The organism is Pseudomonas sp. 7SR1 (genome assembly GCF_900156465.1).
Lineage (GTDB): Bacteria > Pseudomonadota > Gammaproteobacteria > Pseudomonadales > Pseudomonadaceae > Aquipseudomonas.
Map to the genome: position 1 here is coordinate 339,300 of NZ_LT707064.1, position 112,733 is coordinate 452,032.

Genomic DNA, 112,733 nt, shown 5'->3' on the forward strand with positions numbered 1-112,733 from the left:
GACGTGCCCACCGCTTGTCGGCACGCCTGCAATATGGCTGCACCTGGGTGAATACCCACTTCATGCTCGTCAGCGAAATGCCCCACGGCGGTCAGAAACGCTCCGGCTATGGCAAGGACATGTCCATGTATGGGCTGGAGGATTACACCGTAGTGCGGCATGTCATGTTCAAGCATTGAATGCCAGGCAATGTCGGCAACCCATCCGCGGTTGCCGCGCCTTGTTCCTGCCAAGGGTTTCGTCGATCGGTGCAGGCTGGCCGGTTGACGCCAACCCAGGCAGCGGTGGCCGGTACGGATATACGCAATGATTGGCCACGCCCACCGCCCGGCCGCTCTTAGAATCTCGACACGCTCCTCATCGCGTCCACCAGATAACGCATGGCGATCCGGTCGTTTTCCGACAGCTCCCGGTAGCGTTCCACCAATCTCAATTCTTCCAGGCTGAGTCGGCGTGTCCTGCGCCCATGGGTCAAGTTTGGAAAGAGCCCCAGCATTTCGGTAATGCCCTGAATTTTTGTCATGAACTTGTCCTTCATACGTCGAATTGGATTACCTGAATCCTGATAGCCCTTTGAATTGACGGCCCGAGCCGTTCTTTCAGCCTAAGAATAGGGATGATTCATAGGGTGAGAAGAGATTTTTAGAGTAATTAGTCAAAAATTGCAGGCACTTCCAATAAAAAAGAAATATCTGTAAGAAAATTTAACCAGGTCATGGTTTCCCCTCTCACTCCTGCCTGTGTATCCCCTATGATTTCGCGCCGCGGTGAACCGATCCGGCTCTCAGGCATCTGTTCTTACGTTTGTCGCGTTTGGCCAAAGGCATTGTCCGAACTCCCTAATCACTCTCCGTTGCCAGGAACGGCTCGGGATTGCTTCGAATAAGGTTGTATTTATGCATCGTAGGAACCTGCTCAAAGCCTCCATGGCGTTCGCCGCCTACACCGGTCTATCCGCTTCCGGGCTCATGGCCGCGCGCGCCTGGGCCGCCGACCAGGCCGCCGACGGCGAAGCCCGGCCCTTTGACTTCAAAGGGTTGAAGGAACAGGCCCGGCGCCTGGCCGAACGTAGCTATGTCGATACCAAGCAAGTCTTGCCCGAAACCCTGGCGATGATGTCGCCGCTGCAGTTCAACGCCATCCGGTATGACGCCAACCATTCGCTATGGAATGAGCTGGACGGTCAGCTGGACGTGCAGTTCTTCCACGTCGGCATGGGCTTCAAGCAGCCGGTGCGCATGCACAGCGTCGATCCCAAGACCCGCATGGCCCGCGAGGTGCACTTCCGCCCCGAGTTGTTCAACTATGAGAAAACCACGGTCAACACCACCCAACTGAAGGGTGACCTGGGGTTCGCCGGATTCCGTGCGTTCAAGGCTCCGGAACTGGACCGGCACGACATCGTTTCATTCCTGGGCGCCAGTTACTTCCGCGCGGTGGACGCCACCGGCCAGTACGGGCTTTCGGCCCGTGGATTGGCCATCGATACCTACGCCAAACGGCGTGAGGAATTCCCGGACTTCACCCAGTTCTGGTTCGAGACCCCGGAGAAGAACAGCACCCGCTTCGTGGTCTACGCCCTGCTCGATTCCCCCAGCGCTACCGGTGCCTATCGATTCGACATCGATTGCCAGCCGACCCGGGTGGTGATGGAAATCGATGCCCACGTCAATGCCCGTACCGCCATCGAGCAACTGGGTATTGCCCCGATGACCAGCATGTTCAGCTGCGGCACCGTGGAGCGGCGCATGTGCGACACCATTCACCCGCAGATCCACGACTCCGACCGGCTGGCCATGTGGCGCGGCAACGGCGAATGGGTCTGCCGTCCACTGAACAACCCTGCCACCTTGCAGTTCAACGCCTTCGCCGACAAGAACCCGAAGGGCTTCGGCCTGGTGCAGAGCGACCATGATTTCGAGAGCTACCAGGACACCGTGGACTGGTACAGCAAGCGTCCAAGCCTGTGGGTCGAGCCTACGACCGCATGGGGAGAGGGCTCGGTGGACCTGCTGGAGATTCCTACGACCGGCGAAACCCTGGATAACATCGTCGCGTTCTGGTCGCCGAAGAAACCGGTCGCGGCCGGCGATTCGCTGAACTATGGCTACAAACTCTACTGGAGCGCACTGCCGCCAGTGAGCACGGACCTGGCGCAGGTCCATGCGACTCGTTCGGGCATGGGCGGTTTCATCGAGGGCTGGGCGCCGGGCGAACATTACCCGACCGTCTGGGCGCGTCGCTTCGCCGTGGATTTCAATGGCGGCGGTCTCGACCAACTGCCACCGGGCACCGGCATCGAACCGGTGGTGACCTGCTCCCATGGCGAGGTGAAGGATTTCAACGTGCTGGTGCTGGATGCGATCAAGGGTTATCGCATCACCTTCGACTGGTACCCCACGGATGACCGTGTGGACCCGGTGGAAATGCGCCTGTTCATTCGCACCAAGGACCGGACCCTGAGCGAGACCTGGCTGTACCAGTACTTCCCGCCAGCGCCGGATAAGCGCAAGTATCCCTGACACAATCCGGGTGTCCGGGCTGGCCCATCGCGAGCCTGCTCGCGATGGGGTCGACCCAGAAACCGACTCTCCCGACCCGATCAAACAACAAGCCCCGGCCAGAACGACCGGGGCTTGTTGTTTGATCGGCATTCAGTCCCGAAGATCCGACTCGTGGATCGGCTGGTCCCGATGCGTCGCCCGCTGGTACTGCGCCGGCCAGGTGGCCTTGCGTCCGCCCAGGTCATCATCGGCATGCAGGGCCCAGTACGGATCGCGCAACAACTCGCGGGCCAGGAAAATGATGTCTGCCTGGCAGGTGCGCAGGATGTGCTCGGCCTGGGCCGGCTCGGTGATCATGCCGACAGTGCCGGTGGCGATTTCCGACTCCTTGCGCACCCGCTCGGCGAAACGGGTCTGGTAGCCCGGACCGGTGGGGATCTCCGCATTCGCCGCGGTGCCGCCCGAGGATACGTCGATCAAGTCCACCCCCACCGCCCTGAGTCGCCGTGCCAGCTCGACGGTTTCATCGGGGTTCCAGCCATCCTCGACCCAGTCGGTGGCCGATACCCGCACGAACACCGGTAACTCCTCGGGCCATACGGCCCGCACCGCCTCGGTGACCTGAAGCACCAGGCGGATGCGATTCTCGAACGAACCGCCGTACAGGTCACGGCGCTGATTGCTCAACGGCGACAGGAACTGATGCAGCAGGTAGCCATGGGCCGCATGGACCTCGACCACTTTGAAACCGGCCGTCAGGGCGCGCCGGGCGGCCTCCACGAACGCCTGGATGACCGCATGGATCTGGCCTTCGTCCAGTTGGACCGGCTGGGTGTGCTGCGGATCGAAGGCAATCGGCGACGGACCGACCGGGATCCAGCCGCCGTCCTCCGGCTTCACGCTGCCATGCTTGCCAAGCCAGGGGCGCCAGGTGCTGGCCTTGCGCCCGGCATGGGCCAGTTGAATGCCCGGCACGGCGCCCTGGGCAGTGATGAAGCGGGTGATCCGCTGCAGCGGTTCGATCTGTTCGTCGTTCCACAACCCGAGGTCCTGGGCGGTGATACGACCTTCGGCGGTGACGGCGGTGGCTTCGGTGAACACCAGGCCGGCGCCGCCCACGGCACGGCTGCCCAGGTGCACCAGGTGCCAGTCATTGGCCAGGCCATCGGCGCTCGAATACTGGCACATCGGCGACACCGCGATGCGATTGGGCAGGGTCAGTTGGCGTAGGGTATAGGGTTCCAGCAGCAGACTCATGGGGCACCTCTCGAATCAGTGGGCAGGCTCCAGGGTTCTGTTTGAAAAGTCGACGAGTGACAGAAGGTGCAACACCCGCCCCCGCGGGCAAAATAGAAATGGACAAGACGTCACAAGGGCTATCAACCAGTGCTTAGAGCCTAGTCGACAACCCGCAAGGATGGAGGGTTCAGAACTTAAAAACCGACGGTGTGACGCAATGGCGTCCCCCTGTGGCGAGGAGCTTGCTCCGGCAGGGCTGCGAAGCGGCCCCCGTCCAGCCATCACATCGCAAGAGGACGCAGGCGCGCCCAGCGCGAGCAAGCTCCCTCGCCACAAAGGCCCATCGGCTAGCGCGGTTCGATATGGGCAATCATCAACTGCACCGTTTCCTGACCACGGAACTCGTTGAGGTCGAGTTTGTAGGCCAGTTCGACCCAGCGCACAGTGGGGTTCGGCCACACCTCGCGGTCGATGCCGAAGGCGATGCCATCGAGCTTCACCGACCCGCACTCGCTCTTGAGGACGACCTTAAGGTGCCGTTCGCCCACCACGCGTTGTTCGACCAACTGGAACACGCCATGGAACATCGGCTCCGGGAAATGCTGGCCCCAGGGACCGGCATGGCGCAGCGCCCGGGCCAGTTCGAGGTGAAATTCCTCCACCGCCAGGGTGCCGTCCGACAACAGCCGGCCGGTCAGGTCTTCTTCGCGCAGCTGCCGGCGCACTTCCGCATCGAACGCCTCGGCGAACAGCGGGAAGTTCGCCTCGGGCAAGGTCAGCCCGGCCGCCATGGCGTGACCGCCGTACTTGCTGATCAGGGTGGGATGCTGCGCCGCCACCACGCTCAGCGCATCACGAATGTGAAAGCCCGGCACCGAGCGCCCCGAACCCTTGAGCAAGCCGTCCCCGGCATCGGCGAAGGCAATGGTCGGACGGAAATAGCGCTCCTTCATCCGCGAGGCGAGAATGCCGATGACCCCTTGGTGCCACTGGGGATCGAACAGGCACAAGCCGAACGGCATCGAGTCCACCGGCAGCTCCTTGAGCTGGGCCAGCGCCTCGCGCTGCATCCCCTGCTCGATGGATTTACGGTCCTGGTTCATGCCATCCAGTTGCGCGGCCATGTCCCAGGCCAGGTTCGGGTCGTCGGTGAGCAGGCATTCGATACCCAGGCTCATGTCATCCAGGCGCCCGGCCGCATTCAGTCGTGGTCCGAGGATGAACCCCAGGTCAGTCGAGGTGATGCGCGAGTGATCGCGCCGGGCGACTTCCAGGATGGCCTTGATGCCGGGACGGGCGCGCCCGGCGCGGATGCGTTCCAGGCCCTGGTGCACCAGGATCCGGTTATTGGCGTCCAGGGGCACCACGTCGGCGACGCTGCCCAGGGCCACCAGGTCCAGCAGCTCGCCGATGTTCGGCTGCGGTGTGTCGGCGTATCGGCCGAGGCTGCGCAGGCGCGCTCGCAGGGCCATCAGCACATAGAAAATGACGCCCACGCCAGCCAGCGCCTTGCTCGGGAATTGGCAGCCCGGCTGGTTCGGGTTGACGATGGCGTCGGCCGCCGGCAGTTCGGGCCCGGGCAAGTGGTGATCGGTGACCAGCACCTTGAGCCCCGCCGCTTTCGCCGCCGCCACGCCTTCCACGCTGGAAATGCCGTTATCCACGGTGATCAGCAATTGCGGCTCGCGGGCCAGGGCGACCTGGACGATTTCCGGGGTCAGCCCGTAGCCGTATTCGAAGCGGTTGGGAACCAGGTAATCGACATGAGCCGCCCCCAGCAGGCGCAGCCCCAGCATGCCCACCGTGCTGGCCGTCGCGCCGTCGGCATCGAAGTCGCCGACGATCAGGATCCGTTGGCGCTGCTCCAGGGCCGCCACCAGCAGGTCCACCGCGGCATCGATGCCCTTGAGCTGCTGGAAAGGGATCAGGCGCGCCAGGCTCTTGTCCAGTTCAGCCTCGGACTGTACGCCACGCGCCGCGTACAGGCGGGTCAGCAAGGGTGGCAGGTCACCAAGGAACGGCAGGGTGTCGGGCAGCGGGCGGGGTTCTATGCGCATGGGGTAGCAGACATTCTTCTGTAGATCATGGGGTCAATTGTGTCGCAGAGGGAGCGGTGCGGGAGCAAGCGCGCCCCCTACACGGTGTCATTCGCTCAACCGCGCTCGCCCAGCAACCATTGCAACTGCACTTCATGCTGCCCACGGTCGTCGGTGACGAAAATCGTCCCTTCGCTGATCATCACATCCCACTTGATCACGCGGGGCATGTCCTGGGCCAGGGTTTCCAGTACCTCTTGCGGAACGGCGGCGATATTGACGTTCTTCAGGCCCTTGACGGCCGGCACAACCTTGCCTTCCCACACCCGCAGGCTGCCATACGCCAGCAGGCTGGTGCGTTCGGTACGACGCGAGCACCAGGTCAGGCGCTCGGCATCGGGCTGGCCGACTTCGATCCAGTGCAGCACCCGATCATCCAGGCTTTTTTCCCACAGTGCGGGTTCGTCGACATCTGACAGACCCCGGCCAAATGACAGCTGCTCGTTGTACCAGAAGGCGTAGGCCAACAGGCGCACGGTCATGCGCTCTTCGGTTTCCGAAGGATGGCGGGCGATGGTCTGCTTCACGTTCTCGTAGATACCGCGATCGAGGTCGGTGAGGTTCAGTTCAAACTTGTAGGTCGTGGACGGCTGGGCCATGAACGGGCTTCTTGAGACGGGGAAAGTCGGCAAGTCTAACCGATGACGCGGGCATTCCGAGAATTGCCGACCATCGACTTGCGCCAGCGAGTGGCCTGCTTGACCCGGTGCGCGCGAAAGGCCCAGGGCGAGTAACCGCCATGGATTGGACGCGAGACATGCCAATGAGCCTGACAGAACATGCCATATAGGCGGCTGGCCTATGATAAAACCTCTATCCGTTCTGCCTTTGTCCTACAGGATCGCTCATGTCGCTCACTGCCAAACCCCTCGCCGGCGTCAAAGTCATCGAACTCGGCACCCTGATCGCCGGCCCTTTCGCTTCGCGGATCTGCGCCGAATTCGGCGCAGAGGTGATCAAGATCGAATCGCCGGACGGCGGCGATCCGCTGCGCAAGTGGCGCAAATTGTATGAAGGCACGTCCCTGTGGTGGTTCGTCCAGGCCCGCAACAAGAAGTCCCTCACCCTGAACCTCAAGCACCCCGAAGGCCTGGACATCCTCAAGAAGCTGATCGGCGACGCCGACATCCTGATCGAGAATTTTCGCCCCGGCGTGCTGGAAAAACTTGGCCTGGGCTGGGACGTGTTGCACGCGCTGAACCCGAAACTGGTCATGGTGCGCCTGTCAGGCTTCGGCCAGACCGGCCCGATGAAGGATCAACCGGGGTTTGGCGCGGTGGGAGAATCCATGGGCGGCCTGCGCTACATCACCGGGTTCGAGGATCGCCCGCCGGTGCGCACCGGGATCTCCATCGGCGACTCCATCGCGGCCCTCTGGGGCGTGATCGGTGCGCTGATGGCCCTGCGTCACCGCGAAGTCAACGGTGGCACCGGGCAAGTGGTGGACGTGGCTTTGTACGAAGCGATCTTCGCCATGATGGAGAGCATGGTCCCGGAATTCGACGTGTTCGGTTTCATTCGCGAACGCACCGGCAACATCATGCCGGGTATCACCCCGTCATCCATCCACACCAGCGCCGACGGCAAGCATGTGCAGATCGGCGCCAACGGCGATGCGATCTTCAGGCGCTTCATGCAGGTCATCGGGCGTGACGACCTGGCCAACGACCCGCAACTGGCCAGCAATGACGGCCGGGACAGCCGCCGCGACGAGTTGTATGGGGTCATCGACCGCTGGGTCAATTCCCTGCCCCTGGACGTCGTCATGGAGCGACTGAACAACGCCGACGTGCCGGCCAGTCGGATCTTCAGCGCCGAAGACATGTTCAGCGACCCACAATTCCTGGCCCGGGAGATGTTCCTGCAGGCCCGGCTGCCGGATGGCAAGCCGTTCAAGATGCCGGGTATCGTACCGAAACTCTCCGACACACCGGGCAGCAGCGAGTGGGTCGGCCCGGCCCTCGGCGAACACAATGCCCAGGTCCTCGGCGAACTGGGCTTCGATGCGCAGCAGATCGCTCGCCTGCGGTCGGAGGGGGCCATCTGAAGGCACTCGGCACCCGAAACGGGTGCCCCCCTTTTCAGCAGGCAAAAAGAAACCCCGAGAAGTGGGGAGACAACTCGAGGTTAAACGTGACCATTCAAGGTCCGTACAACAAGCGACAAGCACCGGAGCACAATGCTCGCTCTTGTTGGTAAAGGGTCTGACTCGTAAGGACGTAGGAAGGTTCCCACGACCTATCATTCAATTCGTTACGGGGATCACCTTGTCACGCGCCAGATTACGCAGTGCCGCAATCACACAGGGCTCCAGGCGCCCCTCGGCAATCATCACATCGCGATGCAGGCCATCGACCACGTCGGTCAGTTGACGTTTGTCGGTCAATTGCGCCTGGTTGAACATCCGCTCAACCATGATGGCCCCGGAGGCATTCCTGAGCGTCACCAGGCATTCACCCTTGGCGCCGGAAGGCGTCAGTGTGACCTGATAGGGGCTCAAGGCCTCACCCAGCAATAGGCTGATACTTTCCATTCGATCACCCTTCAATAGTCCGAAAACAACTGCATGTGCACAGTAAGTGACCGTGAGCCGCAGCAGAAAGTTCTTCAGCGCACCGAAACGGCTTGCTTCCAACCTGTTCGACCGAGCATGCGCGCCCAATATGACAGGCAAACAACAGTCCTGCCGGGACACGACCGCTTCGTGTCGCGACGCCTTCACTCAGCACGACGCCAGCGCCGCCCCGCATCGCTCCAGCCACCCAGGAGGCCGCGCAACTGCCCATCGGCGCCGTAGAACGGCACCGACCAATGGTAGATATCCCTCAGGCCGCCGTTGAACATCAGTTGGCGATCGATGAACCGAGACTGCCCCGTTCGCAGCTGCTGCATCATTTCCCCATGCAGCAGCTCGGCAGTGGCCGGGGGAAACGCCGTGGAGTCGGTCAGGCGCGTCCCACGCAGCTTTTCGAAGCGGATCGCGAAGTGCTCCTCATAGCTCCTGTTGCACATGAGCAGGCGCCCTTCCAGGTCACGGATGAAGATCGGATCGGGGATGGCATCCATCAACGCCCGCTGGAGCAGCAACTGGTCGTTGAGAATGGCCTCTGCCTTCAGCCGCTGGTCGATCTGCGCCTGCAGGCGACGGTTCCACAGCAGCGACAGCAGGCCGAACACGCCAATCGCCACCACGCACCAATAGCCCCATCGGGACACACGCAGCCAGAGCGATGGCGCCTGGCTGGGCACCACACCCGCCATCCATTTGCTGCGCAGGGCACGCATCTCTTCGGCCGGAAACGCTTCCAGAGCCTTGTTCAGAATACTCAACAGTGGCAGCAGGTCCTGGCGGACAGCCAGATAATCCGGTTCCCACTTGCCCTCAAGGCTGTTTCCTACCTTCAACTGCCCGGCCGGATACAGGTGGACCCCGGTTTCATTCTCAATGGTGGCGTGAGCCTCACGGCTCTCCACCAGCGCCCTCGCCTCGCCGTAGGTCTTGACCGTGCGCAGTTCGATACTGGGGTAGTCGCGCCTGATCTCCGCCTCCAGGGCGTGCCGGGCCGGCAGCGCCAGGATCTTGCCCTTGAGCTGCTCCAGCGAATGGAGCGCCGAGTCCCCGTCACGCCCGACGAAGACCCAGCCCGAACCGCCGAATGCATGGCTGAAGGCAAGGAAGTCCCGGCGCTCGTCATTCATCGCCAGGGTGGTGGTCATGTCGGCTTGGCGGCCCTCCAGCATCGCCAGCAACTGGTCCGGAGAGAATGACTCCCGGTACACGAATTCCAGACCGGTCATTTGTGCGATGCGCTGGAGAATATCGTGGTTCAACCCATTCCACTGCCCCAGCTCATTCTTGAACAGGTACAGGGGAAACTGCATCGACGCCACGACGACCCTGGGGTGCTCCTCGATCCACTTGAGTTCCTGCGTGTCCAGCGCCAGCCCTTGGCCCGCCTTGAACGGTCGTGATTCCAGGGCCGCCAGTTGCGCCGTGCTCGCCCACTGCATCCAGCACATCAGGGCCAGACCTGTCGCCCAGCTCAGCGCTGGTTTGCATTTGATAAAAAACAACATCTGCATTTCCTTCGAGATGGCTCGCCCCGTCCCTCCAAGGGGCGAAAACCCGACCAGTTTGGCATGCAGAAACAAGAAAGCCCGTCAGGAGACGGGCTTCAAAATGTGACAGGTTTCAGCGGTCAGAGCGGCTTGCCGCGGTTGCCATGCTGGCTGACAAAGGCCTGTACGGCTTTCAAGTCATTAGGCAGCACGGTGCAGCGCTCTTCTCGCTCAAACAAATCAGAAAGGTGTGCAGGTAGTTCAAGCGCTTTTCCTACGCCTGCTTTCTCCACCGCGTCCGGGAACTTGACCGGGTGAGCGGTGCCCAGCACCACCATCGGAATGTCCAGGCTGCGACGGCACTCGCGGGCAGCCTTCACGCCGATGGCCGTGTGCGGATCGAGCAGTTCGCCGGATTGCTCGAATACCTCGGCGATGGTTTCGCAGGTCTGCGCATCATCCACGGCCAGGGAGTCGAACAGCTTGCGGGCCTCGGTCCAGCGCTCGGGCTCGACGCTGAAGCCGCCGCCCTGCCTGAAGCTGTCCATGAGGCCGGCAATCGCCGCACCGTTGCGCCCATGCAGGTCGAACAGCAGGCGTTCGAAGTTCGACGACACCATGATGTCCATGGATGGCGACAGCGTGGCGTGCAGGGTTTCCTTGACGTACTGGTTGCCGCTCATGAAGCGGTGCAGGATGTCGTTGCGGTTGGTGGCGACGATCAGCTGATTGATCGGCAGGCCCATGTTGCGCGCCAGGTAGCCAGCGAAGATATCACCGAAGTTGCCAGTGGGCACCGAGAACGCTACCGAGCGGGCCGGGCCGCCCAACTGCAGGGCCGCGTGGAAGTAATAGACGATCTGGGCCATGATCCGCGCCCAGTTGATCGAGTTCACCGCCACCAGGCGTGTGCCCTTGAGGAAGCCCTGGTCGGCGAAGCTGGCCTTGACCATTTCCTGGCAATCGTCGAAGTTGCCTTCGATGGCGATGTTGTGGATGTTTTCGCCGAAAATCGTCGTCATCTGCCGGCGCTGCACTTCCGAAACACGGTTGTGCGGGTGCAGGATGAAGATATCGACGTTCTCGCAGTGCTTGCAGCCTTCGATGGCGGCCGAACCGGTATCGCCGGAGGTCGCGCCGATGATCACCACACGCTCGCCACGCTTTTGCAGCACGTAGTCCAGCAGGCGACCCAGCAGCTGCAGGGCGAAATCCTTGAACGCCAGGGTCGGGCCGTGGAACAGCTCCATCACCCACTCGTTACCGTTGAGCTGACGCAGCGGTGCGATGGCATTGTGGGAAAAGACGCCGTAGGTTTCTTCCAGGATCTTCTTGAAATCGGCATCCGGGATGCTGCCGGTGACGAACGGGCGCATGACCCGGAACGCCAGCTCGTGATACGGCAGGCCGGCCCAGGAAGCGATTTGCTCCTGGGTGAAACGCGGCAGGTTTTCCGGCACGTAGAGGCCGCCGTCCGTGGCCAGGCCGGCCAGCAGGACATCTTCGAAATTCAGGGCCGGTGCCTGGCCGCGGGTGCTGATATAGCGCATAGGGGCAAACCTTTGGTTTGAGCCTCAAGCTTCAAGCGGCAAGCCTCAAGTGAGAGCAGATCTGCTTTTACCTGGAGCTTGCAGCGTGCTGCTTGCAGCCTTGATTAATTCAAATGCTCGACGCGGATACGGACCACGGGGCCCACCACGCCCTGGAGCGCTTCCAGCGCGGTGATCGCGTCGTTGATGCGCTGCTCGACCACACGGTGGGTCAGCAGGATCATCGGCACCAGGCCATCGTGCTCTTCGACTTCCTTCTGCATGATCGACTCGATGTTGATGCCACGCTCCGAAAGGATACTCGCCACTTGGGCCAACACGCCCGGGTGATCCTTGGCCTGGATACGCAAGTAGTAGGAGCTTTCGCACGCTTCGATCGGAAGAATCGGGTGAGCCGACAACGAGTCTGGCTGGAAGGCCAGGTGAGGCACACGGTTTTCCGGGTCTGAAGTCATGGCGCGAACCACGTCCACCAGGTCGGCCACCACCGAAGAGGCCGTCGGCTCCATGCCAGCGCCAGCGCCGTAGAACAGCGTAGAACCGGAGGCATCGCCGTTGACCATCACCGCGTTCATCACCCCGTTGACGTTGGCGATCAGGCGGTCGGCCGGAATCAGCGTCGGGTGCACGCGCAGTTCGATGCCACTGACGGTGCTGCGTGCCACGCCCAGGTGCTTGATGCGATAGCCCAGGGCTTCGGCATAGTTCACATCGGCGGTGGTCAGTTGGGTGATGCCCTCGGTGTAGGCCTTGTCGAACTGCAACGGAATGCCGAACGCGATGGAAGCCAGGATCGTCAGCTTGTGGGCCGCGTCGATGCCTTCCACATCGAATGTCGGGTCGGCCTCTGCGTAGCCCAGGGCCTGGGCTTCGGCGAGTACGTCCTCGAAGGTACGACCCTTCTCGCGCATTTCGGTGAGGATGAAGTTACCGGTACCGTTGATGATGCCGGCGACCCAGTTGATACGGTTGGCCGAGAGGCCTTCGCGAATCGCCTTGATCACCGGGATGCCACCGGCCACGGCGGCTTCGAAAGCCACGATCACGCCCTTCTCCCGGGCCTTGGCGAAAATTTCATTACCGTGAACAGCGATGAGCGCCTTGTTCGCGGTGACCACATGCTTGCCATTGTCGATGGCCTTGAGTACCAGCTCGCGGGCAACGGTATAGCCGCCCACCAGCTCTATGACGATATCGATCTCAGGGTTCGTGGCCACTTCGAAGACATCGTTGGTAATCGCAATACCGGTCGTCTGGAACTGAGGCTTTGGCGTGCGCGTGGCAATCTGTGCCACCTGGATCCCACGCCCGGCACGACGAGCAATTTCCTCGGCGTTGCGCTGAAGTACGTTGAAGGTGCCGCCACCGACGGTACCTAACCCACAGATGCCTACTTTGACCGGATTCACTCTTGACTCCCCATGAAACGGCCGACACAAGGTCGGCCGTGAAATACAGCCGCGCAGCTACGCGACTTTGTGTTTAACGGCCCGACGAAGGTTTTCGCCGAGCCGTGATCTTCAACAGCGGATCATTCATGCTCATTTCGCGCCAAGGGCCAGTTTGGCGACTTTTGGCGCCGGCTGGTAGCCCGGAATTACCTGACCATCGGCCAAAACAATTGCCGGTGTACCGTTCACACCTATTGACTGACCGAGGGCAAACTGCTTGGAGACCGGGTTCTCGCATTTGGCGGACTTGATTTCCTTGCCATCGACCATCTTGTCCATGGCCGCTTTCTTGTCCTTGGAACACCATACCGCCTGCAACTGCTCATCGCCCGGCGATCCCAGGCCCTGGCGCGGGAACGCCACATAGCGCACTTCGATGCCGCGCTTGTTCAGCTCCGGCACTTCGGCGTGCAGCTTGTGGCAATACGGGCAGGTGGTGTCGGTGAACACGGTGATGTGGGACTTGGTCTCGCCCACCGCCGGATACACCACGGTTTCGGCCACCGGGATACCGTTGATCAGCTTGGAAATGCCCTGGCGCTCGGTGAGCTCGGTCAGGTTGACCGGCTTGCCGTCCTTGAGCTCGAACAGGTTGCCCTGGACGATGTACTGGCCATCGGCGCTGGCGTAGAGCACACGACTGCCCTTGAGCTTGACTTCATACAGGCCGGACATGGGGCTGGCGGAGATGGCTTCGATCGGCACTTCGATCTGGAGGTTTTCCAGGCTCTTGCGAATAGCCTTGTCGGCCGCGTCGTCGGCGATGGCAAAGGTGCTGGCCAGCGCAAGGGCGGCGGCGGTGAACAACTGGGTCAAGCGCATGGGGACTCCTGAGGCGAACAAATGGGACGGGAAACGCCGACACGAATTCGGGTTCCAACCGCCCACTGTGCAAACCGCCCAAGCCTACCACATAAGGCTGGCGTGACCGAATGCCGCTGACGCACGACAACACGCAATGCATGAGGACAAGACTTGTGGCGAGGGGCGCTTATCCGCGTGGATGATGCTTCGCATGCAGGTCCTGCAGCCGTGCCCGGGCCACATGGGTATAGATCTGGGTGGTGGACAGGTCGCTATGACCCAACAGCATCTGCACCACCCGCAGGTCGGCACCGTGGTTGAGCAGATGCGTGGCGAAAGCATGGCGCAGGGTGTGGGGCGAAAGGGACTTGCCGATCCCGGCCACCTTGGCCTGATGCTTGATACGGTGCCAGAAGGTCTGGCGGGTCATCTGCTCGCCGTTGCGGCTGGGGAACAGGACATCGCTGGGGCGCCCGGCCAGCAGCTCGTTGCGGCCATCGCGCAGGTAACGCTCCACCCATACAATCGCCTCTTCACCCATCGGCACCAGGCGCTCCTTGCTGCCCTTGCCCATTACCCGCAGTACCCCCTGGCGCAGGTTGACCTGTTCCAGGGTGAGGCTGACCAGCTCGGTGACCCGCAGGCCGCAGGCATACAACACCTCCAGCATGGCACGGTCGCGCTGGCCGATGGCTTCACTGAGGTCCGGCGCTGCCAGCAGGGCCTCCACGTCGGCTTCGGACAAGGATTTAGGCAACGGACGGCCCAGTTGCGGCATTTCCACCCGCAGGGTCGGGTCCACCGCGATGAGCTTTTCCCGCAGCAGGTAGCGATAGAACCCACGCAGCCCGGAGAGAAACCGTGCGGTCGAGCGGGGTTTGTAGTTTTGCTCCAGGCGCCACGACAAATGATCGAGGATCAGCTCCCGCCCGGCATGGGCCAGCTCCAGGTTTCTTTCCTGCAACCAGCCATTGAACAGCGCCAGGTCGCTGCGATAGGCGTCTCGAGTGTTATCCGAGAGGCCCTTCTCCAGCCACAGGGCATCGAGAAACTGGTCTATCAGGGGATGATCGATGGCAGGCATAAAGACTCATCAAGGGTGCCGGGGGCACGACATCGAAATGGGAAACGAAAGTAGGCAGGGTGCGCAAAGACCAAATTCCAGGCAACAAAAAAGCAGCCCGCAGGCTGCTTTTTTTGCATCGGAAGCTGGACTTAAGCCAGTTTTTCCTTGATGCGTGCTGCTTTACCAGACAGGTCGCGCAGGTAGTACAGCTTGGCTTTACGCACGTCACCGCGACGCTTGACAGCCATGCTGTCGATTTGCGGGCTGTAGGTCTGGAAAGTACGCTCTACGCCAACACCGTTGGAGATTTTACGAACGGTGAAAGCACTGTTCACGCCACGGTTGCGCTTGGCGATAACGACGCCTTCGAATGCCTGCAGACGGGAACGGTCACCTTCCTTCACTTTCACCTGGACGACGATGGTGTCGCCTGGGGCAAAGGTAGGGATTTCTTTGGTCATCTGCTCTGCTTCGAGTGCAAGAATGATTTTGTTGGTCATGCTGTGCTCCTAAGGCAAGTCTTTGGACTTACCATCGATACGTTGTGAACTATCGTCCCGCTCGTGGATATATTCCTCGAGCAGCTTCTTCTCTTCTCCAGAAAGCGAGCGGCTTTCCAGAAGATCGGCGCGTCGTTCCCAGGTCCGACCAAGGGACTGCTGTAAACGCCAACGCCGGATGTGCGCGTGGTTGCCACTCAGCAACACGTCGGGAACACGCTGATCCGCATACACCTCCGGTCGGGTGTAGTGCGGGCAATCCAGCAGACCATCCGTAAAGGAATCTTCCTCAGCGGAATCTGCATGCCCTAAAGCTCCAGGCAGCAGTCGTGTAACCGCATCGATCAGGACCATCGCCGGCAGCTCGCCGCCAGACAGTACATAGTCGCCAATCGACCACTCTTCATCGACATGAGCTTCAATGAAACGCTCGTCAATGCCTTCATAACGGCCGGCAATCAGGATCAATGCATCCGAATTCGCCAGCTCGCGTACCGCCGACTGAGTCAGCTGACGGCCTTGGGGCGACAGGTAGATCACCTTCGCACCCTCCCCGGCTGCCGCCCTGGCCTGAACCAGTGCATCTTCCAGGGGCTTGATCTTCATCACCATGCCCGGACCACCGCCAAACGGGCGATCGTCCACAGTGTGATGCCGATCCGTGGTGTAGTCCCGCGGATTCCAACAGGTCAGCTGCAAGAGCTCCTGTTTCACCGCGCGGCTGGTTATGCCGTACTCGCTGATGGCGGAAAACATCTCGGGAAACAGCGTGATGACTTCAACGCGCAAATTGGCCACGTTCAGAAATCCGCATCCCATTCCACCTTCATCTCGCCTGCCTCCAGGTCGACGGCCAACACGCACTGCCCGGTATAGGGCAACAGGCGCTCGCGATCATCCAGGCTGCCGACGCAAGGCTTTACCACCATGACATCGTTCGAACCGGTCTCGAGCAGGTGATCGATTTTCCCGAGCAGTTGCCCGAGTTGGTCGATGACCTTCAGACCAACCAGCTGGTACCAGTAGTACTCGCCGTCGGTCAGTTCAGGGAACAGGTTGCGCGGCACGCAGATCTCATAACCGGCCAGAAGACGTGCTTCTTCACGATCGTCGAGACCCTTGAGCTTCGCGACCAGGAACTTGTCGTTCCCGCGTCCGCTGACCAGCTCAACCTGCTTCACGCTGCCTTCGCGCTTTAGCGTCCAGGCCTTGTAGTTCAACAGGTTCTTGATCGGATCAGTAAAGGAATAAACCTTCACTTCGCCGCGAACGCCATGTACAGAATAGATTTTGCCGACAACGATCAGATCATCAGCATCTTTTGGCGTCGCGTTCATATTGCTCAGGCCGCAGCCTTAGCCGATTCCTTCAACAACTGAGCAACACGCTCAGAAGGTTGTGCACCAACGCTCAGCCAGTAGGCAACGCGCTCTTGGTTCACGGACAGACGAACTTCCTGACCACGGGCGATAGGGTTGAAGAAACCAACCTGCTCTTTGTGGGAACCGTCACGCGGGTTGCGGCTGTCGGTTACGGTCAGGTGGTAAAACGGGCGCTTTTTGGAGCCGCCAAGGGCAAGACGGATTGTTAGCATGTGAACATCGTTCCTGTAGTCGGTGCTGCAAATCTAAATGCACAGCGGGCATGGGTGCCCGAAAGGCCGCATATTCTAAGGAATATCCAGACTTTTGCAAATGACTTTTTCCGGCGAGTGCCGGCCTGCCATTCAGATCTGCGACGTTCAGCGCCCGCCGGAGACGGGTTGGCTGGAGATCCCGCGTCCCCGCGGGTAACGCCGGCATGAAGCCGGCGGCTGGATTCTTTACAGCTTGGGCATGCCGCCGCCGGGCAACATACCGCCCATGCCGCGCATCATCTTGGCCATCCCGCCCTTGGCGGAGAATTTCTTCATCATCTTCTGCATCTGCTTGTGCTGCTTGATCAAGCGCCCGATGTCCTGCACCTGGGTGCCGGAACCCATGGCGATCCGACGCTTGCGCGAACCGCTGATCAGGTCAGGGTCGCGGCGCTCGGCCGGGGTCATGGAGTTGATGATGGCTTCCATCTGCTTGAACTGTTTTTCAGCCGCGCTCTGGGCATTGCCCATCTGCGCCAGGTTCACGCCACCGATGCTCGGCAGCTTGTCCATGAGGCCGCCGAGGCCGCCCATGTTCTTCATCTGTTGCAGCTGGTCGCGGAAATCCTCCAGGTCGAAGCCCTTGCCCTTCTTCAGCTTCTTGGCCAGTTTGTCGGCCTTTTCCTTGTCGAGGTTCTGTTCGGCCTGCTCGATCAGGCTGAGCACGTCGCCCATGCCCAGGATGCGCGACGCGATACGCTCGGGGTGGAACGGTTCGAGCGCTTCGCTCTTCTCGCCCATACCAATGAACTTGATCGGTTTGCCGGTGATGGCGCGCACCGACAGCGCGGCACCGCCACGGGCGTCACCGTCGACCTTGGTCAGGATCACACCGGTGAGCGGCAGCGCGTCACCGAACGCCTTGGCGGTGTTGGCCGCATCCTGGCCGGTCATGGCGTCGACCACGAAGAGGGTTTCCACCGGGTTGACCGCGGCGTGCAACGCCTTGATCTCGCCCATCATCTCTTCGTCGATGTGCAGGCGACCGGCGGTGTCGACAATGACCACGTCGATGAACTTGAGCTTCGCTTCCCGGATGGCCGCCTGGGCGATATCCACCGGCTTCTGGCTCAGGTCGGAGGGGAAGAACGTCACGCCGATGTCGTTGGCCAGGGTTTCCAGCTGCTTGATCGCTGCAGGGCGGTAGACGTCCGCGGACACCACCATCACCGACTTCTTCTTGCGCTCCTTGAGCAGGCGCGCCAGCTTGCCGGCAGTGGTGGTCTTGCCCGCGCCCTGCAGGCCGGCCATCAACACCACCGCTGGCGGCACGGCGCTCAGGTTCAGGTCCTCGTTGGCAGCGCCCATCAGGCTTTCGAGTTCGGCCTGGACGATCTTCACGAACGCCTGGCCCGGCGTCAGGCTGCGCGACACCTCGGTGCCGACGGCGCGTTCCTTGACCGAATTGACGAAGTCCTTGACCACTGGCAGGGCAACGTCGGCCTCAAGCAACGCCATGCGCACTTCGCGCAGGGTGTCTTTGATGTTGTCCTCGGTCAGTTTCGCCTTGCCGGTGACATGGCGCAGCGTCTGCGAGAGACGGTCGGTTAGGTTTTCAAACATGCGCGATCCTTTCGGGCCCGGATGGGGCCGGGATAATGGCGGCCCAGACCGTGAAGAAATGTGCTCGGCGAGCCTGCGGCGTGGGCAGGTCGCGGATTATAGCGAAGAAGCGTGCGGCGTACACCTGGTGACTCCGGTGGTCTTTCGTACGGTATGGGTTCTATGCCAAACTCAGCGCCTTTCGGGCCTGCCTAACAGGATTTATGCTCCCCTTGTCACCCAGTTTGCTTGCCTCCCTCGCCGCCGCCTGCCTTTATGCCGCTGCGACCCTCTATCAAGGCACCCGCCTGGCCTCCGGTGCCAGGGCGAACAAGCGCCTGCTGGTCACGCTCGGCGTGCTGGCGGTGCTCGGCCACGCGGCCAGCCTTTATACCCACCTGATGACGCCGATCGGCCTGGGCCTGGACTTCTTCAATGCCGCCAGCCTGATCGCCGTGGCCGTGATCGGCCTGACGCTGCTGGCCTGCTCGCGCATCCCGGTGGAAAACCTCCTCGTGCTGCTGTTCCCACTGGGATTGGCCACGGTGCTGCTGGCGCAGTTCGCACCATCGGGTACGGTCCAGATCATCGATGAGGAACCGGGGATCCTGGCCCACATCCTGCTATCGATCCTGGCCTACGGGCTATTCACCATCGCCGTGTTCCAGGCCCTGCTGCTGCTGGTGCAGGACCACCAGCTCAAGCACAAGCACCCTTCCGGGCTGATCCGCAACTTCCCGCCGCTGCAGACCATGGAGAGCCTGCTGTTCGGTTTCCTCTGGGCCGGCTGGACCCTGCTGTCGCTGTCGCTGATCTCCGGCTGGCTGTTCGTCGAGAACCTGTTCGCCCAGCACCTGGTGCACAAGACTCTGCTGGCCTGCCTGGCATGGGTGGTGTTCAGCGTGCTGCTCTGGGGCCGCAACCGTCTCGGCTGGCGCGGCCATAAAGCCATTCGCTGGACCCTGGCCGGCTTCTGCCTGCTGATGCTGGCTTATTTCGGCAGCAAACTGGTCCGCGAATACATCCTGCATATCTGACGGACGGCACTGATGGATAGGTTGCCCGCGGGGCCGCTGCTCGCTGTACTGGTGGTGCTGATCCTCTGGGCGGGGCTGTTCACAGCCATAGAAGCCGCTCGCTCGCACCTGTTGACGCTGCGCCAGGCCTCCCGGAGCGGCGACAAACCCCTGGCGAAGCTGCATTTTCCCCTGACCAGCCTGATCCTGGGCAACACCCTGTGCCGCACCCTGGCGGTGGTGATCGCCACGCTGCTGAGCCTCTTCACCTGGCTGGACAACGGCCCGTGGATCGCCTGGCTCGCCACTGGCGCGGCGTTGCTGGTCCTGGCCGATTACCTGCCTCGCACCCTGGCCCAGCGCTATCCCGATGCGGTGCTGGCGCTGGGCAACGCCCTGCTTGCCGTCCCCTTGAAGCTGGTTTATCCACTGGCCTGGCTGCTGAACGGGCTCAGCGAGCTATTGCTGCGCCCCTTCGCCCGCAAGGCCAGCGCCGTGCAGCAGAGCGATGACGACATGCTCCTGCCCCGCGCCGAACATGACCCTGAACACAGCACCGGGCGTCCCCATCCGGTTTCCGGCATCCACGCCCTGGACAACATCACCGTCAACGACATCCTGGTCCCCCGCAGCGAAGTCGATGGAATCAATCTCGACGACCCCATCGGCGACATCATCGAGCAGTTGCGCCTGAACCGTCGTACCCGGTTGCCGGTTTTCCACAGCGATATCAACCAGGTCGAGGCGGTGCTCAACACCCGCCAGGTCCGCCACCTGCTGGCGGACGCCAGCCTGACCAAGGAAGCACTACTGGCCGCCTGCCACGACCCTTACTTCGTTCCCGAAAGCACACCGCTGCAACTGCAATTGCTGAATTTCCACAAGCAACAGCGCCGCCTGGGCATGGTGGTGGACGAATACGGCGAAGTACTGGGCATCGTCACCCTGGAAGACATCCTCGAGGAGATCGTCGGCGAGTTCGAAAGCGAGCACAGCCTCGACAACCCGCACGTTCATCCCCAGCCCGACGGACGCCTGATGATCGATGGTGCGGCGTCGATCCGCGAATTGAACAGGACCCTGGGCTGGCACTTGCCCTGCGACGGTCCCAAGACCCTCAACGGGCTGGTCACCGAAGCGCTGGAGACCATTCCCGAAAGCCCGGTGTGCCTGAAGATCGGCCGCTACCGGCTGGAGATCATCGAAACCGTGGACAACCGCGTCAGCCAGGTACTGGCCTGGCTGTAGAAACAAACGCTCACCGGTGTTCGACCCATAATAATAAATCGCTCCAACGGAGCACATGACTGTCAGGGATAACCGCATGACGACGACCACCACCTGCAACGACGCTGTGCCCGCCCAACCGACAAACTCCACTACCCGCGTGGCGACCGCGAGCTTCATCGGCACCGCCATCGAATTCTACGACTTCTACGTCTATGCCACGGCCGCCGCCCTGGTGATCGGACCGGTATTCTTCCCGCAGACATCCGGCACGGCACAGATGCTGTCGTCCTTCCTGACATTCGGTATCGCCTTCCTCGCCCGCCCGTTGGGTTCGGCGCTGTTCGGTCACTTCGGCGACCGGATCGGGCGCAAGTCCACCCTGGTGGCCTCCCTGCTGCTCATGGGCATCTGCACCACGCTTATCGGCGTGCTGCCCGGCTACGCCAGCATTGGCGCCTGGGCACCGTTGCTGCTCTGCCTGCTGCGCTTCGGCCAAGGCCTGGGGCTGGGAGGCGAATGGGGCGGGGCCGCACTGCTGGCCACGGAGAATGCGCCCAAAGGCAAGCGCGCCTGGTTCGGCATGTTCCCCCAACTGGGCCCCTCCATCGGTTTCCTGGCGGCCAACGGGCTGTTCCTGAGCCTGGCCATGGGCCTGGACGACGAGCAGTTTCGCTCCTGGGGCTGGCGGATCCCGTTCCTGCTCAGCGCCGTGCTGGTGATCGTCGGCCTCTATGTGCGCCTCAAGCTCCATGAAACGCCGGTCTTCGCCAATGCCGTGGCCCGTCAGGAGCGGGTGAAGGTGCCGCTGGTGGAGCTGTTCAGCCAGTATTGGGCACCGACGTTGCTGGGCGCGGCGGCGATGGTGGTGTGCTACGCGCTGTTCTACATTTCCACGGTGTTTTCCCTGAGCTACGGGGTCGCCACCCTCGGCTACAGCCGAGAGACATTCCTGGCCCTGCTGTGCTTCGCCGTCCTGTTCATGGCCGCCGCCACGCCCTTGTCGGCCTGGGCCAGCGATCGCTTCGGCCGCAAACCGGTGCTGATCGTCGGTGGCGTGCTGGCGATTGCCTCGGGCTTTCTCATGGAACCCCTGCTGACCCACGGCTCGACCTGGGCCGTGGCCCTGTTCCTGTGCGTCGAGCTGTTCCTGATGGGCGTGACCTTCGCGCCGATGGGCGCCTTGCTGCCGGAACTGTTCCCCACGCATGTGCGTTATACCGGCGCTTCGGCGGCTTATAACCTGGGAGGCATCGTCGGCGCCTCGGCTGCCCCGTTCTTCGCCCAGAAGCTGGTGGCAATGGGCGGCCTGGGCTATGTCGGTGGCTACGTATCCGCGGCTGCGGTACTGAGCGTGATCGCCGTGCTGTGCCTGAAGGAAACCCGTCATAACGACCTGAACCGGGTTGCCTGACCCTCATCGTGGCGAGGGGGTTCGCTCCCTCGTCCACCCGCCCATCGCCAAACCTGTCACAAAGCTGAACGCCTCCCAATGAAATAACCGCTAACAATCCCCCACCATTGAAACCGCCCCCCACCTGCCCCATCTAAGAGCCATACTCCATTGCGCAGGTGCCCCAATGAGCGACCAGCACTCTACTGAAGCCACGAACGACTACGCAGATTCCGAACACATCGAACATACCGTTTCCGGAACCGGCCTCGCCCTGCCCGGCCAAAGCCTGCCGGACAAGGTCTACATCATTCCCATCCACAATCGCCCGTTCTTCCCGGCCCAGGTGCTGCCGGTCATCGTCAATGAAGAACCCTGGGCCGAAACCCTGGAACTGGTAGCCAAGTCCGAACATCATTCCCTGGCCCTGTTCTTCATGGACACGCCCCAGGAAGACCCGCGCCATTTCGACACCTCGGCCCTGCCGCTGTACGGCACGCTGGTCAAGGTCCATCACGCCAGCCGTGAAGCCGGCAAGCTGCAATTCGTCGCCCAGGGCCTGACCCGGGTGCGCATTCGCACCTGGCTCAAGCATCACCGCCCGCCGTACCTGGTGGAAGTCGAATACCCCCACCAGCCGAGCGAGCCGACCGACGAGGTCAAGGCCTATGGCATGGCGCTGATCAATGCGATCAAGGAACTGCTGCCGCTCAATCCGCTGTACAGCGAAGAGCTGAAGAACTACCTCAACCGCTTCAGCCCCAACGACCCATCGCCGCTGACCGACTTCGCCGCCGCGCTCACCTCCGCCACCGGCAATGAGCTGCAGGAAGTACTCGACTGCGTGCCGATGCTCAAGCGCATGGAAAAAGTGCTGCCGATGCTGCGCAAGGAAGTGGAAGTGGTGCGCCTGCAGAAGGAGATTTCCGCCGAGGTCAACAGCAAGATCGGCGAACATCAGCGCCAGTTCTTCCTCAAGGAACAGCTCAAGGTCATCCAGCAGGAACTGGGGCTGACCAAGGACGACCGCAGCGCCGACCTCGAACAGTTCGAACAGCGGCTGGAGGGCAAGACACTGCCGGCCCAGGCCCGCAAGCGCATCGACGAGGAAATGAACAAGCTCTCCATCCTGGAGACCGGCTCGCCGGAATACGCCGTTACCCGCAATTACCTCGACTGGGCGACCTCGGTGCCATGGGGCGTGTATGGCCAGGACAAGCTCGACCTCAAGCATGCCCGCAAGGTGCTGGACCAGCACCACGCCGGCCTGGACGACATCAAGGACCGCATCCTGGAGTTCCTCGCCGTTGGCGCCTACAAAGGCGAGATCAGCGGCTCCATCGTACTGCTGGTGGGACCGCCCGGAGTGGGCAAGACCAGCGTGGGCAAGTCCATCGCCGAATCCCTCGGCCGGCCGTTCTACCGCTTCAGCGTCGGCGGCATGCGCGACGAAGCCGAGATCAAGGGCCACCGGCGCACCTACATCGGCGCCCAACCGGGCAAGCTGGTGCAGGCGCTCAAGGACGTCGAGGTGATGAACCCGGTGATCATGCTCGACGAGATCGACAAGATGGGCCAGAGCTACCAGGGCGACCCGGCCTCGGCCTTGCTGGAAACCCTCGACCCGGAACAGAACGTCGAATTCCTCGACCACTACCTGGACATGCGCCTGGACCTGTCGAAGGTGCTCTTCGTCTGCACCGCCAACACCCTGGATTCGATCCCCGGCCCGTTGCTGGACCGGATGGAAGTGATTCGCCTGTCGGGCTACATCACCGAAGAGAAGATCGCCATCGCCAAACGCCACCTGTGGCCCAAGCAGCTGGCCAAGGCCGGCGTGTCCAAGGGCAGCCTGAGCATCAGCGACAGCGCCCTCAAGGCGCTGATCGATGGTTATGCCCGAGAGGCCGGGGTGCGACAGTTGGAGAAACAGCTGGGCAAACTGGTACGCAAGGCCGTGATGAAGCTGATCGAGGACCCGAAGGCCGTGATCAAGCTCGGGCCGAAGGATCTCGAGGCCTCTCTGGGCAAACCGGTGTTCCGCAACGAGCAGGTACTCTCGGGCGTCGGGGTGATCACCGGCCTGGCCTGGACCAGCATGGGCGGCGCCACCCTGCCGATCGAAGCGACCCGCATCCACACCCTGAATCGCGGTTTCAAGCTCACCGGACAGTTGGGGGAAGTCATGAAGGAGTCGGCGGAAATCGCCCACAGCTACGTCAGCTCACACCTGAAACAGTTCGGCGGCGATCCGAAATTCTTCGACGAGGCCTTCGTCCACCTGCATGTTCCCGAAGGCGCAACCCCCAAGGACGGCCCGAGCGCCGGGGTGACCATGGCCAGCGCCCTGCTGTCCCTGGCGCGCAACCAGCCACCGAAGAAAGCCGTCGCCATGACCGGCGAACTCACCCTGACCGGGCATGTGCTGCCGATCGGCGGCGTGCGGGAAAAAGTCATCGCGGCACGGCGGCAGAAAATCTTCGAACTGATCCTGCCGGAAGCCAACCGGGGCAACTTCGAGGAACTGCCGGACTACCTCAAGGAAGGCGTCACGGTGCACTTCGCCAAGCGGTTCGCGGATGTGGCGAAGGTGTTGTTCTGAGGGTTTTATAGACGCTGTACCGGCCTCATCGCGAGCCTGCTCGCGATGGCGCCATCAGCAACACCACATACCCGCCTGACACACCCGGTAGCATCTTCGGTTATGCTCGCCGTTCGTCGTGAATGCCGGAGCCTTTGCCCCTATGTCCCTCACTCGCCTGTTCGTACCTCTCAGCCTCGCCCTGCTGAGCGCCTGCGCCACGCAAACCAGCAACAACGTGACCGTGGAAAAACTGAGCCAGTGCCCGGTAAGGCTTAACAACGGACAGAACCTGATCCTGAGCCTGCCCAGCAATCCCAGCACCGGTTATCGCTGGGCGGTTCAGGATTCGGCCGGCGGTGTGCTGAAAGCACTGGGCCCCGAGGTGTACCGCAACCCGGAGGACGCCGGTATCGTCGGAGCTGCCGGGGTTTCGACCTGGCGCTTCCAGGCATTCAACCCGGGCACCGGCCGGCTGCGCCTGACTTATCAACAGCCCTGGGCCCCTGAAGTACCGCCCGTGGAGACCTTCGACTGCGCTATCGCGGTGAAATGAGCATGGGCTGGCTGATCCTCGCTCTGATGGGAGCGGCCACCTACCTGTATGGCCTGAGCGTGCATGCCTCGCTGCTGTGCCTGCTGGTCAAGCCGATGCCGGTGCTGGCGCTGCTGGGTTGGCTGCACGATGCGCCGCCCGGCGACTATCGACGCTGGATCAGTCTCGGGCTGATTTTTTCGCTGGCGGGCGACGTACTGCTGGCGTGGCCGGGCGACTTGTTCGTGTTCGGCCTTGGCGCGTTTCTCCTGGCGCACCTGGCCTACCTCAAAGCCTACCTCAGCGATTGCCGCCGACCGGCGCTGCTGCCCTTGGCCCTGGCCTTGGGCATCGGTGCGGTGCTCCTGGCAATCCTGGTGTCGAGCGGTCTCGGGCCGTTGCTGGTGCCAGTGGTGATCTACGGCCTGGTCATCAGCGCCATGCTCTGGCGGGCGTTGGCACGCCTGGGCACCAACGTGCCCAAGCGTTCGGCAGGGCTGGCCGCCGCCGGGGCGCTGGCGTTTGTGTTTTCCGACAGCCTCATCGGCATCAACCGGTTCGTGCACCCCTTCCATGCCGCGCCTTACCTGATCATCATCAGTTATTGGCTGGGCCAATGGGGCATTACAGCGTCGGCGTTCGCCCGAAAGCCACAGTGAGCCAGATAAGGTGGGAGCGAACTTGCTCGTGATAGCGGTCTGTCAGTCAACATTATGGCCGGCTGAACCATCGCCATCGCGAGCAAGCTCGCTCCCGCAGCATTTTTGGTTAAAATGCCGGCCTTTTCACCACCCATGCCGCTGGAATCGCCGTGAGCAAAGAGTCCGACCGCCTATTCGCCCAACCCCTGGCCCAAGTGCCTGACTTCGCGTTCAACGAGGACGTAGTGCGGGTGTTTCCGGACATGATCAAGCGTTCGGTGCCAGGCTACCCGACCATCGTCGAAAACCTCGGCGTGCTCGCCGCGCAATTCGCCCAGCCGGGCAGCGTGCTCTACGATCTCGGCTCTTCCTTGGGCGCGGTGACCCAGGCCCTGCGCCGTCATGTGCGCACTGATGGTTGCCGGGTGATCGCGGTGGACAACTCGGCGGCCATGGTGGAGCGCTGCCGCGAATACCTCAACGGCCAGGACTCGATGTTCCAGGAGCTGCTGCCGGTGGAAGTGATCGAAGGCGACATCCTGGCCCTGGACTTCCAGCCGGCTTCGGTGGTCGCGCTGAACTTCACCCTGCAATTCATTGCGCGGCCGCAGCGCACCGAGCTGCTGAGCCGAATCCGCCAATCCCTGTTGCCCGGTGGCGCCCTGATCCTCTCGGAAAAACTGCGTTTCAACGACCCCGAGGAACACGCCCTGCTCACCGACCTGCACGTGGCGTTCAAGCGCGCCAACGGCTACAGCGAGCTGGAGATTGCCCAGAAACGCAGCGCCATCGAAAACGTCATGAAGCCCGACAGCCTCGAAGAACACCGCGAACGCCTGCTGGCGGCCGGGTTCTCGAAAGTCGTGCCGTGGTTCCAGTGTCTTAACTTCGCCTCGTTGATTGCCCTGCCATGATCGATCTGTCTCCCCTCGCCCGCCGTCTGGCCGGTACACCCCTGGCCGACTGGGCCGCGACGCTGCAGTCGCAGCTCGATATCAAGATGCAGAAAGGCCATGGCGATCTCGAACGCTGGCAGAACGCCCTGGATGCCCTGCCGTCGCTGCAACCGACCCGGATAGACCTGCTGAACAGTCTGACGCTCGACACCGAGTGCAGCGATGAAACCCGCGCCCAGATGCGCACCGCCCTGATGGGCCTTTCCCCATGGCGCAAAGGCCCGTTCGATCTGTTCGGCGTGCACGTGGACACCGAATGGCGTTCGGACTGGAAGTGGTCACGGGTGGCACCGCACCTGGACCTCAAGGGCAAGCGCATCCTCGATGTGGGCTGCGGCAACGGCTACTACATGTGGCGAATGCTGGGGGCCGGGGCCGACACCGTGATCGGCGTCGACCCCAACTGGCTGTTCTTCTGCCAGTTCCAGGCGGTGCAGCGCTACCTTTCGCAGCCCAACGCCTGGCACCTGCCGTTCCCCTTCGAAGACCTGCCGCCGGACCTCGAAGGCTTCGACACGGTGTTTTCCATGGGCGTGTTCTACCACCGCCGCTCCCCCATCGAACACCTGCTGGCCTTGAAGGACTGTCTGGTGAAAGGCGGCGAACTGGTGTTGGAAACCCTGGTGATCGAGGGTAACGAGCATCAGGTGCTGGTCCCCGAGGACCGCTATGCGCAGATGCGCAACGTCTGGTTCCTGCCGTCGGTTCCAGCCCTGGAGCGCTGGCTGCGCCGGGCCGGGTTCAGCGATGTGCGGTGTGTGGACGTGAGCCTGACGACCGTGGAAGAACAGCGCAGCACCGAGTGGATGAAGTATCAGTCGCTGAGCGACTTCCTTGACCCTGCTGACCATGGCAAGACCATCGAAGGGCTACCGGCACCGATGCGGGCGGTGATCGTGGCGCGTAAATAAATCGCCCAACCACCACGAACCTCTGGAAGCGAGCCGGCTCGCGAAGGCAGTGGTTCAGTCACAGGGATGTCGGGCTTGCCGGCCTCATCGCGAGCAAGCTCGCTCCCACAGGTTTTTGTGTGGTGTGCGGATGCTGTGAATACACACAGGGGGCCGGTATCTAGTCTGTGGCCTTGGCTCTACGCGCCTTGAAGAACTCGCTCAGCACCGTGCTGCACTCCTCGGCCAGCACGCCGCCTTCGTACATCACGCGATGGTTCAGGAAACCCTGGCTGAAGAACTGCCCTTGGCTCTGCACGATGCCGGCCTTGGGCTCCAGGGCACCATAGACGACCCGGGCAATGCGCGAGTGAACGATCAGGCCGGCGCACATGCTGCACGGTTCCAGCGTGACGTAGAGGGTGCTGCCGGGCAGGCGATAGTTGCGCATGGCCTGGGCCGCGGCGCGGATGGCGACCATTTCCGCATGGGCACTGGGATCGTGACCGCTGATCGGGCAATTGAAGCCGCGTCCGATGATCTCGCCGTCCTGCACCAACACCGCTCCCACCGGCACCTCACCCAGGGCGGCACCCTGGGCGGCAAGGGCCAGGGCTTCGCGCATGAAATCCTGGTCACGGCTGCGGTCGATGATCCTGGCGGGACGAATCTGGCGCATCACGCCACCTCGATGGCGGCCATCAGGCCGGTTTCCATGTGATCAATCACATGGCAGTGGAACATCCACACCCCAGGGTTATCCGCCACCAGCGCCACCTGCGCCCGCTCGTTCTTGCCCAACAGGTAGGTGTCGGTGAAATACGGCACGACCTTGTGCCGGTTGGACGCGATCACCTTGAAGCTCATCCCGTGCAAATGGATCGGGTGCTGGTACTGGGTCATGTTCTTCAATTCGAAAATGTAGCTCTGGCCTTTCTTCAGGGTAGCGATCGGCCGATCGGCGCAGGTCTTGTCGGTGATGTCCCAGGCCTTGCCGTTGATCTGCCACAGGCTCGGCGGCTTGCCGTTGTCGACATTGACCGACACCGAACCGACCCACTCGAAATTGAAGTTGAGTTTCTCGGCATTGGCCAGGTCCGGCTCGGCCACCGGGTTGGCCGGCAATGCTGGCGGCCAGGCAGTGGGGGCATCGCTGTTGGCGACCGACCGCAAGGTGCCCAGGCGTACCGGGCCGTTGCGCAACGACAACTCTTCTCCGGCCGCCGGTGCCTTTATGGCCAGGCAGATGCGCATGCCCGGGCCCAGCCAGTACTCCTTGCCCAGCGGGCGCGGCTCGACGGGGTTGCCGTCCAGGGCGTAGATCTGCGCCTCGACGCCGGGAATGTTGATGCGATAGGTCAGGGTGTTATCCAGGTTGAGCAGGCGCACCCGGGTGATCTGCCCCGCCGGCAGGTCGATCACCGCCTGCGGCACGCCGTTGATGGTCGAAAGCCGCCCGGCCGTGCCGCCACGGGCGGCCTCGCGAGGGATGCTGAACTCCACGAACTGGCCTTGCTCGTCTACATGCCAGCTCTTGAGGCTCAGGGTCTGTTCGTACTTGAAGCCAGTCGGCTCACGCTCTTCGATGATCAACGGTCCCACCAACCCACGCCCGAGCTCTTCGCTGCTGTTGACGTGAGGGTGATACCAATAGCTGCCGGCGTCCGGCACACGGAACTTGTAATCGAAGTATTCGCCCGGCAGCACCGGCAGTTGCGAAACGTACGGCACGCCATCCATTTCCAGCGGCAGACGGATTCCGTGCCAGTGGATCGTGGTGGCAACCGGCAGGCGGTTGATGAAGCGCACCCGCAACCACTCGCCCTGACGTACCCGCAGCTCGGTGCCCGGGGCCGACGGACCGAACGCCCAGGCCTGGGTCTTGTGCCCGGCCACCAGCTCGACGTCCAGGGGCGCCGCGATCAGCTCATAGTCATGACCGGCCTGGGCATCGGCCATCCTGCCCAACCAATACCGCGAAGCCCCTCCCGCCCCGACGCCAACGACAACAAGACCGGCCAGGCCACCGAGTATTTGGCGACGGGTAAAGGACATGAACGCAACCACCTATTGAATCTGCGGCGAACCGGCAGGTCCGCAAAAGGCGAATACGATACACCCGCGATTGAGAAATATTAAGTGAAGGATTGTCGCGGATAAGTAATGTCAGCTAGCCGATTTGCGTGCCGTGACAATCCATGCCGCGCCGTCAATCATCACCGACCGCTCGCCGGGGAGACCCGCGAAGGCGGCGCGAACCGCGGCCCAGGCGTGGGCACGGATGTCGTCGGGCTGATCAGCGAGCACAAGCGACAGCGGGCCACCCTCGAATGCCATCTTCACGGCGTCGTCGATCGCCGCGTCCCGAGTCTCGCCTTGGCCGAACGAGATGGAAGCATCGAAGGGCGCGATAGTGATATCGGTGAAGCCGGCCGTTGTCAGGATGCGCTCCACGCGCCCCCGGTCGCCGAACGAGAATGGGCCGGGCACGTCGGGACCGGGCGGCGCGGGCAGCGGGACAATGTCCTTGATCGCGATCATGGGCAGACGCACCCAATCGTTCTCGGCCACGCCGCGCCAGCAGACGAAAGCGACCCGCCCGCCCGGTCGGAGCGCGCGTCGCATATGAGTGAACGCCGCTGTCGGATCGTCGAAAAACATCACGCCGAAACGCGAGAACAGCATATCGAACGCGCCCTCGGGCAGCTCGGCGCTGCTGGCGTCGGCCACTTGGAACAGGACCGGCGTATCCTGTGGCGCAAGCGCGCGCGCACGGCCAATCAACGGCTCGGATATGTCCACGCCCAGCACTTGGCCGCCCGCGCCGACGCGGGCGGCCAGATCCAGACTCGATGCGCCCGCGCCACAGCCGACGTCCAGCACCCGCTCACCCGTCGCGGGCGCGGCGGCTTCGATCGCGGCCTGGCCGAATACCGCAAACATGGCGTCGAGCCGGGCCTGGTTGACGGCCCAGTACTCCCCGCTTTGGCCATTCCAGTCGGCGACCTGATAGGTTTTTTGCTCTGTCATGACATTTCCTCATTTTGACGCATTCTTCAGGCCACGCAAAAGCCGGGGACGGCGACCTTCTGGAACAAGTGCGGGCTGCCTACGACGGATGACGGATAGGCCGAAAGCTTCGCGACGAACTCGGGATGAGTGAGACCGGCGCGGACCGTCTCGGTGGACTCCCACACCACATAGTTCAGGTAAGTCGGGCTATCGCCGATCGCTCGATGCAGCTGCATGGAAATGAAGCCCGGTTGCTTCGTTATGATCTCGGCAGCCACCTTGAAAGCGTCCAGGAAGCCCGCTTCGTCGGCATAATCGAGCGTGAAGAGGTTGATGAGCACAACTGGCGCGGCAGTGATGCCGAGTTGACGCTCAAGCGGGAATTTATCGTCTAGCGGTTTGAATTTACGCTCTTGCGGCTTTGGGTCGGCCATGGTGGCACTCCCGTCTAATGGGAAAATGAAACTACCGTAATCGATGCTGCTTCGAAGCAACCTTTAAAAGCCTGCGCCAACCGAAGTGCCCTCAAACCAGCATCGACTGCTGGGCGCAGATGCCCGCCGTCGAGCCTTGCCATGATGCCGTGGTGACCGAGGGCATTGCGGGGTTGGCGAGGTCGCCGGCGGCGTAGATGCCGGGTACGCTGGTTTCGCGGCGCTCGTCGACCTTGAGGACGATGCCCTGGGGCGTATCGACCGTGGCGAGCCCCAGCGATTCATGCAGGCGTGCGGACGGCTTGTTGCGCGGATGCGCGAACAGGATGTCGACCGCAACAGAGGGGCCGGCGTCGAGCCTGACGGTGGCGTTATGGCTCTCGTCATGGTCGATTTCGGTGACCCGGCCATCGACGACAGGGATGCCACGGCGAGCCAGATCGGCCCGGATCTCGGGTGGAATGTCGTGACCATTGGCGAAGACCGTCAATGTGTCAGTCCAATCGTGGTATAGCCTGACGTAGTTGTGCGACATTGGGCCGGACCAGACGAGGCCCCAATGCCGGCCGGCAACTTCAAAGCCGTCGCAATACGGGCAAGGCACGATGGAGCTGCCCCAGCCTTCGGCAAAGCCGGGAAGTTCAGGCATCTGGTCGGCGACGCCATAGCTCAGGATCAGGCGGCGCGCCCTCAGGGTTGCGCCCTCGCCCGTGAGGACGGAGAAATCGTCGAGGGCGCCGGAGACGCTCTCGGCCCGGGCATTGACCAGCTGGATCGTGGGATAGCGTGCCAGTTGCTGCCGCGCCTCGGCCAGTATCTCCAGCGGTGGCTTGTGGTCGTGGCCGAGCAGGCCATGGGAGTGGTCGGCGAAACGATTGCGCGGCAGGCCGGTATCGAGAACGGTGACCTTGCGGCGGGCACGGCCGAGTTGCAGGGCGGCGGCAAGACCGGCAAAACTGCCGCCGATGATGATGACGTCATTCATGATGATGGGCTCCGCGCTGTGGATGAAGGGAGATCGGCTTGCAAAATTAAGATACTCACTGGTACCATAATTTACAAATTTAGATACTGTCAAGTACTGGAATTTTATGACCGAACACAGTCAGGCCCGACGCGGCCGGCCCGCCAACGATGCGCTAGGCCAGACGATCATTGACGCCGCGGGCGAACTTTTTGTGGAATTGGGTTTTCAAGCGACGACAATGGACAAGGTCGCCCAGCGGGCGAAGATATCCAAGCTCAGCATCTATCGGCACTTCGAGAACAAGGAGGCGCTGTTCAGTGCGGCCATTGCGGCCCACTGCCATCAGTTTGCACCCCAAGCCCTTATTGAAGGCGTCGGCGGTTCGGCGGCAGATCAGCTCATGGCGGTGGGAACATCCCTGCTTCGCACGTTGCTGAGCCCCGACGTGCGCAGTGTCGAAGCCATGATCATGGCCGACAAGACGAATCAAAAATCGTTAAGCAAGCGCCATTACGAAGCCGGTCCCGCCTATGTCATTGCCCAGATCGAGGCCCTGTTGCGTCAGTTGCACGCGAAGGCGGTTCTGAACGTGCCCGATCCTCGCCAGTCCGCCCGTTTGTTTGCCGCGCTTTTCAAAGGGTCCGATCTGCTGATGATCGCGCGCTTCGATGAGGCCAGGGCAGAGGACGACAACGAAATCGAATCCTATTGCCGGGCAGCCGTCGCCATGTTCATCGCCGCGCACGAAAAATAAGACCGTGCCCGGAAAAGCACTCATGCATCACGAGAGAACCCAACGAAACCGGGCTGATCAAGAGATTTGATCCCAGGCCCTTCCCTGGCGAGGCGACAGGGTATCGAGCACCCCGCAGGGCATTTGCCCCAAAAAGCCAAAAGCCCGCAATTACGCGGGCTTCAGGGCATTTCCTGTTAATGGGTGCCGGACAACGCCGGACGCCCAATCATTCCCACTCCATCATCAACAGGTCTCGCAAGCCCGCGTGGATAAAGGGATTTGCGATGATCGACATGGGCCACTACCGTCGCTTTTACCGTCATCCGACAAGAGCTTTATCTGGTGCGGAAGATGGAGGAACTTGAGGGGCGACGACTCTGGCAACTCCATCGTCAATCACCCTCTAGGATAGCGCAGACAAGCACAGCAGTCTTCCTCCGAGCATCACTTCGTTGATGGCTTCGGCGCTGGCCCCTGCCCTCCCCTCTTGAAACCACGATCCCCTGCCATAAACACCTCAAGCATGTGCGGAATCAGCACTGTGGCATCGACCGCTTCACCGTAGATCTGCGCGTGCAGCGCGGCGTAGCGGTCGAGATCTGCTTTCAAGCTGGCCGAGCAAACAAAGGTCAGCTTAGTGGATTCCGTCTTCGGTAGCGGCCCGAGCCGCAGCTTGCGCGTCGTCATCGAGAAGTCCCCCTGTTGAAGAAAAGTGGCTGGTACGGCCGCAGCACCAAGTCGCGGTTGACGATGATGCGAACCGGCAAGCCGGGGCGCTCGGTCAGCGTCGGCTGGATGTTGAGGTTGCGCCGGGTCATCTCCTGGCCGACCTGATTGATGCTGTCCTGCGCGCTGTCGCGCCCGGCGATGATGACGCGATCACCGTCTTGCCGGTTCTCCGGCGCGGCCAACTCGGCACCGATGCCCAGCAGCGTGGTCAGCGCCGCGCCGGCAAAGATGCGATCCCAATGCCAATCCACGTCATCCTCCAGGCCGGCATAGCCGGCCGGGTCGGTGCCGGCCAGGTTATCGAGCGTGAGCGAGGACGTATCCGGCAGGATGATGCGGTTCCACACCACCTGCACGCGGCTCTGCCCGTAGCTGACCTGGCTGTTGTATTTGCCCAGGATGCGCGAACCCTGCGGAATCAGCAGGAAGCGCCCGGTGGCCGTGTCATAGACCGGCTCCGTTACAGTGGCGATCACGTCGCCCGGCAGATCGGACTTGATGCCCGTCACCAGCGCCCCGGCGACCACCGTTCCGGCCATGACCTGATACGGCGAAGCCGGCAGGGTCAGGTTGCCGGAATTGCGGGTTTCCGTGGTTCCGGCTTTCTGGAAAGCCTCTTTCTGGTCTTGCCGGTTCTGTACGGCGGTCGGGTCGGCAGGCTGGGCCGCCGTCGAGGCCGGGCCAGCCGCCAGTGGGTCGAACGCCGCATTGGCGGCGAAGCCCGGCGCGGCGGCCACCTGCGTCTGCGCCACCGGCGCGGCCTGCTGCGAACCCGAGCGGAAGAACACCGACGATGCCGCCGCCGCTTCGGCTTCCTTGCGTAGCGCGTCGTTCGGGTCGTGGCCGGGGGCCGCGTAGGCGGCCGTCACCGGCTGCTGCGACTTCACGATGGCCGGGCCAAGATCGCCCGGCAGCGGCGGCCCCAGCCCCGGCACGGATGCCGGCAACGGGGGCGGCAGCTTGGAGTAGTTGGCCGGCAGCGCGTCCAGCCCTTCGGACTTCGAGACGCGATCGACGTTGTAAAGCTCGGTCTGCTCGCCCGCGCCGCGCCGCTGCGGTTGCAGTGACCACATCAGCGCGCCGAGCACGGCGACCGACAGGGTGCCGGCGAGGATGGCCAGCGTGCGCCGGTTCAGGCGCGTGACCGGGCGCGGCTGTGCGCGCAGCGCCACCGCCTCGGGTGCTACCTTGCCCGCCTGCGGCGTGGCGAGGTCGGGAGTTTCGTCCTGGCTCATGGTCAGTTCCTCCCACTCCTTGATACGACGCCATCCGTGCGTTCGATTCGCACCACGTCGCCGCCATCACCGCCCAGGCGCAGTTCGGCAGCGCCGAACAGCCGATCCACGATGTAGTACGGCGAGCGGAAACGGTAGTTCACCAGTTGCCCGTCGCCCTGCGCGCCGATCACGAACAGCGGCGGTAGCTCGCCTTGCGCGATGCCCGGCGGGAACTGGATATAGACCTTCTCGCCATCGTCGAAGGCGCGCAGCGGCTTCCACGGCGGATTGCTGCCGCTGACCGCGTAGCGGAAGCGGATCTTCTCCAGCGACAGGCCGGTATCGACCGGCACGGCGGCGCTGGCCGCCTGCGCCTGGCGCTGCAAGGCCAGCATCCGGTCTTTCGGGTAGTCCCAGGACACCGACGCCATCCACGCCTTCTCGGTCGAGGTCAGCTCCAGCAGGTACGTTCGGCGGCTGGTAGTGATGACCAGATTGGTTTTGAGGCCCGAGCGGATCGGCTTGACCAGCACATTGACGCGCAGGTCGGCGCCGCTGCCGCTGGACGTGTCGCCCACGATCCAGCGCACGGTATCGCCTGCGGCAACCGTCACCAGCTCCTCGCCTGGCTGGAGCGAAACCACGGTCACGCGCCCCGGCGCGGCATAGACCTGATACAACGCGCCGTCGGTGAAAGGCCATACCTGAATCGCATTGACGTAGCCCTCGCGCGTGGGCGCGATGCGCGCCTCGGCATTCGCACGCGAGACACGCACCTTCTCGTCGGCAGGTTCCGGCACGGTCGGGGCGGTGTCCACCTCGGGCAGCGGCTTCAACTGCGCCGGCAGTGCCAGCGGCTCGGGCACGGCGACCACTTCCACCGGCGCGGGCGGCTCCGGCAGCGGCTGCGCCTGCACTGGCTCATCGAGAGAGATGGACGGCGGCGGCTTGCCCTGCGAGGCGCAGCCCGAGAACAGGACAGTCGAGGCCAGCAGGATCAACGGAAAAACGGATTTACGGAAAAGTGCATTCATGGCTTAGCTCCTTCGGAAGAATCCAGTTCGCGGCTCCACGACAGGCCATTGACGTAGATACCCAGCGGGTTCTTGCGCAGGCGCTGTTCGGTGCGCGGGGTTTGCAGCACGGTGGAAAGCACGGCGTTCCAGCGTTCGGTGCCAGCAGGTGCGCCGTTGACGAATCGCTGTTCCGTCCAGCGCACGTTGAAAGACGTGTCGCTGGCGCGGACAACGCTGGTGATCTGCACCGTCACCGACTCGCGGCCGATGCGGGCGAAGGGATCGTTCTTGCTGGCGTAGTCGTTGAGCACGGCCGCGCCCTTGTCGGTGGTGTAGTCGTAGGCATCCAGCCAGTTCTGCCGCACTACGATGGGGTCGATGGACAGGGAGCGCACCAGCGTCACGAAGCGCGCCAGGTGGTGCGCAATCTGCGCATCGGCGGGCCGGTACGGCGTGGCCGCTTCGCCGACGGCGCGCACCTGCCCCGACTGATCGACCTCGATGACATAGGGGGTGACGATGGACTGCGCCGAGCGCCACACCAGGCCGCCGGCCATCAGCAGCGCCAGCGTGAGGCAGCCGAAGGCCATGAATCGCCAGTTCTTGGCCTGGACGCGGGCCGAACCGATGCGGTCGTCCCACACCTGCGCGGCCGATTGATACGGGGTGGCAGGCTTTGGCGTGTCGGCATAGCGCACCTGCGGTCGCTTGAATCGCATAGGGGTTCTCCTTGGTGGTCAGGTATCGGGTCATTCATCGGGGCGCAGGCTCGGGCCTTGCCCCGAGCCGCCGCCGTCACCACCGCGCAGCGTGTGGGCGGCGGTGGTCGCGGCATGGGTGATCTGCTGGCGGCGGTGCATCCGCTTGGCCCACGCGGGTTGCTCCTGCGTCGGCGCGCTGGCGGCGCTGTCCGTGCCTTCGCCTGCGGCGGCCTGGCCGGAGCCGGCAGTGCCGGCATCGGCGCCGTTCCAGCCAGCACGGAAGGAACCGGCCACCTTCTGCCCGGCAGCGGACACACCCGATGCAGCGCGGCGGCCTGCCGCCTGCGCGCCGGTCTTGGCGACGTTGCCCAGGCCCGCAGCCGCGCCCTTGGCCCCGCCGCCCGCGGCGGCGGAACCGGCCTGGAATGCGGACTTGGCACTGCTGGCCGCCGACGTGGCGGCGCGTGCGCCGCTGCCGGCCAGCTTGGCGGCGGCCGGGGCCATGCGTGCGCCCGCCATGACCGCACCGCCCACGCCGGTCGCGGCGGCACCGATGGCAACGCCCGTGCCGACCGCGCCGACGGCAGCGCCGGCCATCGCGCCCGCGCCAAGCTGCGGCGCACCGGACACAAGGCCGGTCGCGATCCCGGGGCCGAAGATGCCCAGCGCCAGCAGCGCGAGCGAGGCCAGCATCACGACCAGCGCGTGGTCGATGGAAGGCTCGTCGGGATGAACCTGGAACTCCGCGAACAGGCCCGAGCCGATACCGACGATGACGGCTAGCACCAAGACCTTGATGCCTGACGAAACCACATTGCCGAGCACCTTTTCCGCGAGGAAGCTCGTCTTGTTCCAGAGTGCGAACGGAATCAAGACGAAGCCGGCAAGCGTGGTCAGTTTGAACTCGATCAGCGTGATGAAAAGCTGTACCGCGAGCACGAAGAAGCAGAGGATCACCACCAGCCAGGCGATGAACAGCACCACGATGGGGTCGAGGTTCACGAATACTTCGGGGAAGCCGGCCATGTCGCCGATCTGCTCAAGAATCGGCGCACCAGCGTCGATGCCCGTCTTCGCCAGCCGCCCGGGCTGGAGAAAGTTCTCCATGCTCAACGTCGAGCCGGTGGCCGTCAGGCCCAGGCCGGCGAACGACCTGAACAAGATGCCCGACAGCCAGTTGAAGTTGTTGATGATGTAGGCGAAGGCACCGACGTAGAGCACCTTGCGCAACAGCTTGGCGATGACGTCCTCGCCTTGGCCGGTGGCATGACTCATGGCCCAATACAGGCCGGCGATGGTCATGTCGATGACGATCAGCGTGGCCGTCAGGAACGCGACTTCGCCTTGCAGCAGACCGAAACCCGAGTCGATGTAGCGCGAGAACGTGTCGAGGAATCTGTCGATGATGGTCACGTCGTTCATGGCGTGTCCTCCGCCGCGGCGATCGGCGCATCGCCTTCCGGCGTGTCGTCGGTGGGCGTGTCGAAGCTCGCCGGGATCGGCGGCAGTTCGGCCAGCGTCCGGTATTCGTCCGGCCCGGTCTGGCCGGCGAAGAACCGCCGCCGGAAGGCTTTGGTGGCGGCGCGGCAGGTGTCTTCGCCTGCGGCTTGCCGGTCGGCCGCGCATTGGGCACGCAACGCCTTGAGCCGCACGGGATCGGCGGCCAAGGTCGCGGCCAGGTCTTCGACCGGCTGCTGGCCGCACGCGGTCAGCAGCACGGCCAGCTGGACAGGAACGCATCGCATGGCCGCCTCCCGTCAGTTGTTGTAGAAGTTGACGGACTGCGGCGTGTACGGCGTGCCGGTGCCGAGGAAGCGCCGCCGCACTTCGCGGGCGCGTTCGGTGGCCGCCGCCTGCCGCGCCAGTTCCAGCGAGGCCGCGCGGTCTTGCGTGATCTGGAGCTGCTGGGCCTGGATGGACTGCTTGGCCTGCAAGGCGAGAAGCTGGTTCGTCGCCTGCATGGCCTGCAAGGCACCCGCCGCCGATTGGCTCTGGTTCACGAGGTCGGCCAGCGCGCTTTCGTCCTGCGCCAGGTTCTGCGACACCTGCGCCTGCATCCGCATCGCGGTGTGCAGGCCGTTCAGGGTGTTCTTCCAGCGTTCCTGCGCATCGCGCAGCATCTGGTCGCCGCTGACGGTGGCGGCGTAATGCTCGGGGTACAGGCGCGAGAAGGTGGCATCCATGCTCTGCACGTCATAGGCCAGCCCTTGCGCCTCGGCGATCAGGCGTTCGGTCGTGGCGAGCGTCGAGCGCAGGCGGTTGACGATGTTGAAGTCGAGATTCGCCAGGTTGCGCGCCTGGTTCATCAACATCTGCGCTTCGTTTTGAAGCTGGTTGATCTGGTTGTTGATCTGCTCCAGCGTGCGAACGGCGGTCAGCGTGTTCTGCACGAAGTTGGACGGGTCGAACACCGTCAGCGCCGATGCGGGCTGCACGGCCAGCAGCGACACCGACAGCGCGGCGGCCAGCGTTACGGAAAGCACACGGGTCTTCATGGCAGGTTCTCCTGTCGTGGTTGGGAAAGGAAAGAAGCCGCCGCTGGCGAGGACGGCAGCAGGTCGGCGGCCCAATCGAGGCCGCGATGGCGCAGCCACGCGCCGGCGAAGCCGGGAGCGCCGGCCTGCATCAGCACCCGCTCTATGTCGCGTTGGTCTTGCGGTGTGGATGCGCCCGCGAAGGCAAGCGCAGCCGGCCCCAGGTCGAGGTCGAACAGGCGATTGCCCAGGCGCGATTGGTAGTAGTAATCGCGCTTGGGCTGCGCGGTGGCGACGATCTCGATTTGCCGGCTGTTGAGGCCGAAGCCCTCGTAGATCGTGCGAATCTGCGGCTCGGTCGCCTGCGGGTTAGGGAGAAAGATCCTGCTCGCGCAGCTTTCGATGATCGCGGGCGCGATGGTCGAATCCTTGATGTCCGTAAGGCTCTGCGTGGCGAAGATCACCGACACGTTTTTCTTGCGCAGCGTCTTGAGCCATTGCCGGATGCGCGCCGCGAAGGATGGTTCATCGAGGAACAACCACGCTTCATCGAGGATCAGCAGCGTGGGCGCACCGTCGAAACGCGCATCGAAGCGGGAGAACAGGTAACGCAGCACCGCTTGCACGGCGGCGGGGCTGTGCATCAGTTCTTCCATCTCGAAGCCCTGCACGTCGCCGCTGCCGAGCCGGTCGCGGTCGGCATCCAGCAGCTTGCCGTGCGCGCCGCCCAGTACATACGGCGACAACGCCTGCCGTAGGGCGTTCGATTGCAGCAGCACCGAAAGCCCGGTCATCGTGCGCTGTTCCACCGGCGCACCGGCAAGGCTTCCCAGCGCCGACCAGATAGCGGCTTTCTCGTCGGGGCCGACGGTCACGCCTTCGTGCAGCAAGCGGCCTTCGATCCATTCGGCCGCCCAGGTGCGGTAGCCTTCGCCGTCGATGCGCGCGAGTGGCTGGAAGGCGATGCCGCCGTCCGCGCCCAGGTCGTAGTGTTCGCCCCCCAGGCCCAGCACCGTCGCTCGCATGGATCGCCCCATGTCGAAGGCGAAGATGCGCGAGCCGCCATAGCGGCGGAACTGCAAGGCCAGCATCGCAAGCAGAACGGACTTGCCCATGCCGGTCGGGCCGGCGACCAGCGTGTGGCCGACGTCGCCGATGTGCGTCACCAGCCGGAACGGCGTCGCGCCATCGGTGCGCGTGACGATCAGCGGCGGGCCGTCCAGATGCTTGTTGCGCTCGGGGCCGGCCCACACCGCCGACACCGGCATCATGTGCGCCAGGTTCAGCGTTGAGACGATGGGCTGGCGCACGTTGGCGTAGGCGTTGCCCGGCACCGATGACAGCCACGCATCGACTGCATTCAAGGTTTCGGGAATGGTCACGAAGCCCCGGCCCTGAATCACGCGCTCCACCATGCGCAGCTTCTCGTCGGCCACGGCCGGGTCGGCATCGAGCACTGTCACCGTGGCGGTGAGGTAGCCGAAGGCGACTTGATCGCTGCCCAGCTCCTGCAAGGCGGCGTCCGCGTCGGCCGCCTTGTTGCTGGCATCCGTGTCCACCAAGGGCGATTCCTGCTGAAAGATCGTTTCGCGCAGCAGCGCGGTGACGTTCTTGCGCTTGGCAAACCATTGGCGGCGCAGGCGGCCCAGCTCCTTTTCCGCCTCGGCTTTGTCAAGGCAGAGGAACCGGGTTGACCAGCGATAGGCAAAGCCCAGGCGGTTGAGGTCGTCCAGCAGGCCCGGCCAGGTCGAGGTCGGGAAGCCCCGCACCGACACCACGCGCAGGTGTTGGTCGCCCAGCATGGGCGCCAGACCACCGACCAGCGCGGAATCGGCCAGCAGCGCGTCGAGGTGGAAAGGCACTTCGGGCACGCCTACGCGGTAGCGCCGCGTGGACACCGTGGCGTGCAGGTAGGTCAGCGTCTGCGCGTCATCGAGCCAGGCGATTTCCGGCATCACGCCATCGAGCAGGTCGAACACGCGATCGGTTTCCGCCACGAAGGCATCGAGCCGACCGCGCCAGTCCACGCCATCGCCCGGCGCGTGCTCGTAGAGCAGCTTGGCCGCACGGGCGCGGGATTCTTCCGGCGGCAGGTAGGCCAGCGTCAGGTGATAGGCGCTCTCGAAGTGGTGGCCCGATTCCTCGAAGGCGGCGCGGCGTTCCTCGTCCACCAGCCACGACAACGGCTCGGGAAATTCCGAGTGCGGGTAGTCCGCCGCCGGCCGGCGCTCGGCTTCCACGAACAGCGCCCAGCCCGAACCCAGCCGGCGCAGTGCGTTGTTCAGCCGCGCGGTGGTGGCGATCAGCTCGCCCTGCGTGGCGCTGTCCAGATCCGGCCCACGAAAGCGCGCCGTTCGCTGGAAAGCTCCATCCTTGTTCAGCACCACGCCAGGCGCGACCAGCCCGGCCCAGGGCAGCCAGTCGGCCAGCAAGGCGGGCCGCTGGCGGTATTCGGCAAGGTTCAGCATGGCGACATCTCCCTACACGTCCAGCAGCGGCTTGTGCTTGATGTGCCGGGCGAAGACCTGCATGAACTGCGGATCGACACGCGCGCCCCACACGGCTAGCGAGTGACCGACGATCCAGAGCACGACACCAGGAATCCAGAGTTGCAGGCCCAGCCCGACGGCGGCGGCCAGCGTGCCGTTGGCAATCGCCACGGTGCGCGGCGCACCGCCCATGAGGATCGGTTCGGTGAGCGAGCGATGCAGCGGCACCTCGAAGCCGGCCGCGAAGCTATCCGCGCCGCTCATACGACGGCCCCGCCGGAGAAGCTGAAGAACGACAGGAAGAAGCTCGAAGCCGCGAACGCGATGGACAGACCGAACACGATCTGGATCAGCTTGCGGAAGCCGCCCGACGTGTCGCCGAAGGCCAGCGCCAGGCCCGTGGCGATGATGATGATGACCGCGACGATGCGCGCCACCGGCCCCTGGATCGACTCCAGAATGGATTGCAGCGGGCCTTCCCACGGCATCGAAGAACCGGCGGCCTGCGCCGTACCGGCCAGGAACAGCAGCAGCGCGGCCAGCAGCAGCCCTTGCCCCGCCGGGCGGGCCAGGCTGCGCAGCCGCGCAAGGCTGGACAGGTGGGAAAGCGGATTTACGGAAAAGCGGAAAGCGTGAGCGTGCATCTGCGTCATGGCAGTTCTCCAGGTTGGTCAAGGGACGGGGAAGGCGCAGCGGTATCCGCTGCGAGAGGAACCGGCATCAGCTCGGGAAACGGTGTTTCCTGCGCGTCCGCCAGGCGGTAGCCCACACCGTCGAAGCCGACGACGCGGGCGATGCTTTCGACGCGGCGCTTGCGGCCGCGTCCGGCGATGTGGATCACCACGTTGACCGCCTCGGCGATCAGCGCACGCGGCGGGTTCACCGCGACTTCGAGAATCAATTGCTCCAGGCGCAGCAGCGCACCCAGCGCGGAACCGGCATGGATCGTGGCGATGCCGCCCGGATGGCCGGTGCCCCACACCTTCACCAAGTCCAGGGCTTCGCCGCCGCGCACTTCGCCGACGATCACGCGGTCGGGGCGTAGGCGCATCGTGGCGCGCACCAGTTCGGTCATGGACACGACGCCCGCGCGGGTGCGCAGCGGCACATGGTCACGGGCTGCGCATTGCAGCTCGATGGTGTCTTCGAGCACCAGTACGCGGTCGCCCGTGGCGGCGATCTCGGCCAGCAGCGCGTTCGCCAGCGTGGTCTTGCCGCTGCTGGTCGCCCCGGCGATCAGGATGTTCTGGCGCTCGCGCACGGCGCGGCGCAGGAACTTCGCCTGCCCGGTGGTCAGGATGCCGTCGGCGACGTAGCGATCCAGGCCGATGATGCTCACGGCGCGCTTGCGCAGCGCGAAGGCCGGCCCCGGCGCGGCCGGCGGCAGAATGCCCTCGAAGCGTTCGCCGGTTTCGGGCAACTCGGCGGTCAGCAGCGGCCGTCCGCGATGCACTTCCGCGCCGACGTGCGCGGCCACCAGGCGGATGATGCGTTCGCCATCGTCTTCGGACAGTTCCACGCCCAGCGGCGTGCGGCCCGTTGAGAGCCGATCCACCCAAAGGGTGCGATCGGGGTTGAGCATGATTTCCACCACGTCGGGGTCGGCCAGCGCGCTGGCGATGACCGGCCCCATTGCCGTGCGCAGCATCTGGATGCGGCGATCCAGCGAAGCCGCGGTGGATGAGCGTTCGGGCGGGGTCTGCGGAACGGCGCTCATGAGGCACGCTCCTGCGCTTCGGCCAGCGCCGCCGCGTCATCCATTCGCACCGGGTCGGGGTGCAGTTCCTCCACCACGTCGCGCACCAGGCTGCGGCCGCGCAGCAGGTGGCGGCCCAACTGTTCAACGAATTGCTCGAAGCGTGCCCGGCCCTGGGCGCGCGCCGCGTCCTGATGGGCCTCGGGAACCGGCGTGCTGACGGTCAGGAAGTAGCGGATGAACAGCGCCAGCGTTTCGATCTGGATGTTCTGGTCGCGCTCCATGCGCTCGACCTGGCGCGACAGGCGATCGAGCCGCTTGGCGATGGCCGCCTCGCGCTGGTCGCCTGCATCGGGCGACAACCACGATGCGAGCGCCGCCGCGACGATGGACGACTTGGACACGCCTTTCTTGGCGGCCAGTTCTTCGAGGCGCTTGGCGTGCTCGGGCTGGATGAACAGATTGAGGCGGTATTGGCTCATAGGTCGATTCCGTCGTTGGGGTCGAGGGAAGCCAGCCGGGCCGTGCGCTGCATGGCCGGGTCGAGCTGGCCGGGGAGAGATGCAAAACCAGGCAGCGGCAGGTCGTCGTCGTCATCGAGCAGCGCCAGGTCGTTGCCTGCGGGCTGTGGCTCGGGGCTGTATTCGGCGACTTCGGATAGCTCCGGCTGACGGCGCGGCCCGCCGTCATCGGCGATGCCGCCCAAGCCATCGGCGGCGGCACTGGTGGCCATGGCGGGGACAGTGGGGATCGCCAGCCCGCTCCAGTCGTCGGAGCGAACTGGCGGCACGTCGGCATAGCGCCCGGCGGGGAGCGCGGGCGGCGGCAGCACGCGACGCTTGAAATTCGCGTCGGCGTAGTAGCGCAGCTTCTTGGCTTTGATCGGTGCCACGCTGGACACCATCACCACGGCTTCGTCGGTCGGAAGCTGCATCACTTCACCGGGCGTCAGCAGCGGGCGGGCCGTCTCCTGCCGCGACACCATCAGGTGCCCTAGCCACGGAGCCAATCTGTGCCCGGCATAGTTGCGCTGGGCGCGCAGTTCGGTGGCGGTGCCCAGCGTTTCCGAAACCCGTTTGGCCGTGCGTTCGTCGTTGGTGGAAAACGTCACGCGGACGTGGCAGTTGTCGAGGATGGAATGGTTCTGCCCGTACGCCTTGTCGATCTGGTTCAGGCTCTGGGCGATGAGGAAGGCGCGAATTCCATAGCCCGCCATGAAGGCGAGCGCCGTCTCGAAGAAGTCCAGGCGGCCCAGGGCCGGGAACTCGTCGAGCATCAGCAGCAGCTTGTGGCGGCGCTCAATGCCATCGCTGCCATCGAGCGATTCGGTGAGCCGCCGACCGATCTGGTTGAGGATCAGGCGAATGAGCGGCTTCGTCCGCGATATGTCCGAGGGCGGCACGACCAGATACAGCGAGACAGGATGCTCGGATGCGATCAGGTCGGCGATGCGCCAGTCGCAGCGCGAGGTGACTTCGGCCACCGTGGGGTCACGGTACAGGCCGAGGAACGACATGGCGGTGCTCAACACGCCCGAGCGTTCGTTGTCCGACTTGTTGAGCACTTCGCGCGCAGCGGACGCGACAACCGGGTGCGGTGCATCGCCCAGGTGCTTCGTCGTCATCATCCGGAGCAAGGTCAGCTCGAACGGGCTGGCCGGGTCGGACAAGAAATTGGCGACGCCGCGCAGCGTCTTGTCTTCACCCGCGTAGAGCACATGCAGGATAGCCCCGACCAGCAGCGCGTGCGAAGTCTTCTCCCAATGGTTGCGCTTCTCCAGGGCACCTTCGGGGTCAACCAGAATGTCCGCGATGTTCTGCACGTCGCGCACCTCATGCGCGCCGCGCCGCACTTCGAGCAACGGGTTGTAGGCCGCTGACTTCGCATCGGTCGGGTTGAACAGCAGGCAGTGCGAGAAGCGCGAGCGCCAGCCCGCGGTGATCTGCCAGTTCTCGCCCTTGATGTCGTGGATGACGGCGGACGCGGGCCAGCTCAACAAGGTGGGCACCACCAAGCCGACGCCTTTGCCCGAGCGTGTGGGCGCGAAGGTCAGGACGTGTTCCGGGCCTTCGTGGCGCAGGTACTCGTTGCGGTACTTGCCGAGGAACACGCCGGCTGGCTGCGTCAGCCCGGCCTTGCGAATGTCATCCGCTTCGGCCCAGCGCGCCGAGCCGTAGGTCGTGACCAGGCGTGATTGCCGCGAGCGCCACACCGACATGGCGATGGCCACCACCAGGGCCAGCAGGCCGCTGCCTCCCGCGATGGCCCCGCCGATGTCGAAGACCTGAGGCGCGTAGGCATCAAAGAAGAACCACCACTCGAACAGCCGCCAGGGGTGATAGACCGGCGTGCCGAAGAAATCAAACCACGGCGAGCCAAGGCGTAGTTGATAGCCCAGGGTGGCGGCTGTCCATTGCGTTGCACTCCATACGCCGGCGATCACGATGCCGAAAACGGCGGCGATCTGCCCAAACAGCACGCCCTGAGCTTGCATTGACTGGCCTCCGATTTCCCCTGCGCTGATACCTCGTCCGAAAGCGGCACAAGGACGTGCCGCATAGCGCGAGGATCAGTGCCGGGTCGGTGCCGGTCAAAGACTGTTATCGAAAGCTAGATGATGAAAAAAGCATCGTTTCAGGCTGCAAACAACCCAATAGAAACGCCGCAGGCGCGAGCACGCTGCGGCGTGTTGGCAAAGAGAAACCGGGTTTCTTGCGAAGGGCTGGCGATCAGAACTACTGCGGCGTCTCCGATGGTGTGTAGGGCGTCTTCCCATCGCCGTAGAACCGTTTGCGCGTAGCTTCGGCCACGCGGTTGCAGAGCTCGTCACCCAGCTTAGCCCGATCGGTCTTGCATTGCTGGCGCAGCTCCTTCAACCGCGCCGGATCGGCGGCCAGCTCGTCCACGGTCGGCACGTTGGCCTGCGTCGGCGTCTCCGATTGACCGCAGGCCGTGAGCGCCGCGATCACCAGCAATGGGGCAATTCGCTTCATAGCTTGATTTCCTCCTGGGGATCAGGTTCAGGCGGTGGGACGGGCCTGGTCCCCTTGGGCAATTCGATTGCCTGCACCCGTTCGACGAATCGGGTCAACATTTCGGAGTCTTCCCCTTCGCGCCGCAAAAGGTAGGTGGTCAGTATGGGGGAGCGCCCGGCCAAGGGCCGGGCCACCACGCCGCATTCCCGACTCGCGACGATATGCGATACGCCGGCTAGACCCAAGGCGAAGCCAGCAGAAACCACCACCATCATCAGCTCGAACGAAGTGACACGCTCGACGATTAGCGGGTCGCGGTCTGATCGACGCAGCATGCGTTCTACCTGGCGAGCATGCCCCTCGCACGCCTGCGGATCGCAGAGCACCAGCGGGAACTGCAGCAATTCTTCCAATGGGATTCGCTTGTGCTTGAGTAGGTGATGCCGTGCTGGCACAGCCACCATCAGCGGATCGCTCCATACGGCTTCGGCCGTTATGCCGTCACCTACTTCGTCGGATTGAGCAAACCCTACGTCATACAGATCGTCTTGCAGCCCTTTGAGTTGTTGGGACAGCGAGACCTGGAACAGACGAATATCGATTTCCGGCTCGTCCTCCCGGCACGTTGCCAGCAAGTTCGAGAGACGCGACGAAGTGATGCCGTCGGAAACCGCGATTCTCAACTGACCTTGGAAGCCATTGGAAGCCGCTTGCACACTCTCGCGTGCTTGCTTTAAGGCAGTGAACACCCGCGGCACATGCTCAAGAAACAGCTTGCCCGCCCTTGTCAAGCGGGTGCTTCGACTGGAGCGAATAAACAACTGCGCCCCCAGATCCTCCTCCAGCTCCTTAATGGTGCGAGAAAGGGGCGATTGTTCAATGTGCAACCTTTCCGCTGCACGCGCGAAGTGAAGCTCTTCCGCAACCGCGAGAAAGCAACGCAGGTGACGAAGTTCCATGCCGTAGTCCTTGCTTTGGTTATCCCGTCCTCATGGGGGCTGGTGCTTCCTTCCGGCTAACGCAGATGAAGTTGGCACGCCATATTTTGTACTGTATAGTACGGTACATAACATTGCAGCCAAGGACAACTTAGGTGGTTAACGATCAGCGCACCTCACCGACAAAGCATCGAACAGCCAAAGGCGCCCAGCGCGTACAAGACTTGATCTCCGTAGCTGCGGAGCTGTTCTTGGAACGCGGCTTTGAAGGCGTAGCTGTTGATGACTTGATCGCACGCGTCGGTGGCTCACGGAGCAACATCTACAGCCACTTTGGCGGCAAGGAAGGACTGTTCCAGGAATCGATGACGGCCATGTGCGCCGAGGTAGCCAAGCCGCTGGAGCAATTGAACATTGGGCAGACGGAACCAAGCGCTGTGCTTCCGCTGCTCGCTCAGCAACTGCTGAGATCAGCGCTTTCGCCGCGCACCCTGGCGTTGCATCGCCTCCTCGTCAACGAAGGAAGGCGCTTTCCAGACGTAGCCCGAGCGATGTGGGATGTGAGCTATGGCAAGGCCATCCGCATCCTCTCGCAATGGATTGAGGGACAGCAGCGGCTTGAGCGCGGCTTGTCCAGCGCCGTGCCAGCGCAAGTACTTGCCGAGCAGTTCATCAGCTTGGTGGCAGCCCATGCCAAGTTGCTCTCCGCGTCAGGGCTGCGTTCTGAGCCTCTATCCGAAAGCGAAATTGACGACATCGTGAGCTATGCCGTTCGGACCTTTCTCTACGGCGCCTCCAGCCAACCGAACGAAAAGGGAAAGGAGAAGTGAAAAAAGCAATCACTGGGGCTGTCTCCCAGCCTTCCTGCCTGCGCCACCCGAGCACCTACATGAAATTGAATCCCGGGCGGCCAAGTCAAAACCAGCGCATTTATCGCTTACGCGAAACGAGGTAATCAAATCATGACAGATCACCAAAAGAATCCCGATTCGAACAACGGTCGTGCAGGAAGTGCCGGTACGGCGGCTACTGCAATTACCTCAAAGCACTGGGCACAACCGAGCTTCTTCAACGACAACGTGCTGCTCGATGCGCTGCTCAAGCACATCCTGGGCCTGATGCCGTATGGCATGACCGACTTCGGCGAGGTCATGGACGTGGTGCACCAACTCAAGGGCAGCGACGAAGAGGCCTGGGTCAGTGCCTGGTCCGCACTGGCGAGCCGGTTGCAAGACCGGGCCGAAGAGGCGGACAGAAAAGGCAGGCGCGTCACTGCGGCCAGCGCCTACCTGCGCGCTTCGACGTACTGGCGTTGCGCGCTGCTGTACTTCAGTGACTTCGAGGACAAGCGTATGAAGGAGTACGCAGTCGCCAGCGCATCGTGCTACGAGCGCTACATCTCGATGTCGGGCTATCCAGCCGAACGCATCGAGATTCCTTACGAAGGCAGCTTCCTCCCGGGGTACTTCTACAGGTCCCCCCATGCTGGCGAAAAAGCCCCGCTGCTCATCGTCACACCGGGCCGGGATACCTGGGCCGAGGACACCCGCTGGGTTTGCGCAGGCGCGCTTCAACGGGGAATCCACTGCCTTACCTACGATGGTCCAGGCCAGGGCTTCGCGCTTCGTCTGAACAACCTGACTTTCCGCCCCGACTGGGAGAAGGTTGTGAGCCCGCTGATCGACTTCGCGCTGGAAAAGTTCTCCGAGATCGATGCATCCAAGATCTCACTGATGGGCTTGAGCTTCGGCGGCTATCTGGCGCCTCGCGTGGCAGCGTTCGACAAACGCATCAAGCTCTGCATCACCGATCCGGGCAACATCAGCTGGGGACGTCAGATCATCGCGCAGCTGGAGCGTTTTGCCGACCAGCCAATGGATCAACTTCCCGAACAGATGCGCAACTTGGTTCGCGACTACGCCTGGAAGCACGGTGTGCCGAACACGATCAAGGATGTGGTGCAAGCCCTCCAGGCTTACGACAACTCGGCCATCCTGGACCAGGTGACCTGCGAAACGCTCGTTCTGGACGGCACTGGCGAGGTCTTCCACGGCGCCAAGCCGTTCTACGACGCCTTGCAGTGCCCCAAAGAATACCTGCTGTTTGATGAGTCCTCGACGGCGCAGTCGCATTGCCAGATCGGAGGCTACGCCACGGCCACCGAATACATCTTCGACCGGGTTGCCGAACGGCTTGGGTGCGCCTGATCCGCTCGCTTCTCTCAACCTTGCGACCTGCTCAATTTCTCCCAGGAGTATGCAATGAACACCACCGCTTCCAATCCCCTTGAATTCCGTCTTGGGGGAGACCTCTCCATCAACCGGCTCGGCTTTGGCGCCATGCGCCTGCCTTGCAATGGTTTCCGCGGTCCGGCTCGCGATCCGGAGACCGGCCGCGCGGTACTGCGCCGCGCCGTGGAACTTGGCGTCAACCTGATCGACACAGCCGATTTCTACCAAAGCACAGATGGTGCAGTAAAAGCCAATGCGCTCATCCGCGAAGCCCTGCATCCCTACCCTTCCAACTTGGTGATCGCGACCAAGGTTGGTGTCGTTTTCAACTCAGATGGCAGCCACCGACCCGCCACCGGGGCGGAAATGCGCAGGCTCGTCGAGGAGAACCTGGCAAGTCTGGGGATCAATCGTCTCGACCTGGTGTACCTGCGCATCGGCGAGATGACGGTGCCACATGGCGAGTCGCTGGCCGAGCGCTTCGAGGCGCTGGCCGCATTGCGCGAAGAGGGACTGATTCGCCATCTCGGCATCAGCAATGTCGATATCGGCCACTTCGACGAGGCCCGAGCCATCGCCCCCCTCGTGGCCGTGCAGAACAACTTTCACATCGCCAAGCGCGAGGATCGGAGCCTGCTGCAGGCGTGCGAAGAAGCCGGCATCGCCTTCTGTCCGTTCTTCCCCCTTGGCGGCGGTATGGGCGAGATCGACGATGGGCGGCTTACCCGTGTGGCGAAGCGGCATGGCGCTACGCCTACCCAGATCGCCCTTGCCTGGTTGCTGGCGTCTTCGCCGGTCATGCTGGCAATCCCTGGCACAGGGTCGGTCCAGCATCTTGAAGAGAACGTCGCCGCCGGCGGCATCCGGCTCACTGACGAAGATCATGCCGAACTCGCTTGAATCAGTTCGAGGGACGATCTTGGGCCGTGCGATGCGCTGTTGTGTTCTGATCGCAGTAGCCTTGGTTGCAGTCGGCCTATCGGCCGGCTGCGCCACGGTGCGATTCAGCGACCCGCCTGCTGAATCAGTGAGCTTCGATGAATATCGACGCGACACGATCCAACATATCCAGGCTGGCCGCAGCTTCCAACTTGCCGATCACGATGCCGAACTGGCTTGGAATACGCCGCAGGAGTGGCGACCCGCGTCGTCGGACAACGGCAGCCGTCCCAGCAAGGGGATTCTGCTCGTGCATGGCTTGGGTGACTCACCATGGTCGTTCCAGGACCTAGGCCAGCCGCTGGCAGATCAAGGATTTCTCGTCCGAACGGTGCTTCTTCCCGGGCACGGAACGCGCCCGGAGGATCTGCTGAAAACGACAGCGGAGCAATGGCGGCAGGTTGTGTGGGACCAGGCCAAAGCATTGCAGCAGGATGTCGAGGGCCCGGTGTACTTGGGCGGCTTTTCCACCGGCGCCAATCTGGTTCTTGACTACGCCTATTCGCATCCCGAGGTCGCAGGGCTGGTGCTGTTCTCGCCGGGATTCAAGAGCATGCCCTTCGATTGGCTGGCTCCCTTGGCGGCCCGTATCCGGCCCTGGCTCATCACGCCGGATGGAACGAGGTCGATGCAGAACGCCGTCAAGTATTTCAACGTGCCCGCCAATGGATTTGCGCAGTTCTATAGAACCAGCGCCAATGCGCGTCGGCTGTTGCGAGAGCAGACCTATGACAAGCCGGTCTTCATGGTCGTCGCCGAGCACGATTCCGTGCTGGACACCGACTATCTACTCCAAGTTTTCCAGGAGCGCTTCACGCATCCCAACAGCCGCATGATCTGGTATGGGGCTGAACCGAAGGGCCTGGTGGATCGGCGGCGCGTCTTGGTTCGTCCGGACCGCTTGCCCGAATGGCGCATCAGCCAGTTCTCCCACATGGGCCTGACGTTTTCGATGGACAACCCTGTGTATGGCGAGGGCGGAAGCATGCGCATCTGCCTGAACGGCTTTAGTGCAGAAGACACCCAGGCCTGCGAGAAAGGTGTGCCGGTCTGGTATTCGGACTGGGGTTATCGCGAGGAAGGCAAAGTCCACGCGCGACTGACTTTCAATCCGTATCTGGATTGGCAGACCTCGGTCATGACAGCGGTGCTGCAAGGGTCACCATCTGGCGGGACAGCAGCTGCAGACAGATCAACGATTGATGGCGTTGAGAACGCATTGCCCCATCAATACAGCCTAAATCGGCATTGAGATTTCTACCAAACATACTTGGACGATCCACCTATGAAGAGAGTGCAATTCGGCCGCTACGGTGGCCCTGAAGAAATGTCGTTTGGCGAGTACGAGCTGCCACCGCTTGAGCCGCAGAGGGTTCGCGTTCGCGTCAAAGCCGCAGCGATCAACCCGCTGGACTGGAAGCTGCGGCGCGGCGTCATGAAGTTCGTCACTGGACGGAAATTTCCGCAAGGCATGGGTTCGGATTTCGCAGGCGTGGTGGAAGCCGTCGGCGCCCAGGTCAAGGGAATTCAAGTGGGAGATGAAGTGTTCGGTACTGCCGAGATCAAAAGGCAAGGCGCATTCGCCGAGATCATTGATGCCAGCGCTGAACTGGTCGTGCGAAAGCCCGCCACGCTTTCGTTCAGCGAGGCGGCATGCCTCCCCATTCCGGCCGCGACAGCTTGGGCGGCTATCGTTGGCGTTGCCCGGGCCAGCAGCGGTTCGAGGATCTTCATTCATGGTTGCAGCGGTGCGGTAGGCAGCAGCGCGGTCCAACTCGCGCTGGCCCGCGGGGCGCATGTCTCTGGTGCCTGCGGCGCCAGCTCGCTGGCCAACGTGAAATCTGCCGGCGTCAATCCAGTATTTACATACTCGGACAGGGCTTCATTCGCATCCGATGGCCTGTACGACGCAGTGTTCGACACGCTCGGCACGCTGCCTGTCGCCGATGGGCTCACGCTGCTGAAACCGCGGGGCCGCTTCATTGACATCAATCCGACGCCGGGCAGGATGCTGCGAGGTTTGGTGTCTGGACGCTACAAGATGACGTTCTCGACGGGCGGCTTCAAGAACCTGGAAGACATCGCCAAGTTGGCCGGAGATGGAAAGCTGCGCTCCTCAATTGGCCTGGAAGCACCGTTCTCCGACGCATTGTCGGTGATTAAAGATGCGGAACTCGGACGACGCGTCGCCGGCCGCATCGTGCTGCTCATGTAGTCGCTCGTGGACAAGCACCACCAGCGAACGGCGATTCTCTGGTGGTGCTGACTCATTTTTCAACTGGAAAACTCGCGGCGAATTGGCGGCATGTCGTGAGTCACGTTCTCCCCCCATTTGGGCATACAAGCTCGGCGATAGCAGCTATCGCCCCTATTCAGTCGGCGCCATACCATCGCTCATAGGGATAACGGCAGAAGAGAGGCGGTAGTCGTCAACGCTCCTCGCATGGAGCATTGCATGGATCGACTACGTCAGCCTTGCCACCGTGCTTCGCCAACTCCGCTGGTAGCGTGGTCGTTACCGAGAACATCCCGCTGTCCGGGCGGTCTCCAAATCGGGCATCTCCAAGCGTCACAACTGTGCTTTTATCGCTTCCCCTGATCGTTGCGAAAGGAAAGCGCGACCAATAGAGGAAATCGGCCGCTCCACTACTCCGTTCGGCCGCCAGTGAAACGGCCGGTTCGTCCATGTGCGACTCAACGAGTTTCCGATCCAATGAAGCGTGGGGAGCGGAAAGCCAGCTGTATTCGCCAAACCCGTAGTGGCTTTGCGTTTGAACGACAACACGCCGCTTGAACGGGTCAGCGAACACGGGGCTCGCCAGCACCTGCTGAGGCTTGCCAAGACCAGATTCCTCGAATTGCTGAGCTACGCGCTTCTCGGCCATCCGCCCGCTTGCAGCCATGGCTCCACTGTAGAGCACCGTCACCAACAGGGCAGCCACCGCTGGACGCGAGATCCTGCCCCTATCGGAGCGCTCGCGGCGCCGGGACAGCCAGATTCCTGCCCCGAGCACGAGCCAGATCCATGGATCGACGATGAAGAGCGCATCACCGTAGAACCATCGTTCCGAGAACGGCATCAGAAGGCGAATGCCCCAGTTGTTCATCAGGTCGAGCAACGGATGCGACAGCGCGCCAACGTAGCTGAGTAGCAAGAGCTGGCCTGGCAGGACGGCTGGGCGCCCAACAGGCCTTGACCCTCTTCGCATCTGCCATCTGTCGAACCACAGCAACGCAAGCGTTAGCAGGGCTGGCAGCACGAGCAGCCCGATCGGACCATGCGTCCACCCGCGCCTGCACGAAAGCGCCTCGCCGAAAGCGATACACAGGACATCCACATCTGACAGATTCGCACCGATCATCAATGCCGGCATAGCGAGCGCTGTGCGGCGCTTGAGGCCGGCCTGCCCCAAAGCGGCTCCTACCAACGTGTGAGTCAGGTTGTCCATGACAAGAAGCTCACGGCTTGGTTGTCTTTCGAGTGGGATTGCCTATCTGCGCAATTCATATGGATCGCTCCTCCAGGCCGACCAGAGCAGCACTCTCACGCCACAATCTCTCCTGTGCCTCGTGGTCGCGCGCCAATGCCGATGGATCGGGGAACGTAGGCTGTCCCTTGACCAGGGAGACGTACATGCGTTCGTCAGGCAGGCGAAGGGTCCCCAGCGCCACGTCGGCCAGCATCCTGCCGGAGTGCTCTGGAGCGTTCATGACGAACTCCGGGCGAAAGAGCCCGAGCAGAGGGAATACCGTGCGCATCACGATGCCGAGGATCGCCTTCTGCAAAGCCGACGCTTCGCGGCCGGCGGCACCTCCCGTGAGCCCGGGATTGAAAGCAATGACATCAATCTGGCGCGCCAGCACCGTCTCATGCCGGGCCAGGTACAACGCCGTCATGAGGTTGCATAGCTTCGAGGCCGTGTAAGACCGAATGCCGTCTCCCGAGCCGCCCTTCGTCGGATGGGCCCACTCCTGAACGTCCAGCATCTTGGGGCCGATCGCCTTGATGGGCGGGTTGTGCATGTTGCTCGAAGTGATCACCAGCCGGCCATGCTCGGCCATGTGCGGCAGCAGAAGACGCGCCAGCAGATAGTGAGCGAGGTGGTTGACCGCGAACGTCAGTCCGTAGCCCTCTTGGCTTCGTTGATCGGCCGCTGTGCCATGCAAGCCGGCATTGAGGACAAGGATGTCGATGCGCTTGTCGCCGAGTTGCTGTATCAAGGCATCGGCAAAGGCGCGCACGGTGGCCAGAGAGGCGAGATTGAGCGGGAGAACCTCGACGCCATTCGGTACGGCTCGGTTCTTTCCACGGGCACCCACGATGACCCTCGTGTCTGGAGAGGTCGCGAGGTCCTGTAGGGTAAATGAGCCAAAGCCACTCGTGGCTCCGGTCATCACGACAACGTACTGCGATCTCATGGGTTTCACCTTGTTTCTCCTTGAATCAGGCCAGTCAGAAACGCCTGCCGATGGTGAAGCTGCCAAAGGTGGGTCTCTCATGCTGCCCTTCGAATTCGCGCGTTCGGTGGTAGCGCGCAAAGGCAACACGCCAATGACCGTGGGTGAAAGCGATGCCATAGCCGATGTCGGCCACGAATGGGCGCTTGTCCACACTGTGGCTGGAGCGAAAGGTGTTGCCGTCGAGCGTGATGTCGCGCAGGACCCAGCGCGCATCGGCAGCGACAAACAGGTGGCCGCGCCAACCCTGTGTCGCGCTCGTCCGGATCGGGGACGTGTTTTCACCGGCAGGCCGCAGCGGGGCGGTACCGAAGTCATCCGGCAACAGGTAGCCGAAACGCAATTCCATCCCGGTATTAGCGTAAGTAGCGAAGTTGCCCAGGCTGCCGCCCCAGTGTGAGATCGCGTCCCAGCGCCACGACCCGGTGGACTGCATCGGCGCAAAACGAGTGCGACGCTCGTGAATGAACTGCACCACTGGTTCGTTGTGCAATTGGTTGTCCCAGCCGTTGAAGCGGTCCACGCCAATGACACCGTGCCACCAATCTTGAACCTCACCTGCCTTGGCGGCCGGGCCAACGATGCCCAGCCGCAACTGCGAAGTACGGAGATGGTCACCTTTGCGAGCGTTGTAGCCCAGGCTGAACATTAGCGCGCCAGCATAAGGACGATCGTCGGCAATGAGTTCGCGTGGCACGCGGTCCGTGGGCGTATACATCGTCTGCCCTACCCCCATCGTCATGTTCAGCTCATCGATGCCGCCAGGCTGCAAACCGGAGAACGCTTGATTCAGGCGTCTAGCGATATCGGGCAGGCACGGGTCGTCAGCACGATGGATCAGATTGGGCGAGACCACGGTCAGCAGGAACCCATTGGAATAGCCCTGGTCCTGACCGAGGCCGCCAAACATGTCGTTGTCGACACGCAGATTGACGGTGGATTCAGCCGCAACCCCTTTGCGGTCACAGCCCTCGTCTGCCAGCGCTGGATCTCCGCAGAGCATTGCTCCCAAGGCCATCCAGCGTTTCCACGCAGGACTGGCGACCACGGTTTGCGCAAGACGGCCAATGTGTCCTGGCGCCGGATCAGTGTGTGCCAGCGCGCGATGCCTCGGTGTCGCTCGCCTTCCCAGGGTGACGATGGACTTAGTCATTCGGGAACCGCCACACGTTCGCGGTTTCGCCAACGGCGAGAACACGCTTTTCCGCTGTAGGAAGCCCTAGGCGCTTCCACTCTGTAGCCAGGCGAACCGGTGGTTCATCGAGCGGTTCGTACGTCAGCTTGAAGGTGCCCCAATGCATGGCGAAGAAGTGGCCGGCACCGAGATCCATGTACGCCTGGACAGCCTCCTCGGGGTTCATGTGCTGGCGGCGCATGAACCAAGACGGGTCGTAGGCGCCAATGGGCAATAGCGCGGCGTCGATCATCGGAAACCGTTGTCCAATCTCTCGGAAGCCGTCGAAATATCCCGTATCGCCGGAGTGATAGATGCATACGGAATCTCCCTCGACAATGAATCCACCCCACAGCGTCTCGTTGGCATCGGTCAGCCCGCGGCGGCTGTAGTGCTGGGCCGGTACAAAAGTCACCCTCACGGGGCCCAAGTCAACGGACTGCCACCAAGCCAGCTCGCTTGCCGAAATACCTTTCTTTGCAAAGAACGAGGTCATGCCCAGGCCGGCGATCACCGGCGCACCGACGCTCCTCACGGACGGGAGATCCAGATGGTCGTAGTGGTTGTGACTGATCAGCACTGCGTCGATGGGAGGCAGGTTCTCGGGCTGAAGGCCAGCCGGAACATTCCGTCCCCCTGGTCCCAGGGCAAGCTCACCGAAGACTGGATCGATGAGTAACGACTTTCCTTCGAGCTGCACCAGCCAGCTTGCATGCCCGATCCACGTCAGGCGCGCGCCTTCACCCACTCCCGGTGGAGCGGCAATCGCCGCAAGATCGGGCGCCACACATGGCACCGCTGCCTTTCTAGGCACGCCACGGCCTCGGCCTGCGAGACTATCCACCACCAGCATCCGAAATGCCGGCACCACGGTGCCGGGCGCTGCGCTGCCGTCGGGATTTCTGAAACGTCTAGATTTGCCGAAAACTGCCATAGCTGCCCCTTCCACATTGACAATGAGAATGAACGCCGGTGCTATGGGTCGGTCGATGAACACACTGTTCGGCGTTCAACCGGACCGTCCCTATGCGCTGCGTCAGCCCATTCGAGTCGAAGGCGATACCCAGCAAACGCCCATCAACGGGCGATGCCACGAATCGCTTTCTCAGAACCGATAGAGGTAGCCGAGACCCACGCCGTACTGCGTGCTCTTTTCCACCAGCGGACTGTCGCGGATCGAGCTGCCCATGCGCTTGGCGCCCATGTCGAGGAACACGGTGTGCTTGGGCACGGGCTGCCAGTCCACGCGAAGACCGATCTCGGTATTGACCGAGGAACTGCCGCCGTAGGCCGGGCGCCAGCTCTGCGCCTCGTCCGACCTGACGCCGTAGTAGTAGTCCACGTACTTGCTATCCACCCATTCGGCTGCCAGCCGTGGGGTCAGCCCGATGGAGCCTGCGGTAAAGCGCCTGTCGATTTGCAACGTCGCCCTAGTCCCCTTGCTGTTGCTCATGGCGTCCGTGAGCAATTCGGCAGAGAGGTTGGCAAAGCCGGCGCGCCAGATGGCGGCGCCGCCGATCCAGAAGCTGGCTTCCCGATCGCGCATACCCGCAAAGTACGGCGAATCGCCCGAATCAAATTCCTCCATCGCGGCATAGCGACCACGCAGCCTGAACGAGACCGGCCCGACCGACGGCAGCTTGACGTCCAGCCCCGGCCCTGCCACCTGAATCCACCTGTTCTCATAGGTGATCATCGGCAAGCCGCGCACGCGATCGTCGAAGTCCCGGTACACCCGGTACTGCATGCCACCTGCCACGCCGATCCCCCACCTCGATTCGCTGCGTTCGGCGTCTTCGATGGCCTGCCCCATGGAAGACTTCTTCGTATCGGTCGTCTGCGCCGAAACGATGGGTGTGGAAAAAATGCCAGCGACCAGGATCGGCAGCGCCGCGTAAGACGGCTGGCGTCGCAGCCGGGTTGCCCACTGAAGGTGTGATGACATGATTGATCCCTTTCAAGGAGAACGTGAGAAATGCCTTCCCCCACGCAGGGGAACGGCGGCTTGCGGGCCACGCCATCGAGCCATGTCGATCGGGTCGCGGGCCCTCATCGGCAGACGGCCGCACTGCGCCGTCTGCCTAACTTCCCTACCGGCTTGACGACCCCGCGTCGTCTCGCGCAAGGCCTTGCAGGCCCTGCGCACCGCGTATCGACTCAACGACAGTGCCGAAGAACTGCTGCTTCGCGGCGAGCGTTGCTGCGTCATCGTTCAAGCGCCTCCCGCGCCAGCGGTAGCGCGCTCTGCGTGTCGAAAGAACCCGAGCGATGCCAGCCATTTCTCGAACCTGTCCACGTACAGGAACACGGCCGGCACGACCAGCAGGCTCAGGGCAGTCGATGTGATGAGGCCACCGATCACCGCCATGGCCATCGGCCGGCGGAAGCTCGAATCCGCGCCGAGTCCCAGCGCGATGGGCAACATGCCGGCGATCATCGCGATGGTGGTCATCACGATGGGACGGGCACGCTTGTGGCAAGCATCCAGCAGCGCCTCGTGAACGGGCAATCCGCGCTCGCGCATGCCGATAACCGCGTACTCGACAAGCAGGATGGAGTTCTTGGTGACGATCCCCATGAGCATCACCAGCCCGATCATGGAGGGCACGCTCAACTGGCTGCGCGTGATCAGCAGCGCGAGGAATGCGCCACCGATGGACAAGGGGATGGCCGAGAGGATGGTGATGGGCTGAAGAAAATCCCTGAACAGCAGCACCAGTACGCAGTAGATGCACAGAACCCCGACCACGAGCGCCATGGCAAAGCCCCCACCGAGTTCGGCAACGATCTCCGAGTCGCCGGCCTCGATCACCTTGACGCTGGACGGAAGGGACTTGATCGACGGCAGGTTGGCCGCGGCCGCCTGCGCCGTTCCGAGCGCGGTGCCTCCCAAGTCGGCCGAAATGGTGACGTTGCGAAGGCGGTCGTGGCGGTCGATCTGCGCGGGGCCACTTTCTACCGTCAAGCTGGCAACGCTGCCCAGCGGCACCGGCCCGTCGCGACCCGGCACACGCATACTGCCGATCGTGTTGATGTCTTGCCTCGCGGCATCGGGAATGCGCGCGCGGATATAGACTTGGCGGTTATCAAGGTTCATGCGCGCTACCTGAGCGTCGAAATCGCCGCTGGTCGCCACCCGCACCACGTCCCCGATCGCTGCGGTCGTCACGCCACGCTCGGCGGCGCGCTCCGGGTCGGGACGGATGATGATCTCGGGGCGCTCCAGGCTGGCCGTCGAGGCGATGCCCGTAAGCCCCTTGACGTCACGCAGCTCGGCTTCCACGGCGTCCGCGCTCGCCTTGAGTGCCTCGGCATTGTCGCTGGCGAGGATGATCGAGAGCTTTTGGCCAGGTCCGCCGCCACCGACGGCAAAGCGGGCACCCGGAACGTCGATCAAGCGCTCCCGCACGGCCTTCTCGATGGCCTGCTGCGATGGCCGGTCACCGCGCGGCGCCAGCGCGAGCGTCAGCGAAGCACGACGAACCTCGCCAGCCCGCGATCCCCCCGGGCCGTCACTTTGCGCGTTGCCCACCGTGGCGAAGGCATGGGCGATGCCATCCACATCGCCAAAGGCCTTGCGGGCCGACTCGGCGACCGCCAACGTGTCGTCCATCGAGCTGCCTGGCGGCAACTCGATGCTCACGGTCGTGGTGCCGCTGTCGGAGGCCGGGATGAAGCCCGTTTCGATGAAGGGCACCAGGGCGAGAGAGGCCGCCAGAAAGATCACCGCTCCGCCCAAGGTGGTCTTGCGGTGCTTCAAGCACCAGCGCGCCGTTGCCATGTACCAGCGCATCACCCGGCCATCTTCCTTCTCGGGGATCGGCTCCGGTTTGAGCAGGTAGGCCGCCATCATGGGCGTGAGCAGGCGCGCGACCAGCAGCGAGGCGAGCACCGCAATCACGGCGGTCCAGCCGAACTGCTTGAACACCAGGCCGCCGATGCCGCTCATCATGGCCGTCGGCAGGAAGACGACCACCAGGCTCATGGTGGTCGCCATGACCGCCAAGGCAATCTCGGTCACGGCGTCCTCTGCAGCCTCCCGGATCGATTTGCCCATGTGCCGGTGGCGCTCGATGTTCTCGATCTCCACGATGGCGTCATCGACCAGGATGCCGACCACCACCGCCAGCGCCAGCAGCGTCACGGTGTTGAGCGTGAAGCCCAGCCAGGCCATGGCCGCGAACGCGGGAAGGATGGACAGCGGCAAAGCGGTTGACGCGATCAGCGTTGCCCGCCAGTCGCGCAGGAACAACCAGACAACGATCATCGCGAGGATGGCACCCTCGTACAGCATCGCCATGGAGCCCTCGTACTGCTCCAGCGTCTGCCCGATCGATCCTGAAATCTCCGTCAAACTGAGCGAGGGGTCGGCCTGCTGAAGGCCGGCCAAGGCCTTGCGAACGCCTTCGGCCAGTCGTACCTCATCAAAGCCCCTTGCACGGTACACGCTGAAGCCGACGACATGCTCTCCATCGAGCAGCGCCGCGTGCGTCGGCTCGGCCTGACCGTCGATGATGGTCGCGATCTGGTCCAACCTGAAGCTCTTGCCGTTGGACAGCGCAATGCGCAAGCCCCCAAGCTCCGATGCTTGGCGAACCGTGGCGATCGTGCGAACCGACTGCTCTTCACCGCCAAGCTGTCCACGGCCGCCGGAAGATTGCTGCTGCACCTGCCGCAACGCGCGGGAAACGTCCGCCGCCGTGATGCCCAGGGCAGACATTCGCAGAGGATCTACCTCGATCCGAACCTCGCGCTCAATACCGCCAAGCCGCTCGAAGCGGCCGACGCCGGACACGCCGAGCACGGTCTTGCCGACGGTATCGTCCACGAACCAGGAGAGCTGTTCTTCGTTGAGGCGGGACGACGCGATGGCATAGGTCAGCACGGGAGCACCGACGCTGTTGGACGCGCTGACCGTTGGTTGCAGCATGTCGGGCGGCAGGTCGGAGCGAATGCCATCCACCGCGTTCTTGGTCTCGATCAGCGCGTCCGACAGGTTCTTTTCCAGTACGAATTGCACCTGGATCGACACCAGTCCATCGGTGACCGATGTGGTCAGATGATTCAGGCCGGTCAAGGTCGCCAGCGCATCCTCTACCTTGCGTGCAACCTCCGTTTCAAGCTGTGCAGGGGCGGCGCCCGGCTGCGATAACGCCACTGTCACCATGGGTAGATCGAGGTCGGGCAAGTCCTGCGTGGGCAGCTTCTGGAACCCCCACAAACCGGCAAGCGCCAACAGCACGAACAGCAAGATCGAGGGAATGGGGTTGCGAATGGACCAGGTAGCGAAGTTCATGGCCTGGCCGCTCCCGCAGGTTGGCCTTGGGAGATACGCACCAGATCACGATCTTTGAGGAACCCTGCACCTTGGACGACGACATGCTCGCCCTGGGCCAGCCCCTTGGTGATCTCTACCTCTCGGCCAATGCGACGGCCAACGGTGACGCTTCGCAGCGAAACGCGCGGTGTGGCGCTCGTGTCGGCCAGTACAAGGACATGGCTGTGCCCATCACGGATGACCACGCTCTCAGCGGGCACGACCAGCGCCGGGCCCGTTCCGAGTCCGAGCCTGCCGTTGGCGTACATGCCGGCCCGCGCCGTGCTTCCCGGCGGGATATCGGCGTAAACGATGGCCAGTCGCGAGGCACTGTCCAAAATGGGCGAGGTCTGACGGACCGTCCCCTTCGCGGTCTTGCCGTCAGGCAGGTCAAGCGCGACCTCCTGCCCGACCTTGACCTGAGCGAGTTGCTCAGCGGTCAGTTCTCCGCGCCATTCCAGGCGCCCCCGACGAATCATGCGGAACAGTTCCTGCCCCACCGGGACGACGGTGCCGAGTGTTGCTGTCCTGGCACTGATGACACCATCGTCCGGCGCCTTGACGTCGGTGTAACGCAGCCGCAATTCATTGGCCGCGAGCAGTGCATCCGCGGTTTTCGATTGCGTCACGAGCTGGAGCACGTCCTGATCGCTCATCGCGCCACTGCTTTGCAACGTGAGCGCGCGCTGGCGGTTGGCAGCGGCCTGATCTGCATTCGCCTTCAGTTGCGCATGATCCGCCTGCAGCAGCGCAGGATCGAAGCGTGCGATGACCTGCCCCTTCTTGACGACATCGCCAACATTCACGCGCACGTCGGTGAGCTGATAGCCACCTATCTGCGCACCGATGCTGGCTTCTTCCCACGCAGCGATCGCGCCTGAAGCCCTGATCTCCGTGGGCCAGGAGACTTCCCGAGGGGCAGCACTGGTCACGGTCAGAGCCGGCGTCGCCACGGCAGAATCTTCGGCAGGCGCCGGGCTGCGCTTGACGACGATGATCGCCAACGCCGCCACGGCCAAGGCAATCACGCCCACGAAATACGCGACCGGGTGCTTCCGGAGGTGCCCCTGGGTGGATGGGCTGCGGTGTTCTTGATCTTGGCTCATCGGCGATGACTTCCTATACGGGCGATGGGTCTGTCGGACGGTGTGTGGGGCGCGTCTTCGGCCATGGGCGGTTCCGTTGCTACGACCGACAGCGGCGGGTTCCCTGCGGCGCGCACGAGGGATACCCAGGATCGAGCGCGATCAGATGCCGCGGCGATGGCGCTTTCCTGCGCGCTGTTGAACTGTCGGCGCGAGCCCTCCAGCTCGAACAGGCTGATGGCTCCTGCGCGATACCGGGCTTCGTTCGCGCGCAGCGCGACGGCAGCCGCATCGACGGCCTGCCGGGAGGTATCCGCACGCTGCTCGGCCGACGACAGCGCGGCCAGGGAGTCCTCGACATCGCGCGTGGCGGTACGCAGCGTGGCTGCCAGGCCGGCCAGGGCTGCGCGATACCGCGCTTGGGCACCATCGACGTTGGCAGCGCCCAAGCCGGCATCGAAGATCGGCACGGATACCGCCGCACCGGCGGACCAGGTATCGAAGTGGATCGTTGATCCCAGCGCACGAATCCATTGCCCAGTGAGCAGCCCGGACAGATCGACGCGGGGTAGTCGCTCGGCACGCGCAACGCCAACCTCGGCATAGCTGGCTGCCAGTTCTCGCTCGGCGGACCGGACGGTGGGATGCTGCAGGAGCACGGTCGCGGGAAGGTCCAGCCGGGTCGGTGGTGCGGTAGGCACGATGGCGGCGGCCTCCTGCCGGCCGCCACTAGCGGATGTCGTCGAGGCACCGTTGGACGGCCAGGGAGACTGGCTCACGAGTTGCCGAATCGTCGTTGCCTCGCGACCGCTGAGCGCAACGATGGCGTCAACCAAAGCCGTGCAGGTCTCTTCCTGGCTCAGTCGAGTGGTTCTCGCTGAGGCCAACGCGCTCAGTGCGCTGGCCTCCTCCACGGGCGCGACATTGCCGACGGCCAGGCGCTGCCGAATCAGCGAAAGCTCGGTTTCACGCGAGCTGATGTCCTGGTCGCGAATGGCAAGCGAATAGTTGCAGGCGCGCAATGCCACGACGCCGTCGGCGATCTGCGCCACCAGGGACAATCGGGCCTCCTGGGCATCGGCGTCACGCGCGTCGAGTCGGCTGCGCGCCGCTTCTTCCGTCGCACGCGCGCGCCCCCAGAGGTCAAGCTCCCACGAAAGGCTCGCGCCCAGGGAACCGGAAGTGGCGTTGATCGTGTCGGTGCCTCCCGTCTGGCTCTGCGACTTGCCCCGCGACAGCGCACCATCGCCGCCAAGCTGGGGGGCGCGTCTGGCACGGCTGGCACCCAGTCCTGCGCGTGCTTCATCGACGCGCGCAGCCGCTTGCGCGAGCGTCGGGTTATCGGTCAGGGCCGAGGCAACGAGTGCGTCGATGGCGGGGTCGTGCAGTCGCGTCCACCATTCGTCGCGTACCGAAGCCGTGTCGTCGTCGGTGGCACCCAAGCGTGCATTGGCCCACGCGGCCGGAACGTCGATCCGGGGCGTTGAATACGGCGGCTGCGTCGCGCAACCACCCAGGCCAAGCGCAGTCGCCAACACGAATGCCGTGAGTTTGAATCGATCGCGCTCCATCTGGCGAGGCAAGGCATGCATGGAGGCCATCACAGTTCGCCCACCAGCGAGAACGCCTCGGCCATGATGGGCCGCAGATTCTGCTGTCCGCCAGTTGCATACCACTCGTCAATGGCCGCCATCCATGCGGACGTCACAGCGCCCACGATGATGCGCGCCTTGAGTACGCTCAGGCCGACCTCACCCTCTCGCTCCACGAGTGCTGCAGCGAGCGCAATCTCCCGCTCCATCCGCTTTTCGCATTCCTTGGCGAGCAGGGCCGGCGTTTCCTTCAGCAGGCGCGCCAGTGCAAAGGCCATGTCGGGATTGGCGTCGTAGCGCAGGAGCGTCGTGGCCAGCGTCTGCCTGACCGCATCCAATGGCCTCTCGTGGCTGGGACGCCTCTTCAACTCATCGACCAGTTCGACCGTCTTCTCGTCGTGCCACAAGAAGATCAGATCCTCTTTGGTCTTGAAATAGCGAAAGAACGTCCTCCGAGCCACCCCGAGCGGCTCGACGATCTGCTCGATGGTCGTGTGGGTAAAGCCCTGCTTCAGAAACAGCTCGAACCCGAGGTTGGACAACTCCCTCCGGGTGCTCTCTTTGTGTCTTTCGCGAAGACTGGGGTTTTTCTCTGCCATGGGAGTATTCTGTCACAAGTGGCACCTAGTGCCAAGAAGGCACATTGTGACATAATTACTCTTATTGAATCGCCTTTTCGAGGCGCTCGTTGCCCCCACAGAAAGGATCCATGAAAGACAGACGGAAAGCCGCAGCTGGATCAGGTGACCTGTGCGCGAGCACCTACCTCTCCCTGCCCGCTCATCGCGATATTCCCGGCGCGCAGGAGCCCGCACTGTGAGATCGCTCCCCTTACTGCTGCTGACGCTGCTCGCCGCACTGCTGCAGGGTTGCGCAGTGGTGTCCGTATCCTCCGTCTCGCCAAAGGAGTACCTGGCCGAACGGCGCGGTGATGTACTCACCACGGGCCGGCTCAGCACGACCGCGCAGGAGGTTCTGCGCGTAGTCGGCATTGACGACTGCCGCGAACGTCCCGACGCCTGCCGGCAAGCCTTGGCTCGGGCGAGCGGGATCACCGAGGAGCAGCGTCTGTCTGCACTATCCGAGCTATGGCTCGAAGCTGCGCTGGCGACTGACAAGTCGCCAGCGCTTCAAAACCAACAAGCCTCCGAGCTGGACGCCTGGCTGGAAGCAGCACGGCATGCATGGGCCTATCTGTTCTTTACTGAGCGGCCCCCTGGCGAACGCGCTTTCGAGGACCGCCAGACGCAGGTGCGGGATTACTACAACTTCGCTGTCGAGCAAACCGTTACTGGCCTGTTCAACGCCGGCTGGCGCGAACGCGCCGCTGCGGCGCGCGCACCAGGTGCTAGCGCGCTGGAACTGGGGAAATGGCAGGTGGGCAGCCGGGTCGAGGGCTTCAACCTCACGCAGGGTGCGTCGCTTCCCCAAGAGCTGGTCACCGCTTCTTCGCTGCGCTTCTCCGGTCTGCGCAACATTTACAGACGCGACGGTTTCGGCGCTCCGCTGGTGGCTGTTCTCCCGCCGCCCGCTAGCGATGACTCGATTCCCTATGTCGAGATGCGCTATCCCAGCATCACTGCGCTGCTGTCCTTCGAGGGCCAGACCCTGCAACAGGTACTTCGCACTCGTCGCGTGGACATCCGCCTGTACGACCCATACCGAACGCAGCAGATCGATCTGGGCGGCTTGAAGGCCCCGCTTACAGCCAACTTCACCGCTGGCTATGGACTGTGGTTGGCACGCTCGGGCTTCGCCACGCAGGCGCTGCGCACCCTGTTCGGCATGAGCGACGGAATCGTGCAACCGCAAGTGCAGTTGATGCAGCCCTACGACCCGAACCGCGGCATCGTCGTCATGCTGCACGGGCTCGCCAGCAGCCCCGAGGCTTGGGTCAATGTCGCCAACGAAGTGCTGGGCGACGAGACGCTGCGCCAGCACTACCAGATCTGGCAGGTTTATTACCCCACCAACGCACCCTTGGCACTGAATCGCCACGCCATAGAGCAGGCATTGGCACAGACACTGGCCCGCTTCGATCCAGAAGGCTCAGGCCGCGCCTCTCGCGATATGGTGCTGGTCGGTCATAGCATGGGCGGAGTACTGGCAAGACTGCTAGTGTCGGATTCGGGCCAGTCGATGTGGCGGCTGTTGCCCCAGGAATTGCAAACGCGCATGGCTTCCGACCCCGCGCTACAGCGCGAACTGACCACTTATGTGGAGTTTCATCCGATGCCACAGGTCACGCGGGCAATCTTCATTGCCGCGCCACACCGCGGTACACCGTTTGCCGAAAAGCGCCTGGCGAGGCACGTCTCCAATCTCGTGACTTTGCCACTGGCGATGCTTGATCAAATGAGCACGCTGACTCGACGTCTTGCGGGTCAGGCTCGCACGGACACGGGCAGCGGGGCGCTACGCATCCCCAACAGCATCGACAACCTGAGCGACCAAGACCTTTTCGTGCAAGCGGCAGCACTGTTGCAAGTCAGCCCACGGGTGCGCTACCACTCGATCGTCGGACGCGAACACCCCGGCGACGGACTGGCGCAATCCAGCGACGGCGTGGTGCCCTACGTCAGTGCACACTTGGAAGGCGCGCTATCCGAGGAGGTCATCACATCATGGCACAGCGTGCAGGAGACGCCGCAGGCGATCCTGGAAGTTCGCCGCATCCTGCTAGAACATCTGCGGACAGCCGGCGTTGGCAAAGCGACGCAAGCATCACCGCCCGCACGCAGGGCAACCGAACCCGTTGATCAGGACTAATGGCGATTGCAGCCCTGGGCCGACACCATTACAGCTCGCGAACCATTGAGAACGCTCTGGCCACGATGGGCCGCAGGTTCGCCTTGCCGCCCCCCTCGTACCACTCGTCAAGTGCTGCCGTCCACGCGGTGGTCACCGCGCCCACGATGATGCGTGCTTTCAGAGGGCTCAGGGTACGCTTGCCTTCCCGCTCCACGAGCGCGGCTGCAAGCGCCAGTTCCCGGTCCATCCGCTTTTCGCACTCCTTGGCCAGCAGGGCCGGTGTCTCCTTAAGCAGGCGCACCAGCGCAAAGGCCATCTCGCGATTGGCGTCATAGCGCTTGAGCGTCGTGGCCAACGTCTCGCAAACCGTGTCCAAAGGCGATTCCTTGGCTGGCCTTGCCTTCAGCTCTTGGACCAGTTCGACCGTCTTATCTTCATGCCACGCGAAGACCAGCTCCTCTTTGCTCTTGAAGTACCGGAAGAAGGTTCGCCTGGCGATGCCCAGCGGCTCGACGATCTGCTCGATGGTGGTGTTGGCGAAACCTTGATTCAAGAACAGCCCCAGTCCGAAGTTGGACAACTCCGCGCGGGTGTTCTGCTTATGCCTCTCACGTAGGCCTGGGGTCTTCTCTGTCATCTAAAATCACTGAAAAATGGCATCAAGTGCCAAAAAAGCGCGTTGAGACAAATGGCACTCTGCGCCACAATACTAGAACTCAGGCTTGACGCCGCACCTCGACGCGCCACTGGGTAACACCATAACCCAGAGGAACGACGTATGGAAAAAACAACGAATGCTGCGGCAGAGCCATGCAAGCATCCGCCGGGCAAGTTTGTACCCGTCATTGATCGCAATCGCTGCGAGGGTAAAGGCGACTGCATCAGCGCCTGTCCGAAGGATGTGTTCGTCCTCGGGGTGCTACCTCAAGCCGACCGAAGCGGCCTTTCATGGATTGGCAAGGTGAAGGGATTTGCTCATGGCTGGAAGCAGGCATTCATGCCAAACGCCAGCGCGTGCGAAGCATGTGGCCTGTGCATCACCGCTTGCCCCGAGCGCGCAATCAAATTGGAGCGAGCTTGAACTGTTGTAACGAGCTTTGAGGCTATATTTCTAAGCTAGGAAACTTAGCAAAAACTTCCGGTGCAACATCTTGCGAAACGGTTCATAGCATTATTGCTGCGTCGTGAGAAGATCGCGAGCGCCCTATGTTCTACGCTGCGAAGCAGCATTGAAACGCGTATGAGCCGATAGCCGATGCAGGTCAATACCGGCATCAGCCATCAGATCACATTAATGGTGCGCCGGTTTAGCCTGGCTGGCTCTGAGTATCGGTCAGAGAACTGCCGGTTGTCCGCTTAGTGTAGGAGAACGCTGGAGACGGCCACCTAAAGTAGTCTGCGTAGCGAGGAGCGCAAATGGGGCTCTGTGTTCATTTGGCTTCAGGCCTGGGAGAAATACCTGTAAACCAAGCAAGCGCGTCTTCCCAGTGCGATGTCGCCGATTGGCGAAAGTACCCCATATGTCCGAGCGTGCCGCCTGTCTGCGCAGGATTTAGGTCCTTGAGTGTTAATGGTGCGTTGCGATAAGCCTTAACGAAGGCATCGCGCGAAGCTGGCATTGCCCACAGGTCGTCAAGCGAATTGGCCGCCACGATCGGCGTGCGCACCTCGGCATAGCCGCGTTCGATGCCAGACATGGCCGGATCGTCGAAAAAGTAATGAGGAAAGCGGCACCAATGCCGCCATTGGCGGTAGACATCGGTTGGAAGATCTTCGCCCATGCCCAACATTTTCCACGGGCAATAACCCTTCCACCACGTCAGCACTGGAAGGATGAGGTTCCACATCGCAAGTACACGCAGGCGTTCGCCCATCGGCATGTAGCCATGCCAGCCCGCACCGGTGCCGAAGACATAAAAGCCTGCCACTTTCTGGTGATTGGGGAGCAACCCAAAGGCATGGCCGCCGAAAGAGTGCCCAACCATGAACAGCGGCACCTCCGGGTTGGCCATTGCCTCCACCGCTGCTGCCAGATCGAGCCGCCCCCAGTCTAGCAAGTCCATGCGGAAACTCTTTAACGAGCCTGGATTGGAACGGCCAATTCCACGGTAGTCGAATGTTAGGACTTCGAAGCCTCGGGCTGCGGCGTACTCGGCAAATCGCTTGTAGAACTGCTGGGGTACAGCAGTGGCACCAGCGATTATCAGACGTGCATGCGGCTGGACGTCTGGCGCATAACGAATCGCGCCCAGCATGTAGCCATCGGCTGCAGTCAAGTCAAGAACGTTTGAAGTCATGGCTCCCATCTTTATGACAGATGTCATATTGAAAATGAGAAGGCTAAACTATGACAACCGTCCTAGCAATGGTGCTGCCATGAGTCTTCGTCAACCAGACAGTCGCCAACGGGTGGTGGTCGCCGCCGCTGAGATGCTCGCCAGGCACGGTTTGAACGCAACGAGCATCCGAGAGATGGTCAAGCGCGCGCAGGCACCGTTCGGCTCCACCTACCACCACTTTCCAGGTGGCAAACATCAAGTGATTTCGGAAGCGGTAGTGTTCGCCGGCGAGCGAGTACAGCGACAGTTGGAAAACCATTTGTGCGAAGGAGTCCGGCAGGGGCTCCCTGCGTTCTTAGATTTTTGGCGCGAAATCCTTCTGCGTTCCGACTTTCGCCAAGGTTGCCCGGTCATGGCAGCGGTAGTTGAGGAACCGATTGACGGAGAGGTGCTAGCAGCGCTGGAGGCTGCTTCGCAGATGTTTGGTCAGTGGAGACAGATACTATCTGCGTCACTGCGCTCTCATGGCCATACGGCCATCGATGCATCCCAGTTGGCGACTCTGATCGTCGCCAGCATTGAAGGTGCAATCGTGCTATGCCGCGCGGAGCGCAGCATCGCTCCATTCGATCATGTGGCACGACAATTGGAATTTTTTGTACAGACAAATCGCTCTTGAAGCCGGTGAACCACTCGCGCTTTGCGGCACAATCGTGGAAATTGCTGAAGATGATGTGCGCTATCCGAATGCAATCCCGCGCCGCCGCCCGATCTCCCAAGACACATCACCGCCGCGCACCGTCGCGGCAAGCTGCTGCCCCAGCCGCTGTTCGATCACCGGCCGCCACGGCACCAGGCTGAAACCCATGCCGTCATCGAGCATCGCGTAGCGCCCGCTGGCGAGCATGACGGAACGCCGGTAGATGCCGGCCACACGATGCCCGTCGGCCACCGGGCGATGCTCCAGGCCGGTTTCCGCCGCAATGTCCTTCGCGGCCTGCGCCAGCTCACGATTGCGCAGCGTGCCCAGCAGGTTGCGCGCCAGTATCACGCGCTGCCCGCGCCGCTGCGCCAGCCCCTGTTCTTCGAGGAAGTCGGCGCGTTGCTGCATGGCCTGCTTGGCGTCGCCACCAAAGCCCAGCTCGCCCAGCCCGCGGCCGCCACCGATCAATTGCTGATCCAGCCAGGTCGCGCCGATGACGCGGGCCTGCCGCTCGATGGGCAGGTGCGATTTCAGTTCCACGGCCACGCCGCCCAGGCGCTGTGCATCGTACTGGCGGCCACGCTCGGCTAGGTCGTCCGGCACCTTCCATAGCCCCTCTGCCGCACGCTCCACGATGCCAGCCCGGCGCAACGCTTCCAGCCGCCGGACGTGGGCGGCGACAACCTCCTGGGGGTCGCGTCCGGGCGTGGCCCGGCCCTGTTCGATTGCCAAGTGATGATCGGCGCGGTACAGGCCATCGCTCGCCAGCGCGGCGATGTTGCGGTCGGCCGCGCGCACGTCGGCCGATCCCTTCACTTCCACCACCGCGCCCGTGGGGTAGTTCGCCAGCTCGTCGCGGGCGTTCAGCACGACGTAGTGGGCCTTCCCCTCCGTGCCGTCGATGACCAGATAGCCCCGGTCGTGCAGCTCGTCGGCCAGCCCCTTTGCGGCCACGCGGCCAATGATGCTGCGGCCATCGTCGCCCGGCTCGAACACCGTCAGTTCGCGCGGCTGGCCGCTCATCGCCCGCTGCATGGTGCGGATAATGTCGCCGCGCTCGCCCAGGGCGCGCAGGGTCTTTTCCGTATCGGCATGAATGGCCCAAGTGCCGGGCTGCGTTTCGTCGGCCAGGCCCAGGCGCTGCAAGCGTTGCAGGCGGCCGATCAGCAGCAGGCGCTTGCGTTGCAACCGGGGTTCGTTGAATCGTTCAACCTGCACCCGGCCATCCTCGCCGGCCTCGCGTTGCAGCGTGCGGTCGAGGCTCGTCCATCGCTCCTGCTCCACCTCGCGCCCCAAGGTCTGCTGAATCTCCAGTTCGGTGCGCGGCCCCAACCATTCCGTTGCCAGTTCGGCGGCCCGATGACGGAAGCCGTGGGCGATGTAGTCGCCCGCGATGATGAGGTCTTTGCCGGTGTCGTCGCGCCCGCGCACGACGATGTGCGTGTGCGGGTTGTCGGTGTTCCAGTGGTTGACCGCTACCCAATCAAGGCCCGTGCCCAGGTCGGCCTCCATGCGGCCCATGAGGTGCCGCGTGTAGGTGCGCAGGTCTTCCAGCTCCGCGCCATCCTCGGGCGAGAGGATGAAGCGGAAATGGTGACGGTCGTCGGCGCAGCGTTCCTTGAAGGCATCCAGGTCGGCTTCACCAGCCTGCGGCCCGTAGGCCCGGCCCGGTTCACCATCGCGGCCCGCGCCGTCGCGCTCGATGTAGCGCAGGTGCTTGGCGAGCGATTGCGGGCTGGCGTTGCGCTGATTAACCAGCAGCGTCTTGATGGTCACGCGCCGCGACATGGGCGTTAGCTTCGCCCCGGCGAAGCGCGCCGCCGTGTGGCCGCGCCCCAGGCGCGAGCCGGGCCGCTGGCCGGTGCCAGCCACCCCAGGACGGCGCACCACCGATTTGCCGCTGCTGGCTTTCCCGGCCTGCTTGAGCACCTTGGAAACAAAGCTCTGCCCCTGGCCCTTGCCCCGGTTCTTCGGGGCGCTGGGGCGCACGCGGAAATCGTCGTCGCGGCGGTCGGTCATGGCTGCGCTCCCTGCAAGCTCTGGCGTGTCCTGTCGTGCGAAGCACGCGGACATGCCTGCATTGGCGCGACCTTCGCGCCGAACGCGGCACGGCGGCGAAGCCGCTGCGTGCTGCGTTCCCCCCATGTGCAGACAAGCTTTCGACGCGGCGTAGTGCCGCGTCCTTTTGTCTTGCCTTCCGCCTTTGCCCTTCGCTGTCGCTCCGGGCGTCGGCGGCCCGGCAGCGCTGCGCTGCTTGCAGCCAGCGCGCCGGCGAACGCGGCAATGGCCGCAGGCCGGGCGCGTTCGAGGCAAGACGCCAGCACATTGGAAGGCAGCGCGAAGTGCGGCGCGGATGCGCTCGCACTGCACACGCGACGACATGCGGAAAGCCACTGGATCGACACGCCCGATGGCACGATGAGATGCACTGCAACGTGCAGCGAGTCGGCGGCCATCATGGGCGTGTCTCCAGCCAGATCGGGCGCGCAATGCCGATCACGGCGGATGCGCTGACCGGGCCGAAGTAGCGGCTGTCGAACGATGCCGGATTGGTCACGCTCAACAGGAACAGTTCGCCCGGTTCGAGACAGCGGCAAAGCTGCAAGGACGGCAGCGGCCGGCCCAGCCGGTCGGCGGGCAGCACGGCGGCCGCAGGCACGCCGTCGATGCGTACCTGACCGGCGACGATGCAGACGTGTTGCGGCGCGACCGCGCCCACACGTTTGAGCAGCGGCACGCGGGTCGGTAGGTAGCCGCGCTGCGCAGCAAGCGCGCCGGCCGTGGCCGGAAGCGGCACCAGCACGATGCTGTCCACGGACAACGGATATGGCAGCGGGGCGGTGCGCGGGTCGAACGGGTCGATGCGATACCAGCCGGCCGCCACGCTGTCGGACGGGTTGTAGGTCAGGCGCGGCAGCGGCGACACGAAAGCCGCCCAGGCAAGCGCAGCGAAGCCGATGGCGGCCAGTGTCGCTACGACGATGCGAGTGCGCAGGCGCGAGCGAGGACGTGGCGCGGTGCCTGCGGTGCTGGCTGGGGCGGTCATGGCAACACCTTCCCGGCCTGCCATGCGGCGTGCCGCTCGGCGGTGTATTCGGGCAGCGCAAGGCGAGCCGCAAGACGGTTGCCCAGCGTTCGCCAGTACGCGGGCGACACGTCGATGGCGGCGATGCCCAGCGCCTCGATGCCGTCGATGCGTTCCAGCACGGCGCGCACGTTGGCATCGCCTTCGGCGTGCAGCAGCAGGCGCGCGCCCGGCTGCACGCCGGGGATGCGCTGCGCCGCGTCCAGCGGTGTGCAAGCCTGCATCACCATGAGCTGCCAGCGGATCGTGCCGTAATCGTTGGCCTGCCAGCGGATGCGGCAGAGCATCGCGCCCGGCAGGAACATCGCGCAGCGCCGCCAGTCGTCTAGGCGCAGCGTGCGTGCGGGTTCGCCGAAACGCAGATAGAGCTTGAAGCGGTGTTCAAGGTAGGCCAGCGAAACGCGCGTCAGCGGCACGTTGCCGGCCTGTCCGGCGAGTGCCGACAGCGCAGGCAGCGGCGCAGCCGGCGCCACGTTCGCGGCAGGCAAAGCGGATGCGGTCATGGTGTGTTCTCCCTGCGGTGATCGGGAAACTCCCGCTCCAGCAGGCCGCGCAGCAGGTCGGACACGGTCACGCCTTGCGTGAAGGCCGACACCTTGATGCGCGCCCGCATGGCGGGCGTTATGTCGAGCGTGAGGCGCGCGGTGTAGAGGTCTCCTTTGCCCAGCGCATCGGCATCGCCCTGGCGAATCCACGCCTCGGCATGCGGATTCGCGGGCGGACGTGCGCCGATGCCGACGCGCTTACCGCGTGGTGGCTGCTTCGCTGTCATGTCGGCCACCGCAGCAGTTCGTCCACCAGGGCGGTGATTTCGCGGGCGGCGGCGCTGTCGGGCGCTGTCTCGCGTGCGAGCCGGCCAGCGGCCACGCTGTCGGCGAACACGATGCGCTGATGCACTTCCGAGAGCAGCGCGGGCAGCGGCTGTTCTGCGAGCGATTGCCGCGCCTCGCGGCCGATGATGGTGGTGCTGACGCGCCGGTTGATGACGAAGGCCGCGCGGAGCAGCGGACGGAACACCTGCGCCTCGCGGATCAGCGCCACCATCTCGGCGCTGGCCCACACGTCATAGGGACTGGGCTGCACCGGGATCAGCACGCGCTCGGCCGCCAGCAGCGCGGAGCGCGCCAAGGCGGCAATCCTGGGTGGCCCATCAATGACGACGTGATCGGCCCGCCTGGCGAGTTCTGGCGCTTCCTGATGCAGCGTTTCGCGGGCCAGGCCCACGGCGCTGAACAGCCGTGGCAAGCCTTGCTGGCTTCTGCGCTGCGTCCAGTCCAGCGATGAACCCTGCGGGTCGGCATCGAGCAGGACGACATGCTGGCCGCGCATCGCCAGTTCGCCCGCGATGTGCGTGGCGAGCGTCGTCTTGCCGACACCGCCTTTCTGGTTGAGCAGAGCGAGGATCATGGCGCGGCCCTCCCTGCTGGAAAGCCGGGCTTTGCCTGCCCTGCAAAACGCTGTTCGCCGTGCCGTTTCTCGGTTGTCCACCGAAACGGCGCGCTTCTACTAAAAGTTATGTATTTCTTGTTAGGGAAGTTAGAGGGGCCGCAAACCCGCGCCGTTATTGGCTTTCCGGCGTTTTCGTACTCCTGATAGCACGATAGGCATACTCCCGATAGCACGATACCCGGTACTCCTGATAGCACGAGGCCGTCCACACCTTTTCCCCGAGTTATCCCCGTGCCGTGTGCAGCACGGGCCGGAACGTCAGTAGCTCCATTCCGTTGTCCGGCATCCGCTCGATGCTTAGGACGTAGCCGGGCAGCGACTGCCGCGCCACCAGGACGCGCAGGTCGTAGGCGAAGTCGGAGAAGCGCGCAGCGCTGCCCGACTTGCGGTGCAGGTGCTGGAAGTCGAATTGCCAGCCGCCCGGCTGCTTGCCGCCGTGCTTGCGCACCAGGCGGTACAGCCAGCGTTCGATCCCGCCCTTCAAGCGGAAATAGGCCGGATCGATGGTCAGCACCAGGGCGGCATCGAGCACGCCCGCATAGAACCAGTCCGGCAGGATCAGTTCGATGCCCAGCGGCACGCCGCTGGCATCGGCCAGTTCCTTCCACTCGTTGATCCACGAGAAGCGATGCAAGCGCCTTCCCGTGGTTTCGCGGATGGACGTGGCCACCGTGGTCGATTGCAGCCGGTCGAGCGCGGCTTTCAGGCGCAGGTAGTCGTTGAGCGACGTGCCGCGCCCGATGAAGCGCAGGATCTCGTAGGGAGTGGCGCGTATCCAGCGCGACGGGCGCAAGCCGGCGTCGCGCGCCTCCACGATCTGCGAAGCGGCCCATATCAGCACGTCGGCATCCCATATCGTTGCGATGCCATGCTCGGCCGTGCCTTCCACGCGGATGGTGATGCCGCCAGCGCGGAAGTCGATCGGCGCGACGCGCCGCGACTTCGCCAGCGAGAAGAACGGAAAGGCCATCAGATCCCGGCTGTCGCGGGGTGCCATGTCGCCCGGCAGCGCGCGGAACAGGTCGAGCTGTTCGCGCTGCAAGGCTTGCCCTGGCGGGCTGGACATGGCGACGGCTACCCACGCGCCAGCGATCAGCGGCCATCACGGTAGTCGCCCGCGTGGCGTTCGGCATATTCCGGGTCGGAAGTCGCCTCGTAGCTACGCTGGTCGGCCCAGGCATCGAGGTCGGACACCGCGTACATGACGCGGCGGCCGAACTTGCGGAACTTCGGGCCACCGCCGATCACGCGCTGTTTCTCTAGCGTGCGCGGCGACAGGCGCAGGTAGTCGGCGGCTTCGTCGTTGGTCAGGTAGCGTTGGGGCTGCGCGGGCGCAGCGACAGCAGCGGCGGCAGGCCGCAAGGGAGCGGGTCGCATGGGATGTACCCCCATCAAGCCCGGCCACACCACGCGGCCGGATAGAGGCACTTTCAAGAAAGCGAGGCTGCTTGCTAAGGGACGATCTGCGGGGGACGCGAAACGTCCCCCCTACTGCAACGGCAGCAGCGGTAGCTGTGCCAGCCGACGGTAGCCGCCGCGCATCAGCGCCTCGCCACGGCGCACCAGCCGCCGCACGCGGGCGCGCAAGGCGCTGTCCTTGTGCCAGTCGGCCGCAACGGCATCCGCGCCGAACAGCCCTTCAGCCACTTCGCGCAAGGATGCACCGGCTAGGTTCGCGTCGAGCGCCTGCAAAGTGTGCAGTTCCAGCACCGCGGCTGGCGTGGGCCGGGAACGGGCCGCCGCCGCAGGCGTGGCTGCCGTGGCTGCGGCTAGAGCGTCCAGCTCGGCCGCGAGCGTGCGATAGCGCGCGCAGGGCGTGGCGCAGGCACGGATGGCGTAGAGGTAGGCCATGCCGTCTTCCAGGCCCGGCGCAAGCGCGAGCCGCAGGCAGCAGCCGGGCCAGTGCGACACCAGCACCAGGCGCTTGCCATCGTGGATCAGTTGCTTGCGCCCAGGCACGCGCCAGAACTCGAAGGCATGGGCCTCGGGCGGTGGGTCGGCATCCGGGTAAAGTTGCACCACGGCATCGTGATCGGGGAACCAGGCCGGATGTGCGTCGCGCGCATCCAAGGCCGGATCTTCCAGCAGGCGTACGCCCCACGCCTGCGCTGCGTCCGGCCGGCGACGACGGCGCAGCCAGTCGAGCCGATAGCCGGGATTTCTGCGCAGGTATTCCCACGCCAGCGCGGGGCGGTCAAGGTGCAGGATGTAGAGATACGCGGCGGTTGGATACCAGCTTTCGTCGTTGCGATCAGTCACGACAGAACCTCCCTGTTCTTGGGGGACGTCGCCACGGATTCCAGCGTGCGGGAGCTATCGAATCGCCATCAGGTCGTCATCAAAATCGGGCTAAGCTGTGCGAGTGGTTGTCAAGACCGTATGGCTCCCGTGCGTTGCGGAAATCGTCAGAATGCGACGGCTGCGCAACCCGGAACGGTGCGCTGCACTGGTTACGGTGCCGCGTCCTGCGTCAAAGATCAGGACTGTTTAGAACAGGGTCGCACCACTTCAGTGCAAGAATGCGGACTCAGACCCGTCCGGTCTTGAGTAAGACTGAAATAGTCACGATGCGCCCCGGCCGGCTAGGCTGCGTAGGCTTTCATCAGTCCGTGATCGCACCGTTCTCTTGCGCCATCCGGACGTACTCCGACAGCGGGCGCACTGCCTGGAAATACCGATCCCGCCGCACGGGCAGTTCGCGCGGCCCGGCGATGCCCGCCAGGTCGGACAGCTTGACCGTCCCAAGGGAAGGCATACCGATACCGAGGTCGATCAGGCCGTAGGCTGTGTCGCCATCCGCAGGATCGAGCGACACCAGCAGCCAAGTCACATGCGCGTCCGGGGTGAACAGGCGCACCACGGGCAGCGGGTCTAGCCGCTGCCCAGCGGCGAGCGCCGCCCCGTGGGCCAGCAGCCGGGCGCGTTCATCAGCGGTGAGAAGCGGCAGGGTCATAGGCAGCCTCTCCACGTAACCGAGGATGCACGGATGCGCTTTGGCGTCGAAGCGCAGAACCGCCGAAAGGCATCCGTGCATTCGTGTGGAAGGACGCATGCGCAAACCATCGAATCCGTAGAGGAACAGAAGCGCCGAGGCGGAATTGTCGGAAGCCGGAAAGACACGGATGCGATTCCCCGGTTCTGTCGAAATCCGCTTCTGCGGATTTCCGTAAAAGCAAGAAAGCGGGCCTTTCAGCCATGAATGAACACTATAGATTGTAGCCCTATAGGGCGCAATGGGCTGTCATCTTGGTTTTTATGGGGAAACCAAGTTAGTGACAACGAAACACTCATTGGCAACGGCAATACGGACAGTCAGGAAGGCGCGAGGCCTGAGCCAGGAAGCGTTCTCCGACGTGTCCAGCCGCACCTATATGAGTACGCTGGAGCGCGACTTGAAAAGCCCGACCCTGCACAAGCTGACCGAGCTGTGCGAGGTCATGGAAGTGCATCCGCTGACGTTGCTGACGCTGGCGTATGCCGGCGACGACACGCACAAGGCCGACGAACTGCTGGCGCGGGTACGCCAGGAGTTTGAGACCGTGCTGAAAGAACGCGACTGAATGCCGCAAGCGGAGCGCGCAGCGCCGCAGGCGCGAAGGCGTGAGGGATTGAAGCCGCATGGCCGTGACGGCTTGCCGGCACGGGGCTCAGCCCGAAAACCCGGCGGCGCAACGCGCCGACACGCCATCCTGTTCCTGCCGCCACGGGCTTCGAGCCATCCGACCATCGCCAATGCGATGCCGGGCCTGAACATGCCAAGCATCGGGCGACTGCCGAAACCCTGTGCGTGCGGTGCTGCGATCAGCAGCACGCACCCCGCCGCAATGGGCGGGGCGCGGCGGGCGGCCGTCAGGCCGCCTTGGGCTTGCTGCGCGACCAGATCAGTTCGTGCGCGCCATCCTCGTTCCCGATCAGGCGGGCATAGACCGTCGCGGGGAACGAGGGATCGTCGATGGAAACCGACAGGTATTCCCGCCCGGCCTCGCTGGTCTTCTTCCATGCCGCGCCGATCTCGTGGCCGGCCGCCTGAAGTTGGAAGTCCGGGGCGCTTTCGTTCTCGCCCTTGTCGTTGGGAACCAGCTTGACCTTGACGTTGAGGGTCAGGGTGCGAAGCGTGCCGGTGAAGCCGTCTTTCTCTGCGGTGAAGGTGCCGATGTTAGCCATGATGAATTTCCTTTCGGTTGAACAGGGTTCGCGCCCATCGCGTCCTGTTGTGATCCGACTGGCGGGGGACGGGCTGGCTGCACCGCTTGCGGGCGCAACGGAGTGGAGCGCCTGGAAGCGAAAAGAATTTGACCCGCGAGGAATGCGCGCAGCGCAGGGGAAATTGTTTTCACTGGAAGGTTGCAGTCATAGAAGCCCGGCCACCGCCAGGATTCACAAACAGACAGGACGCCTTAGGCCGACCCGCTCCGAAAGGAACATGGCCGACTCGGCTCCGCGCGTGACGGCTTCACCGGCCTGCGCCCTGACACGGGCAAGGACAACGCCCAGCGACAAGGTGAAAGCGCCCCTGCCGTAGCTTGCGGCCTAGTGCTTGAGGCGTGGCGTGGAAGCTCCATTGCAGGGCCGGGCGGCGTGTCGGTGAACCGTCCTTCGTGACGTACAGGCGACGAACCGCCAGCGTCGAGGACGGCACGCTTCCGTACAACCTGCCGCAGCAAACCGGGGCGTAGCCCCACAAGTCCAGCCCATTGCGGCGGGGCGAATTCGGAATGCCGTCGGCGCTGTGCGCCGACGCACTTATGGGCTTCGAGGGTTTCCCGCGCACAAGGCCACTTGTGCGCGGCCCCTTCGCCGTCTGCCCGAAGGCGGCGAAGGGGCGTTCTGGCTTTGGGCCTTGAAACCGGGCGCGGCCACCGCCGCTCCCGGTTTTTTGACCATCGGCCCCAGGGCGGAACGGCCTGGGGCCGATGCTGATGGAACAGCGAAGCGCCCCGGCCGGAACCGGGGCGCTCGGTGGTAGCGAAGGTCACGCGGCGAGTGCGTGGGCCTGCTGCTCGTCGTCGTTGTCGATGGCTTCCGGCTCGTCGTCTGTCACGGCCTGCGGCGCATCCTGCGCCGTGGTGTCGTCGGTGCTTTCGGTCTTGAAGATGGCGGGCATCCAGCCGGTGCCATCCGTCAGCCGTTCGGCTTCGCTGGCAATGTCGGCCTTCTTCAACTTCGCCAGCCGGGTGACGTGCGCCGGGGCGTACTGCTCCACGGCTTGCAGAATCGCGGCCTTCGGGATGTGCTGGAAATAGCCTTCGCTGGTGGGCTTCCACCATGCGGCCATGTCCAGCCCCACGGCCTGCGCCAGTTCCGCGCCGGGTTGCTGCTGTGCAGCGCGGGGCGTCACCACGTCCACCGTGACGGCCACGCATACCGCCAGCAGCCGCACCAGTTCATCCTGCGACTTCGCCAGCAGCACGGCGAACAGTTCGGCGCTGTCCTCCGGCAAACCTTCGCCTGCTACCTGCTGCAACTCGCGCAGCGCCACGGCGGCGGGCGAATCCGGTATGTCCGGGGCGATGCCTTCCAGCCGGTCTTTCACGGTCAGGCGCACGCCCAGCGGCAGGTCGTGGCCGTAGTGGCTGTCCTGCAAGACGGTCTGCACCATGCCATGCACCAGCGCGGCCAGCGCCACTTGCGGATGCCGGGCGACTTCGATTTGCAGCGCGGCGGTGCGGTGGGCGCTCAACCGCTGCGCCAGCTTGTCGGACATGGCGGCGGTCTTGGGCTGCGCGTCGTCGTCTCCGTCCTCGCCTTCGTCGTCGTTCTCGGCTTCGCTGCCGAAACCCTGCCGCAGCCGCTCCAGCGTGCGCAGCGCCTTGGCTTCGGCTTCGCGCAGCAGCCCGCGATGCACCACGGCATCGCCGTTGCGGTCAATGGTGACGATGGCACCGGCTGCGGCCTTCACGGTCGCGCCGTAGTCCTGCAAGCCATCTTCCAGCGCCTGCAACTGCTCGCCCAGGGCTTCGCCTTCTTCCTGCAAGGCGTCGGCCTTTTCCTCGTCGTCAGCGTCCAGCGCGTCATCCACGGCTGCGGCCAGTTCGTGCAGCTTGGTTTGCAGCTTTTCGATGCGCTGCGCTTCGCGCTTGCTCGGTTCGCGCCGTTCCCTCGGCGCACGCTGGAAGGCGTGCAGGTCGGCATGAGTCAAGGCGGGGGTGGCATCCACCCACGCCCAGCCTTCGGCCTTCACCTCGGCGGCGATGCCTGCCAGCTTGTCCTGTGCCAGCCGTTCCAGCAGCGCAGCATCGGTCAGATACACGCCCGCATCGCCTTCTGCGAACAGGTCGCGGCGAATGCCGCCGCCTGCGGCTTCGTAGGTGTCCAGCTCCACGAAACACACCAGCGGATGCCGGTAGGCGTCAATCTCCCGCTCGGTGAGGCGGTCGCGCAATTGGGAAGGGTTGCGCTGCCACGTCGGCGCATCGTAGAACGCGGTTTCCTGCGCGGCATGGTCGTCAGTGATGACAAGGGCCATCAACTGATCGAGCGTCACGGCTTCGGCGCGGTAGTCGGCCAGCAGGCGCGGTGACACGTTCGCCAGCTTCAAGCGGCGATGCACCACCAGCGGGGACACGCTGAAATCGGCGGCTATGTCCTCGATGGGTCGGCCTTCGGCCACCAGCGCGGCGAATGCCTCGAACTGGTCGGCGGGGTGCATAGCTTCGCGCTGCACGTTCTCGGTAAGGCTGGCCGTGCGGGCGGTGCCATCGACCACCAGCAGGCAAGGCACGTTCCATTCCTTGCTGATGCGGCGTTTCTTCGCCAACAGCTTCAACGCGGCCAGCCTGCGGCCACCGGCCACCACTTCGTAATGCTCGCCATCGGCGGCGGCAATGACGATGAGGTTTTGCAGCAGGCCGACACGCTGGATAGAAGCGGCCAATTCGGGAATGGACATGCGCGGGGTCTTGCGCACGTTGCGCCCGGTCGGACGCGACACCAGCCGCGACAGCGGAACCAAAATCAGGTTCTTGGTCGGGTCAGCGGCTTCCAGCGGGACAGCGGCGGCGGCAGTGACGGCGCGGGCTTCGGTTTGGGTGATGGCTTTCATGGTGATAACTCCTAACGGTTAGAGATGCAGCAGCGAGGGATGCGGCAAGGGCTGCTGCCTGCCCCTGCCGCGTGGGGAATCAGGCTTTCAATTGGCGCAGGCCATCGGCCAGCATCCAGAGGGCACGATTGAGGCGCACATCGGAATCAATGCCCTGCACCGGGCGGGTTTGCTGGCGACGTCCGTTGGCGCTGCGGCCGTGCAATCCGCCTTTGGTCAGGTTTTCTTGGGTGCGGTTGAACACGCTCCACAAATCCGGGCGGCGGTCATCGAACCGGCGCGGCATCAGGATTTGGCTTTCCGTGATGGGCGCGGGCTTGTTGTCGGTGGGGTCGTACTTCAAGGCCAGCGCGGAACGGGCGAACACTTCGGCTTCGCCTTCGTCCAGCGTGATCGCGCGCATGGCGTCGCGGGAATCCTTCACCCGGTCGAAGCCGCGCAAGACTTCGTAAGCGCCTTCGATGACGTGCCCGGAAACGTCGCCTTTGTGGGGCACGCGCACATCGGCCACGGTGTCGCCGCACACAAGGCCATTGCTGCAAACGAACCGGAACATTCCGGCCAGCATCTGATAGCTGCTCGTCCCGTCATGGGAATTGAGCAACACGATTTCATTGGCTTCCGCGCCGTTGATCTGGCTGGCGTGGCGCAGGCGCAGCATGTGTTTGGTGTGTTCGCGCTTGCCTTCATCGCGCACGCGGGTCTGGCAAACCATGAAGGGCTGGAAACCTTCTTTGCGAAGCTCGGCCAACACGGCGGAGGTGGGGATATAGGCGTACCGCTGCGAACGGCTTTCATGCGGCGCGTCCGCGAAAATGGACGGCGCTACGCGGTGAATCTGGTCATCGGTCAGCGGGTAATCGCTGCGTAGCGCGGGGGAGCGGGAAGCGAAACGGGATGCGAGTTGCATGGTCTTTCTCCTGACGAAAAGGGTTTGCTGTTCACACCGCACACCGGATTCCAAGATTCGGAGCCCAGCCTTTCGGCTGTTCTGTGCGGTTGGCACGAGGAACCCGGTTGGCCCTGTTGCCACCGTCTTTCCTGAGTTCATCGCCCGCGGCCAAAGGAGCGCGCGGACGGGGGCCGTCAAGGAAACAAGCGCAGGGTTGGTGCGGCCCGCAGCGCAGCGAGGACACGGCCCTGCGCGCCTTGACGGCACACGGAAGCGGGCTACGGTCGCGGAGAAGGTGATGAAGTCAGGGGAGACGGCTGGACATGGCAACGGCCGCCGAGATGTGCTGAACCGCACGCAAGCGCAAGCGCGCAGGCCCGGATCTGGAAGCCGGGCCGTAGGCGTCAGCCGAGCGGAGCGAGGGAACGATGGAAGCCCGAAGGGGGCGAAACCCCGAAGGGGGTTCGATGCGCAGCACGACAGCGCGACCGGCCATGTTTCTGGGCCGGGGACGCCCGGTCTTTTCAGAGAAAGCTCAGCGGTTTTGTCTCATCAGCCTTGCCTAGCCGCCGCGCCGGGTGCTGACCTACTACAACCTAGCGGTGAAAAGTATAGAAACCGTCACTATTTTCGTAACAGTACGCATCCATTACGGTACGCTAGCTACAGATACCACTGATCAAAGGGAGGGGGCATGGCATCTGCGAGACAGGATTTTGAACGCTTCGTGAGCTGGGTTTACCAGCCAGATAGGCAGTTTCCCGGCGATGTGCGCCGTCTAGCTACTTTGGCCCTCGCTAACTTTGACGAACTCGCAGGCACCTCACGTCAGCGAAGCCAGCGCTCCACCTTTCTGGTGGGCCTGATGCGGAGAGAGCTTGGCGGTACGGTTGAAGCGCCCCCAGCCGCCGTCGCTGAAGTAAACGCCGGTGCCTGGCCATGGGTCAGACTGCGTCACCTGACGCTTGGCCCATTTCGGGGATTCCGAGTACCTGAGCCTTTCGACCTAACTAAGCAGATCATCCTTTTCTACGGCCCCAATGGCAGCGGTAAAACCAGCCTTTGCGAAGGATTGGAGTATGCCCTTCTCGGAGATGTCGAAGAGGCCGGCAATAAACGCATTGCGGCCAGGACGTATCTGGCAAATGTCCACGACAGGCGATTTGATCCTCCAGTCCTTAAGGCCACGGATCAACAAGGACGCGAGGTAGACGTTGCTGCAAATCTCGACACGTATCGCTTCTGTTTCATAGAAAAGAACCGAATCGACGCATTCTCAAGAATCGCTGCCCGACCCAATGCCCAGCGCGCCGAATTGATCGCCACACTCTTTGGCATGGACCAGTTCAATGAATTCGTAGGTCACTTCAACGAGAGCATCGACGGGCAGCTTGTCCTAGTCGCCGAGCGCCAAACTGCGTTGACGTTGCGCCGGAACGCGCTGAAGGCAGACCAAGCAACCGTTGATGGTGAGGCTGCTTCCTTACAAGCACTGAACGAAGAGGAATTCCTCCTAGCCAAGGAGTACGCAGTTGAACTGACATATCAAGATCTGAAACGCTTGATTGGCACTACTGAAGCTCCTGGACGTCTTCAAGAACTTGATGACATTCTGGGCGCGGTCCCTCCCAATATTCTTGGCGTCACACGACAAGGTCTCCAGGACGCTTTCGCAGAGGCACACCGGTGCTCCCAGGAGCTCGACGAGGTCATTGATTCCCTTCGGGCCAAGAGCGACCAAGTGTCCTTCAAGGCGCTGTACAACTCTGTTCTCGCCTTACAGAAGACCGTCGGAGATCGCTGCCCTGCCTGCGACACACCACTGGCTGGAGACACTCATGTTGCTGCAGATCCCTTTAAGAAGGCGACCGACGGCTTGCAGCAACTTGAAGAGTTGGGCGCTCTCCAAGAACAACAGAAGGCTATCGAAGTACAACTTGGCCAAGCCTCTCGCGCGTTGCGGCAGTTGTTCGCGCCACTCAGCACATTCATAGCTGCTCATCAAGAAGAAGAGTCAGCAGTCGGTAGATGGGCTTTGCAGCTTCCTGCGGAGCCTGGCGGTCGTTGGTGGACAGATATTTATCCCCTACCCTCCACAGACCCGCGCGGATCGCCTTCGCTGGAGGAGATCCTGGCAGTGGTGGATCGCATGACCGCGCAGGACGAAGCGTCAAGGACGGCTCAGCGAGATCGACAACCGCACATCGACGAGCGTCGGCGACTCAACGAGTTCCAGCTAAGGGTGCAAGCGCAGGATCTGAAGCGGCAACAATTGCAAGCGGATATAGATGCAGCGCGTAACCGAATCATAGCGTTCGACGAAACAAATTCCGGGCTGATCGCACAAGCGGACCAGGAGAAGCTAGATATCGCCCGCGACACGCCTTACAAGACTGCCTACGACAGATTCCTCGAAGCACTTAGATCTTATAGGGATCAACTCCCTGGCCAGCTAATGGCTGGCCTGAATGACGCCGCCAGAGATCTCTATAACGCATTCAATCGCAATGATCGCGAGGAGGACAAGCTATCAGCGCTGCATCTGCCTTTGACCGGCGATGAAAAGATCGAGATCAGCTTCCGGGGAAATCCAGGGGTTCGCGTCGATGCACTCCACGTCCTGAGCGAAGGACATATCCGCTGTCTCGGCCTTGCCATTTTGATGTCCAAGGCGAAGAGCATCGACTGCCCGGTTATCGTTTTCGACGATGCCATCAACGCTATTGACCATGACCATCGAGGTGGGATCCGGGAGGCGATTTTTGAAGGCGACCACTTCGCTCAAATCCAACTGATCGTCACCTGCCACAGCAACGAATTCATTAAAGACATTCAACAACACCTGCCTGCCCAGCGCAGAGGTGCGTGCCAGGTCTACCTGCTCCGACATCACGATGGCAACTATCAACCGAGAGTTACCGGTAACGTACCGAGCGCGAACTACATCGCAAAAGCCAGGGCCGCAAGGGAGGCACTCAACGACCGAGACGCGCTCGCCGCGTCCCGCCAAGCCTTAGAGATGCTGGGCGAAAAGACTTGGCGCTGGCTTGGAAGTCATGACCAGGGAGTGCTTAATCTCATGCTGGCTGGGGTCGGTGCCGAACCTGGCTTGAGAAATCTATGCGAAGCACTGGTCAAAAAGTTGCGAGACTCCCAGACTTTCAACCATGCGAACAAAGAGCCCCTTCTTGCCGCGTATGGCCGCATCTTGGGCATTCCAGTCACCAATCTTGTCTGGACCTACCTAAACAAAGGTACTCATGAGGAGGCTGATCGGGATGACTTTGACGGGGAGCTTGTGGAGACCGTTGTCCAAACTCTTGAAGAGCTAGACCGCCTCGATCTGCGAGGCGGACGGTAGCACTTGTTGCTGCACGCACGCCTAGCCTTGGCTGGGCGTAGCTGTGTACCAAACCAGAGAGCGATTGGAGTGACGCAGTAAACCCCATCCGATACTGGCAGACGGTTAGCAGCTTCAGTAGCTAACCGTAATGCAGGTCGTCGAGCGATGACACCTCGGATACCGAATGTGGCTTGGTGTCGTAACTCACCGCAGTGATGTCATGGATAACTAATGAATCACGCTTCATTCTCAGCGCGGGATGCACTGAGCGGTGTGGGTACCATGGAAGCTCACGCTCCTTGAACAGAATCGACGGACTGAACCACTTTCCCGGGCCATCTTCTTCGTACTCCCAGAGTGCGATGTCGGCCGTCACTTGAGATCCATCTGCGTCGGTGACTTCACAAGCCTTGCGAAAGAGAACCACATTGTCGCCGCTCGCTCGTTCGCCCGGACGCCGCCCCTGAGCAGATGGATAAATGATGCCATCAACGTTCAACGTGTCATGCGCAGCTAGATAGTCTGCGACCGCCTGAGTGACCAGGTAGTTGCGATCCTGCAGTTCGGGAACGACTGGTACTGACAGCCTGTCACCAAGCGTCCTGAGAAAATCCCGGCGTTGCGCTGCAGAGCGGGTCGCGCGGTCAAATAAGCTGGCCCCATTCCTAAGTTCCACACGAGCCAAGCGACGAAGATCCAATAGTCGTAAAGGGCGAGTCACTTCAAAGGCGGCAAGCGCAACTTTACTGCCGACCGGAGGCCGCACTTCGGCGATGCATATCTCCGGAGTGGTGGCACCGTAGAAGGCAGGCTGACCTTGTCCGTTCATGCGACCGGCTGCACCGATCCCAGGGGATGGCGATCCCAAAAACCGCTCTGGCCAGCGAAGTGCAGATGCCATGGACTCGTCTGTCTGGAATACACGGCCACGGTAAAGTGTTCCTAACGGAGCATCCGGCCCAGCCGGTATGATCACCGGCTGCCCGTCGCTATCGCGGTCATCGGCGATCTCGCCGAAAATCTTGTCGAGCAGTACAGTCGCTTTGGGATTGAAGAAGCGAACATTGGTATGGAGGCTTTCCTCCATCTCCCTCCAAGCGTTCCCTAATGGCTCTGCCATGGACGGCTTGCGAACAAACCACGGATCATCATCACCATATCGAGACTCTCCCGAGTCAGCATCAAACCAGAGGCTTCCAAGGTGCTCGACGATGAGCTCAACAGCGTCCTGCGGCGCTTGAGTCAATTGTGAAATCGTATCGTGCAAGTCTTGGCCGGCGGGAGTGCGGCCAAAATGCACTACTGCCATTGTGTGGCTGGATTCCTCGAAGAACGTATCAATCACTTCGTCGCACAGATTGGCCACCATCCAAAGATCGACTGACTGCTGATTTTCCTCGCAGTATTCACACGGATTCTCAGACGTTGCCGCCTCTTCAATCAAACGCCGCAAGTAAGGCTCACCTACGCAGCCTGGACAAATAAAGCTCATACGAAAATCCTATTCGAGGTTTACATTGAACGGTGCGTATACCGAACGAAACAGGGCCAGAATCTTGCGCCTGACAGAGTCCAACTGATCTACGCTGCGTTGCGAAAGCCCAAACGTGGGGCAGTCGGGAACTCCACAGCCACATGGCCGTATTTCGCCCTCCCTAAGCCCAGTCACGAAAATACGACGAAGGTCATCAACATGGCGGACGATCTTCTCCAGCGTCGTTCGAACGCCCCTATCCCTCAGGTTGTGGATCGATGGGATACGTCTAATCTCATCGCCTTCGCGAGTCCGCCATATACCTGTATTGAGTGCGCGGATAGTGTCTTCGATTGCCTGCTGGAAAGCAGGCAAAGAGCTTTCTTGTTGAAACGGCGTGCGAAAAGCAGATCGGCTGAATACTGCGGCCATCAACTGCAGTGCGTCGGCATCAGACAGATCTGGAAAGTCATCAACAAAGCTGCGAATGTCCGCCTCCGCATCGGGAAACTCGACCCCCCGGACGAAACGATGCAGTAGGTACTCAGCGCGAAGCCGCAAGTTCTCCTCAAACTCCACACCTGACCAGATGGTGACATGGGCCACACCGAGAGCGCCCGCGGCTTCCTCAATCCGCCTGCGGTTTGCGTCCGAGACAGCACCGCGGGAAACGAACTTAAACGCCTCCGGCGCTGCACCTGCGGCCTTCATCGACTTTTCCATGTCACCTCTTGCTTTCGCTAACGTCAAGGTGCTCCGGTTCGCGCATTGAATGATGGTCTTGCGAGATGGCCTGTCATCAAAGGGCTCGGTGCCTGTGATGTCCCTACCCTGATCACCTCCCGACTGACCGCGCCAGACCAGGTCACCCCAACCGGCCCGCACGTGGTATGCAAAGACGAGACGCTCAAACTGTATGCCGCTGAAATCCTCGAAATGGATTGGTGAAACCATTACCGTCGCCATGTCCCTGCCCTTTGCCAAGTTATGCACTCGTCGATACGCCTCACTACGCTCCAACGGGTTTCGGCGATAGCCAATGAAAGCCACCATTGCCCCATCGTCTGCAACGTCAACACTCATGGAGTGCAATATGGAGAATACCCCGTCAGGCCCGGTGGGTAGAGCTTATGACTCGAAGAACAGCCTCACTGCCCCGCTGCCGGGTTCGGCCGCCTATGAGGAGCTTCCTCAGTTTCCTAAGTCCTGCGCCCTGCCCTTCCGTCGCACCATACGCAGAAAGGAGCTGCGCCTGATCGTTCCTTTAGCTGAAACGACCATCTACGAAATGGAGCGCCGCGGCGAATTCCCGCGCCGTTTCAATCTGACGCCTCGTTGCGTTGTGTGGGACCTGGCAGAAGTGGAAGCCTGGATCGAAGAACGGAAACAAACCCCTCGCGACAGCAGCTCCAAACCGGATGTCCACCTACGAAAAACCCGCCCTGTTCGGACGGGTTCGCGCGAAGGATGATGCCGGCGATGCGCCTCATCCGACCAGGGCTTGCAGCTCCTTAAACGCAGACCGCGGCAGCCGCTGGCCCTCCTTGGCCACGTTGACCTGCAGAGCCACCTGCGCTACATCCAGGACGTTCCTCGCCAGAGAGTAGCTGCCCTTGGCCTGCAGCCAGGCCAGCACATCCGCTAGGTGCCAGATCGACGCACTCCCCTCATGCACTGGAGCTGGAAAGCTGCTCGGATGGGCCAGCATCAGTTTGCGCATGTTCTGTCGTGACACGCCAACCATCTCCGCCACATCGGTCAAGCCGACAAGATCCGGAGCAACCTCGATCAGTCTGGCCGACGGTGCGGCGCTCCGTACATCGGCCAACGCGCTGCGTACAGCAGCATCAGCACTATCCGCCTCGCGGGTGAATTCCAGCGCAAGCCGCCCCGGCTGCCCTATGCCGACCAAGGCATCGTCGCAGCCAGCCTCGCCCAAGCGCTCGACCAATTCATTCGGGTCACGGCCATCCTCAGCGAGCTGGTATTTCAGGGTGAAGGTGTATTCCATCGTGCTACTCCTCGGCATCGTCGTCAGCTTCATGCCGCTTGCGGTGCGTTGTGCAGTTGTCCACGACTCGCCGCAAGGCGCGTGCGTGGTTGCCAGAGTTCTTGGGAGTACTCCATACCGAGGTAATACAGAACTCACCGCAACGACACTCCTCGTCGTTGTACGGGCAGTAAATTCGCCCCCAGGCATGACTCCCGCCAACGTCAACACGCCATCCTTGCGCTTCGGCATGTTGAAGGGCTTCTTCGACCTCTTTTTTCGAATGAGAGGAACGGGCCATCGATGGTCTCCAGTATGTGGATGGCTGACCGGGTTGTCAAGTGACAACCCGACTTCCATTTCAGGCCATCGCGCGCAACGTAGGCACTACAACGTTTTCCGGCATCAGCCTCGGGACGTAGGTCTGCCCATCGATCCAGGCATCGACCATGTTCGCCCACTCCTGCAGCATGTGACGCCGCTGCTCGGCGTACTCAGCTTTGTTGTAGATTGAGCGCGAAGAGCGCCCATCCTCGTGGGCCAAACACTTCTCGATCCAATCGCGGTTGAAGCCGATTTCGTTCAATAGCGTCGAGCCGGTTCGACGCAGGTCATGGACGGTAAATGGCTCCAACGGTAGACCAGCGGCCTTGGCACGTTCAGCCACGATCTGCGTAACGCGGTTCAAGGTGGCGTTCGACATACAGCGGTCGGCGTCATAGCGCGAGGGCAGCACGAACTTGGAGCCGGCCGCGCAGGTGTGCAGCGCTATGAAGATGTCGAGAGCCTGGCGGGATAGATAGACCACATGTGGGTTGCGTCCCTTCATCCGGTGCTTCGGAATAGTCCATGTCGCACTCTCGAAGTCGACCTCATCCCAGGTGGCCTGGATCAGTTCGCTCTTGCGAACCAGCGTCAGCAAGATCATGCGCAGAGCCAGTCGGATCGTCGGATAGGTAGCCACCGACTCCATCTGCCGCGACATCAACCGGATCTCGAGCGGTGACAGCGAGCGATCCTTGGGCACAAAGGTCGCAATGGACGCAGCGCCCACGTCTTCAGCCGGGTTGTCTACCTTTTCGCCGTGCAGGATCGCAAACGCATAGATCTGCTTCACGATGTCGCGGACATGCACCGCGGTGGCGGGTGCCCCGCGAGCCTTCACCTTGTTGCAGAGAGCACGCAGATCATCGGCGGTGATCTCGTTGAGTTGGCGGTTCTCGAAAGCGGGAAGGATGTCACGGTCGACGATGCTCTTGCGCATGGCCCTCGTGCTGTCGGCCATTCGAGCACCCACAAGCCACTTTCCTGTCAGCTCGCCGAAAGTTTTTGCGGCGGTGAGCCGGCGCTTCTCGCGCTGTTTTTCCAGAGCGGGTGACTTGCCTTGTGCGACGGTCTTTTTGGCGTCAATCAGCTTTTCGCGAGCCAACGCCAGAGAAATACCGGCAGGTCCGTACCTGCCGATCGTCAGAGTTTCGCGACGTCCGTTGAGACGGTAGTCGTAGCGGAAGGTGACGGTACCGCTTGGCGATACCGTTACGTACATACCGTCGCGATCAGAAGCCTTATAAATCTTGGACTTAGGCTTGAGGTTCCGCAGTGCGGTGTCGGTAAGCATCGAGGTTTTTCTCCTGTTTCTTGACGGCTTTTACCGTCAGGGGCCAGGAGACCTGCTGATGCCGGGAAAGCCGCATGAAACAAGCTTTCCCGAGCAGACCTTTACCGTCAAAGACGGTTTAGGTCTGGATAGTGAATGGGACGGTCTTAATCCGGCCCACAGTTCTTACCGCCAGTTCCACCGCCAACCTGTTCTGCTGGCCAGCGATAGTCACCGATAGCTGCCGTGACATATTTTCTTTTAAATCAATACGTTACGACAGATTTTCAATAGCCGACGATAGTCCCCGAAGGACCTGATTTCACTCCCACTCAATCGTCGCCGGCGGCTTGCTCGACACGTCATACGTGACGCGAGAGATACCTTCGATCTCGTTGATGATCCGGCCGGAAACGGTTTCCAGCAGTTCGTAGGGCAGGTGCGCCCAACGAGCGGTCATGAAGTCGATGGTTTCCACGGCACGCAGGGCCACGACCCAGGCGTAACGACGACCATCGCCCACCACGCCCACCGATTTCACCGGCTGGAACACCACGAATGCCTGGCTGACCTTGTGGTACCAGTCGGCCTTGCGCAGTTCTTCGATGAAGATATGGTCGGCGCGACGCAGCAGGTCGGCGTATTCCTTCTTCACTTCACCGAGGATCCGCACGCCCAGGCCAGGGCCCGGGAATGGGTGGCGGTAGACCATGTCGTACGGCAGGCCCAGCTCCAGGCCAAGGCGACGTACCTCGTCCTTGAACAGTTCGCGCAGCGGCTCGACCAGCTTGAGGTTCATTTCCTCTGGCAGGCCGCCGACGTTGTGGTGAGACTTGATCACGTGGGCCTTGCCGCTCTTGGCACCGGCCGACTCGATCACGTCGGGGTAGATGGTGCCCTGGGCCAGGTACTTGATGTTTTCCAGCTTGCAAGACTCGGCGTCGAACACGTCGATGAAGGTACGGCCGATGATCTTGCGTTTCTTCTCGGGGTCGGATTCGCCGGCCAGGTTGGCCAGGAACTGATCCTCGGCGTTGGCGCGGATCACCTTGACGCCCATGTTCTCGGCGAACATCGCCATCACCTGCTCGCCTTCATGCAGGCGCAGCAGGCCGTTGTCGACGAAAACGCAGGTCAGTTGGTCGCCGATGGCCTTGTGCAGCAACGCAGCGACCACCGAGGAGTCCACGCCGCCGGACAGACCCAGCAGCACGTTATCGGTACCCACCTGCGCACGCACCTGGGCGATGGCGTCTTCGGCGATCTTCGACGGGGTCCACAGGGCCTCGCATTCGCAGATGTCGAGGATGAAGCGCGACAGGATACGACCGCCCTGCTTGGTGTGGGTCACTTCCGGGTGGAACTGGACGCCGTAATAGCGGCGATCGTCGCTGAACATGCCGGCAATCGGGCAGCTCGGAGTGCTGGCCAGGATATGGAAGTCTTCCGGCATGCGGGTGACCTTGTCACCGTGGCTCATCCACACGTCAAGGCCGAACAGGCCGTCGGCATCGATATGGTCTTCGATGCCGTCCAGCAGGCGGCTCTTGCCGACCACGTCCACACGGGCATAACCGAACTCGCGCAGATCGGAGCCTTCCACCTTGCCGCCCAGTTGCTCGGCCATGGTCTGCATGCCGTAGCAGATACCGAAGACCGGCACACCCAGGTCCCAGACCGCCTGGGGCGCCCGAGGGCTGTCGGCGACGTGCACGGACTCCGGGCCGCCGGCCAGGATGATCCCTTTTGGCGCGAATTCGCGAATCGCTTCGTCATCCATATCGAACGGATGCAATTCGCAATACACGCCGATTTCACGCACGCGGCGGGCGATCAGCTGGGTGTACTGGGAACCGAAGTCGAGAATCAGGATGCGGTGAGCGTGAATGTCGAGGGCCATGACTCATTCTCATATAGGGAATCAGAAACAACTCGGGGCTGAATGAACAGCCCCGGTGATTACGTTTGCAGGAAAGCCTTAACCTACGCGGTAGTTCGGCGCTTCCTTGGTGATCTGCACGTCGTGGACATGGGACTCGGCCATGCCCGCGCCGGTGATGCGGACAAATTCCGGCTTGGTGCGCATCTCTTCGATGTTGGCGCTGCCGGTGTAGCCCATGGAAGAACGCAGGCCGCCCATCAGTTGATGGATGATGGCGCTCAGGGTGCCCTTGTAGGGAACGCGACCTTCGATGCCTTCCGGCACCAGCTTCTCGGCACCTGCGGAGGAGTCCTGGAAGTAACGGTCGGACGAGCCCTGGGCCTGGGACATGGCGCCCAGCGAGCCCATGCCGCGATAAGCCTTGTAGCTACGGCCCTGGAACAGTTCGATCTCGCCCGGTGCCTCTTCGGTACCGGCGAACATCGAGCCCATCATCACGCAGGACGCACCGGCCACGATGGCCTTGGACAGGTCACCGGAGAAACGGATACCGCCGTCGGCGATCAGGGGAATGCCGGAGCCTTCGAGGGCTGCGGCGACGTTGGCAATGGCGCTGATCTGTGGAACACCGACACCGGCGACGATGCGGGTGGTGCAGATCGAGCCAGGGCCGATACCGACCTTGACCGCGTCGGCGCCGGCTTCGGCCAGGGCCTTGGCGGCAGCGCCGGTGGCAATGTTGCCGCCGATCACCTGGACGTCAGGGAAGTTCTGCTTGACCCAGCGAACGCGGTCGATCACGCCCTTGGAGTGACCGTGGGCGGTGTCGACCACCACCACGTCCACGCCGGCATTGACCAGGGCGGCGACGCGGTCACCGGTGTCCTTGCCGGTGCCGACCGCGGCACCGACGCGCAGACGACCCTGGTCGTCCTTGCTGGCCAGCGGGTAGGCCTTGGCCTTTTCGATGTCGTTGACGGTCATCATGCCCTTGAGGGCGAACTTGTCGTCGACGATCAGCACGCGCTCGATGCGGTGCTTGTGCAGCAATTCGCGGACTTCGTCCTTGCTGGTGCCTTCCTTGACCGTGACCAGGCGCTCTTTAGGCGTCATTACCTGGCGCACGGTGGCATCCAGGCGGTTCTCGAAACGCACGTCGCGGGAAGTGACGATGCCGACCAGGTCACCATCGTGCAGCACCGGAACGCCGGAGATGTTGTGCATGCGGGTCAGTTCGAACAGATCGCGCACCGTGGCATCGGCCTCGATGGTGATCGGGTCCTTGACCACGCCGGCCTCGAACCGCTTGACCTTGCGCACTTCGGCGGCCTGCTGTTCGATGGTCATGTTCTTGTGGATGATACCGATGCCGCCTTCCTGCGCCATGGCAATGGCCAGGCGGGCTTCGGTCACGGTGTCCATGGCGGCGGATACCAGCGGAATATTCAGCTCGATGCCACGGGTAAGACGGGTTTTGAGACTGACTTCGTTAGGCAGTACCTCGGAATAACCGGGCACAAGGAGAATGTCGTCGAATGTCAGGGCTTCTTGGCTGATACGCAGCATCGCGGGGGCTCCCGAGCGGGAAAATGGAAGCGCGCCATTATACTCATGGACCCCGTCTCGCTCAATGTAAAACTCTGCCTATTATTGCCGGGCAGATTGACGGGGCTGATCCCCTCACTGCGACTGTACATCGCCCCTGTGGCGAGGGGATTGATCCCCGCTGGACTGCGCAGCAGTCCCGAAGCGGCCGACTCGATATGCCAGATGTACCGCATAGCCCGGTTCAGGGCCGCTTCGCGCCCCAGCGGGGATCAATCCCCTCGCCACAAAAACAGTCCGCCGTGTGCCTATTTACAACTCCACCTTCACCCAACTCACCGGCTGGTCCAGCCAATCGGCGAATTCATCGAGGAAATCCTGCTTGAACCCGGCCTCGAGCCAGTTGTTGAAGATGAACCCCAGGTTGGAAAAGGCGCAGGGCTGCAGGAACAGGAACCCGTTGATGTCATCTTCATGCCCGCATTCGGGACAGGTGAAATTGTCGGTGCGGCCTGGCATCCAGTCTTCCAGGCTTTCGAACAGCGCTTCGCCGATTTCCCTGCGGCACTCGGCGCAACCCGCCTCCTCGAGGAATCCCTTGGCCGGGGTATAGATACAGCGCCGGGTAATGATCTCCAGGCCGTTGACGGGCTCGCCGAACGGCAAGGCTTCGGGGTACAGGGCCACCTCCCGGGCGCCAGGGGCAATGGCGTGGCCCATGCGGTTGCCGGTGCGGCCGCAGGTGGTCAACTGTTCCTGGACAATATTCTTGCGTACCAGCCAGCGCACGATCGCACGGGCCCGGGGTTCGTGGACCGGCAGCGTGGAGATTTTCGGGACGATGATGCTTTGCGAATTCATGGCGAGGCCCGCTGTTTCCCTTGCTGAGCGAATGAAGGCCGGCAGCTTAATCCCTGGCCGGGCCAGGTCAAGCACTCAGGTAGCGCACGATCAACGCGATGCCGCTGGCGAGCACCAGCCAGGTGACCAGGCGCACGAATGCCTCGCGGGACATCCGCAGGGTCAGGCGACGCCCCACCCACAAGCCCAGCGCCATGGCCGGCAACAAGCACAGCGCCAGTACCAGCAAGGGTAGCTCGGCATATACCCCGGCGATGACGAACAGCGTCAAGCGCACCACGGTACTGCAACTGATCAGCGCGTTTTGCGTGGCGCGGGCCGGGTCCTTGGGCAAGCGGCTGTTCAGATAGATGGCGTATAAAAAGCCGCCACTGCCAAACAGCGCACCGAACATCCCGCCCACCGTCCCCATCGGCAGCGCCCACAGCGCCGACAGCTGCGCCGGCCGGGCCTTTACCCACAGGCTGTAGATCGCATAGGCGCTGATGAACAGTCCCATCAATAACAGCAGCAGGTCGGATTTGAGGTTGAGCAGGAATATCACCCCCAAGGTGCAACCCAGGGCCATGCATGGCAGCAAGCGCAGCAGCTCCGACCGGGACACGTCCCGCCGCGACGGCAGCAGGTTGCCGAATGCGGCGACGAAATCCAGCAGCACCAGCAGCGGCACGATTTTCGACAGGGGCATGAACAGCAACAGAATCGGCGCGGCCACCAGCGCCGTCCCGAACCCGGCGATGCCGAACACGATGTAGGCCAGGGCTATGGCCGAGCCGATCACCAGCCATTCCAAGGGGGCAAATGCCCACTGGCCCAACCACGACAGCAGATTCATCCGACACTTCCTTGCTGAGGAGAGCGGGGACTTTAGCCAGTTGTGTCACGGCATATCCAGCATTTGTGGTGACAGGTGCACCGCTATCGCGAGCAAGCTCGCTCCCGCAAATGGCTCCCTGGTGTTCACAAAGCTTGCGACCACCCAAGATCCCTGTGGGAGCGAGCTTGCTCGCGATGAAGGCAACCCGGTCCGATTTGTCTTCACTCATGGAGATTCACCGACGAATGCCCTTATCATGCCGCCCATGATTAAAGATCCCTTTGCCCGACTGGGCCTGGACCGCGAGGTCCTGACTGTCAGCCAGCTCAACGGCCGTGCGCGGGTGTTGCTTGAAGACGTGTTCAGCAATATCTGGGTCGAGGGGGAAATTTCCAACCTGGCCCGGCCCGCCTCCGGCCATGTGTATTTCACCCTCAAGGACAGTGGCGCCCAGGTGCGTTGCGCGCTGTTCCGGCAGAACGCCGCGCGGGTGCGCCAGGCCCTGAAAGACGGGTTGGCGGTCAAGGTGCGCGGCAAGGTCTCGCTGTTCGAAGGGCGCGGCGACTATCAACTGATCCTCGACACCGTGGAGCCGGCCGGCGACGGCGCCCTGCGCCTGGCTTTCGATGCCCTCAAGGAAAAGCTCAGCGCCGAAGGCCTGTTCAGCGCCGAGCGCAAGGTGCCGCTGCCGGCCCATCCGCAACGCATCGGCATCATCAGTTCGCCCACCGGCGCGGTGATCCGCGACATCATCAGCGTGTTCCGCCGCCGGGCGCCGCAGATCGCCCTGACGTTGATTCCCACCGCCGTACAGGGTCGCGAAGCCACCGCGCAGATTGTCCGCGCCCTGAAACTGGCGGATACCCGCGGTTTCGACGCGCTGATCCTGGCCCGGGGCGGCGGTTCGCTGGAGGATCTGTGGTGCTTCAACGAAGAGGCCGTGGCCCGGGCGGTGGATGCCTGCGTCACGCCAATCGTCAGTGCCGTCGGCCATGAGACCGATGTGTCCATCAGCGATTTCGTCGCCGACGTGCGTGCCCCCACCCCCTCCGCCGCCGCCGAACTGCTGGCGCCGGATGCCGGCGAACTGGTGCGGCGGGTCGAAAGCCTGCACCGACGGCTGGTGATGCGCATGCGCGACCGCCTGATGCGCGACCAACTGCGCCTCGAAGGCCTGACCCGGCGCCTGCGTCATCCGGGCGAGCGCCTGCGTCAGCAGGCCCAGCGCCTGGACGACCTGGACATGCGTCTGCGCCGGGCCTTCGAACGCAGCCTCGATAACCGTCGCGAACGCCTGATTCGCCTGGAAACCCGCCTCACCGGACAGCATCCGGGCCGCCAGCTGGCTTTGTTGCGTCATCGCCTGGACAGCCTGGCCGAGCGCCTGCCCCGGGCCATGAACGAAGGCCTGAAGGCGCGTCGCCTGCAATTGCAGAACCAGATGCAGACCCTGCACATCGTCAGCCCCCTGGCGACCCTCGGCCGGGGCTATAGCATCCTTTTGGACGAACGCGGCCATGCGATCCGCGATGCCGGGCAGACCCACACCGGCCAGCGCCTGACCGCCCGGCTCGGCGAAGGCGAACTGCTGGTGCGGGTCGAAGACAACCACCTGACGCCGGTCACCCTTTCTCTACTGGATTGATTCATGCCGCGATCTCTCGCCCCCCTGCTGTTGCTGTGCCTGACCATCAATGCCCACGCCGACAGCTACATCACCCGTCTGCTGAACAAACCGGTACCCGGCGGCGTGGCCGTGGTGGACCTGGGCAGCGCGACCCAGGCCCCCAAAGTCAGCTACCAGGGCAAACCGGTGCTGGTGGTCAAGGAACAGCAGAACTGGCTGGCGATCGTCGGCATCCCGCTGACGGTCAAGCCCGGCACCGAGCAGATCAAAAGTGGCGGCAGCACCCAGCCCTTCGTGGTCGGCTACAAGAAGTACCCCGAGCAACACATCACCTTGAAGAACAAGCGCCAGGTCAACCCGAACCCGGCGGACCTCAAGCGCATCGACGCCGAACTGGCCGTACAGTTGAAGGCCTACCGCACCTTCAGCCCGAACATTCCCAGCAACCTGTTGCTGGACAAGCCTGTCGATGGCCCACTGTCGAGCAAGTTCGGCGTGCGCCGCTTCTTCAATGGTGAAGAGCGCAACCCGCATTCGGGCCTGGACTTCGCCGTACCCGCCGGGACGCCCATCAAGACCCCGGCCGCAGGCAAGGTGATCCTCACCGGCAATTACTTCTTCAACGGCAATACGGTGTTCGTCGATCACGGCCAGGGCTTCATCAGCATGTTCTGTCATATGTCGAAAATCGATGTGAAGGTCGGTCAGCAGTTGGCCAGGGGAGCGGTCGTGGGCAAAGTGGGTGCAACCGGACGGGCAACAGGGCCGCACATGCACTGGAACATCAGCCTGAACGATGCGCGAGTGGATCCGGCGATTTTCATCGGGGCGTTCCAGCCCTGAGTTCATGGTGGGGCTACTGGCCTCAGACCCATCTTCCGTGAATTGCCAAGCTCAAAACATCGACGCAATTTCCAACATAAAAGCTCCAGATATTCGCGATTAAATCTCGCAAAATCGCTCAAAATCAGAACTTCTCTCAATTTTTTTCGATTGCTTGCGATCCTCTGCCCACCCGGTTAGGGTTGAGGGCATGAAAACCTCTCACACCCTCATCCAGCTTCGCCAGCACCGCAGCCTGTGCCTCGTCAGCGCACGACTGCCGGGCTGAATCGCGGCACCTCGTTCCGGCTGAGAAGCCACCCGTTCGAACCACCGGCAGGCCGCCTTTTTTCGGCCACGACAATAAAAGGATTCCGCCCATGAGCATGCTCAAAGACCCGTCTTCCAAATACCGCGCCTTCCCGACCATCAACCTGCCGGATCGCACCTGGCCGTCGAAGACCATCACCACCGCGCCGATCTGGTGCAGCTCCGACCTGCGCGACGGCAACCAGTCGCTGATCGAACCGATGGACGCGGTCAAGAAACTGCGTTTCTGGAAAACCCTGGTCGCCGTCGGCGTCAAGGAAATCGAAGCTTCGTTCCCGGCCGCTTCCCAGACCGACTTCGACTTCGTGCGCACCCTCATCGAGGAAGGCCACATCCCGGACGATACCACCATCCAGGTGCTGACCCAGGCTCGTGAAGACCTGATCGCCCGCACGTTCGAATCCCTGCGCGGCGCGAAAAAAGCCATCGTCCACCTGTACAACGCCACCTGCCCATCGTTCCGCCGCATCGTGTTCAACCAGGACAAGGAAGGCGTGAAGGAAATCGCGGTGAACGCGGCCAAGCTGTTCGTCAAATACGCCGCCCAGCAGCCGCAAACCCAGTGGCAGTTCGAATACTCCCCGGAAACCTTCAGCGCCACCGAGCTCGAGTTCGCCAAGGAAGTCTGCGATGCGGTCATCGAAGTGTGGAACCCGACGCCCGAGCGCAAGGTGATCCTCAACCTGCCCGCCACCGTGGAAGTCGCCACGCCGAATGTCTATGCCGACCAGATCGAATGGTTCGGCCGCAACATCACCCGTCGCGACAGCGTGATCATCAGCCTGCACACCCACAACGACCGTGGCACCGGTGTGGCCGCCACCGAACTGGGCCTGATGGCCGGCGCCGACCGTGTCGAAGGCTGCCTGTTCGGCAACGGCGAGCGTACCGGCAACGTCGACCTGGTGACCGTGGCACTGAATCTCTACACCCAGGGCATCGACCCTGAACTGGACTTCTCCGACATCGACGGCGTGCGCAAGGTCGTCGAGGAATGCAACCAGATTCCGGTGCACCCACGCCATCCGTATGTCGGCGACCTGGTCCACACCGCATTCTCCGGCTCCCACCAGGATGCCATTCGCAAGGGCTTCGCCCAGCAGAAACCGGACGCCCTGTGGGAAGTGCCCTATCTGCCGATCGACCCGGCCGACATCGGCCGCAGCTACGAGGCGGTGATTCGTGTCAACAGCCAGTCGGGCAAGGGCGGCATCGCCTACCTGCTGGAACAGGAATACGGCATCAGCCTGCCCCGCCGCATGCAGATCGAATTCAGCCAGGTGGTGCAGCGCGAAACCGATCGCCTGGGCCTGGAAATGACCGCCCAGCAGATCCACAGCCTGCTGCAACGCGAATACCTGCAAGCCAACACCCCGTATGCGCTGGTCAGCCATCGCCTGCAGGAAGAAAACGGCCACAGCGCCGTGGAAGTGGAAGTGGCCAGCAAGGGCCAGGGCGAAACCAACCTGCACTGGCGCGGCAAGGGCAACGGCGCCCTGGAAGCGCTGGTGGCCGGCCTGCCGATTCCCGTGGAAATCATGGACTACAACGAACATGCCATCGGCGCCGGCACCAACGCCAAGGCCGCGGCCTATATCGAGCTGCGGGTCAACGGTGAGCGCGCGGTACACGGCGTAGGCATCGATGAGAACATCACCACCGCCAGCTTCAAGGCTTTGTTCAGTGCGCTGAACCGCTCCCTGAGCCAGCCGGAAGCCAAGGCGGCCTGATCCTGGGCTGACATGCAAAAAAGGCCCCAGGGTGTGAATCCTGGGGCCTTTTTGTTTGACTTGGGATATGGGTTGCCGTCCGGGACCTGCTCGCGATAACGGCCTACCGCACTACCCCCTCTCAGGCATGGGTATCGATCCCGACCGTCATGGCCTGCAATAGCGCCGCTCGAAGCGTCTGCAGGGCCGCCTGGGTTCCCATGATCTGGGTCTGGATGGCCATGGCCTGCTGAGCCTTCTGCTCTTCGCTGGCCTGGCTCTTCTGCACGCGAGCCAATTGCACCTGTTGCTGGGCCAGCAGTTTCTCGGTCTGCTCGATCTGCTTCTTGATCTGCTCGATCACATCCACACCCGTGCTGCTGGGTGCGCCGGCGACGTTAGCACCGCTGGTATCGACCTTCAGTGACTTTTCCTTCTCGCTGCCGGCGTCCGTGGTCGCGTCCGCAGTCTCCTCGGTCGTACCTTTGATCGACACCTTAGGGGCCGACATCGGATACGGGTTTACGGTCGTTGCGCTGATAGTGGTCATGAGCATTCTCCTTGGCTGACCGTTTATCGGCACGCAATAGCCGTTCTTGAGGGTTGAAACGATTCATCAGATGAATTCGAAACGATCGGCATCCAGGTTCGCCGGAAACCGCGCACGATACGCCGCCAGGTCCGCCGCATTGAGATTCACCATGAACACGCCATCGGCCTCTCCCACGCTGAGCAAGGTCTCGCCCTGGAAGTCCAGCACCTGACTGTCCCCAGTGTAGGCAAAGCCCTTGCCGTCGGTGCCGATGCGGTTCACTGCCGCTACGTAACACAGGTTCTCGATGGCCCGGGCCGGCAGCAGGCGGTTCCAGTGCAAGCGCCGGGCGCCAGGCCAGTTGGCGGTGTACAGCAGCAGGTCGGTGTCCTCGGCGTCGCGGCTCCAGGCCGGGAAACGCAGGTCGTAGCAAATCAACGGGCGCACCCGCCAGCCCTTGAGTTCGAACAGCACCTGACGCTCACCCGGTGTGTAGTGGTTGTGCTCCCCGGCCATGCGAAACAGATGGCGCTTGTCATAGTGCAGCACCTCACCGTCCGGACGGGCCCAGAGCAGGCGGTTGCGATGGCTGCCGTCGGCGGCCTGGACAATCAGGCTGCCGGTGATCACCGCATCCAGCCTCGACGCCTGCGTCCTGAGCCAAACGCTGGTAGGCCCGTGCTCCGGTTCGGCCAGGGCCTGGGACTCCATGGAAAAGCCGGTGGTGAACATTTCCGGCAAAATCACCAGGTCGGCCCCGCGGGCCTGTTCCAGCAGACTTTCGAAATGCTCCAGGTTGGCCTCGCGGTCGTGCCACGCCAGGGTGGTCTGGATCAGGGCAACATTGAGATTGGGCAACATACTCAGATCACGCATAGCTTTTGCGCCGCTTCGCGCAGCGTCTCCTCGCGTTTGGCGAAGCACAGGCGCACCAGGCGCTGTCCCTCGGGAGGGGTCTGGTAGAACACCGACACCGGGATCGCCGCCACCCCGTGCTCACGGGTCATCCAGACCGCCATGTCGACGTCATTCAGGTCCGGGCGGATCCGGGAATAATCCACCAGTTGGAAATAGGTGCCGGCCACCCGCTTGAAGCTGAACCGCGACGGGGCCAGCAAGTCGCAGAACAGGTCGCGCTTGGCCTGGTAGAAATCGGGCAATTGCTCGACATGCTCCGGATGGTCGGCCATGTAGTCGGCCAGGGCGTATTGCAGCGGTGTCACCCCGCAAAAGCTGACGTACTGATGCACCTTGCGCAGCTCGGCGGTGAGGGCCGGTGGCGCCACGACGTAGCCGGTCTTCCAACCGGTGACGTGGTAGGTCTTGCCGAAGGAGCTGACCACGAACGCGCGCCGATACAGCTCCTCATGGGCCAGGACACTGGCATGGGGCACGCCGTCGAAGACCAGGTGTTCATACACCTCGTCGCTGACCAGATAGATGTCGCGATCACGGATCAACGCCGCCAACTGATCCAGCTCGGCCCGGCTGATCAGGGCCCCGCTGGGGTTGTGCGGTGTGTTGAGGATGATCATGCGCGTACGCGGGCCCAGGGCGTCACCGAGCTTCTGGAAGTCGATGGCAAAGTCATCCAGGCCCAGTTGCACGTGCACGCACCTCCCACCGGCCAACTGCACCGCTGGCTCGTAACTGTCGTAGCTGGGGTCGAACACGATCACTTCGTCGCCGCTTTGCACCACCGCCGCGATGGCGCAGAAAATCGCCTGGGTCGCGCCTGGGGTCACGGTGACCTCCTGGTCGGCGTCGACATCGACGCCATAGCTGCGGGCGATCTTCGCCGTGATCTGCTGACGCAACGCCGGCAGGCCGGTCATGGGCGAATACTGGTTATGGCCTTGGGCGATGTGCCGGCCGACCGCATCGCGCAGCGCCTGGGGGCCATCGAAATCGGGAAACCCCTGGGACAGGTTCAGCGCACCGGTCTGGGCGGCAAGCTGGGACATCTGGGTGAAGATGGTGATGCCGACATTCGGCAACTTGCTGGTGATCATCGAGGGTTCCCTGCTCTACACCCGGCTCTGGCGCGGCGCGGGAGAGTTCGAGGATAGCCCAATCGCCAGGTATGAAAAAGGGTGCCACCCAGGGCACCCTTTCTTATGCTGACACAACTCATACCTTGTGGGAGCGAGCTTGCTCGCCCCACAGTGGATCTGCGGTGACTATCGATCAGCGCTTGTCGCGGCGCTTCTTGTCGGCCTTCTTGTGGTGCGACATCAAGCGACGCTTCTTGTTGACCTGCCGGTCGGTGAGCGTGTTCTTGTTGCCTTCATACGGGTTCTCGCCGCCCTTGAACTCGATACGGATGGGCGTACCCACCAGCTTCAGGACGCGACGATAGGTGTTTTCCAGGTACCGAACGTAGGATTTGGGTACCTTCTCGATCTGGTTACCGTGGATCACGATGATCGGCGGGTTGGCGCCCCCCAGGTGAGCGTAACGCAGCTTGATCCGGCGGTTGTTGACCATCGGTGGCGCGTGCTCGCTGACGGCGTCTTCCAGGATCTGGGTCAGGCGGTTGGTCGGCCAGCGGGTGACCGCCGACTTGAACGAGTTCTGCACCGAGGCGTAGAGGTTGCCCACGCCCGTGCCGTGCAAGGCCGAGATGAAGTGGATATCGGCGAAGTCGACGAAGAACAGCCGGCGCTGCAATTCCACCTTCACGAAATCCCGCTCGCTCGGGGTCATGCCGTCCCATTTGTTGATGGCGATGACCAGCGCACGTCCGGCCTCCAGGGCGAAGCCCAGCAGGTTCAGGTCGTGATCGACCACGCCTTCGCGAGCGTCCATCACGAAGATCACCACGTTGGCGTCCTTGATCGCCTGCAGCGTCTTGACCACGGAGAACTTCTCGACTTCTTCGTGGATCTTGCCGCGCTTGCGCACACCGGCGGTGTCGATCAGCGTGTACTTCTCGTCGTTACGTTCGAACGGGATGTAGATGCTGTCGCGAGTGGTACCGGGCTGGTCGTACACGATGACCCGGTCTTCGCCGAGCATGCGGTTGACCAGCGTCGACTTGCCCACGTTCGGGCGGCCGATGATGGCGATCTTGATCCCGTCCTTCTCGCTCGGGCCCGGAATGCGCTTGGCTTCCTCGCCTTCGGCAACGATCTCTTCCTCGCCTTCTTCCGGCTCGTCTTCATCGTCTTTCGGGAAATCCGCCAGGGCGACTTCCAGCAACTGGCTGATGCCGCGACCATGGGCACCGGCAATCGGGATCGCCTGGCCCATGCCCAACGGCGCGAACTCGGCGCGGGCCATGTCCGGATCGATGTTGTCGACCTTGTTGGCGACCACATGGGAGCGCTTGTTACGCTTGCGCAAATGCTCGGCGATCATCTGGTCGGCGGCGGTAAAACCGGCCTTGGCGTCTACCAGGAACAGCACCACATCCGCTTCTTCGATGGCCAGCAGCGACTGCTCGGCCATTTTTTCGTCCATGCCGTGTTCGTCACCGGAGATGCCACCGGTGTCGATCAGGATGTAGGTACGCCCTTGCCACTTGGCCTCACCGTATTGGCGATCACGGGTCAGACCGGACAAGTCGCCGACAATGGCGTCGCGAGTCCTGGTCAGGCGATTGAACAAGGTGGACTTGCCGACGTTCGGTCGGCCCACCAGGGCGATTACGGGAACCATGCGGCTCTCCACTTCGTTATTTCAGAAAATACAAAAGCCGCTGCGAGGCAGCGGCTGGTGCTCGGAGGCAGTCCCGTGGGATCGGGCTTGCTCGCGAAAGCGGTGTGTTCAGTCGACAACAGTTTTCTTCTGATACACCGCATTCGCACGCAAGCCCGCTCCTGCACAGGACGGGCCGCTTGGGATCTAGCCCCAAGCATAGTCTTACTTGATGGTCAGGGCTTCCAGTTTGCCGCTGTTGCCATACACATAAATCATGCTGCCCACCACCAGCGGACGGGCACGCAGGCCATCGCTGTCGATACGCTCACGGCCGACGAAGCGACCGTCCACCTGGCTGAGCAGGTGCAGGTAACCTTCCAGGTCACCGACTGCGACGTAGCTGGAGAACACTTCCGGGGCCGACAGCTGACGACGGGCCAGGGAATCGTTGCTCCACAAGGCGGTGGTGGAACGCTCGTCGACGCCTTCGACCGTGCCCGAGGCCAGGCTTACGTAGACGCTGCCGAAACCCTGGGCGACACCCGCGTAGCTGGACGCGTCGCGCTGCCACAACGGACGGCCGGTTTCCAGGTCCAGTGCCGCGACGCGACCCTGGTAGCTGGCGACATACAGCGTGCCGCCGGACAGCAGCAGGCCGCCGTCGATGTCGACCACGCGCTCCAGTTCCGAACGGCCCTGGGGAATGGCGACACGCTGTTCCCACACCGGCACGCCGTTGGAAACATCCAGGGCAACCACTTTACCAGTGGACAACCCGGCCACCGCGAGGCGGTTGGTCACGATAGGGGCGCTGGTGCCGCGCAAGGTCAGCACCGCCGGGGTGCTGTCGTACAGCCAGCGCTGGCTGCCGGTGGCGGCATCCAGGCCGATCAGGCGGTCATCCTGGGTCTGGACCACAACCACGTCGCCATTGGTGGCGGGCGGTGCGAGCACTTCGCTGGTCACCCGGGCACGCCATTTCTCTTCGCCGCTGCTGGCGTCCAGGGCCACGATCTCGCCCTTGAGGGTACCGATCATGACCAGCCCGTAACCCACGCCAACGGCACCGGATACAGGCAGTTCGAGATCCTTTTCCCATTTGACGTCGCCGTTCATGCGATCCATCGCCATGACGACACCCGTCACGTCGCCGGCATAGATGGTATCGCCATCGATGGCCGGCACCAGCATGTTGTAGGTTTCGCCCTGGCCGTCACCGATGGAGCGGCTCCACTGCTTCTGCAGCACGACTTCTTCTTTGAAGTCGGTCAGCTCGGCCGGTGGCAGTTCTTTCTTGCTGTTGCTGCTGCAACCCGCGGCCAGAATGGCCAGAGCCAGCAATGCTGCATGTTTCCACTGGATCACGTCACGCATCCCCTTTGGCCAGGTCGTCCAGCTTGATTTGCAGGCCACCGACCGCGGCTTCATCCGACAGCGCAGCCTTGGCTTTTTGGTAGGCCGCGTGGGCCTCGTCGGCACGACCCAGCTGTACCAGCAGGTCGCCCTTGAGTTCTTCGCGGGTCGCCAGGAACGCCTTGTCGGCGTCGCCGGCCAGCAGCTTCAGCGCGTCTTCGACCTTGTTCTGTGCCGCCAGCACCTGGGCCAGGCGCTGACGTGCCACTTCGCCCAGGGTCGGGTTGGCCGGCTTGTCGACGATAGCCTTCAGCTCGGTGGCCGCGTCGTCCAGCTTGCCGCTGTCTACCGCTACCTTGGCCACGAACAGGCTGCCGTACTGGGCGTAGGCGGTGCCGCCGAATTCCTTGTTGAGCTTGCCGGCCAGGTCCGCCACGCGAGCAGCGTCAGGCTTGCCGTCCGGGGTCAGCGTGGTTTCCAGCAATTGCTGGTAGAGCACCGAGGCGCCTTGCGACTGGTTGCTCTGGTATTTCTGGTAGGCCTGCCAGCCGAACACGATGACCAGCGCCAACAGGCCGCCAGTGACCAGCGGCTTGCCGTTGCGCGTCCACCAGTCCTTCAAATCCGCCAGCTGTTCATCTTCGGTACTCGACACCCCAATACTCCTTAATCGCTAAATCGGCTGTTTGACAGCTTCAACCCTGCACGACGCAGGTGGCCAGGTGTGCAGCAAGCGCATCCCAGGCAATGCTTTGTTGTTCGCCCTGGCCACGCAGGGGTTTGAAACCTACCACTTGTTGGGCCAGTTCGTCGTCACCCAGAATCAGTGCGTACAGCGCACCGCTCTTGTCGGCCTTCTTGAACTGGCTCTTGAAACTGCCGGCGCCGGCATTGACCTGCAGGCGCAGGTTGGGCACCTGGTCGCGGATCCGCTCGCTCAGGGCCAGGGCCGCCAGTTCCGCCGCTTCGCCGAAGGCGCAGAGATAGACGTCGACCTGGCGGGCCAGCTCTTCAGGCACTTTGTCCAACGCTTCGAGCATCAGCACCAGGCGCTCGATACCCATGGCAAAACCCACGCCGGGGGTGGGCTTGCCGCCCATCTGCTCCACCAGCCCGTCGTACCGGCCGCCGGCGCATACGGTGCCCTGGGCGCCGAGCTTGTCGGTGACCCATTCGAAAACGGTCTTGCTGTAGTAATCCAGGCCACGCACCAGCTTGGGGTTGATCACGTAGGGAATGCCGACAGCGTCGAGACGCGCCTTCAGCCCTTCGAAATGCGCACGGGACTCGTCGTCGAGGTAATCGGCCATCTTCGGTGCATCGGCCAGGATCGCCTGGGTATCGGCGTTCTTGGTGTCCAGTACGCGCAGCGGGTTGGTCTTGAGGCGGCGCTGGCTGTCTTCGTCGAGCTTGTCCAGGTGGGCGGAGAGGAACTCCACCAGCGCTTCGCGATAGCGAGCGCGGGATTCACTGGTGCCCAGGCTGTTGAGCTCGAGCTTGACCGCATCACGCAGCCCCAGCTCGCCCCACAGGCGCCAGGTCAGCACGATCAGTTCGGCGTCGATGTCCGGCCCTTCGAGGTTGAACACCTCGAGACCGATCTGGTGGAACTGGCGATAGCGGCCTTTCTGCGGGCGCTCGTGACGGAACATCGGGCCGACGTACCAGAGCTTCTGCACCTGGCCACCGCCGGTGATGCCATGCTCCAGGACCGCGCGCACGCAGGCCGCCGTGCCTTCGGGGCGCAGGGTCAGCGAGTCGCCGTTGCGGTCCTCGAAGGTGTACATCTCTTTTTCGACGATATCGGTCACTTCACCGATGGAGCGCTTGAACAGCTCGGTGAACTCGACGATCGGCATGCGGATCTGCCGGTAACCGTAGTTATCCAGCAAACGCGCCACGGTGCCCTCGAAATAGCGCCACAGGGGCGTCTGTTCGGGCAGGATGTCGTTCATGCCACGGATGGCTTGCAGGGACTTGCTCACAGAATTTCCTTAAATTCGTTCGATCAGCCGCGTGCGATGACCGCTGCGTCGGCTTCGACCTTTTCGGCCGCCTTCTCGCGGATCAGCTTTTCCAGCTCGTCCACCAGATTGTCATTCGTCAGTTTCTGCGACGGCTTGCCGTCGATGTAAATCAGATTCGGGGTACCGCCGGTAAGGCCGATATGCGCCTCCTTGGCTTCGCCCGGCCCGTTGACCACGCAACCGATCACCGCGACATCCAGTGGCACCAGCAGGTCTTCCAGGCGCCCTTCCAGCTCGTTCATGGTCTTGACCACATCGAAGTTCTGCCGCGAGCAACTCGGGCAGGCAATGAAGTTGATCCCACGGGAACGCAGGTGCAGGGACTTGAGGATGTCGTAGCCGACTTTCACTTCCTCGACCGGATCGGCCGCCAACGAGATGCGGATGGTATCGCCAATCCCTTCGGCGAGCAGCATACCGAGGCCGACGGCGGATTTCACCGTGCCCGAACGCAACCCGCCGGCTTCGGTGATGCCCAGGTGCAGCGGCTGGACGATTTCCTTGGCCAGCAGACGGTAGGCCTCGACGGCCATGAACACGTCGGAGGCCTTCACGCTCACCTTGAAGTCCGGAAAATTAAGGCGCTCAAGGTGCTCCACATGACGCAGGGCCGACTCCACCAGCGCGGCCGGGGTCGGTTCGCCGTATTTCTTCTGCAGGTCTTTTTCCAGGGAACCGGCGTTGACGCCGATGCGGATCGGGATGCCCCGGTCGCGGGCCGCATCCACCACGGCGCGCACGCGGTCTTCGCGGCCGATGTTGCCCGGATTGATGCGCAGGCAATCGACGCCCAACTCGGCCACGCGCAAGGCGATGCGGTAGTCGAAGTGGATGTCGGCCACCAGGGGCACCTTGACCAGTTGCTTGATCCTGCCGAACGCCTCGGCGGCGTCCATGTCCGGCACGGAAACCCGCACAATGTCGACGCCGGCGGCTTCCAGGCGATGGATCTGCGCGACCGTGGCGGCCACGTCGTTGGTGTCGCTGTTGGTCATGCTCTGCACAGCGATAGGCGCATCGCCGCCCACGGGCACGTTACCGACCCAGATCTTGCGGGATTCGCGACGTTTGATTGGAGATTCGCCGTGCATGACTTATTGACCCAGCTTCAGGCGAGCAGTCTCGCCAGTGGTGAACGGAGCCACGTCGACCGGCTGGCCGTTGTAGCTGACCTGCGCGCCACGGGCATAGCCCAGGCGTACGGCAAAGGGTGGCTTGCCATTGACTGAGGTGCTGTCGCCCTTGCGCTTGAGGCCGCTGAACAGCACCTTGCCGTTGCCGTCGGTGATCTGCGTCCAGCAATCGGCCGTGAATTGAATCTGTACCTGGCCTTCGCCGGCGGCAGGTGCCACGGGCGCAGCGGAAGGCGTAGCCGGCGCAGTCGGAGCCGCCACGGTCGGGGTCGGGATGGCCGGTGCAGGAGCGGGCGCTGCAGGGGTGGCCGGGGCCGGGGCAACCGGCGCGCTGGTACCGGGTGCAGGCGTGGCTGGCGCGGCCGGAGCGATTGGTGTCGCAGGCACGCTTGGCTCGGCGCCGGCCTCGGCATCGGCACCGTCCTGACCCTGCGGCAGCGCCAGGCTGGTTTCGCCCTCCGCCTGGCCCTCCAGCACGGCCTGGTCTTCCGGCTCGTCCAGCGGATGGATCCGGGTGGTGCCGTCGGCCCCCTCCACTTCCACATGCTCGGGGGCCATGGTCACCGGTTCCTTGGTGCGCAGGGAGGTCTGATCCTGCCACCAGACGAAACCGCCGCCGATCACCGCGATCAGCAACAACAGGCTGACGATTCGCAAAATAGTGTGGGAAACACGCACCGGCTCCTCGATGCGGCCCAGGCTGTGTACGCTGCTGCCTTGGGCGTCGGAACCGGTGTACTGGTCGAATTGCTGGACCAGTACGGTCTGGTCCATGTCGAGCAACTTGGCGTAGGCACGGATGTAGCCCCGGGCAAAGGTATGCCCTGGCAGCTTGTCGAACGCACCCGCTTCCAGGTTGCTCAGGGAAGCCACGGTGAGATTGAGCTTGAGGGCCACTTGGGCCAGCGACCAACCATTGCTTTCGCGGGCTTGACGCAGGGTCTCACCGGGATTTACGCGAGTCGCTGCTACAACTTCAGGATGCGCCGCTTTCATCATTGCTCCGACAGGTATTGCTGATATTCCGGCGTACCGGGATAGAGTCTTTTGAGTTGCAGGCCATAACTTGCGGCCTTGTCGCGATCTTCAAACACATGGGCCAGCCGAACGCCGAGCAATAGACTACGTGCATTTTGCTCGCTGAGCAGGCTAAAACGCTCGTAATAGTCGCGCGCCGGCACATAATGCCTGTCTTCGTAAGACAACTCAGCCATTTCCAGCAAGGCCCGGGGCTGCTGGCGGTTGAGCCGCAGCGCCTTTTCCAGCTGCTGGCGGGCCAGATCGCGCTGGCCGAGCTTGGCGGCCGTCATGCCAAGGTTCTCGAAAACCCGCGAACGCTCAGGATAAAGGGTATCGGCGGCGGCCTGCTCGAAGCGCTCGTAGGCCTCTTTGTAACGTTGTTGCTCGTAAAGGAAGCTGCCGTAGTTGTTCAGGATCCGAGCATCCTGAGGCCGGGCGGACAACGCCTTGCGAAAATGCTCGTCGGCCAGCTCGGGTTCCAGCTCGGCCTGGAATACCAGGGCCAGGGCCGCGTTGGCATCGGCATCGGAACTGTCCAGCTCCAGGGCCTTCTTGAGCGGAACCTTGGCCCGTTCGGTCATGCCCTGCTGCAGGTAGCCGATGCCCAGCTGCACATAGGCCTCGCGCGCCTCGTCGCGCCCCTTGCTGGTCTTCATCGGGTTGTAGTCGCCCGACAGGACACAACCGGAGCAAAGCCCGGCCAACAGCAACAGCAGCGCGAAGCGCAAGGACATAGAGTTCCTCTCTTAGTGGCTGTTCGCAGCGTTCTGCGCCACATCGTCGGCGGCGTTCAATTCGCGCACGGCAATGTAGCGTTCGCTGCGACGGGTGCGATCCAGCACCTGCCCTACCAATTGACCACACGCCGCATCGATGTCTTCGCCGCGGGTAGTGCGGACGGTGACGTTGAAGCCGGCGTGATGAAGCTGATCCTGGAAGCGACGAATCGCATTGTTGCTCGGACGCTCGTAACCGGAGTGCGGGAACGGGTTGAACGGGATCAGGTTGATCTTGCACGGAATATTCTTGAGCAGTTCGATCATCTCGACCGCGTGCTCGACTTTGTCGTTCACATCCTTGAGCAGGGTGTACTCAATGGTGAGCACACGCTTTTCACCCAAGGCCGACATGTAGCGCTGGCACGAGTCCAGCAGCATCTTAAGCGGATACTTCTTGTTGATCGGCACCAATTGGTTACGCAATGCGTCATTGGGTGCGTGCAGCGACAACGCCAGGGAAACGTCGATGTGCTTGGCCAGCTCATCGATCATCGGCACCACGCCGGAGGTGGACAGGGTCACGCGGCGCTTGGAGATGCCGTAGCCCAGGTCGTCCATCATCAGGTGCATGGCGGCAACGACGTTGTCGAAGTTCAGCAGCGGCTCACCCATGCCCATCATCACCACGTTGGTGATGGCACGGTCGACGGTCGCCGGGACGCTGCCAAAGGATTTGTTCGCGATCCACACCTGGCCGATCACTTCGGCGGCGGTGAGGTTGCTATTGAAGCCTTGCTTGCCGGTGGAGCAGAAACTGCAGTCCAGGGCACAGCCTGCCTGGGACGAAACGCACAAGGTGCCGCGCTTGCCCTGGGGAATGTAGACGGTCTCGACGCAGCTGCCGGACGCCACGCGCACGACCCACTTGCGGGTACCGTCGCTGGAAATGTCCTGGCTGACCACTTCGGGACCACGAATCTCGGCAACGGCCTTGAGCTTTTCGCGCAGGGCCTTGCCGACATTCGTCATGGCGTCGAAATCGTCGACGCCAAAGTGGTGGATCCATTTCATTACCTGACCGGCACGGAAACGCTTCTCCCCGATTGAGTCGAAGAATTTCTCCATTTCCGGCTGGGTCAGACCCAACAGGTTAGTCTTGCCGATCGATGCAGTCATGGTCTCACCCTCACTCACCAGCTTTACTTAGCGAGTGGTTACTTCAGTAGCGGCGAAAAAGTAGGCGATTTCGCGAGCAGCGGCGGCTTCGGAGTCCGAACCGTGGACGGCGTTGGCGTCGATGGACTCGGCGAAGTCAGCGCGGATGGTGCCTGGAGCAGCTTCCTTAGGGTTGGTGGCGCCCATCAGCTCACGGTTGCGAGCGATGGCGTTTTCGCCTTCCAGCACCTGAACGACAACCGGACCGGAGGTCATGAAGGCAACCAGCTCGCCGAAGAAACCGCGGGCGCTGTGCTCAGCGTAGAAGCCTTCGGCTTCGGCCTTGGACAGTTGCTTCATTTTCGAAGCGACAACGCGCAGGCCGGCGTCTTCGAAGCGGGTGACGATCTTGCCGATCACGTTTTTAGCAACGGCGTCAGGCTTGATGATGGAAAAAGTACGTTGAACAGCCATGGTGTAACTCCAGAAACGGTAATTTGCGAAAAATTAAACCCGCGAATTATACGCGGGTTATCGGGTATTGCCTAACTGCGTACAGTACAGACTCAATCTGCTTCTTCGATCCAGGCGGCTTGAATGGCCTCAAGCACTTTCTCGCCGCCACGGGACGGATCATCGCTGAACTCCGGCAAGGCCAGCACCCACTGGTGCAGATCGACGAAGTTCACGTAACGCGGGTCTACATCAGGCTTGGTCTCGGCCAGCTGGATCGCAATCTCCAGCACATCAACCCATTTCAGACTCATGTTGGATTCCCGGATCAGTGCGGCGCTTCGGCAGCGTGGTTGAGCGAGTATTTGGGGATTTCGACGGTCAGGTCTTCCGTACCGACGATAGCCTGGCAGCCAAGGCGCGATTGCGCCTCCAGCCCCCAGGCCCGGTCGAGGAAGTCCTCTTCCAGTTCGTCCGCCTCTTCCAGCGAGTCGAAGCCTTCACGGATGATGCAATGGCAAGTGGTGCAAGCGCAGACGCCGCCGCAGGCACTTTCCATTTCGATATGGTGCTCATGGGCGAGCTCAAGGATGGAGATCCCAGGTTCAGCCTCCACAACCATGCCCTCGGGGCAG

Annotated in this window: 109 protein-coding genes (2 of these 109 cut by a window edge); 27 read left to right on the forward strand and 82 right to left on the reverse strand. The window is 62.8% G+C overall.

Going from position 1 to position 112,733, the window contains the following annotated elements; genetic code table 11:
• On the forward strand, window positions 1–179 hold the 3' end of the coding sequence (locus tag BW992_RS01630; protein ID WP_076405381.1) for a gamma-aminobutyraldehyde dehydrogenase. 1,246 nt of this gene lie to the left of the window's left edge; the window shows 179 of its 1,425 coding nt (coding positions 1,247–1,425); its start codon lies beyond the left edge, outside the window; it ends in the stop codon at window positions 177–179.
• Window positions 180–337: 158 nt separating this feature from the next.
• Here the strand turns inward: BW992_RS01630 and BW992_RS01635 are convergent, their stop codons facing one another.
• The gene (locus BW992_RS01635) at window positions 338–523 is read right to left on the reverse strand and encodes a hypothetical protein (protein ID WP_072388735.1); all 186 of its coding nucleotides are present in this window, start codon (window positions 521–523) and stop codon (window positions 338–340) included.
• A 373-nt stretch (window positions 524–896) separates the two neighbouring features.
• Between BW992_RS01635 and BW992_RS01640 the strand changes: the two genes are divergently transcribed.
• Window positions 897–2,522, forward strand: coding sequence for a glucan biosynthesis protein D (locus tag BW992_RS01640; protein ID WP_076405383.1), 1,626 nt, complete (start codon window positions 897–899; stop codon window positions 2,520–2,522).
• 132 nt (window positions 2,523–2,654) lie between these two features.
• Here the strand turns inward: BW992_RS01640 and BW992_RS01645 are convergent, their stop codons facing one another.
• From BW992_RS01645 to BW992_RS01655, 3 genes are all read right to left on the reverse strand, one after another.
• Window positions 2,655–3,761 (reverse strand): NADH:flavin oxidoreductase/NADH oxidase, encoded by a 1,107-nt coding sequence (locus tag BW992_RS01645; RefSeq protein ID WP_072430826.1) that lies wholly within the window; start codon window positions 3,759–3,761, stop codon window positions 2,655–2,657.
• A 329-nt stretch (window positions 3,762–4,090) separates the two neighbouring features.
• Window positions 4,091–5,800 (reverse strand): single-stranded-DNA-specific exonuclease RecJ, encoded by a 1,710-nt coding sequence (gene recJ, locus BW992_RS01650; RefSeq protein ID WP_076405385.1) that lies wholly within the window; start codon window positions 5,798–5,800, stop codon window positions 4,091–4,093.
• Between the two features lie 95 nt (window positions 5,801–5,895).
• Window positions 5,896–6,438: a YaeQ family protein gene (locus BW992_RS01655; RefSeq protein WP_072388076.1), complete on the reverse strand. Its 543-nt coding sequence runs from the start codon at window positions 6,436–6,438 to the stop codon at window positions 5,896–5,898.
• 248 nt (window positions 6,439–6,686) lie between these two features.
• On the opposite strand from BW992_RS01655, the gene BW992_RS01660 reads away from it, so the two are divergent.
• Window positions 6,687–7,886: a CaiB/BaiF CoA transferase family protein gene (locus BW992_RS01660; protein ID WP_072459260.1), complete on the forward strand. Its 1,200-nt coding sequence runs from the start codon at window positions 6,687–6,689 to the stop codon at window positions 7,884–7,886.
• Window positions 7,887–8,084: 198 nt separating this feature from the next.
• Here the strand turns inward: BW992_RS01660 and BW992_RS01665 are convergent, their stop codons facing one another.
• The 11 genes from BW992_RS01665 to ffh all read right to left on the reverse strand — a co-directional run bounded on the left by BW992_RS01665 (window position 8,085) and on the right by ffh (window position 18,468).
• Window positions 8,085–8,372: a DUF3509 domain-containing protein gene (locus tag BW992_RS01665; protein WP_072388080.1), complete on the reverse strand. Its 288-nt coding sequence runs from the start codon at window positions 8,370–8,372 to the stop codon at window positions 8,085–8,087.
• A gap of 185 nt (window positions 8,373–8,557) precedes the next feature.
• Window positions 8,558–9,916 (reverse strand): transporter substrate-binding domain-containing protein, encoded by a 1,359-nt coding sequence (locus tag BW992_RS01670; protein ID WP_072388082.1) that lies wholly within the window; start codon window positions 9,914–9,916, stop codon window positions 8,558–8,560.
• Window positions 9,917–10,038: 122 nt separating this feature from the next.
• Window positions 10,039–11,448 (reverse strand): threonine synthase, encoded by a 1,410-nt coding sequence (gene thrC, locus BW992_RS01675; protein ID WP_072388084.1) that lies wholly within the window; start codon window positions 11,446–11,448, stop codon window positions 10,039–10,041.
• 104 nt (window positions 11,449–11,552) lie between these two features.
• Window positions 11,553–12,857, reverse strand: coding sequence for a homoserine dehydrogenase (locus tag BW992_RS01680; protein WP_072388086.1), 1,305 nt, complete (start codon window positions 12,855–12,857; stop codon window positions 11,553–11,555).
• A 132-nt stretch (window positions 12,858–12,989) separates the two neighbouring features.
• On the reverse strand, window positions 12,990–13,721 hold the full coding sequence (locus BW992_RS01685; RefSeq protein ID WP_076405387.1) for a DsbC family protein: 732 nt from the start codon (window positions 13,719–13,721) through the stop codon (window positions 12,990–12,992).
• A 169-nt stretch (window positions 13,722–13,890) separates the two neighbouring features.
• Window positions 13,891–14,787 (reverse strand): site-specific tyrosine recombinase XerD, encoded by an 897-nt coding sequence (gene xerD, locus BW992_RS01690; protein ID WP_072430825.1) that lies wholly within the window; start codon window positions 14,785–14,787, stop codon window positions 13,891–13,893.
• Window positions 14,788–14,918: 131 nt separating this feature from the next.
• The gene (gene rplS / locus BW992_RS01695; RefSeq protein WP_003175895.1) at window positions 14,919–15,269 is read right to left on the reverse strand and encodes a 50S ribosomal protein L19; all 351 of its coding nucleotides are present in this window, start codon (window positions 15,267–15,269) and stop codon (window positions 14,919–14,921) included.
• Between the two features lie 9 nt (window positions 15,270–15,278).
• Window positions 15,279–16,088, reverse strand: coding sequence for a tRNA (guanosine(37)-N1)-methyltransferase TrmD (gene trmD, locus BW992_RS01700; protein WP_172834632.1), 810 nt, complete (start codon window positions 16,086–16,088; stop codon window positions 15,279–15,281).
• Window positions 16,070–16,606: a ribosome maturation factor RimM gene (gene rimM / locus BW992_RS01705; RefSeq protein ID WP_053152601.1), complete on the reverse strand. Its 537-nt coding sequence runs from the start codon at window positions 16,604–16,606 to the stop codon at window positions 16,070–16,072. The genes trmD and rimM overlap by 19 nt, the downstream gene beginning before the upstream one ends.
• Before the next feature lie 5 nt (window positions 16,607–16,611).
• Complete coding sequence (rpsP, locus tag BW992_RS01710; RefSeq protein WP_007927680.1) at window positions 16,612–16,863, reverse strand: 30S ribosomal protein S16; 252 nt, start codon at window positions 16,861–16,863, stop codon at window positions 16,612–16,614.
• A 228-nt stretch (window positions 16,864–17,091) separates the two neighbouring features.
• Window positions 17,092–18,468, reverse strand: coding sequence for a signal recognition particle protein (ffh, locus tag BW992_RS01715; protein WP_076405389.1), 1,377 nt, complete (start codon window positions 18,466–18,468; stop codon window positions 17,092–17,094).
• Between the two features lie 203 nt (window positions 18,469–18,671).
• Here ffh and BW992_RS01720 point away from each other — a divergent pair, with 203 nt between their 5' ends.
• The 8 genes from BW992_RS01720 to cmoB all read left to right on the forward strand — a co-directional run bounded on the left by BW992_RS01720 (window position 18,672) and on the right by cmoB (window position 27,707).
• Window positions 18,672–19,484 carry a cytochrome C assembly family protein gene (locus tag BW992_RS01720; protein WP_072388094.1) on the forward strand — a complete coding sequence of 271 codons (813 nt, stop codon included), beginning with the start codon at window positions 18,672–18,674 and terminating at the stop codon, window positions 19,482–19,484.
• A gap of 12 nt (window positions 19,485–19,496) precedes the next feature.
• Window positions 19,497–20,711 carry a CNNM domain-containing protein gene (locus BW992_RS01725; RefSeq protein ID WP_072388096.1) on the forward strand — a complete coding sequence of 405 codons (1,215 nt, stop codon included), beginning with the start codon at window positions 19,497–19,499 and terminating at the stop codon, window positions 20,709–20,711.
• A 76-nt stretch (window positions 20,712–20,787) separates the two neighbouring features.
• Window positions 20,788–22,104: an MFS transporter gene (locus tag BW992_RS01730; protein ID WP_072388098.1), complete on the forward strand. Its 1,317-nt coding sequence runs from the start codon at window positions 20,788–20,790 to the stop codon at window positions 22,102–22,104.
• A gap of 166 nt (window positions 22,105–22,270) precedes the next feature.
• Window positions 22,271–24,685 carry an endopeptidase La gene (gene lon / locus BW992_RS01735; RefSeq protein WP_072388100.1) on the forward strand — a complete coding sequence of 805 codons (2,415 nt, stop codon included), beginning with the start codon at window positions 22,271–22,273 and terminating at the stop codon, window positions 24,683–24,685.
• A gap of 142 nt (window positions 24,686–24,827) precedes the next feature.
• Window positions 24,828–25,220: a protease inhibitor I42 family protein gene (locus tag BW992_RS01740; RefSeq protein ID WP_072388102.1), complete on the forward strand. Its 393-nt coding sequence runs from the start codon at window positions 24,828–24,830 to the stop codon at window positions 25,218–25,220.
• Between the two features lie 2 nt (window positions 25,221–25,222).
• On the forward strand, window positions 25,223–25,858 hold the full coding sequence (locus BW992_RS01745) for a lysoplasmalogenase (RefSeq protein ID WP_072388104.1): 636 nt from the start codon (window positions 25,223–25,225) through the stop codon (window positions 25,856–25,858).
• A 152-nt stretch (window positions 25,859–26,010) separates the two neighbouring features.
• Window positions 26,011–26,754, forward strand: a complete 744-nt coding sequence (gene cmoA, locus BW992_RS01750) for a carboxy-S-adenosyl-L-methionine synthase CmoA (RefSeq protein WP_072388106.1) — start codon at window positions 26,011–26,013, stop codon at window positions 26,752–26,754.
• Window positions 26,751–27,707, forward strand: a complete 957-nt coding sequence (gene cmoB, locus BW992_RS01755; RefSeq protein WP_072388108.1) for a tRNA 5-methoxyuridine(34)/uridine 5-oxyacetic acid(34) synthase CmoB — start codon at window positions 26,751–26,753, stop codon at window positions 27,705–27,707. The genes cmoA and cmoB overlap by 4 nt, the downstream gene beginning before the upstream one ends.
• A gap of 160 nt (window positions 27,708–27,867) precedes the next feature.
• Here cmoB and tadA read toward each other — a convergent pair whose 3' ends face one another.
• The 5 genes from tadA to BW992_RS01780 form a co-directional block, all read right to left on the reverse strand.
• Entirely contained in the window at window positions 27,868–28,365 is a 498-nt protein-coding gene (gene tadA, locus BW992_RS01760) for a tRNA adenosine(34) deaminase TadA (RefSeq protein ID WP_072388110.1), read from the reverse strand.
• Window positions 28,365–29,741, reverse strand: a complete 1,377-nt coding sequence (locus BW992_RS01765) for a multicopper oxidase family protein (protein ID WP_072388112.1) — start codon at window positions 29,739–29,741, stop codon at window positions 28,365–28,367. The genes tadA and BW992_RS01765 overlap by 1 nt, the downstream gene beginning before the upstream one ends.
• A gap of 111 nt (window positions 29,742–29,852) precedes the next feature.
• Complete coding sequence (locus BW992_RS01770) at window positions 29,853–30,716, reverse strand: class I SAM-dependent methyltransferase (RefSeq protein ID WP_072388114.1); 864 nt, start codon at window positions 30,714–30,716, stop codon at window positions 29,853–29,855.
• Between the two features lie 26 nt (window positions 30,717–30,742).
• A complete protein-coding gene (locus BW992_RS01775; RefSeq protein ID WP_072388117.1) occupies window positions 30,743–31,132 on the reverse strand; it encodes an antibiotic biosynthesis monooxygenase family protein in 390 nt (129 codons plus the stop codon).
• Window positions 31,133–31,223: 91 nt separating this feature from the next.
• Complete coding sequence (locus tag BW992_RS01780) at window positions 31,224–32,117, reverse strand: NAD(P)/FAD-dependent oxidoreductase (RefSeq protein ID WP_072388119.1); 894 nt, start codon at window positions 32,115–32,117, stop codon at window positions 31,224–31,226.
• Between the two features lie 106 nt (window positions 32,118–32,223).
• Between BW992_RS01780 and BW992_RS01785 the strand changes: the two genes are divergently transcribed.
• On the forward strand, window positions 32,224–32,853 hold the full coding sequence (locus BW992_RS01785) for a TetR/AcrR family transcriptional regulator (RefSeq protein WP_072388121.1): 630 nt from the start codon (window positions 32,224–32,226) through the stop codon (window positions 32,851–32,853).
• A gap of 426 nt (window positions 32,854–33,279) precedes the next feature.
• On the opposite strand, the gene BW992_RS01790 is transcribed toward BW992_RS01785, so the two are convergent.
• The 15 genes from BW992_RS01790 to BW992_RS01860 all read right to left on the reverse strand — a co-directional run bounded on the left by BW992_RS01790 (window position 33,280) and on the right by BW992_RS01860 (window position 47,091).
• Entirely contained in the window at window positions 33,280–33,522 is a 243-nt protein-coding gene (locus BW992_RS01790; protein ID WP_076405391.1) for a DUF2274 domain-containing protein, read from the reverse strand.
• Window positions 33,519–34,799, reverse strand: coding sequence for a TrbI/VirB10 family protein (locus BW992_RS01795; RefSeq protein WP_076405393.1), 1,281 nt, complete (start codon window positions 34,797–34,799; stop codon window positions 33,519–33,521). Before BW992_RS01795 ends, BW992_RS01790 begins: the two co-directional genes overlap by 4 nt.
• Window positions 34,800–34,801: 2 nt before the next feature.
• Window positions 34,802–35,815, reverse strand: a complete 1,014-nt coding sequence (trbG, locus tag BW992_RS01800; protein ID WP_076405395.1) for a P-type conjugative transfer protein TrbG — start codon at window positions 35,813–35,815, stop codon at window positions 34,802–34,804.
• Window positions 35,812–36,516, reverse strand: a complete 705-nt coding sequence (trbF, locus tag BW992_RS01805) for a conjugal transfer protein TrbF (protein ID WP_076405397.1) — start codon at window positions 36,514–36,516, stop codon at window positions 35,812–35,814. Before trbF ends, trbG begins: the two co-directional genes overlap by 4 nt.
• A 30-nt stretch (window positions 36,517–36,546) precedes the next feature.
• The gene (trbL, locus tag BW992_RS01810; protein WP_076405400.1) at window positions 36,547–37,920 is read right to left on the reverse strand and encodes a P-type conjugative transfer protein TrbL; all 1,374 of its coding nucleotides are present in this window, start codon (window positions 37,918–37,920) and stop codon (window positions 36,547–36,549) included.
• Window positions 37,917–38,243, reverse strand: coding sequence for a hypothetical protein (locus tag BW992_RS01815; RefSeq protein ID WP_076405402.1), 327 nt, complete (start codon window positions 38,241–38,243; stop codon window positions 37,917–37,919). The genes trbL and BW992_RS01815 overlap by 4 nt, the downstream gene beginning before the upstream one ends.
• A gap of 12 nt (window positions 38,244–38,255) precedes the next feature.
• Window positions 38,256–38,993 carry a P-type conjugative transfer protein TrbJ gene (gene trbJ, locus BW992_RS01820; RefSeq protein ID WP_076405404.1) on the reverse strand — a complete coding sequence of 246 codons (738 nt, stop codon included), beginning with the start codon at window positions 38,991–38,993 and terminating at the stop codon, window positions 38,256–38,258.
• On the reverse strand, window positions 38,990–41,440 hold the full coding sequence (gene trbE, locus BW992_RS01825; RefSeq protein WP_076405406.1) for a conjugal transfer protein TrbE: 2,451 nt from the start codon (window positions 41,438–41,440) through the stop codon (window positions 38,990–38,992). Before trbE ends, trbJ begins: the two co-directional genes overlap by 4 nt.
• Window positions 41,441–41,452: 12 nt before the next feature.
• Entirely contained in the window at window positions 41,453–41,725 is a 273-nt protein-coding gene (locus BW992_RS01830; RefSeq protein ID WP_076405408.1) for a VirB3 family type IV secretion system protein, read from the reverse strand.
• Window positions 41,722–42,114, reverse strand: coding sequence for a TrbC/VirB2 family protein (locus BW992_RS01835; protein ID WP_023113027.1), 393 nt, complete (start codon window positions 42,112–42,114; stop codon window positions 41,722–41,724). The genes BW992_RS01830 and BW992_RS01835 overlap by 4 nt, the downstream gene beginning before the upstream one ends.
• Window positions 42,111–43,178, reverse strand: coding sequence for a P-type conjugative transfer ATPase TrbB (gene trbB / locus BW992_RS01840; protein WP_076405410.1), 1,068 nt, complete (start codon window positions 43,176–43,178; stop codon window positions 42,111–42,113). The genes BW992_RS01835 and trbB overlap by 4 nt, the downstream gene beginning before the upstream one ends.
• On the reverse strand, window positions 43,175–43,639 hold the full coding sequence (locus BW992_RS01845) for a ribbon-helix-helix protein, CopG family (RefSeq protein WP_076405411.1): 465 nt from the start codon (window positions 43,637–43,639) through the stop codon (window positions 43,175–43,177). The genes trbB and BW992_RS01845 overlap by 4 nt, the downstream gene beginning before the upstream one ends.
• Window positions 43,636–45,651, reverse strand: a complete 2,016-nt coding sequence (locus BW992_RS01850) for a conjugal transfer protein TraG (RefSeq protein ID WP_076405412.1) — start codon at window positions 45,649–45,651, stop codon at window positions 43,636–43,638. Before BW992_RS01850 ends, BW992_RS01845 begins: the two co-directional genes overlap by 4 nt.
• A gap of 241 nt (window positions 45,652–45,892) precedes the next feature.
• Entirely contained in the window at window positions 45,893–46,150 is a 258-nt protein-coding gene (locus BW992_RS01855; RefSeq protein WP_076405414.1) for an EexN family lipoprotein, read from the reverse strand.
• Window positions 46,147–47,091, reverse strand: a complete 945-nt coding sequence (locus BW992_RS01860) for a LysR family transcriptional regulator (RefSeq protein WP_076405416.1) — start codon at window positions 47,089–47,091, stop codon at window positions 46,147–46,149. The genes BW992_RS01855 and BW992_RS01860 overlap by 4 nt, the downstream gene beginning before the upstream one ends.
• Before the next feature lie 134 nt (window positions 47,092–47,225).
• Between BW992_RS01860 and BW992_RS01865 the strand changes: the two genes are divergently transcribed.
• The 5 genes from BW992_RS01865 (at window position 47,226) to BW992_RS01885 (ending at window position 52,455) form a co-directional block, all read left to right on the forward strand.
• Window positions 47,226–47,900: a TetR/AcrR family transcriptional regulator gene (locus BW992_RS01865; RefSeq protein WP_076405418.1), complete on the forward strand. Its 675-nt coding sequence runs from the start codon at window positions 47,226–47,228 to the stop codon at window positions 47,898–47,900.
• 132 nt (window positions 47,901–48,032) lie between these two features.
• Entirely contained in the window at window positions 48,033–49,277 is a 1,245-nt protein-coding gene (locus BW992_RS01870; protein ID WP_231991097.1) for an alpha/beta hydrolase family protein, read from the forward strand.
• A 54-nt stretch (window positions 49,278–49,331) separates the two neighbouring features.
• The gene (locus BW992_RS01875; RefSeq protein ID WP_076405420.1) at window positions 49,332–50,201 is read left to right on the forward strand and encodes an aldo/keto reductase; all 870 of its coding nucleotides are present in this window, start codon (window positions 49,332–49,334) and stop codon (window positions 50,199–50,201) included.
• Window positions 50,185–51,492, forward strand: a complete 1,308-nt coding sequence (locus tag BW992_RS01880; protein ID WP_083714522.1) for an alpha/beta hydrolase — start codon at window positions 50,185–50,187, stop codon at window positions 51,490–51,492. The genes BW992_RS01875 and BW992_RS01880 overlap by 17 nt, the downstream gene beginning before the upstream one ends.
• Before the next feature lie 33 nt (window positions 51,493–51,525).
• The gene (locus BW992_RS01885) at window positions 51,526–52,455 is read left to right on the forward strand and encodes an NAD(P)-dependent alcohol dehydrogenase (protein WP_076405422.1); all 930 of its coding nucleotides are present in this window, start codon (window positions 51,526–51,528) and stop codon (window positions 52,453–52,455) included.
• 214 nt (window positions 52,456–52,669) lie between these two features.
• On the opposite strand, the gene BW992_RS01890 is transcribed toward BW992_RS01885, so the two are convergent.
• From BW992_RS01890 to BW992_RS01930, 9 genes are all read right to left on the reverse strand, one after another.
• On the reverse strand, window positions 52,670–53,689 hold the full coding sequence (locus BW992_RS01890) for a metal-dependent hydrolase (RefSeq protein WP_076405424.1): 1,020 nt from the start codon (window positions 53,687–53,689) through the stop codon (window positions 52,670–52,672).
• A 55-nt stretch (window positions 53,690–53,744) separates the two neighbouring features.
• A complete protein-coding gene (locus BW992_RS01895) occupies window positions 53,745–54,659 on the reverse strand; it encodes an SDR family NAD(P)-dependent oxidoreductase (protein ID WP_076405426.1) in 915 nt (304 codons plus the stop codon).
• Window positions 54,660–54,693: 34 nt separating this feature from the next.
• Window positions 54,694–55,851: a lipid A deacylase LpxR family protein gene (locus BW992_RS01900; RefSeq protein ID WP_231991098.1), complete on the reverse strand. Its 1,158-nt coding sequence runs from the start codon at window positions 55,849–55,851 to the stop codon at window positions 54,694–54,696.
• Entirely contained in the window at window positions 55,844–56,806 is a 963-nt protein-coding gene (locus BW992_RS01905) for an MBL fold metallo-hydrolase (protein WP_076405430.1), read from the reverse strand. The genes BW992_RS01900 and BW992_RS01905 overlap by 8 nt, the downstream gene beginning before the upstream one ends.
• A gap of 171 nt (window positions 56,807–56,977) precedes the next feature.
• Window positions 56,978–57,817: a MipA/OmpV family protein gene (locus tag BW992_RS01910; RefSeq protein WP_231991099.1), complete on the reverse strand. Its 840-nt coding sequence runs from the start codon at window positions 57,815–57,817 to the stop codon at window positions 56,978–56,980.
• Between the two features lie 267 nt (window positions 57,818–58,084).
• The gene (locus BW992_RS01915) at window positions 58,085–61,168 is read right to left on the reverse strand and encodes an efflux RND transporter permease subunit (RefSeq protein ID WP_076405432.1); all 3,084 of its coding nucleotides are present in this window, start codon (window positions 61,166–61,168) and stop codon (window positions 58,085–58,087) included.
• Window positions 61,165–62,295 (reverse strand): efflux RND transporter periplasmic adaptor subunit, encoded by a 1,131-nt coding sequence (locus tag BW992_RS01920; protein WP_083714523.1) that lies wholly within the window; start codon window positions 62,293–62,295, stop codon window positions 61,165–61,167. Before BW992_RS01920 ends, BW992_RS01915 begins: the two co-directional genes overlap by 4 nt.
• Window positions 62,292–63,875, reverse strand: a complete 1,584-nt coding sequence (locus tag BW992_RS01925) for an efflux transporter outer membrane subunit (protein ID WP_197685713.1) — start codon at window positions 63,873–63,875, stop codon at window positions 62,292–62,294. Before BW992_RS01925 ends, BW992_RS01920 begins: the two co-directional genes overlap by 4 nt.
• On the reverse strand, window positions 63,875–64,465 hold the full coding sequence (locus BW992_RS01930) for a TetR/AcrR family transcriptional regulator (protein WP_076405434.1): 591 nt from the start codon (window positions 64,463–64,465) through the stop codon (window positions 63,875–63,877). Before BW992_RS01930 ends, BW992_RS01925 begins: the two co-directional genes overlap by 1 nt.
• A 217-nt stretch (window positions 64,466–64,682) precedes the next feature.
• On the opposite strand from BW992_RS01930, the gene BW992_RS01935 reads away from it, so the two are divergent.
• Complete coding sequence (locus tag BW992_RS01935; protein WP_168199555.1) at window positions 64,683–66,635, forward strand: esterase/lipase family protein; 1,953 nt, start codon at window positions 64,683–64,685, stop codon at window positions 66,633–66,635.
• Window positions 66,636–66,663: 28 nt separating this feature from the next.
• Here the strand turns inward: BW992_RS01935 and BW992_RS01940 are convergent, their stop codons facing one another.
• Complete coding sequence (locus tag BW992_RS01940; protein ID WP_076405436.1) at window positions 66,664–67,254, reverse strand: TetR/AcrR family transcriptional regulator; 591 nt, start codon at window positions 67,252–67,254, stop codon at window positions 66,664–66,666.
• A gap of 141 nt (window positions 67,255–67,395) precedes the next feature.
• Between BW992_RS01940 and BW992_RS01945 the strand changes: the two genes are divergently transcribed.
• Entirely contained in the window at window positions 67,396–67,698 is a 303-nt protein-coding gene (locus BW992_RS01945) for a 4Fe-4S dicluster domain-containing protein (RefSeq protein WP_076405438.1), read from the forward strand.
• 349 nt (window positions 67,699–68,047) lie between these two features.
• Here BW992_RS01945 and BW992_RS01950 read toward each other — a convergent pair whose 3' ends face one another.
• Window positions 68,048–68,941 carry an alpha/beta hydrolase family protein gene (locus BW992_RS01950; protein WP_372239189.1) on the reverse strand — a complete coding sequence of 298 codons (894 nt, stop codon included), beginning with the start codon at window positions 68,939–68,941 and terminating at the stop codon, window positions 68,048–68,050.
• A gap of 52 nt (window positions 68,942–68,993) precedes the next feature.
• Between BW992_RS01950 and BW992_RS01955 the strand changes: the two genes are divergently transcribed.
• Window positions 68,994–69,575, forward strand: a complete 582-nt coding sequence (locus tag BW992_RS01955) for a TetR/AcrR family transcriptional regulator (protein WP_076407317.1) — start codon at window positions 68,994–68,996, stop codon at window positions 69,573–69,575.
• Window positions 69,576–69,635: 60 nt separating this feature from the next.
• Here BW992_RS01955 and BW992_RS01960 read toward each other — a convergent pair whose 3' ends face one another.
• From BW992_RS01960 to BW992_RS02010, 10 genes are all read right to left on the reverse strand, one after another.
• Window positions 69,636–71,618 (reverse strand): relaxase/mobilization nuclease domain-containing protein, encoded by a 1,983-nt coding sequence (locus tag BW992_RS01960; protein WP_076405440.1) that lies wholly within the window; start codon window positions 71,616–71,618, stop codon window positions 69,636–69,638.
• On the reverse strand, window positions 71,615–72,058 hold the full coding sequence (locus tag BW992_RS01965) for a hypothetical protein (protein WP_076405442.1): 444 nt from the start codon (window positions 72,056–72,058) through the stop codon (window positions 71,615–71,617). The genes BW992_RS01960 and BW992_RS01965 overlap by 4 nt, the downstream gene beginning before the upstream one ends.
• Window positions 72,055–72,645 (reverse strand): S26 family signal peptidase, encoded by a 591-nt coding sequence (locus tag BW992_RS01970; RefSeq protein ID WP_076405444.1) that lies wholly within the window; start codon window positions 72,643–72,645, stop codon window positions 72,055–72,057. Before BW992_RS01970 ends, BW992_RS01965 begins: the two co-directional genes overlap by 4 nt.
• Entirely contained in the window at window positions 72,642–73,187 is a 546-nt protein-coding gene (locus tag BW992_RS01975) for a DUF2840 domain-containing protein (protein WP_076405446.1), read from the reverse strand. The genes BW992_RS01970 and BW992_RS01975 overlap by 4 nt, the downstream gene beginning before the upstream one ends.
• Window positions 73,184–73,456, reverse strand: coding sequence for a chromosome partitioning protein ParB (locus BW992_RS01980; protein WP_076407318.1), 273 nt, complete (start codon window positions 73,454–73,456; stop codon window positions 73,184–73,186). Before BW992_RS01980 ends, BW992_RS01975 begins: the two co-directional genes overlap by 4 nt.
• Window positions 73,453–74,091 carry a ParA family partition ATPase gene (parA, locus tag BW992_RS01985; protein WP_076405448.1) on the reverse strand — a complete coding sequence of 213 codons (639 nt, stop codon included), beginning with the start codon at window positions 74,089–74,091 and terminating at the stop codon, window positions 73,453–73,455. The genes BW992_RS01980 and parA overlap by 4 nt, the downstream gene beginning before the upstream one ends.
• Before the next feature lie 265 nt (window positions 74,092–74,356).
• The gene (locus BW992_RS01995; protein ID WP_076405452.1) at window positions 74,357–75,199 is read right to left on the reverse strand and encodes a replication initiator protein A; all 843 of its coding nucleotides are present in this window, start codon (window positions 75,197–75,199) and stop codon (window positions 74,357–74,359) included.
• A 26-nt stretch (window positions 75,200–75,225) separates the two neighbouring features.
• Window positions 75,226–75,495 (reverse strand): helix-turn-helix transcriptional regulator, encoded by a 270-nt coding sequence (locus tag BW992_RS02000; RefSeq protein ID WP_425375620.1) that lies wholly within the window; start codon window positions 75,493–75,495, stop codon window positions 75,226–75,228.
• A 126-nt stretch (window positions 75,496–75,621) separates the two neighbouring features.
• Window positions 75,622–76,392: a DUF2285 domain-containing protein gene (locus BW992_RS02005; protein ID WP_076405454.1), complete on the reverse strand. Its 771-nt coding sequence runs from the start codon at window positions 76,390–76,392 to the stop codon at window positions 75,622–75,624.
• A gap of 343 nt (window positions 76,393–76,735) precedes the next feature.
• Window positions 76,736–77,086 (reverse strand): DUF2958 domain-containing protein, encoded by a 351-nt coding sequence (locus tag BW992_RS02010; RefSeq protein WP_076405456.1) that lies wholly within the window; start codon window positions 77,084–77,086, stop codon window positions 76,736–76,738.
• A gap of 319 nt (window positions 77,087–77,405) precedes the next feature.
• Here BW992_RS02010 and BW992_RS02015 point away from each other — a divergent pair, with 319 nt between their 5' ends.
• Window positions 77,406–77,693, forward strand: a complete 288-nt coding sequence (locus tag BW992_RS02015; RefSeq protein WP_123397804.1) for a helix-turn-helix domain-containing protein — start codon at window positions 77,406–77,408, stop codon at window positions 77,691–77,693.
• Between the two features lie 289 nt (window positions 77,694–77,982).
• On the opposite strand, the gene BW992_RS02020 is transcribed toward BW992_RS02015, so the two are convergent.
• The 3 genes from BW992_RS02020 to BW992_RS02030 all read right to left on the reverse strand — a co-directional run bounded on the left by BW992_RS02020 (window position 77,983) and on the right by BW992_RS02030 (window position 82,085).
• Window positions 77,983–78,297, reverse strand: a complete 315-nt coding sequence (locus BW992_RS02020) for a DUF736 domain-containing protein (RefSeq protein WP_076405460.1) — start codon at window positions 78,295–78,297, stop codon at window positions 77,983–77,985.
• 808 nt (window positions 78,298–79,105) lie between these two features.
• A complete protein-coding gene (locus BW992_RS02025; protein ID WP_076405462.1) occupies window positions 79,106–81,175 on the reverse strand; it encodes a ParB/RepB/Spo0J family partition protein in 2,070 nt (689 codons plus the stop codon).
• Between the two features lie 79 nt (window positions 81,176–81,254).
• The gene (locus BW992_RS02030; RefSeq protein WP_076405464.1) at window positions 81,255–82,085 is read right to left on the reverse strand and encodes a DUF932 domain-containing protein; all 831 of its coding nucleotides are present in this window, start codon (window positions 82,083–82,085) and stop codon (window positions 81,255–81,257) included.
• 676 nt (window positions 82,086–82,761) lie between these two features.
• Between BW992_RS02030 and BW992_RS02035 the strand changes: the two genes are divergently transcribed.
• Window positions 82,762–85,428, forward strand: coding sequence for an AAA family ATPase (locus BW992_RS02035; RefSeq protein WP_076405466.1), 2,667 nt, complete (start codon window positions 82,762–82,764; stop codon window positions 85,426–85,428).
• A 121-nt stretch (window positions 85,429–85,549) separates the two neighbouring features.
• Here the strand turns inward: BW992_RS02035 and BW992_RS02040 are convergent, their stop codons facing one another.
• Entirely contained in the window at window positions 85,550–86,902 is a 1,353-nt protein-coding gene (locus tag BW992_RS02040) for an RES family NAD+ phosphorylase (protein ID WP_076405468.1), read from the reverse strand.
• Window positions 86,903–86,911: 9 nt separating this feature from the next.
• Window positions 86,912–87,850, reverse strand: coding sequence for a hypothetical protein (locus tag BW992_RS02045; RefSeq protein WP_076407319.1), 939 nt, complete (start codon window positions 87,848–87,850; stop codon window positions 86,912–86,914).
• Window positions 87,851–87,977: 127 nt separating this feature from the next.
• Between BW992_RS02045 and BW992_RS02050 the strand changes: the two genes are divergently transcribed.
• A complete protein-coding gene (locus tag BW992_RS02050) occupies window positions 87,978–88,355 on the forward strand; it encodes a helix-turn-helix transcriptional regulator (protein WP_076405470.1) in 378 nt (125 codons plus the stop codon).
• A 15-nt stretch (window positions 88,356–88,370) separates the two neighbouring features.
• Here BW992_RS02050 and BW992_RS02055 read toward each other — a convergent pair whose 3' ends face one another.
• Genes BW992_RS02055 through BW992_RS02065 form a run of 3 tightly spaced genes read right to left on the reverse strand, consistent with a single transcriptional unit; the run spans window position 88,371 to window position 90,492 of the window.
• Window positions 88,371–88,895 carry a helix-turn-helix transcriptional regulator gene (locus BW992_RS02055; RefSeq protein WP_076405472.1) on the reverse strand — a complete coding sequence of 175 codons (525 nt, stop codon included), beginning with the start codon at window positions 88,893–88,895 and terminating at the stop codon, window positions 88,371–88,373.
• A gap of 4 nt (window positions 88,896–88,899) precedes the next feature.
• A complete protein-coding gene (locus BW992_RS27150; protein ID WP_076405474.1) occupies window positions 88,900–89,175 on the reverse strand; it encodes a hypothetical protein in 276 nt (91 codons plus the stop codon).
• Window positions 89,176–89,235: 60 nt separating this feature from the next.
• Complete coding sequence (locus BW992_RS02065; protein ID WP_076405476.1) at window positions 89,236–90,492, reverse strand: tyrosine-type recombinase/integrase; 1,257 nt, start codon at window positions 90,490–90,492, stop codon at window positions 89,236–89,238.
• Between BW992_RS02065 and BW992_RS26835 the strand changes: the two genes are divergently transcribed.
• On the forward strand, window positions 90,479–90,712 hold the full coding sequence (locus BW992_RS26835) for a hypothetical protein (RefSeq protein WP_156878891.1): 234 nt from the start codon (window positions 90,479–90,481) through the stop codon (window positions 90,710–90,712). The genes BW992_RS02065 and BW992_RS26835 overlap by 14 nt on opposite strands.
• A gap of 81 nt (window positions 90,713–90,793) precedes the next feature.
• Here the strand turns inward: BW992_RS26835 and guaA are convergent, their stop codons facing one another.
• The 4 genes from guaA to BW992_RS02085 form a co-directional block, all read right to left on the reverse strand.
• A complete protein-coding gene (gene guaA, locus BW992_RS02070) occupies window positions 90,794–92,371 on the reverse strand; it encodes a glutamine-hydrolyzing GMP synthase (RefSeq protein WP_072388122.1) in 1,578 nt (525 codons plus the stop codon).
• A 78-nt stretch (window positions 92,372–92,449) separates the two neighbouring features.
• Window positions 92,450–93,919: an IMP dehydrogenase gene (gene guaB / locus BW992_RS02075; RefSeq protein WP_072388124.1), complete on the reverse strand. Its 1,470-nt coding sequence runs from the start codon at window positions 93,917–93,919 to the stop codon at window positions 92,450–92,452.
• A gap of 291 nt (window positions 93,920–94,210) precedes the next feature.
• Entirely contained in the window at window positions 94,211–94,759 is a 549-nt protein-coding gene (locus BW992_RS02080) for a sugar ABC transporter ATPase (protein WP_072430818.1), read from the reverse strand.
• Window positions 94,760–94,826: 67 nt separating this feature from the next.
• Window positions 94,827–95,594 carry a sulfite exporter TauE/SafE family protein gene (locus BW992_RS02085; RefSeq protein WP_072388128.1) on the reverse strand — a complete coding sequence of 256 codons (768 nt, stop codon included), beginning with the start codon at window positions 95,592–95,594 and terminating at the stop codon, window positions 94,827–94,829.
• 247 nt (window positions 95,595–95,841) lie between these two features.
• Between BW992_RS02085 and xseA the strand changes: the two genes are divergently transcribed.
• The 3 genes from xseA (at window position 95,842) to leuA (ending at window position 100,085) form a co-directional block, all read left to right on the forward strand.
• Complete coding sequence (gene xseA / locus BW992_RS02090) at window positions 95,842–97,221, forward strand: exodeoxyribonuclease VII large subunit (protein ID WP_076405478.1); 1,380 nt, start codon at window positions 95,842–95,844, stop codon at window positions 97,219–97,221.
• Between the two features lie 3 nt (window positions 97,222–97,224).
• The gene (locus tag BW992_RS02095; protein WP_076405480.1) at window positions 97,225–98,046 is read left to right on the forward strand and encodes a peptidoglycan DD-metalloendopeptidase family protein; all 822 of its coding nucleotides are present in this window, start codon (window positions 97,225–97,227) and stop codon (window positions 98,044–98,046) included.
• Between the two features lie 359 nt (window positions 98,047–98,405).
• Complete coding sequence (gene leuA / locus BW992_RS02105) at window positions 98,406–100,085, forward strand: 2-isopropylmalate synthase (protein WP_072388134.1); 1,680 nt, start codon at window positions 98,406–98,408, stop codon at window positions 100,083–100,085.
• A 121-nt stretch (window positions 100,086–100,206) separates the two neighbouring features.
• On the opposite strand, the gene BW992_RS02110 is transcribed toward leuA, so the two are convergent.
• From BW992_RS02110 to fdx, 14 genes are all read right to left on the reverse strand, one after another.
• Entirely contained in the window at window positions 100,207–100,614 is a 408-nt protein-coding gene (locus BW992_RS02110) for a hypothetical protein (protein ID WP_072388136.1), read from the reverse strand.
• Window positions 100,615–100,680: 66 nt separating this feature from the next.
• Window positions 100,681–101,472: an amidohydrolase gene (locus BW992_RS02115; protein WP_072388138.1), complete on the reverse strand. Its 792-nt coding sequence runs from the start codon at window positions 101,470–101,472 to the stop codon at window positions 100,681–100,683.
• On the reverse strand, window positions 101,460–102,608 hold the full coding sequence (locus tag BW992_RS02120) for a pyridoxal phosphate-dependent aminotransferase (protein ID WP_076405482.1): 1,149 nt from the start codon (window positions 102,606–102,608) through the stop codon (window positions 101,460–101,462). The genes BW992_RS02115 and BW992_RS02120 overlap by 13 nt, the downstream gene beginning before the upstream one ends.
• 175 nt (window positions 102,609–102,783) lie before the next feature.
• Window positions 102,784–104,256 carry a ribosome biogenesis GTPase Der gene (gene der, locus BW992_RS02125; RefSeq protein WP_072388143.1) on the reverse strand — a complete coding sequence of 491 codons (1,473 nt, stop codon included), beginning with the start codon at window positions 104,254–104,256 and terminating at the stop codon, window positions 102,784–102,786.
• 204 nt (window positions 104,257–104,460) lie between these two features.
• Window positions 104,461–105,612: an outer membrane protein assembly factor BamB gene (gene bamB / locus BW992_RS02130; protein WP_072388146.1), complete on the reverse strand. Its 1,152-nt coding sequence runs from the start codon at window positions 105,610–105,612 to the stop codon at window positions 104,461–104,463.
• A complete protein-coding gene (locus tag BW992_RS02135; RefSeq protein WP_072388148.1) occupies window positions 105,605–106,246 on the reverse strand; it encodes a YfgM family protein in 642 nt (213 codons plus the stop codon). The genes bamB and BW992_RS02135 overlap by 8 nt, the downstream gene beginning before the upstream one ends.
• Window positions 106,247–106,286: 40 nt before the next feature.
• Window positions 106,287–107,576 (reverse strand): histidine--tRNA ligase, encoded by a 1,290-nt coding sequence (gene hisS, locus BW992_RS02140; protein ID WP_072388150.1) that lies wholly within the window; start codon window positions 107,574–107,576, stop codon window positions 106,287–106,289.
• Window positions 107,577–107,599: 23 nt separating this feature from the next.
• Window positions 107,600–108,709, reverse strand: coding sequence for a flavodoxin-dependent (E)-4-hydroxy-3-methylbut-2-enyl-diphosphate synthase (gene ispG / locus BW992_RS02145; protein ID WP_076405484.1), 1,110 nt, complete (start codon window positions 108,707–108,709; stop codon window positions 107,600–107,602).
• Between the two features lie 3 nt (window positions 108,710–108,712).
• The gene (locus BW992_RS02150; RefSeq protein WP_076405486.1) at window positions 108,713–109,747 is read right to left on the reverse strand and encodes a RodZ domain-containing protein; all 1,035 of its coding nucleotides are present in this window, start codon (window positions 109,745–109,747) and stop codon (window positions 108,713–108,715) included.
• Window positions 109,747–110,505: a type IV pilus biogenesis/stability protein PilW gene (gene pilW, locus BW992_RS02155; protein ID WP_072388156.1), complete on the reverse strand. Its 759-nt coding sequence runs from the start codon at window positions 110,503–110,505 to the stop codon at window positions 109,747–109,749. Before pilW ends, BW992_RS02150 begins: the two co-directional genes overlap by 1 nt.
• A gap of 12 nt (window positions 110,506–110,517) precedes the next feature.
• Window positions 110,518–111,666, reverse strand: coding sequence for a 23S rRNA (adenine(2503)-C(2))-methyltransferase RlmN (rlmN, locus tag BW992_RS02160; protein WP_072388158.1), 1,149 nt, complete (start codon window positions 111,664–111,666; stop codon window positions 110,518–110,520).
• 27 nt (window positions 111,667–111,693) lie between these two features.
• Entirely contained in the window at window positions 111,694–112,119 is a 426-nt protein-coding gene (gene ndk / locus BW992_RS02165; RefSeq protein WP_072388160.1) for a nucleoside-diphosphate kinase, read from the reverse strand.
• 92 nt (window positions 112,120–112,211) lie between these two features.
• Window positions 112,212–112,412 carry a Fe-S cluster assembly protein IscX gene (iscX, locus tag BW992_RS02170; protein ID WP_072388162.1) on the reverse strand — a complete coding sequence of 67 codons (201 nt, stop codon included), beginning with the start codon at window positions 112,410–112,412 and terminating at the stop codon, window positions 112,212–112,214.
• A gap of 14 nt (window positions 112,413–112,426) precedes the next feature.
• Window positions 112,427–112,733: the 3' portion of an ISC system 2Fe-2S type ferredoxin gene (gene fdx / locus BW992_RS02175; protein WP_008014719.1), read on the reverse strand. 35 nt of this gene lie beyond the right edge of the window; only the last 307 of its 342 coding nucleotides appear in the window; its start codon lies off the right edge, out of view; it ends in the stop codon at window positions 112,427–112,429.

What these genes read in the sequence shown, in the direction of transcription:
- BW992_RS01635 (WP_072388735.1), bottom strand. Translation starts at nt 523, where the DNA reads ATGACAAAAATTCAGGGCATTACCGAAATGCTGGGGCTCTTTCCAAAC.
- BW992_RS01640 (WP_076405383.1), top strand. Translation starts at nt 897, where the DNA reads ATGCATCGTAGGAACCTGCTCAAAGCCTCCATGGCGTTCGCCGCCTAC.
- BW992_RS01645 (WP_072430826.1), bottom strand. Translation starts at nt 3,761, where the DNA reads ATGAGTCTGCTGCTGGAACCCTATACCCTACGCCAACTGACCCTGCCC.
- recJ (WP_076405385.1), bottom strand. Translation starts at nt 5,800, where the DNA reads ATGCGCATAGAACCCCGCCCGCTGCCCGACACCCTGCCGTTCCTTGGT.
- BW992_RS01655 (WP_072388076.1), bottom strand. Translation starts at nt 6,438, where the DNA reads ATGGCCCAGCCGTCCACGACCTACAAGTTTGAACTGAACCTCACCGAC.
- BW992_RS01660 (WP_072459260.1), top strand. Translation starts at nt 6,687, where the DNA reads ATGTCGCTCACTGCCAAACCCCTCGCCGGCGTCAAAGTCATCGAACTC.
- BW992_RS01665 (WP_072388080.1), bottom strand. Translation starts at nt 8,372, where the DNA reads ATGGAAAGTATCAGCCTATTGCTGGGTGAGGCCTTGAGCCCCTATCAG.
- BW992_RS01670 (WP_072388082.1), bottom strand. Translation starts at nt 9,916, where the DNA reads ATGTTGTTTTTTATCAAATGCAAACCAGCGCTGAGCTGGGCGACAGGT.
- thrC (WP_072388084.1), bottom strand. Translation starts at nt 11,448, where the DNA reads ATGCGCTATATCAGCACCCGCGGCCAGGCACCGGCCCTGAATTTCGAA.
- BW992_RS01685 (WP_076405387.1), bottom strand. Translation starts at nt 13,721, where the DNA reads ATGCGCTTGACCCAGTTGTTCACCGCCGCCGCCCTTGCGCTGGCCAGC.
- xerD (WP_072430825.1), bottom strand. Translation starts at nt 14,787, where the DNA reads ATGCCTGCCATCGATCATCCCCTGATAGACCAGTTTCTCGATGCCCTG.
- rplS (WP_003175895.1), bottom strand. Translation starts at nt 15,269, where the DNA reads ATGACCAACAAAATCATTCTTGCACTCGAAGCAGAGCAGATGACCAAA.
- trmD (WP_172834632.1), bottom strand. Translation starts at nt 16,088, where the DNA reads ATGGGATGCGGATTTCTGAACGTGGCCAATTTGCGCGTTGAAGTCATC.
- rimM (WP_053152601.1), bottom strand. Translation starts at nt 16,606, where the DNA reads ATGAACGCGACGCCAAAAGATGCTGATGATCTGATCGTTGTCGGCAAA.
- rpsP (WP_007927680.1), bottom strand. Translation starts at nt 16,863, where the DNA reads ATGCTAACAATCCGTCTTGCCCTTGGCGGCTCCAAAAAGCGCCCGTTT.
- ffh (WP_076405389.1), bottom strand. Translation starts at nt 18,468, where the DNA reads ATGTTTGAAAACCTAACCGACCGTCTCTCGCAGACGCTGCGCCATGTC.
- BW992_RS01720 (WP_072388094.1), top strand. Translation starts at nt 18,672, where the DNA reads ATGCTCCCCTTGTCACCCAGTTTGCTTGCCTCCCTCGCCGCCGCCTGC.
- BW992_RS01725 (WP_072388096.1), top strand. Translation starts at nt 19,497, where the DNA reads ATGGATAGGTTGCCCGCGGGGCCGCTGCTCGCTGTACTGGTGGTGCTG.
- BW992_RS01730 (WP_072388098.1), top strand. Translation starts at nt 20,788, where the DNA reads ATGACGACGACCACCACCTGCAACGACGCTGTGCCCGCCCAACCGACA.
- lon (WP_072388100.1), top strand. Translation starts at nt 22,271, where the DNA reads ATGAGCGACCAGCACTCTACTGAAGCCACGAACGACTACGCAGATTCC.
- BW992_RS01740 (WP_072388102.1), top strand. Translation starts at nt 24,828, where the DNA reads ATGTCCCTCACTCGCCTGTTCGTACCTCTCAGCCTCGCCCTGCTGAGC.
- BW992_RS01745 (WP_072388104.1), top strand. Translation starts at nt 25,223, where the DNA reads ATGGGCTGGCTGATCCTCGCTCTGATGGGAGCGGCCACCTACCTGTAT.
- cmoB (WP_072388108.1), top strand. Translation starts at nt 26,751, where the DNA reads ATGATCGATCTGTCTCCCCTCGCCCGCCGTCTGGCCGGTACACCCCTG.
- tadA (WP_072388110.1), bottom strand. Translation starts at nt 28,365, where the DNA reads ATGCGCCAGATTCGTCCCGCCAGGATCATCGACCGCAGCCGTGACCAG.
- BW992_RS01765 (WP_072388112.1), bottom strand. Translation starts at nt 29,741, where the DNA reads ATGTCCTTTACCCGTCGCCAAATACTCGGTGGCCTGGCCGGTCTTGTT.
- BW992_RS01770 (WP_072388114.1), bottom strand. Translation starts at nt 30,716, where the DNA reads ATGACAGAGCAAAAAACCTATCAGGTCGCCGACTGGAATGGCCAAAGC.
- BW992_RS01775 (WP_072388117.1), bottom strand. Translation starts at nt 31,132, where the DNA reads ATGGCCGACCCAAAGCCGCAAGAGCGTAAATTCAAACCGCTAGACGAT.
- BW992_RS01780 (WP_072388119.1), bottom strand. Translation starts at nt 32,117, where the DNA reads ATGAATGACGTCATCATCATCGGCGGCAGTTTTGCCGGTCTTGCCGCC.
- BW992_RS01785 (WP_072388121.1), top strand. Translation starts at nt 32,224, where the DNA reads ATGACCGAACACAGTCAGGCCCGACGCGGCCGGCCCGCCAACGATGCG.
- BW992_RS01790 (WP_076405391.1), bottom strand. Translation starts at nt 33,522, where the DNA reads ATGACGACGCGCAAGCTGCGGCTCGGGCCGCTACCGAAGACGGAATCC.
- BW992_RS01795 (WP_076405393.1), bottom strand. Translation starts at nt 34,799, where the DNA reads ATGAGCCAGGACGAAACTCCCGACCTCGCCACGCCGCAGGCGGGCAAG.
- trbG (WP_076405395.1), bottom strand. Translation starts at nt 35,815, where the DNA reads ATGAATGCACTTTTCCGTAAATCCGTTTTTCCGTTGATCCTGCTGGCC.
- trbF (WP_076405397.1), bottom strand. Translation starts at nt 36,516, where the DNA reads ATGCGATTCAAGCGACCGCAGGTGCGCTATGCCGACACGCCAAAGCCT.
- trbL (WP_076405400.1), bottom strand. Translation starts at nt 37,920, where the DNA reads ATGAACGACGTGACCATCATCGACAGATTCCTCGACACGTTCTCGCGC.
- BW992_RS01815 (WP_076405402.1), bottom strand. Translation starts at nt 38,243, where the DNA reads ATGCGATGCGTTCCTGTCCAGCTGGCCGTGCTGCTGACCGCGTGCGGC.
- trbJ (WP_076405404.1), bottom strand. Translation starts at nt 38,993, where the DNA reads ATGAAGACCCGTGTGCTTTCCGTAACGCTGGCCGCCGCGCTGTCGGTG.
- trbE (WP_076405406.1), bottom strand. Translation starts at nt 41,440, where the DNA reads ATGCTGAACCTTGCCGAATACCGCCAGCGGCCCGCCTTGCTGGCCGAC.
- BW992_RS01830 (WP_076405408.1), bottom strand. Translation starts at nt 41,725, where the DNA reads ATGAGCGGCGCGGATAGCTTCGCGGCCGGCTTCGAGGTGCCGCTGCAT.
- BW992_RS01835 (WP_023113027.1), bottom strand. Translation starts at nt 42,114, where the DNA reads ATGACGCAGATGCACGCTCACGCTTTCCGCTTTTCCGTAAATCCGCTT.
- trbB (WP_076405410.1), bottom strand. Translation starts at nt 43,178, where the DNA reads ATGAGCGCCGTTCCGCAGACCCCGCCCGAACGCTCATCCACCGCGGCT.
- BW992_RS01845 (WP_076405411.1), bottom strand. Translation starts at nt 43,639, where the DNA reads ATGAGCCAATACCGCCTCAATCTGTTCATCCAGCCCGAGCACGCCAAG.
- BW992_RS01850 (WP_076405412.1), bottom strand. Translation starts at nt 45,651, where the DNA reads ATGCAAGCTCAGGGCGTGCTGTTTGGGCAGATCGCCGCCGTTTTCGGC.
- BW992_RS01855 (WP_076405414.1), bottom strand. Translation starts at nt 46,150, where the DNA reads ATGAAGCGAATTGCCCCATTGCTGGTGATCGCGGCGCTCACGGCCTGC.
- BW992_RS01860 (WP_076405416.1), bottom strand. Translation starts at nt 47,091, where the DNA reads ATGGAACTTCGTCACCTGCGTTGCTTTCTCGCGGTTGCGGAAGAGCTT.
- BW992_RS01870 (WP_231991097.1), top strand. Translation starts at nt 48,033, where the DNA reads ATGACAGATCACCAAAAGAATCCCGATTCGAACAACGGTCGTGCAGGA.
- BW992_RS01875 (WP_076405420.1), top strand. Translation starts at nt 49,332, where the DNA reads ATGAACACCACCGCTTCCAATCCCCTTGAATTCCGTCTTGGGGGAGAC.
- BW992_RS01880 (WP_083714522.1), top strand. Translation starts at nt 50,185, where the DNA reads ATGCCGAACTCGCTTGAATCAGTTCGAGGGACGATCTTGGGCCGTGCG.
- BW992_RS01885 (WP_076405422.1), top strand. Translation starts at nt 51,526, where the DNA reads ATGAAGAGAGTGCAATTCGGCCGCTACGGTGGCCCTGAAGAAATGTCG.
- BW992_RS01890 (WP_076405424.1), bottom strand. Translation starts at nt 53,689, where the DNA reads ATGGACAACCTGACTCACACGTTGGTAGGAGCCGCTTTGGGGCAGGCC.
- BW992_RS01895 (WP_076405426.1), bottom strand. Translation starts at nt 54,659, where the DNA reads ATGAGATCGCAGTACGTTGTCGTGATGACCGGAGCCACGAGTGGCTTT.
- BW992_RS01900 (WP_231991098.1), bottom strand. Translation starts at nt 55,851, where the DNA reads ATGACTAAGTCCATCGTCACCCTGGGAAGGCGAGCGACACCGAGGCAT.
- BW992_RS01905 (WP_076405430.1), bottom strand. Translation starts at nt 56,806, where the DNA reads ATGGCAGTTTTCGGCAAATCTAGACGTTTCAGAAATCCCGACGGCAGC.
- BW992_RS01910 (WP_231991099.1), bottom strand. Translation starts at nt 57,817, where the DNA reads ATGTCATCACACCTTCAGTGGGCAACCCGGCTGCGACGCCAGCCGTCT.
- BW992_RS01915 (WP_076405432.1), bottom strand. Translation starts at nt 61,168, where the DNA reads ATGAACTTCGCTACCTGGTCCATTCGCAACCCCATTCCCTCGATCTTG.
- BW992_RS01920 (WP_083714523.1), bottom strand. Translation starts at nt 62,295, where the DNA reads ATGAGCCAAGATCAAGAACACCGCAGCCCATCCACCCAGGGGCACCTC.
- BW992_RS01925 (WP_197685713.1), bottom strand. Translation starts at nt 63,875, where the DNA reads ATGGCCTCCATGCATGCCTTGCCTCGCCAGATGGAGCGCGATCGATTC.
- BW992_RS01930 (WP_076405434.1), bottom strand. Translation starts at nt 64,465, where the DNA reads ATGGCAGAGAAAAACCCCAGTCTTCGCGAAAGACACAAAGAGAGCACC.
- BW992_RS01940 (WP_076405436.1), bottom strand. Translation starts at nt 67,254, where the DNA reads ATGACAGAGAAGACCCCAGGCCTACGTGAGAGGCATAAGCAGAACACC.
- BW992_RS01945 (WP_076405438.1), top strand. Translation starts at nt 67,396, where the DNA reads ATGGAAAAAACAACGAATGCTGCGGCAGAGCCATGCAAGCATCCGCCG.
- BW992_RS01950 (WP_372239189.1), bottom strand. Translation starts at nt 68,941, where the DNA reads ATGACATCTGTCATAAAGATGGGAGCCATGACTTCAAACGTTCTTGAC.
- BW992_RS01955 (WP_076407317.1), top strand. Translation starts at nt 68,994, where the DNA reads ATGAGTCTTCGTCAACCAGACAGTCGCCAACGGGTGGTGGTCGCCGCC.
- BW992_RS01960 (WP_076405440.1), bottom strand. Translation starts at nt 71,618, where the DNA reads ATGACCGACCGCCGCGACGACGATTTCCGCGTGCGCCCCAGCGCCCCG.
- BW992_RS01965 (WP_076405442.1), bottom strand. Translation starts at nt 72,058, where the DNA reads ATGATGGCCGCCGACTCGCTGCACGTTGCAGTGCATCTCATCGTGCCA.
- BW992_RS01970 (WP_076405444.1), bottom strand. Translation starts at nt 72,645, where the DNA reads ATGACCGCCCCAGCCAGCACCGCAGGCACCGCGCCACGTCCTCGCTCG.
- BW992_RS01975 (WP_076405446.1), bottom strand. Translation starts at nt 73,187, where the DNA reads ATGACCGCATCCGCTTTGCCTGCCGCGAACGTGGCGCCGGCTGCGCCG.
- BW992_RS01980 (WP_076407318.1), bottom strand. Translation starts at nt 73,456, where the DNA reads ATGACAGCGAAGCAGCCACCACGCGGTAAGCGCGTCGGCATCGGCGCA.
- parA (WP_076405448.1), bottom strand. Translation starts at nt 74,091, where the DNA reads ATGATCCTCGCTCTGCTCAACCAGAAAGGCGGTGTCGGCAAGACGACG.
- BW992_RS01995 (WP_076405452.1), bottom strand. Translation starts at nt 75,199, where the DNA reads ATGTCCAGCCCGCCAGGGCAAGCCTTGCAGCGCGAACAGCTCGACCTG.
- BW992_RS02010 (WP_076405456.1), bottom strand. Translation starts at nt 77,086, where the DNA reads ATGACCCTGCCGCTTCTCACCGCTGATGAACGCGCCCGGCTGCTGGCC.
- BW992_RS02020 (WP_076405460.1), bottom strand. Translation starts at nt 78,297, where the DNA reads ATGGCTAACATCGGCACCTTCACCGCAGAGAAAGACGGCTTCACCGGC.
- BW992_RS02025 (WP_076405462.1), bottom strand. Translation starts at nt 81,175, where the DNA reads ATGAAAGCCATCACCCAAACCGAAGCCCGCGCCGTCACTGCCGCCGCC.
- BW992_RS02030 (WP_076405464.1), bottom strand. Translation starts at nt 82,085, where the DNA reads ATGCAACTCGCATCCCGTTTCGCTTCCCGCTCCCCCGCGCTACGCAGC.
- BW992_RS02035 (WP_076405466.1), top strand. Translation starts at nt 82,762, where the DNA reads ATGGCATCTGCGAGACAGGATTTTGAACGCTTCGTGAGCTGGGTTTAC.
- BW992_RS02040 (WP_076405468.1), bottom strand. Translation starts at nt 86,902, where the DNA reads ATGAGCTTTATTTGTCCAGGCTGCGTAGGTGAGCCTTACTTGCGGCGT.
- BW992_RS02045 (WP_076407319.1), bottom strand. Translation starts at nt 87,850, where the DNA reads ATGGCGACGGTAATGGTTTCACCAATCCATTTCGAGGATTTCAGCGGC.
- BW992_RS02050 (WP_076405470.1), top strand. Translation starts at nt 87,978, where the DNA reads ATGGAGAATACCCCGTCAGGCCCGGTGGGTAGAGCTTATGACTCGAAG.
- BW992_RS02055 (WP_076405472.1), bottom strand. Translation starts at nt 88,895, where the DNA reads ATGGAATACACCTTCACCCTGAAATACCAGCTCGCTGAGGATGGCCGT.
- BW992_RS27150 (WP_076405474.1), bottom strand. Translation starts at nt 89,175, where the DNA reads ATGGCCCGTTCCTCTCATTCGAAAAAAGAGGTCGAAGAAGCCCTTCAA.
- BW992_RS02065 (WP_076405476.1), bottom strand. Translation starts at nt 90,492, where the DNA reads ATGCTTACCGACACCGCACTGCGGAACCTCAAGCCTAAGTCCAAGATT.
- guaA (WP_072388122.1), bottom strand. Translation starts at nt 92,371, where the DNA reads ATGGCCCTCGACATTCACGCTCACCGCATCCTGATTCTCGACTTCGGT.
- guaB (WP_072388124.1), bottom strand. Translation starts at nt 93,919, where the DNA reads ATGCTGCGTATCAGCCAAGAAGCCCTGACATTCGACGACATTCTCCTT.
- BW992_RS02080 (WP_072430818.1), bottom strand. Translation starts at nt 94,759, where the DNA reads ATGAATTCGCAAAGCATCATCGTCCCGAAAATCTCCACGCTGCCGGTC.
- BW992_RS02085 (WP_072388128.1), bottom strand. Translation starts at nt 95,594, where the DNA reads ATGAATCTGCTGTCGTGGTTGGGCCAGTGGGCATTTGCCCCCTTGGAA.
- xseA (WP_076405478.1), top strand. Translation starts at nt 95,842, where the DNA reads ATGATTAAAGATCCCTTTGCCCGACTGGGCCTGGACCGCGAGGTCCTG.
- BW992_RS02095 (WP_076405480.1), top strand. Translation starts at nt 97,225, where the DNA reads ATGCCGCGATCTCTCGCCCCCCTGCTGTTGCTGTGCCTGACCATCAAT.
- leuA (WP_072388134.1), top strand. Translation starts at nt 98,406, where the DNA reads ATGAGCATGCTCAAAGACCCGTCTTCCAAATACCGCGCCTTCCCGACC.
- BW992_RS02110 (WP_072388136.1), bottom strand. Translation starts at nt 100,614, where the DNA reads ATGACCACTATCAGCGCAACGACCGTAAACCCGTATCCGATGTCGGCC.
- BW992_RS02115 (WP_072388138.1), bottom strand. Translation starts at nt 101,472, where the DNA reads ATGCGTGATCTGAGTATGTTGCCCAATCTCAATGTTGCCCTGATCCAG.
- BW992_RS02120 (WP_076405482.1), bottom strand. Translation starts at nt 102,608, where the DNA reads ATGATCACCAGCAAGTTGCCGAATGTCGGCATCACCATCTTCACCCAG.
- der (WP_072388143.1), bottom strand. Translation starts at nt 104,256, where the DNA reads ATGGTTCCCGTAATCGCCCTGGTGGGCCGACCGAACGTCGGCAAGTCC.
- bamB (WP_072388146.1), bottom strand. Translation starts at nt 105,612, where the DNA reads ATGCGTGACGTGATCCAGTGGAAACATGCAGCATTGCTGGCTCTGGCC.
- ispG (WP_076405484.1), bottom strand. Translation starts at nt 108,709, where the DNA reads ATGCACGGCGAATCTCCAATCAAACGTCGCGAATCCCGCAAGATCTGG.
- BW992_RS02150 (WP_076405486.1), bottom strand. Translation starts at nt 109,747, where the DNA reads ATGAAAGCGGCGCATCCTGAAGTTGTAGCAGCGACTCGCGTAAATCCC.
- pilW (WP_072388156.1), bottom strand. Translation starts at nt 110,505, where the DNA reads ATGTCCTTGCGCTTCGCGCTGCTGTTGCTGTTGGCCGGGCTTTGCTCC.
- rlmN (WP_072388158.1), bottom strand. Translation starts at nt 111,666, where the DNA reads ATGACTGCATCGATCGGCAAGACTAACCTGTTGGGTCTGACCCAGCCG.
- ndk (WP_072388160.1), bottom strand. Translation starts at nt 112,119, where the DNA reads ATGGCTGTTCAACGTACTTTTTCCATCATCAAGCCTGACGCCGTTGCT.
- iscX (WP_072388162.1), bottom strand. Translation starts at nt 112,412, where the DNA reads ATGAGTCTGAAATGGGTTGATGTGCTGGAGATTGCGATCCAGCTGGCC.